The organism is Martelella mediterranea DSM 17316, from assembly GCF_002043005.1.
Taxonomy (GTDB): domain Bacteria; phylum Pseudomonadota; class Alphaproteobacteria; order Rhizobiales; family Rhizobiaceae; genus Martelella; species Martelella mediterranea.
On record NZ_CP020330.1, the window covers coordinates 56497 to 170727 of the forward strand.

General features: G+C 62.6%; 110 protein-coding genes, 2 pseudogenes and 1 riboswitch (2 of these 113 cut by a window edge). Of the genes and pseudogenes, 60 read left to right on the top strand and 52 right to left on the bottom strand.

Features of this window, described 5'->3' with window-relative positions:
- The 6 genes in view from Mame_RS00280 to Mame_RS00305 are tightly spaced (at most 35 nt apart) and all read left to right on the top strand, a layout consistent with a single transcriptional unit that may run on beyond the window.
- A protein-coding gene (locus Mame_RS00280) for an ABC transporter permease (protein WP_018063511.1) crosses the window boundary here: on the top strand, window positions 1-231 show its 3' portion. It extends 741 nt beyond the left edge of the window; the window shows 231 of its 972 coding nt (coding positions 742-972); the start codon falls outside the window, past its left edge; it ends in the stop codon at window positions 229-231.
- A 1-nt stretch (window position 232) separates the two neighbouring features.
- Window positions 233-631 carry a cytidine deaminase gene (cdd, locus tag Mame_RS00285; protein WP_018063510.1) on the top strand — a complete coding sequence of 133 codons (399 nt, stop codon included), beginning with the start codon at window positions 233-235 and terminating at the stop codon, window positions 629-631.
- Entirely contained in the window at window positions 628-1422 is a 795-nt protein-coding gene (locus Mame_RS00290; protein ID WP_018063509.1) for a purine-nucleoside phosphorylase, read from the top strand. The genes cdd and Mame_RS00290 overlap by 4 nt, the downstream gene beginning before the upstream one ends.
- A gap of 3 nt (window positions 1423-1425) precedes the next feature.
- Window positions 1426-2199: a deoxyribose-phosphate aldolase gene (gene deoC / locus Mame_RS00295; protein ID WP_018063508.1), complete on the top strand. Its 774-nt coding sequence runs from the start codon at window positions 1426-1428 to the stop codon at window positions 2197-2199.
- A 4-nt stretch (window positions 2200-2203) separates the two neighbouring features.
- Window positions 2204-3532: a thymidine phosphorylase gene (gene deoA / locus Mame_RS00300; RefSeq protein WP_018063507.1), complete on the top strand. Its 1329-nt coding sequence runs from the start codon at window positions 2204-2206 to the stop codon at window positions 3530-3532.
- 35 nt (window positions 3533-3567) lie between these two features.
- Window positions 3568-4092, top strand: coding sequence for a hypothetical protein (locus Mame_RS00305; RefSeq protein WP_018063506.1), 525 nt, complete (start codon window positions 3568-3570; stop codon window positions 4090-4092).
- On the opposite strand, the gene Mame_RS00310 is transcribed toward Mame_RS00305, so the two are convergent.
- From Mame_RS00310 to purU, 6 genes are all read right to left on the bottom strand, one after another.
- The gene (locus Mame_RS00310) at window positions 4093-4365 is read right to left on the bottom strand and encodes an usg protein (protein WP_018063505.1); all 273 of its coding nucleotides are present in this window, start codon (window positions 4363-4365) and stop codon (window positions 4093-4095) included. It lies immediately after the preceding gene.
- 139 nt (window positions 4366-4504) lie between these two features.
- Window positions 4505-5317, bottom strand: coding sequence for an aldo/keto reductase (locus tag Mame_RS00315; protein WP_235726794.1), 813 nt, complete (start codon window positions 5315-5317; stop codon window positions 4505-4507).
- 74 nt (window positions 5318-5391) lie between these two features.
- A complete protein-coding gene (locus Mame_RS00320) occupies window positions 5392-5814 on the bottom strand; it encodes a hypothetical protein (protein ID WP_018063503.1) in 423 nt (140 codons plus the stop codon).
- The gene (locus Mame_RS00325) at window positions 5815-6144 is read right to left on the bottom strand and encodes an ElaB/YgaM/YqjD family protein (RefSeq protein ID WP_157624500.1); all 330 of its coding nucleotides are present in this window, start codon (window positions 6142-6144) and stop codon (window positions 5815-5817) included.
- Between the two features lie 87 nt (window positions 6145-6231).
- On the bottom strand, window positions 6232-6438 hold the full coding sequence (locus Mame_RS00330) for a hypothetical protein (protein ID WP_033409558.1): 207 nt from the start codon (window positions 6436-6438) through the stop codon (window positions 6232-6234).
- Window positions 6439-6983: 545 nt separating this feature from the next.
- Window positions 6984-7868 (bottom strand): formyltetrahydrofolate deformylase, encoded by an 885-nt coding sequence (gene purU, locus Mame_RS00335; RefSeq protein ID WP_018063500.1) that lies wholly within the window; start codon window positions 7866-7868, stop codon window positions 6984-6986.
- A 321-nt stretch (window positions 7869-8189) separates the two neighbouring features.
- Here purU and cel5A point away from each other — a divergent pair, with 321 nt between their 5' ends.
- Window positions 8190-9287: an endoglucanase Cel5A gene (gene cel5A, locus Mame_RS00340; RefSeq protein WP_155121994.1), complete on the top strand. Its 1098-nt coding sequence runs from the start codon at window positions 8190-8192 to the stop codon at window positions 9285-9287.
- Between the two features lie 6 nt (window positions 9288-9293).
- Here cel5A and epmA read toward each other — a convergent pair whose 3' ends face one another.
- Complete coding sequence (gene epmA / locus Mame_RS00345) at window positions 9294-10364, bottom strand: EF-P lysine aminoacylase EpmA (protein ID WP_018063498.1); 1071 nt, start codon at window positions 10362-10364, stop codon at window positions 9294-9296.
- A 133-nt stretch (window positions 10365-10497) separates the two neighbouring features.
- Between epmA and efp the strand changes: the two genes are divergently transcribed.
- Window positions 10498-11067, top strand: coding sequence for an elongation factor P (efp, locus tag Mame_RS00350; RefSeq protein WP_018063497.1), 570 nt, complete (start codon window positions 10498-10500; stop codon window positions 11065-11067).
- Window positions 11068-11421: 354 nt separating this feature from the next.
- Here efp and hisG read toward each other — a convergent pair whose 3' ends face one another.
- From hisG to Mame_RS00370, 4 genes are all read right to left on the bottom strand, one after another.
- Window positions 11422-12111 (bottom strand): ATP phosphoribosyltransferase, encoded by a 690-nt coding sequence (hisG, locus tag Mame_RS00355; protein ID WP_018063496.1) that lies wholly within the window; start codon window positions 12109-12111, stop codon window positions 11422-11424.
- Window positions 12108-13247: an ATP phosphoribosyltransferase regulatory subunit gene (locus tag Mame_RS00360; protein WP_018063495.1), complete on the bottom strand. Its 1140-nt coding sequence runs from the start codon at window positions 13245-13247 to the stop codon at window positions 12108-12110. The genes hisG and Mame_RS00360 overlap by 4 nt, the downstream gene beginning before the upstream one ends.
- A 78-nt stretch (window positions 13248-13325) precedes the next feature.
- Complete coding sequence (locus tag Mame_RS00365) at window positions 13326-13688, bottom strand: VOC family protein (RefSeq protein ID WP_018063494.1); 363 nt, start codon at window positions 13686-13688, stop codon at window positions 13326-13328.
- Window positions 13689-13707: 19 nt separating this feature from the next.
- Window positions 13708-15078, bottom strand: a complete 1371-nt coding sequence (locus Mame_RS00370; RefSeq protein WP_018063493.1) for an aspartate aminotransferase family protein — start codon at window positions 15076-15078, stop codon at window positions 13708-13710.
- Between the two features lie 367 nt (window positions 15079-15445).
- Here Mame_RS00370 and Mame_RS00375 point away from each other — a divergent pair, with 367 nt between their 5' ends.
- The 4 genes from Mame_RS00375 (at window position 15446) to Mame_RS00390 (ending at window position 20148) form a co-directional block, all read left to right on the top strand.
- Window positions 15446-16630, top strand: coding sequence for a M24 family metallopeptidase (locus Mame_RS00375; RefSeq protein WP_018063492.1), 1185 nt, complete (start codon window positions 15446-15448; stop codon window positions 16628-16630).
- Window positions 16631-16633: 3 nt separating this feature from the next.
- Window positions 16634-17791 carry an acetylornithine deacetylase gene (gene argE / locus Mame_RS00380; RefSeq protein WP_018063491.1) on the top strand — a complete coding sequence of 386 codons (1158 nt, stop codon included), beginning with the start codon at window positions 16634-16636 and terminating at the stop codon, window positions 17789-17791.
- Entirely contained in the window at window positions 17788-18444 is a 657-nt protein-coding gene (locus tag Mame_RS00385) for a GntR family transcriptional regulator (RefSeq protein ID WP_018063490.1), read from the top strand. The genes argE and Mame_RS00385 overlap by 4 nt, the downstream gene beginning before the upstream one ends.
- Before the next feature lie 492 nt (window positions 18445-18936).
- Window positions 18937-20148: a GTP-binding protein gene (locus Mame_RS00390; RefSeq protein ID WP_018063489.1), complete on the top strand. Its 1212-nt coding sequence runs from the start codon at window positions 18937-18939 to the stop codon at window positions 20146-20148.
- A 6-nt stretch (window positions 20149-20154) separates the two neighbouring features.
- Here the strand turns inward: Mame_RS00390 and dgcA are convergent, their stop codons facing one another.
- The 4 genes from dgcA to Mame_RS00410 form a co-directional block, all read right to left on the bottom strand.
- The gene (gene dgcA / locus Mame_RS00395; RefSeq protein ID WP_018063488.1) at window positions 20155-21141 is read right to left on the bottom strand and encodes an N-acetyl-D-Glu racemase DgcA; all 987 of its coding nucleotides are present in this window, start codon (window positions 21139-21141) and stop codon (window positions 20155-20157) included.
- Complete coding sequence (gene dgcN, locus Mame_RS00400; protein ID WP_018063487.1) at window positions 21138-22139, bottom strand: N-acetyltransferase DgcN; 1002 nt, start codon at window positions 22137-22139, stop codon at window positions 21138-21140. Before dgcN ends, dgcA begins: the two co-directional genes overlap by 4 nt.
- Window positions 22140-22368: 229 nt before the next feature.
- On the bottom strand, window positions 22369-23802 hold the full coding sequence (locus tag Mame_RS00405; RefSeq protein WP_018063486.1) for a mannose-1-phosphate guanylyltransferase/mannose-6-phosphate isomerase: 1434 nt from the start codon (window positions 23800-23802) through the stop codon (window positions 22369-22371).
- A 43-nt stretch (window positions 23803-23845) separates the two neighbouring features.
- Window positions 23846-25264: a phosphomannomutase gene (locus tag Mame_RS00410; RefSeq protein ID WP_018063485.1), complete on the bottom strand. Its 1419-nt coding sequence runs from the start codon at window positions 25262-25264 to the stop codon at window positions 23846-23848.
- A 600-nt stretch (window positions 25265-25864) separates the two neighbouring features.
- Between Mame_RS00410 and Mame_RS00415 the strand changes: the two genes are divergently transcribed.
- Complete coding sequence (locus Mame_RS00415) at window positions 25865-27370, top strand: HWE histidine kinase domain-containing protein (protein WP_155121995.1); 1506 nt, start codon at window positions 25865-25867, stop codon at window positions 27368-27370.
- A 211-nt stretch (window positions 27371-27581) separates the two neighbouring features.
- On the top strand, window positions 27582-28640 hold the full coding sequence (locus Mame_RS00420) for a PRC-barrel domain-containing protein (RefSeq protein ID WP_018063483.1): 1059 nt from the start codon (window positions 27582-27584) through the stop codon (window positions 28638-28640).
- 54 nt (window positions 28641-28694) lie between these two features.
- Here the strand turns inward: Mame_RS00420 and Mame_RS00425 are convergent, their stop codons facing one another.
- The gene (locus tag Mame_RS00425) at window positions 28695-29372 is read right to left on the bottom strand and encodes a phosphoribosyltransferase (protein ID WP_018063482.1); all 678 of its coding nucleotides are present in this window, start codon (window positions 29370-29372) and stop codon (window positions 28695-28697) included.
- Between the two features lie 112 nt (window positions 29373-29484).
- Between Mame_RS00425 and Mame_RS00430 the strand changes: the two genes are divergently transcribed.
- The 7 genes from Mame_RS00430 to folD all read left to right on the top strand — a co-directional run bounded on the left by Mame_RS00430 (window position 29485) and on the right by folD (window position 34287).
- Window positions 29485-30462, top strand: coding sequence for a magnesium transporter CorA family protein (locus Mame_RS00430; RefSeq protein WP_018063481.1), 978 nt, complete (start codon window positions 29485-29487; stop codon window positions 30460-30462).
- Between the two features lie 186 nt (window positions 30463-30648).
- Window positions 30649-30990 (top strand): AtpZ/AtpI family protein, encoded by a 342-nt coding sequence (locus Mame_RS00435; protein WP_018063480.1) that lies wholly within the window; start codon window positions 30649-30651, stop codon window positions 30988-30990.
- A gap of 58 nt (window positions 30991-31048) precedes the next feature.
- Window positions 31049-31801 (top strand): F0F1 ATP synthase subunit A, encoded by a 753-nt coding sequence (locus Mame_RS00440; RefSeq protein ID WP_018063479.1) that lies wholly within the window; start codon window positions 31049-31051, stop codon window positions 31799-31801.
- 88 nt (window positions 31802-31889) lie between these two features.
- Window positions 31890-32117: a F0F1 ATP synthase subunit C gene (locus tag Mame_RS00445; RefSeq protein WP_018063478.1), complete on the top strand. Its 228-nt coding sequence runs from the start codon at window positions 31890-31892 to the stop codon at window positions 32115-32117.
- 87 nt (window positions 32118-32204) lie between these two features.
- Window positions 32205-32789 (top strand): F0F1 ATP synthase subunit B, encoded by a 585-nt coding sequence (locus tag Mame_RS00450; RefSeq protein ID WP_018063477.1) that lies wholly within the window; start codon window positions 32205-32207, stop codon window positions 32787-32789.
- A 4-nt stretch (window positions 32790-32793) separates the two neighbouring features.
- The gene (locus Mame_RS00455; protein WP_018063476.1) at window positions 32794-33279 is read left to right on the top strand and encodes a F0F1 ATP synthase subunit B; all 486 of its coding nucleotides are present in this window, start codon (window positions 32794-32796) and stop codon (window positions 33277-33279) included.
- Between the two features lie 108 nt (window positions 33280-33387).
- Entirely contained in the window at window positions 33388-34287 is a 900-nt protein-coding gene (gene folD / locus Mame_RS00460; protein ID WP_018063475.1) for a bifunctional methylenetetrahydrofolate dehydrogenase/methenyltetrahydrofolate cyclohydrolase FolD, read from the top strand.
- A gap of 38 nt (window positions 34288-34325) precedes the next feature.
- Here the strand turns inward: folD and Mame_RS00465 are convergent, their stop codons facing one another.
- Window positions 34326-34568: an Lrp/AsnC family transcriptional regulator gene (locus tag Mame_RS00465; protein WP_018063474.1), complete on the bottom strand. Its 243-nt coding sequence runs from the start codon at window positions 34566-34568 to the stop codon at window positions 34326-34328.
- 383 nt (window positions 34569-34951) lie between these two features.
- Between Mame_RS00465 and Mame_RS00470 the strand changes: the two genes are divergently transcribed.
- Window positions 34952-36436 carry an NAD-dependent succinate-semialdehyde dehydrogenase gene (locus Mame_RS00470; protein ID WP_018063473.1) on the top strand — a complete coding sequence of 495 codons (1485 nt, stop codon included), beginning with the start codon at window positions 34952-34954 and terminating at the stop codon, window positions 36434-36436.
- 139 nt (window positions 36437-36575) lie between these two features.
- Here Mame_RS00470 and Mame_RS00475 read toward each other — a convergent pair whose 3' ends face one another.
- Complete coding sequence (locus tag Mame_RS00475; protein ID WP_018063472.1) at window positions 36576-37514, bottom strand: 5-oxoprolinase subunit C family protein; 939 nt, start codon at window positions 37512-37514, stop codon at window positions 36576-36578.
- Window positions 37511-38227: a 5-oxoprolinase subunit PxpB gene (pxpB, locus tag Mame_RS00480; protein WP_026173247.1), complete on the bottom strand. Its 717-nt coding sequence runs from the start codon at window positions 38225-38227 to the stop codon at window positions 37511-37513. Before pxpB ends, Mame_RS00475 begins: the two co-directional genes overlap by 4 nt.
- Window positions 38228-38540: 313 nt before the next feature.
- On the opposite strand from pxpB, the gene Mame_RS00485 reads away from it, so the two are divergent.
- The 4 genes from Mame_RS00485 to Mame_RS00500 all read left to right on the top strand — a co-directional run bounded on the left by Mame_RS00485 (window position 38541) and on the right by Mame_RS00500 (window position 43204).
- Complete coding sequence (locus Mame_RS00485) at window positions 38541-39548, top strand: ABC transporter substrate-binding protein (protein WP_018063470.1); 1008 nt, start codon at window positions 38541-38543, stop codon at window positions 39546-39548.
- Window positions 39549-39732: 184 nt separating this feature from the next.
- On the top strand, window positions 39733-40782 hold the full coding sequence (locus Mame_RS00490) for an ABC transporter ATP-binding protein (RefSeq protein ID WP_018063469.1): 1050 nt from the start codon (window positions 39733-39735) through the stop codon (window positions 40780-40782).
- The gene (locus tag Mame_RS00495; protein WP_018063468.1) at window positions 40779-42461 is read left to right on the top strand and encodes an ABC transporter permease subunit; all 1683 of its coding nucleotides are present in this window, start codon (window positions 40779-40781) and stop codon (window positions 42459-42461) included. Before Mame_RS00490 ends, Mame_RS00495 begins: the two co-directional genes overlap by 4 nt.
- A gap of 14 nt (window positions 42462-42475) precedes the next feature.
- Window positions 42476-43204, top strand: coding sequence for an HAD family hydrolase (locus Mame_RS00500; RefSeq protein ID WP_018063467.1), 729 nt, complete (start codon window positions 42476-42478; stop codon window positions 43202-43204).
- Window positions 43205-43248: 44 nt separating this feature from the next.
- Here the strand turns inward: Mame_RS00500 and Mame_RS00505 are convergent, their stop codons facing one another.
- Window positions 43249-43965 carry a DeoR/GlpR family DNA-binding transcription regulator gene (locus Mame_RS00505; RefSeq protein WP_235726793.1) on the bottom strand — a complete coding sequence of 239 codons (717 nt, stop codon included), beginning with the start codon at window positions 43963-43965 and terminating at the stop codon, window positions 43249-43251.
- A gap of 252 nt (window positions 43966-44217) precedes the next feature.
- On the opposite strand from Mame_RS00505, the gene Mame_RS27185 reads away from it, so the two are divergent.
- Entirely contained in the window at window positions 44218-47946 is a 3729-nt protein-coding gene (locus Mame_RS27185) for an autotransporter domain-containing protein (RefSeq protein ID WP_018063465.1), read from the top strand.
- Window positions 47947-48079: 133 nt separating this feature from the next.
- Here Mame_RS27185 and thiC read toward each other — a convergent pair whose 3' ends face one another.
- The 10 genes from thiC to Mame_RS00560 all read right to left on the bottom strand — a co-directional run bounded on the left by thiC (window position 48080) and on the right by Mame_RS00560 (window position 61510).
- Window positions 48080-49882 (bottom strand): phosphomethylpyrimidine synthase ThiC, encoded by a 1803-nt coding sequence (gene thiC / locus Mame_RS00515; protein ID WP_018063464.1) that lies wholly within the window; start codon window positions 49880-49882, stop codon window positions 48080-48082.
- Window positions 49883-49980: 98 nt separating this feature from the next.
- A riboswitch (TPP riboswitch) is annotated at window positions 49981-50110 on the bottom strand.
- 107 nt (window positions 50111-50217) lie between these two features.
- Entirely contained in the window at window positions 50218-52059 is a 1842-nt protein-coding gene (locus tag Mame_RS00520; RefSeq protein ID WP_018063463.1) for a glycine betaine ABC transporter substrate-binding protein, read from the bottom strand.
- Window positions 52056-53573 carry a BCCT family transporter gene (locus Mame_RS00525; protein ID WP_018063462.1) on the bottom strand — a complete coding sequence of 506 codons (1518 nt, stop codon included), beginning with the start codon at window positions 53571-53573 and terminating at the stop codon, window positions 52056-52058. The genes Mame_RS00520 and Mame_RS00525 overlap by 4 nt, the downstream gene beginning before the upstream one ends.
- Before the next feature lie 430 nt (window positions 53574-54003).
- A complete protein-coding gene (gene pldH / locus Mame_RS00530) occupies window positions 54004-54747 on the bottom strand; it encodes a pyridoxal 4-dehydrogenase, SDR-type (RefSeq protein ID WP_018063461.1) in 744 nt (247 codons plus the stop codon).
- Window positions 54748-54783: 36 nt separating this feature from the next.
- The gene (gene ppaT / locus Mame_RS00535; RefSeq protein WP_018063460.1) at window positions 54784-55968 is read right to left on the bottom strand and encodes a pyridoxamine--pyruvate transaminase; all 1185 of its coding nucleotides are present in this window, start codon (window positions 55966-55968) and stop codon (window positions 54784-54786) included.
- 10 nt (window positions 55969-55978) lie between these two features.
- Entirely contained in the window at window positions 55979-56785 is an 807-nt protein-coding gene (gene pldA / locus Mame_RS00540) for a 4-pyridoxolactonase (RefSeq protein ID WP_018063459.1), read from the bottom strand.
- 61 nt (window positions 56786-56846) lie between these two features.
- Window positions 56847-57782 (bottom strand): putative B6 ABC transporter permease subunit 1, encoded by a 936-nt coding sequence (locus tag Mame_RS00545; RefSeq protein WP_018063458.1) that lies wholly within the window; start codon window positions 57780-57782, stop codon window positions 56847-56849.
- Between the two features lies 1 nt (window position 57783).
- Window positions 57784-58887 carry a putative B6 ABC transporter permease subunit 2 gene (locus tag Mame_RS00550; protein WP_235726792.1) on the bottom strand — a complete coding sequence of 368 codons (1104 nt, stop codon included), beginning with the start codon at window positions 58885-58887 and terminating at the stop codon, window positions 57784-57786.
- Window positions 58884-60413: a putative B6 ABC transporter ATP-binding protein gene (locus Mame_RS00555; protein ID WP_018063456.1), complete on the bottom strand. Its 1530-nt coding sequence runs from the start codon at window positions 60411-60413 to the stop codon at window positions 58884-58886. Before Mame_RS00555 ends, Mame_RS00550 begins: the two co-directional genes overlap by 4 nt.
- 80 nt (window positions 60414-60493) lie before the next feature.
- Window positions 60494-61510: a putative B6 ABC transporter substrate-binding protein gene (locus Mame_RS00560; protein ID WP_235726790.1), complete on the bottom strand. Its 1017-nt coding sequence runs from the start codon at window positions 61508-61510 to the stop codon at window positions 60494-60496.
- 172 nt (window positions 61511-61682) lie between these two features.
- Between Mame_RS00560 and Mame_RS00565 the strand changes: the two genes are divergently transcribed.
- The 4 genes from Mame_RS00565 (at window position 61683) to Mame_RS00585 (ending at window position 65153) form a co-directional block, all read left to right on the top strand.
- A complete protein-coding gene (locus tag Mame_RS00565) occupies window positions 61683-62006 on the top strand; it encodes a hypothetical protein (RefSeq protein ID WP_169929165.1) in 324 nt (107 codons plus the stop codon).
- Window positions 62007-62337: 331 nt separating this feature from the next.
- Window positions 62338-63009: a GntR family transcriptional regulator gene (locus Mame_RS00570; protein WP_018063453.1), complete on the top strand. Its 672-nt coding sequence runs from the start codon at window positions 62338-62340 to the stop codon at window positions 63007-63009.
- 203 nt (window positions 63010-63212) lie between these two features.
- The gene (locus Mame_RS00580; RefSeq protein ID WP_018063451.1) at window positions 63213-64754 is read left to right on the top strand and encodes a GMC family oxidoreductase; all 1542 of its coding nucleotides are present in this window, start codon (window positions 63213-63215) and stop codon (window positions 64752-64754) included.
- Between the two features lie 18 nt (window positions 64755-64772).
- Window positions 64773-65153: a carboxymuconolactone decarboxylase family protein gene (locus Mame_RS00585; RefSeq protein ID WP_018063450.1), complete on the top strand. Its 381-nt coding sequence runs from the start codon at window positions 64773-64775 to the stop codon at window positions 65151-65153.
- A gap of 100 nt (window positions 65154-65253) precedes the next feature.
- On the opposite strand, the gene Mame_RS00590 is transcribed toward Mame_RS00585, so the two are convergent.
- On the bottom strand, window positions 65254-65925 hold the full coding sequence (locus Mame_RS00590; protein WP_018063449.1) for a GntR family transcriptional regulator: 672 nt from the start codon (window positions 65923-65925) through the stop codon (window positions 65254-65256).
- Between the two features lie 193 nt (window positions 65926-66118).
- Here Mame_RS00590 and Mame_RS00595 point away from each other — a divergent pair, with 193 nt between their 5' ends.
- The 12 genes from Mame_RS00595 (at window position 66119) to Mame_RS00650 (ending at window position 78488) form a co-directional block, all read left to right on the top strand.
- Entirely contained in the window at window positions 66119-66943 is an 825-nt protein-coding gene (locus Mame_RS00595; protein WP_018063448.1) for an alpha/beta fold hydrolase, read from the top strand.
- A 40-nt stretch (window positions 66944-66983) separates the two neighbouring features.
- Complete coding sequence (locus tag Mame_RS00600; protein ID WP_018063447.1) at window positions 66984-68123, top strand: FAD-dependent oxidoreductase; 1140 nt, start codon at window positions 66984-66986, stop codon at window positions 68121-68123.
- A gap of 33 nt (window positions 68124-68156) precedes the next feature.
- Window positions 68157-68747, top strand: a complete 591-nt coding sequence (locus Mame_RS00605) for an amino acid synthesis family protein (protein WP_018063446.1) — start codon at window positions 68157-68159, stop codon at window positions 68745-68747.
- A 25-nt stretch (window positions 68748-68772) separates the two neighbouring features.
- Window positions 68773-69228, top strand: a complete 456-nt coding sequence (locus Mame_RS00610) for a YbhB/YbcL family Raf kinase inhibitor-like protein (protein ID WP_018063445.1) — start codon at window positions 68773-68775, stop codon at window positions 69226-69228.
- Between the two features lie 70 nt (window positions 69229-69298).
- A complete protein-coding gene (locus Mame_RS00615) occupies window positions 69299-70033 on the top strand; it encodes a class II aldolase/adducin family protein (protein WP_018063444.1) in 735 nt (244 codons plus the stop codon).
- Window positions 70034-70136: 103 nt separating this feature from the next.
- Window positions 70137-71750: a GMC family oxidoreductase gene (locus Mame_RS00620; protein ID WP_018063443.1), complete on the top strand. Its 1614-nt coding sequence runs from the start codon at window positions 70137-70139 to the stop codon at window positions 71748-71750.
- A 74-nt stretch (window positions 71751-71824) separates the two neighbouring features.
- Window positions 71825-72769, top strand: a complete 945-nt coding sequence (locus Mame_RS00625) for a TAXI family TRAP transporter solute-binding subunit (protein WP_018063442.1) — start codon at window positions 71825-71827, stop codon at window positions 72767-72769.
- A gap of 27 nt (window positions 72770-72796) precedes the next feature.
- Entirely contained in the window at window positions 72797-74728 is a 1932-nt protein-coding gene (locus Mame_RS00630; protein ID WP_018063441.1) for a TRAP transporter permease, read from the top strand.
- Between the two features lie 25 nt (window positions 74729-74753).
- Window positions 74754-75674, top strand: coding sequence for a 5-formyl-3-hydroxy-2-methylpyridine 4-carboxylate 5-dehydrogenase (gene fhmpcd1 / locus Mame_RS00635; protein WP_018063440.1), 921 nt, complete (start codon window positions 74754-74756; stop codon window positions 75672-75674).
- Entirely contained in the window at window positions 75671-76204 is a 534-nt protein-coding gene (locus Mame_RS00640; protein WP_018063439.1) for a TRAP transporter small permease, read from the top strand. The genes fhmpcd1 and Mame_RS00640 overlap by 4 nt, the downstream gene beginning before the upstream one ends.
- Window positions 76201-77466 (top strand): TRAP transporter large permease, encoded by a 1266-nt coding sequence (locus Mame_RS00645; protein ID WP_018063438.1) that lies wholly within the window; start codon window positions 76201-76203, stop codon window positions 77464-77466. Before Mame_RS00640 ends, Mame_RS00645 begins: the two co-directional genes overlap by 4 nt.
- A gap of 14 nt (window positions 77467-77480) precedes the next feature.
- On the top strand, window positions 77481-78488 hold the full coding sequence (locus tag Mame_RS00650; protein WP_018063437.1) for a TRAP transporter substrate-binding protein: 1008 nt from the start codon (window positions 77481-77483) through the stop codon (window positions 78486-78488).
- A gap of 238 nt (window positions 78489-78726) precedes the next feature.
- On the opposite strand, the gene Mame_RS00655 is transcribed toward Mame_RS00650, so the two are convergent.
- From Mame_RS00655 to Mame_RS00715, 13 genes are all read right to left on the bottom strand, one after another.
- Window positions 78727-79680, bottom strand: coding sequence for an ABC transporter substrate-binding protein (locus Mame_RS00655; RefSeq protein ID WP_018063436.1), 954 nt, complete (start codon window positions 79678-79680; stop codon window positions 78727-78729).
- A 59-nt stretch (window positions 79681-79739) separates the two neighbouring features.
- Window positions 79740-80543 (bottom strand): ABC transporter ATP-binding protein, encoded by an 804-nt coding sequence (locus tag Mame_RS00660; protein WP_210162222.1) that lies wholly within the window; start codon window positions 80541-80543, stop codon window positions 79740-79742.
- The gene (locus Mame_RS00665) at window positions 80540-81316 is read right to left on the bottom strand and encodes an ABC transporter permease (RefSeq protein ID WP_018063434.1); all 777 of its coding nucleotides are present in this window, start codon (window positions 81314-81316) and stop codon (window positions 80540-80542) included. The genes Mame_RS00660 and Mame_RS00665 overlap by 4 nt, the downstream gene beginning before the upstream one ends.
- Window positions 81309-82106, bottom strand: a complete 798-nt coding sequence (locus tag Mame_RS00670) for an ABC transporter permease (RefSeq protein WP_018063433.1) — start codon at window positions 82104-82106, stop codon at window positions 81309-81311. Before Mame_RS00670 ends, Mame_RS00665 begins: the two co-directional genes overlap by 8 nt.
- Before the next feature lie 382 nt (window positions 82107-82488).
- On the bottom strand, window positions 82489-83526 hold the full coding sequence (gene dmpG, locus Mame_RS00675) for a 4-hydroxy-2-oxovalerate aldolase (RefSeq protein WP_018063432.1): 1038 nt from the start codon (window positions 83524-83526) through the stop codon (window positions 82489-82491).
- Complete coding sequence (locus Mame_RS00680; protein WP_018063431.1) at window positions 83526-84470, bottom strand: acetaldehyde dehydrogenase (acetylating); 945 nt, start codon at window positions 84468-84470, stop codon at window positions 83526-83528. Before Mame_RS00680 ends, dmpG begins: the two co-directional genes overlap by 1 nt.
- 36 nt (window positions 84471-84506) lie before the next feature.
- On the bottom strand, window positions 84507-85211 hold the full coding sequence (locus tag Mame_RS00685) for an ABC transporter ATP-binding protein (RefSeq protein ID WP_018063430.1): 705 nt from the start codon (window positions 85209-85211) through the stop codon (window positions 84507-84509).
- Window positions 85204-85989: an ABC transporter ATP-binding protein gene (locus tag Mame_RS00690; protein WP_018063429.1), complete on the bottom strand. Its 786-nt coding sequence runs from the start codon at window positions 85987-85989 to the stop codon at window positions 85204-85206. Before Mame_RS00690 ends, Mame_RS00685 begins: the two co-directional genes overlap by 8 nt.
- Window positions 85986-86999, bottom strand: a complete 1014-nt coding sequence (locus tag Mame_RS00695) for a branched-chain amino acid ABC transporter permease (protein WP_018063428.1) — start codon at window positions 86997-86999, stop codon at window positions 85986-85988. The genes Mame_RS00690 and Mame_RS00695 overlap by 4 nt, the downstream gene beginning before the upstream one ends.
- Window positions 86996-87862, bottom strand: coding sequence for a branched-chain amino acid ABC transporter permease (locus Mame_RS00700; protein WP_018063427.1), 867 nt, complete (start codon window positions 87860-87862; stop codon window positions 86996-86998). The genes Mame_RS00695 and Mame_RS00700 overlap by 4 nt, the downstream gene beginning before the upstream one ends.
- A 51-nt stretch (window positions 87863-87913) precedes the next feature.
- Window positions 87914-89092, bottom strand: a complete 1179-nt coding sequence (locus Mame_RS00705; protein ID WP_018063426.1) for an ABC transporter substrate-binding protein — start codon at window positions 89090-89092, stop codon at window positions 87914-87916.
- Window positions 89093-89165: 73 nt separating this feature from the next.
- A complete protein-coding gene (gene mhpD, locus Mame_RS00710) occupies window positions 89166-89963 on the bottom strand; it encodes a 2-keto-4-pentenoate hydratase (RefSeq protein WP_018063425.1) in 798 nt (265 codons plus the stop codon).
- A gap of 2 nt (window positions 89964-89965) precedes the next feature.
- Complete coding sequence (locus tag Mame_RS00715; RefSeq protein WP_018063424.1) at window positions 89966-91681, bottom strand: bifunctional 3-(3-hydroxy-phenyl)propionate/3-hydroxycinnamic acid hydroxylase; 1716 nt, start codon at window positions 91679-91681, stop codon at window positions 89966-89968.
- A 138-nt stretch (window positions 91682-91819) separates the two neighbouring features.
- Between Mame_RS00715 and Mame_RS00720 the strand changes: the two genes are divergently transcribed.
- Window positions 91820-92632 (top strand): DNA-binding transcriptional regulator, encoded by an 813-nt coding sequence (locus Mame_RS00720; protein ID WP_033409554.1) that lies wholly within the window; start codon window positions 91820-91822, stop codon window positions 92630-92632.
- Here Mame_RS00720 and Mame_RS00725 read toward each other — a convergent pair.
- Window positions 92596-93624: a VOC family protein gene (locus Mame_RS00725; RefSeq protein WP_018063421.1), complete on the bottom strand. Its 1029-nt coding sequence runs from the start codon at window positions 93622-93624 to the stop codon at window positions 92596-92598. The two genes, Mame_RS00720 and Mame_RS00725, sit on opposite strands and share 37 nt — an antisense overlap.
- A gap of 314 nt (window positions 93625-93938) precedes the next feature.
- On the opposite strand from Mame_RS00725, the gene Mame_RS00730 reads away from it, so the two are divergent.
- Window positions 93939-94799: an alpha/beta fold hydrolase gene (locus Mame_RS00730; RefSeq protein ID WP_018063420.1), complete on the top strand. Its 861-nt coding sequence runs from the start codon at window positions 93939-93941 to the stop codon at window positions 94797-94799.
- Here the strand turns inward: Mame_RS00730 and Mame_RS00735 are convergent.
- On the bottom strand, window positions 94748-95533 hold the full coding sequence (locus tag Mame_RS00735) for a beta-galactosidase trimerization domain-containing protein (RefSeq protein WP_026173239.1): 786 nt from the start codon (window positions 95531-95533) through the stop codon (window positions 94748-94750). The two genes, Mame_RS00730 and Mame_RS00735, sit on opposite strands and share 52 nt — an antisense overlap.
- Window positions 95534-95601: 68 nt before the next feature.
- Between Mame_RS00735 and Mame_RS00740 the strand changes: the two are divergent.
- The 8 genes and pseudogenes from Mame_RS00740 to Mame_RS00775 all read left to right on the top strand — a co-directional run.
- Window positions 95602-95766 (top strand): annotated as a pseudogene (locus tag Mame_RS00740) (ATP-binding cassette domain-containing protein); the annotation flags it as partial.
- 86 nt (window positions 95767-95852) lie between these two features.
- Window positions 95853-96041 (top strand): annotated as a pseudogene (locus Mame_RS00745) (metal ABC transporter solute-binding protein, Zn/Mn family); the annotation flags it as partial.
- A 1265-nt stretch (window positions 96042-97306) separates the two neighbouring features.
- On the top strand, window positions 97307-97927 hold the full coding sequence (locus Mame_RS27595; RefSeq protein ID WP_412768642.1) for a ZinT family metal-binding protein: 621 nt from the start codon (window positions 97307-97309) through the stop codon (window positions 97925-97927).
- Window positions 97928-98022: 95 nt separating this feature from the next.
- Window positions 98023-99093 carry a CobW family GTP-binding protein gene (locus Mame_RS00755; protein ID WP_018063415.1) on the top strand — a complete coding sequence of 357 codons (1071 nt, stop codon included), beginning with the start codon at window positions 98023-98025 and terminating at the stop codon, window positions 99091-99093.
- Window positions 99090-99377, top strand: a complete 288-nt coding sequence (locus Mame_RS00760) for a hypothetical protein (protein ID WP_018063414.1) — start codon at window positions 99090-99092, stop codon at window positions 99375-99377. The genes Mame_RS00755 and Mame_RS00760 overlap by 4 nt, the downstream gene beginning before the upstream one ends.
- 151 nt (window positions 99378-99528) lie before the next feature.
- Window positions 99529-99870, top strand: a complete 342-nt coding sequence (locus Mame_RS00765) for a hypothetical protein (protein WP_018063413.1) — start codon at window positions 99529-99531, stop codon at window positions 99868-99870.
- A gap of 62 nt (window positions 99871-99932) precedes the next feature.
- Window positions 99933-100982 (top strand): DUF1775 domain-containing protein, encoded by a 1050-nt coding sequence (locus tag Mame_RS00770; protein ID WP_018063412.1) that lies wholly within the window; start codon window positions 99933-99935, stop codon window positions 100980-100982.
- A 127-nt stretch (window positions 100983-101109) separates the two neighbouring features.
- Window positions 101110-101718 (top strand): SCO family protein, encoded by a 609-nt coding sequence (locus tag Mame_RS00775; protein WP_018063411.1) that lies wholly within the window; start codon window positions 101110-101112, stop codon window positions 101716-101718.
- A gap of 48 nt (window positions 101719-101766) precedes the next feature.
- Here the strand turns inward: Mame_RS00775 and Mame_RS00780 are convergent, their stop codons facing one another.
- Genes Mame_RS00780 through Mame_RS00800 form a run of 5 tightly spaced genes read right to left on the bottom strand, consistent with a single transcriptional unit; the run spans window position 101767 to window position 106978 of the window.
- Complete coding sequence (locus tag Mame_RS00780) at window positions 101767-102510, bottom strand: amino acid ABC transporter ATP-binding protein (RefSeq protein WP_018063410.1); 744 nt, start codon at window positions 102508-102510, stop codon at window positions 101767-101769.
- Complete coding sequence (locus Mame_RS00785) at window positions 102507-103595, bottom strand: amino acid ABC transporter permease (protein WP_018063409.1); 1089 nt, start codon at window positions 103593-103595, stop codon at window positions 102507-102509. Before Mame_RS00785 ends, Mame_RS00780 begins: the two co-directional genes overlap by 4 nt.
- A complete protein-coding gene (locus tag Mame_RS00790; protein WP_018063408.1) occupies window positions 103595-104701 on the bottom strand; it encodes an amino acid ABC transporter permease in 1107 nt (368 codons plus the stop codon). Before Mame_RS00790 ends, Mame_RS00785 begins: the two co-directional genes overlap by 1 nt.
- 50 nt (window positions 104702-104751) lie before the next feature.
- A complete protein-coding gene (locus Mame_RS00795; protein WP_018063407.1) occupies window positions 104752-105774 on the bottom strand; it encodes an amino acid ABC transporter substrate-binding protein in 1023 nt (340 codons plus the stop codon).
- A gap of 43 nt (window positions 105775-105817) precedes the next feature.
- Window positions 105818-106978: a trans-sulfuration enzyme family protein gene (locus Mame_RS00800; RefSeq protein WP_018063406.1), complete on the bottom strand. Its 1161-nt coding sequence runs from the start codon at window positions 106976-106978 to the stop codon at window positions 105818-105820.
- Window positions 106979-107071: 93 nt separating this feature from the next.
- On the opposite strand from Mame_RS00800, the gene Mame_RS00805 reads away from it, so the two are divergent.
- The 4 genes from Mame_RS00805 to Mame_RS00820 all read left to right on the top strand — a co-directional run bounded on the left by Mame_RS00805 (window position 107072) and on the right by Mame_RS00820 (window position 110448).
- The gene (locus tag Mame_RS00805) at window positions 107072-107971 is read left to right on the top strand and encodes a LysR substrate-binding domain-containing protein (RefSeq protein ID WP_018063405.1); all 900 of its coding nucleotides are present in this window, start codon (window positions 107072-107074) and stop codon (window positions 107969-107971) included.
- Window positions 107972-108175: 204 nt separating this feature from the next.
- The gene (locus Mame_RS00810; RefSeq protein ID WP_018063404.1) at window positions 108176-108376 is read left to right on the top strand and encodes an SGNH/GDSL hydrolase family protein; all 201 of its coding nucleotides are present in this window, start codon (window positions 108176-108178) and stop codon (window positions 108374-108376) included.
- A gap of 308 nt (window positions 108377-108684) precedes the next feature.
- The gene (locus Mame_RS00815; RefSeq protein ID WP_018063403.1) at window positions 108685-109611 is read left to right on the top strand and encodes a LysR family transcriptional regulator; all 927 of its coding nucleotides are present in this window, start codon (window positions 108685-108687) and stop codon (window positions 109609-109611) included.
- 117 nt (window positions 109612-109728) lie between these two features.
- Window positions 109729-110448, top strand: a complete 720-nt coding sequence (locus tag Mame_RS00820; RefSeq protein WP_026173237.1) for a L,D-transpeptidase — start codon at window positions 109729-109731, stop codon at window positions 110446-110448.
- Window positions 110449-110585: 137 nt separating this feature from the next.
- On the opposite strand, the gene Mame_RS00825 is transcribed toward Mame_RS00820, so the two are convergent.
- Window positions 110586-111644 (bottom strand): LacI family DNA-binding transcriptional regulator, encoded by a 1059-nt coding sequence (locus tag Mame_RS00825; RefSeq protein WP_210162221.1) that lies wholly within the window; start codon window positions 111642-111644, stop codon window positions 110586-110588.
- Window positions 111645-111762: 118 nt separating this feature from the next.
- On the opposite strand from Mame_RS00825, the gene Mame_RS00830 reads away from it, so the two are divergent.
- The 3 genes from Mame_RS00830 to Mame_RS00840 form a co-directional block, all read left to right on the top strand.
- Window positions 111763-112575 carry an ABC transporter permease gene (locus Mame_RS00830; protein ID WP_018063400.1) on the top strand — a complete coding sequence of 271 codons (813 nt, stop codon included), beginning with the start codon at window positions 111763-111765 and terminating at the stop codon, window positions 112573-112575.
- Window positions 112576-112597: 22 nt separating this feature from the next.
- Complete coding sequence (locus Mame_RS00835; RefSeq protein ID WP_018063399.1) at window positions 112598-113683, top strand: ABC transporter ATP-binding protein; 1086 nt, start codon at window positions 112598-112600, stop codon at window positions 113681-113683.
- A 75-nt stretch (window positions 113684-113758) separates the two neighbouring features.
- Window positions 113759-114231: the 5' end (the start) of an ABC transporter substrate-binding protein gene (locus tag Mame_RS00840; RefSeq protein WP_033409550.1), read on the top strand. The gene runs 583 nt beyond the window's last position; the window shows 473 of its 1056 coding nt (coding positions 1-473); the start codon lies at window positions 113759-113761; its stop codon lies off the right edge, out of view.

Genomic DNA, 114231 nt, shown 5'->3' on the forward strand with positions numbered 1-114231 from the left:
ATCTTCGCCAAATGGAAGCCGGTTCCGGTAATGTTTGCCTGCCTGCTGTTCGGCTTCCTCGAAGCGTTTTCCAATTTCATGCAGGGCAAGTCCATGCCGCTGATCGGCGAGGTGCCGGTGCAGGTGTTCCAGGCCATGCCCTATATCCTCACCTGCGTCCTCTTGGCGGGTTTCATCGGCACCGCCCGCCCGCCCAAGGCCGGCGGCGTGCCCTATACCAAGGAGCGGTAACATGACGACGCCAGCCGATCTGTTTACGGCCGCGCGCGCGGCAAGCGCCAAATCCTATTCGCCCTATTCGAAATTTCCGGTGGGCGCGGCCATCCTCGCCGAGGATGGCGAGGTCTATGCCGGGGCCAATGTCGAAAACCTTGCCTATCCAGAAGGCATCTGCGCCGAGGGCGTTGCGATCGGCCACATGATCATGGGCGGCGCGACGAAGATCAAGGCCGTCGCCGTCTATGCGCCGCGGCTGGCGCTGTGCTCGCCCTGCGGCGGCTGCCGCCAGAAGCTTGCCGAATTTTCCGATGCCGGCGCGGAGGTCTATCTCTGCGACGATACCGGCGTGCGCGAAACCGTGACCGTCGGCGGCCTGCTGCCCCACGCCTTCGACACCGAGGACATCGGATGACCGAGGCAGCGCTTCTGCTGAAGGAGGCGCTCGGCGATCTTTCGCCGCGCCACGCGATCGTGCTCGGCTCCGGCCTTGGCGGGCTGGCGGACGAAATTGAAAATCCGACGCGCTTTGCCTTTTCCGAACTGCCCGGTTTTCCGGTTGGCGCGGTCAGCGGCCATCATGGCAGTCTCGTTGCCGGGCTGCTTGCCGGCACGCCGGTGATCGTGCTGTCCGGCCGCGTGCACTATTACGAGCAGGGCGACGCGGCGGCGATGCGCCTACCGCTCGAAACGCTGGCGGCGCTCGGCGTCGAGAACCTGTTCCTCAGCAATGCCGCCGGATCGCTGCATGAAGACATGCCGCCCGGCTCGGTGATGCTGATTACCGATCATATCAATTACTCCGGCATGAACCCGCTGATCGGCGAGACCTCCGACCGCCGATTCACCGGCATGAGCCGTGCCTATGACCGCGAACTTGCCGACGCCATGCGCCGGGCGGCGGCCGGTCTCGACATAATACTTGCGGAAGGCACATATATGTGGTTTTCAGGACCGAGCTTCGAAACGCCGGCTGAGATCCGCATGGCCAGGGTGCTCGGCGCCGACGCGGTGGGCATGTCGACGGTCCCCGAGGTCATTCTGGCGCGCTTTCTGGGTATGAAGGTCGCGGCGGCCTCGGTGATCACGAATTTCGGGGCCGGCATGAGCCAGGGGGAGCTTGGCCATGACGAAACCAAGAAAATGGCGCCGATCGGCGGCCGCAAACTGGCCGCCATCGTCAAGCGCGCGATCGGCAAGGGGTAAGCCATGAAACACCATACGCTTCAGGAGGCCGCGTCGGTCTCGCTTTCGCTGCTTGACCTGACCAATCTGAACGACGACTGCACTGACAAGGATATCGAGACGCTGCTGGAGCGCGCCCATACGCCCTACGGCACGCCGGCGGCGATCTGCATCTGGCCGCGTTTCGTCAGCCTTGCCCGGCAGATGCTCGGCCCCGACCACCTGATCAAGATCGCGACCGTGGTGAATTTTCCCGCGGGCGACATGTCGATCTCGGCCGTGGAAGAGCAGACCGAACAGGCGATCCGCGACGGTGCCGACGAAATCGATCTCGTGATCCCCTATGCCAAGCTGAAAGCCGGCAATGAATGGGCCGTCAGCGAGATGATCCGCGCCGTGCGCTTTCTCTGCCGCGAACCGGTGCTGCTTAAGGTGATCCTCGAAACCGGCGAGCTCGCCGATGCCGGCCTGATCCGCAAGGCCGCGGAACTGGCGATCGCCGAGGGCGCGGACTTCATCAAGACCTCCACCGGCAAGGTCAAGATCAACGCCACGCTGGAAGCCGCCGACATCATGCTCGGCGTCATCCGCCAGACCGACCGCAAGGTTGGCATCAAGCCCGCCGGCGGCATTTCATCGGTTCGCGACGCCCAGCTCTATCTGAGCCTCGCCGAAACCGTGATGGGCGAGGGCTGGGTGATGCCCACCACCTTCCGCTTCGGCGCATCCGGCCTTCTGAACGACATCCAGGCCGTGCTGGACGGCAAGCAGTCGAGCGCGGCCTCCAGCGGCTATTGACCCCATGCTCGCCCAGGAGATCATCCGCAGGAAACGCGACGGGTTGACGCTCTCGGGCGAGGAGATCGCCAGCTTCGTGCGCGCGCTCGGCGACGAGACGCTATCGGAGGCACAGGCCGCCGCCTTCGCCATGGCCGTGTTCTTTCACGGCATGGACGAGGCGGAAACCGTGGCGCTGACGCTGGCGATGCGCGATTCCGGCCATGTTCTTTCATGGCCCGGCATTGACCGCCCGATCGCCGACAAGCATTCCACCGGCGGCATCGGCGACAATGTCTCGCTGATGCTCGCCCCGATCGCGGCCGCCGCAGGCCTTGCCGTGCCGATGATCTCGGGACGGGGGCTCGGCCCCTCCGGCGGCACGCTCGACAAGCTGGAATCGATACCGGGCTACAATATCGGCCCCGACGAAGCCACGCTGCGCCGGATCATCAACGAAACCGGCTGCGCGATCATCGGCCAGACAGCGGAACTGGCGCCAGCCGACAAGCGGCTTTACGCCATCCGCGATGTCACGGCCACGGTGGAATCCATGCCGCTGATCGTCTCCTCGATCCTGTCGAAGAAACTCGCCGCCGGGCTGCAAACGCTGGTGCTGGACGTCAAATTCGGCAATGGCGCATTCATGACCGACCCCGATGACGCGAGAGCACTCGCCCGTCTTCTGGTGAGGGTCGCAAACGGTGCCGGGCTTGCCACCACGGCGCTCGTCACCGATATGAACGAGCCTCTCGCCGACGCCGTCGGCAATGCGGTCGAGATCGAAAACGCGCTGTCGTTCCTGCGCGGAGAAAAGGCCGGTACGCGGCTCGAAGCCGTAGTTTTTGCCTTCGCTTCCGAGATGATCGCAAATGCAGGCCTTGCCGAAAGCCATGACCGCGCCCGCGAGATCGCCGTTGAAACGGTTTCGGGCGGCAGGGCGATGGAGACCTTCGGCCGAATGGTGGCAGGCCTCGGCGGCCCGGCGGATTTCGTCGAACGCTGGGAAAGCTACCTTCCAAAGGCCGCGATCATCCGCCCGGTCGAAGCCCCTTCCTCCGGCTATCTTGCCGCCTGCGACGCCAGGGCGATCGGTCTGAGCGTGGTGTCGCTTGGCGGCGGGCGGCAGCGTCCGACGGACCGCATCGACCACAGCGTCGGCTATTCCGTGCTGAGGCCGCTCGGCGCAAAGGTGGCCGCAGGTGAACCGCTCGCCCTTGTCCATGCCGCCACCGAGGAAGGCTGGCAGGAAGCCGCCGCAACGCTGCGCGCGGCCATCGCTATCGAGGATAATCCGCCCGCGGACCGACCGCTGGTGCTGGACCGGGTCGACGTAAGCGACAGCGATCTATAGTGTGGAAGACCGCGCTCCAGCAGAAGGTCGGTCCAATGTCTCTCAAAGCCCTGTTCGCCATTCTGGTTTTCGCCGCGCCGGCGCTTGCCGCCGAGCCGACGGATCCCGTTCGCGACGTCATGGCCGTGACCGAAAACAATTGGGCCACGGATCCGGCCGGCTATCAGGCCTTGTTCACCGAGGACCGTCTCTCGCGCCTGTTCAGCGCGGATTTCCAGATGCGCTATGCCGAGGCGATGAAGACGCCCTATGCCAGGGAGGCCGGTTCGCCCTTCGACTATGATGTCGTGACCAATGCTCAGGACGGATGCCCGCTCGAAAACGTGACGATCTCGCCGCCGAAACCGGTCGACGACGACGTGTTTCATGTCACCGTGCGGTTCCAGACGCTGGCCTGCGTGGGCGATGCGCCCGAATACCAGACCTATTCGACCGCGCGTTTCTCGATGGTCGAGGAGAATGGCGAAGCGCGGATCGACGATATCGTCGCGATCAACCCCATCGGGTTGATGCTGTCAGCCAAAGAGCAGTTGCAGGCGGTTATCGATGCCGGCGATTGATCAGTGGATCGTGAATTCCCCTGACACCTGACGCCATTCATTGGGGCCGATCAGCCGTCTGTGGGCGTAACGGACGGAATGCAGCGGCCCGTCGAGTTTCTCTTTCCAGAAATCGAGAAACTTGTGCATCTCGGGAAAATCGGGGGCAAGATCGTAGTCCTGCCAGACATAGGTCTGAAGCAGGCTTTCGAAGTCCGGCAGGCGGTAGAGGATATGCGCCGTCGTCAGCCCATAGCCGGCAAGCTGCAATTCGAAGTCCGATGCAAGTTTCATGGTCCACCTCATTGTCGTTGACAATATCAGAGGCTGACGTATTTTGCCGGCGGCTTCAATCTGAAAATTTCGTTTTAATAAACAAATTCAATATTTTGGCAGCAATTCAACTTGAGTGCTGCCAACGGATCCGAAAGGCTCAGTCCCACTCCGGCGCCCATTCCGGATCGATCAATCGCATGCCGGCGTCGAGTTCGCGGATGCGCATGACCTCCTCGCCGGAGAGCCTGATTGAGGCAGCATCCAGATTGGACTTCACCCGTTCGGGGCGGCTCGAAGTCGGGATCACCACATGGCCTTCCGCCATCAGGAAGGCGAGCGCGATGACGCCCTCCCCGGTCTCATGGGCCTCCGCCACTTCCTTCAGGATCGGATTGCCGGAGACTGTGCCCTGTGCGAGAGGGGAATAGGCCGTCAGCGCGATATCGTGCTGCCGGCAATAGTCGGCCACGACCCTGTTCTGGTTGAACACGTGACACTCGACCTGATTGGTCGAAATCTTGCGATCGCCGAGAAGGCGCGCAGCTTCCGCAAGCAGGGTCGTGTTAAAGTTGGACACGCCGATGCGCCGGGTCAGGCCATCGTCATAGACGGCGGCGAGTTCGCCGATATAGTCCTCGAAGGCGGGCCCATCGGGACGGCCGGGCCAGTGCAGCAGGAGAAGGTCGAGCTTGTCTACCCTGAGCCGCGCAAGACTCTCCTCCACGCTCGGACGGAAGGAAGCCGGGCCGTAATTATCGATCCACACCTTGGTGGTGACGAAAATATCCGCGGGCGTGAAGCCGGAATCGGAAATCGCATTGCCGACTTCGGTTTCATTGTCATAGGCCTGGGCGGTGTCGATATGGCGGTAGCCGGCCTCAAGAGCGGCGATCACCGTATCATAGGCCTCGCTGTCCTTCCGCTTCCAGGTACCGAAGCCCATTTGCGGTATGCCGTTGATCGTTTTCATGGTTATGTGTCATTCCCGCGAACACGCAAACGAAAGGCGCCGGGTCACCCCGCCGCCTGCCATTCGTTCCGTATTCACTTCTTTTTCTGGTAAGCGCGCATCAGCACGAAGGCGAGCGCCGCAATGGAGGCAACGCCCGTGATCGGCTTCTGGTTGATCATGGTCGGCACGACGCCAACGACGCTCTGAAGCATCTCCTCGGTCGCATATTTCGCCGCGCGGAACCGCCGCCGCTCCATGCGGTTCATCATCATCGCATAGGCGAGGACGAACATCGCCAGCGCTAGAGAGGCGATGGCGATCGTCAATGTGGCGCCGAGAGGCCCGAACTTTTCCGCAAGATAGATGGCAAGCGCTGCCACGCCGCTGACAAATGCGGCGAGAAACAGGAAGAACAGAATAACGGCGACAACCGCGTTACGCTTGGCTGAACGCGCAATGATGCGGCCATCCACTGCCATGGCGGCCGCCACGAGTGATATGAGCCGATCCATCATCTAGCGCCGCGTCAGGAGCGCCATCAGAAATCCGAAACCGGCAGCCATCAGGATCGACTGAAGCGGACGGCTGCGGATGTGATCCTCAACATCTTCCTCGAAGGACACGGCCTCGTCGCGGGCGCGATCATAAGCGTCCTGGCCGCTCTTGATTGCATCGTCGCGAAACTTCTCGGCCTTGACGCGCGCTTCAGAGGCTTTCTGATTGCCAAGAGCGCCGATCAGCTTCGTCAACTCGGCAATGTCGCCGCGCAACTGATCGATCTGAGCCTGAATGTCGGCTTCCGTCGTCTTGCCCGCCTGCGATTCCGTCGATTTATTGGCTACCATTGTGAACTCCTGAAATTCGGCTACTTCCTTACGATAACGCCCGAGCATGATCCTTGTTCCAGATCAAAGCAACAGCGAACGCGAAAATCAGCCCGCCAGAGCCTGATCAGGCCCTTCACGATAGAAAGCTTCCACATGGGTCCGGATGGCAAGGCGCAGTTCTTCCATCGTCTCGTACAGGCGGCCATCGAGACCGTGCACGTGAAACTTCACCGCCACGAACTTCAAGCGACCGTTTTCGGGGATGACGATGCCGACCGGCTGGCCGGCGAATTCAACCATCTGCTTTTTCATGAAATGCACCTCCGACCCTTGAAAAGCGGCCGGCCTCTTATGTTCTAGACGTATGTTTTCAACCTGCGTGTGCAGTCTGACGCATATGAAACCGGGCGCCCCTCAAGGCAAAGCCGGAGCAAAGCTCCCGGTGGATGGGTCAGGCCGCACTGCCTTTCGAACGACAGACGCAAAACAGGACATAATTGAGATGTCGGCGCTGAGTGATTTCTAAAGTATCCATCTCGACGGGCATCGAACGCCTCCTCTCCTTGAAGCGGCACAGAGCCGCATTCCGGTTATCGTGATAGCCAAAGCTGGCCACGAATACCAGAGTTATATTTTACCGATAATGAGGATATTCTTCAAATTCATGACACAATCGCTCGAAAAATTGAAATTTATTTTCCGGGCGAAAGCACCGATGGGGTCCGTAATCCTCCGCCTTCCCATAGATAGCGCGGGGCAAAGGGCGAACAAGGGCCCGGCCGATAAAATTGACCGCCCGTCAACAAATACAATCCCTGGATGCAGGCCGATTTATCGCCGCGTTGCGAGACGGGGCCTCAGCCCATCCGCTCAGAGGCGTAGGAGCCCGCGGACGGGGCAAAAATCACCGTGCGGTTGCCGTTGATGAACACCCGATGATGGATATGGGCGTGGATGGCGCGGGCCAGAACCAGCGCCTCGACGTCGCGCCCGAGCGCCACATAGTCGTCCGGGCTCTGGGCGTGGGTGATGCGCACCGTCTCCTGTTCGATGATCGGCCCCTCATCAAGGTCCGGCGTAACGTAATGCGCGGTCGCGCCGATCAGCTTGACGCCGCGCTGATAGGCCTGCTTGTAGGGATTGGCGCCCTTGAAGGACGGCAGGAAGGAATGATGGATATTGATCACCCGCCCCTCCATCTTCCGGCACAGCGCATCGGACAGCACCTGCATGTAGCGCGCCAGCACGACAAGCTCGGTATCGGTCTGGTCGATCAGTTCCATCAGCCGCGCCTCGGCCGCCGCCTTGTTCTCCTTGTTCACCGGGATATGGAAGAACGGGATATCGTGATTGACCACCAGCTTCTGGTAATCGAGATGGTTGGAAACGACCCCCACGATATCGATCGGCAGCGCGCCGATGCGCCAGCGATAGAGCAGGTCGTTGAGGCAATGGCCGAAGCGCGACACCATGATCAGCGTCTTCATCTTGTAGGCGCCGTCATGGAACTTGTAGTCCATCGAAAACGGCGCGGCGACCGCCTCGAAACCATCCCTCAGGCTGCCAAGACCGGTGCCGGTTTCGGATATGAAGCTGATGCGGATGAAAAACCGGCCGGTGTCCAGATCGTCATATTGCGAACTGTCGATGATATTGCAGCCCTCGGCGGCGAGATAGCCGGAAATCGCGGCAACGATGCCACGCGTGGAAGGGCAGGTCACCGTAAGCACATAATTATTCATAGCCGTCTCCCATTCCTTGAGCGCCAGCGTATCGCGGCGGCCGATCGGTCATAAAAGCTTGCGGCAGCGCTTTCAACCGCTGCCGCGTCCAGCGCATCAGACTATGGGCTGGGCTGTCACGCTATTGCATCGGCGACGCATAAAGGTCGATTGCCGCCAAGCAAGCATGCCGAGGCCGGTCATAACTGGAAAAACGACAGCCGGGAAACCAAATAAGTCGTGTCACCGTATCATTGACAAAGCTGTGCGCTATACTCCTGATAGTTCATCGCTGCTACCATATAGGCGCCATCTGATGGAGCCATGTCCGGAGTTTTGTGAATGCCAAGTCTGAAAGGGTTTTTGCCGTGCCCCAGCGCCTCTGCCAGCCTCAGGAAGCTGTTTTTTACAGCGGCGGTTTCGCTGACCGCGCTTTCGGTCTCCGTTCAGGCCGGCATGGCCGCGGCTTGTGAGATGAGCCTGCGCGGCATCAATGTCGCCGGCGCCGAGTTCGGCAAGCCGGGCGATCCCTACGGCGAGGGCTATATCTATCCCACCAAGGAAACCATCGACTCGCTTGCCAGCGACAAGTTCAACGCCATCCGCCTGCCCTTCCTGTGGGAAAGGTTGCAGCCGCAGCTCAACGGCATTCTGGATGACACGGAATTGTCGCGCATTCAGCAAACGGTGGACGACGCCCATGCAAACAACATGGTGGTAATCCTCGATCCCCACAATTACGCGCGCTATCGCGGCGAGGTGATCGGCAGCCCCAATGTGCCGGTCGCGGCCTTTGCCGATTTCTGGAAGCGCCTCGGCGCGGTGTTTGCCAATGACGAGGATGTGATCTTCGGCCTGATGAACGAGCCGCATGATATCGAGGCGGCGGACTGGCTGACGGCGGCCAATGCGGCGCTGAAATCGATCCGCGATATCGGTGCCGGCAATCTCGTGCTCGTGCCCGGCACCGCCTGGTCGGGCGCCCATAGCTGGAGCCAGAGTTTCTACGGCAACTCCAACGCCTCCGTCATGACGGGCGTACAGGACCCCGTCGACAATTTCGCCTTCGAGGTGCACCAGTATGCCGATGACGATTTTTCGGGCAAAGCCGACAATTGCAATCAGATCGACGGCGCCGTCAGCGCGATACAAAGTTTCACCAGCTGGCTGAACGCCAATGATTATCAGGGCTTTCTCGGCGAGTTCGGCACCACCGACCAGCTCTCCTGCCTCAAGGGGTTGAAGCAGATGGTCGACATCATCGAGCAAAACCCCAAGGCCTGGATCGGATGGGCCTACTGGGCAAGCGGCGAATGGTGGCCGAAGAATTCGCCGATGATCATCCAGCCGGATCTGCGCAATGGCGGCAAGGCGCAGCTCACCACGCTGCAGCCGGTCCTGAACGAGCCGGACACGCGGCTTGCCTGCAACGCCCACTAAAATCTTCTAGCTTCCGGCCACGGGCGCCCATAGCACGTCCTCGATGCGGCGGGCTCCGGTGGCGAGCATCGCCAGCCTGTCGAAGCCGAGCGCGATGCCGCTTGCGGGCGGCATGATCCTGAGCGCGTCGAGAAAATCCTCATCGATCGGATAGGTTTCGCCGTAGATGCGCTGCTTTTCCGCCATGTCTGCCATGAAGCGTCGGCGCTGTTCGTCGGCATCGATCAATTCGCCGAAGCCATTGGCAAGCTCCACGCCGCAGACATAGAGCTCGAAGCGCTCGCTGATCCGCGGATCGGTTTCGCTCCTGCGCGCAAGGGCCGCCTCACAGGCGGGATAGGCGTCAAGCACCGTCGCCGCCCCGTGGCCGAGTTCCGGCTCGACCTTTTCCACCAGCACGCGCGAGAACATGTCCGACCAGCTATCATCCGGGCCATAGCGAAGCCCCGCCTTGTCGATGCGGGCGGCAAGGGCCTCGCGGTCTCCCTCCCCTTCATCGCTGATGGTCGCCAGAAGATCAATCCCGGCATAGCGCTCGAAGGCCTCGGCGACGCTCACCCGCTGGATGGCAGCGAACGGGTCGCAGGCACTGCCGCGCCACGAGAACTGCGTCGCCCCCACGGCCTTTGCCGCCAGCGCCAGCAGCGCCTGGCAATCGGCAAACAACCGCTCATAGGGTGCATTGGCGCGATACCATTCCACCATGGTGAATTCGGGATGGTGCAGCGGCCCGCGCTCTCGATTGCGATAGACGCGGGAGAAGCACACCAGCCGCTCCTCCCCCGCCGCGAGCAGTTTCTTGGCGGTGAATTCCGGCGATGTGTGGAGATACATCGGCCGTCCAGCGCCGTCATTGCCAATCATGTTGGCGGCGAAGGCATGGAGATGAGTCTCGTTTCCGGGCGAGACCTGCAGCGCCGGCACATCGGCCTCGATGAAATCCTCGGCGGCAAACCAGCCGCGCATCGCCGCCATCATCCGGTTGCGGGCGAGGAGCGCCGGCCGGCGGTCGGCATGGCGGTCGGGCCGCCACCACGCTCCGTCGTGCGCCTGTCCGTTGTTTGTCGGCTTGTTCATAAGGGTTTCCAAGGCCTCACAGGCGGGTCTAAGCGTTTGGCACTGGCATTCGGGTGCAATTTGCGTTAGTCCCGCTCTCACAATTCACAAAGGATTGCGGCCAGAGGCCGCGCTTTGAAAGCAAGGAAGTTTCATGGTCAAGGTCATCGCCTCGTCGCTGCGCAAGGGTAATGTCGTCGATGTCGACGGCAAGCTCTATGTCGTGCTCACCGCCCAGAATTTTCACCCCGGCAAGGGCACGCCCGTTACCCAGGTGGACATGCGCCGGATCGCCGACGGCGTCAAGGTTTCGGAGCGCTGGAAGACGACGGAACAGGTCGAGCGCGCCTTTGTCGAGGATAATAATCACACCTTCCTCTACAGTGATGGCGAAGGCTTTCACTTCATGAACCCGGAGACCTACGACCAGCTCACCATGAGCGCGGACGATGTCGGCGATGCCGCAGCCTATCTCTCCGAAGGCATGACGGTGGTCCTGTCGATCCACGAAGGCATTGCGATCGCCCTCGAACTGCCGCGTCAGGTGACGCTCGAAATCACCGAGACCGAGCCGGTGGTCAAGGGCCAGACGGCCTCGTCCTCCTATAAGCCGGCGATGCTTTCCAACGGCCTGCGCACCATGGTGCCACCCCATATTGACGCCGGCACCCGCGTGGTCATCCTCACCGAGGACGGCTCCTACGTGGAACGCGCCAAGGACTGAGAATGTTCAGATCCACAGGTCTGTCAGCAAACAATCTCTCCCCTTGAGGGAGAGATGCCCCGACAGGGGCAGAGAGGGGTGAACCCTCTCCGAGAGTACAGCGTTTGTGGCTTTCGAAACTGCCGTTCAAGATTCACCGCAATCGCCGGTGGCGTAACCGCATAGCCCCCAAGTCTTCTCGCCCCGGAGAGGAGAGATGTCGCGAAAGCGACAGTGAGGGGGGAGTCTATCACCACGAACGCCCTCACGATTTGAAACGCTGCTTCACCCTCACTGCCCCTGTCGGGGCATCTCTCCCGCCAGCGGGAGAGAGTATTGGGAGCAAGCCGCCAAATCACATGCTTTCGCTTGTCCTCACCCGCGCATCGCCGCAACAATCTCGGCAACCACCGCATCCCCCTCATGCTCGCTTTTTTTCGCGCGCATGAAGCAGGCTTCCGATTTCAGGATCAGCCCGTCGGACAGGATCTTCAGGTGGTTGGCTCTCAGCGTCGAGCCGGTGGAGGTGATGTCGACGATGATATCGGCCTGGCCGGCCATCGGCGCGCCCTCGGTGGCGCCGAGGCTTTCGACGATGCGGTAGAGCTGGATGCCGTGGGTGGCGGTGAAGAACTGCTGCGTCAGCCGCCAGAACTTGGTGGCGATCGCCAGCCGGCGGCCATGACGGCTGCGGAATTCGGCGGCGACGTCGTTGAGATCGGCCATGGTATCGACATCGAGCCAGATTTCCGGCACGGCGACCACGACATCGGCCTGACCGAAGCCGAGGCGGGATACGATCTCGACGCGGGCATCGGCATTGGCGACATTCTCGCGCACGACATCCTCGCCGGTGACGCCGAAATCGACAGCGCCGCTGCCGACCTCGCGCGCGATCTCGGAGGCCGAGAGAAACGCGATCTCGATATCGCCGCGACCTTCGATCTGGCCGCGATAGGAGCGGCTGTTGCCATTGGTCGCGACCGTGAGGCCCGCCGCCTTCAGCGCCTGTTCCGCGCCTTCCTTGATGCGCCCCTTGGAGGGCAGGGCAATGGTGACGGTCATCGGATATCCTCGGCTTGGCTGCCTGCCCGCTCGATCCGGTCGAGCCAGAGCGAGAACCCGACCGCCGGAATATGCCCGCTTGCGCCGAGCAGCGTCAGCAGCCGGTCATAGCGCCCGCCGCCGGCCAGCAGTGCCGCGCGCGGGCCGGCTTCCGTGATCTCGAAGACGAGGCCGGTGTAATAGTCGAGCGGCCGCCCGAAGGCGGCGCGATAGGTGATGTCGGAAACGGCAACGCCACTTGCCGCAATCGCCACGATCCGGTTTTCGAAGGCGGCAATCGCTGAACCAATGTCGAGGCCGAATTTCTCCGCAAAACCGGTGAGCGCCGCCGACGCCTGATCGAGACCGATATCGAGCGACAGGAACGTCGTGAGCGCGTGCAGCGCCTCGGCATCAAGGCTGGTGACCGACAACGCCAGCTTCTCCTTCAGCCGCCGGGCGATTTCCTCCGGGCTGCGGCTGGCATTGGTGGAATAGCCGGTCGCCTGCATGGTCTCGTCGATATGGGCGATCAGCCCGGCCTCGTCGCCATCGGCGAGAAAGCCCGCGACCCGCCGGTCAAGACCGCCGACAGGCTGCGGCCGGGCAAGGGCGTCGAGCAGCGTTTCCAGCCGCTTCTGATTGCCGAAGGCATGGATCAGCCGCTTCTGCCAACCGCCCGGCAGGCCGAGCGCGCCAACGACCGCCTCGAACAGATTCTGGTCGCCGAGCGTGACCGCAAGTGGCGATTCCGGCAGACATTCGCGCAGGATACCGAACGCATCGGCAATCGCGCGGGCATCGGCCTTTGCGAAATCCGCACTGCCGAGATCCTCGATCCCGGCCTGAAAGAACTCGGACGCCCCGTCATCGCGCGCCTGTCGGAACACCATGCCGCAATAGGCATAGCGCTTCGGCGTGCCGGCATTGTTCTCGATATGGTGGCGACAGACGGGAATGGTGAATTCCGGACGCAGGCAAAGGCTCTCGCCGGTCTCGCTCTCGGTCATGAAGATGCGGCGGCGCAGCGCCTCGCCCGCCATATCCAGAAAGGGGGCCGCGGGCTGGATGACCGGTATATTGGTCAACGCCGTGTCGCGCGCCGCGAAGGCTTGAAGGATGGCGCCGGCGCAATCCGGCAGGCTGGTGGACGGCATGGATGGACGGTCTCTTCTGTTCGCCGCAACCGATGACCATCCTTTGCGGCAAATGTCAACGATTGCGGGCCGAAAAGCTCACGCGATCGCCTGCATCAACTCGATGCGGTTGCCGAAGGGATCGTAGACATAGGCGCGCAGGAAACCTTCCAGCGGCTCGTCGGTCTTCACCGCGTAGCCGGCCTTCGCGACCGTTGCGGCAAGCGCATCGACATCGTCTACCAGGATCGCCGGATGGGCCTTGCGCGCGGGCCGAAAATCATTCTCGACGCCGAGATGGATGCGCAACCCACCGGTCTCGAACCAGCAGCCGCCGCGCGGTTTCAGATTGTCGGGCTTTTCCACTTCGGGCACGCCGAGAACATCCCGATAGAAGGCGCGCGCCCGATCCTCTCCGCCTGCCGGCATGGCAAGCTGCACGTGATGGATCGCCTTCAGCATCGCGCCTCCTTTTGCGCCCCTAGCCCAGAACCGCAATCACCGCCTTCTTCGTCGCCGCCACAATCTGGTCGGCCTCTTCGCGCGTCAGGCAGAGCGGCGGGGCGTAGCCCAGGATATCGCCCTCCGGCATGGCGCGGGCGATGACGCCTTCGGAAATCAGCGCGGCGGCAAGATTGGGGCCGACCTTTTCGGACGGATCGTAGAAAGTGCGGCTTTCGCGATCCTTGACGAATTCGACGGCCATCAACATGCCCTCGCCGCGAATATCGCCGACATGGGGATGATCGGAAAGCGCGTCCTTCATGGCGGCGCGGAGATAGGCCCCGGTTTCGGCGGCATTTTTCACCAGACCCAGTTCATCGATCAGTTTCAGATTGGCAACGCCGGCGGCAGCGCCGATCGGATGGGCGGAATAGGTCCAGCCATGGCCGATCGGGCCGTTTTCATCCGTGCCCTGTTCCAGCACCTTCCAGACCTTGTCGGAAACGATGGTGCCGGAGAGCGGCGCATAAGCGGAGGTCAGCCCCTTGGCGATGGTGATCAGGTCTGGCTTGAGGCCGTAGTGATCGGAGCCGAACATCGAGCCCAGCCGGCCGAAACCGGTGACGACTTCGTCGGCGATCAGCAGGATATCGTGCTTTTCCAGCACCGCCGAGATCGCCTTCCAGTAGCCTTCCGGCGGCGGCACGATGCCGCCGGTGCCCAGCACCGGTTCACCGATGAAGGCCGCGATCGTATCCGCGCCCTCGCGCTCGATCCGCATTTCCAATTCGGCCACGCAATGGGCGACGAAATCGGCCTCGCTCATGGCGAGATCCTTGCGGCGGTAATAATAGGGCGCGGTGGTATGGAACACCCGCTCCAGCGGCAGGTCGAACTTCCTCTGGAACCCGGCAAGGCCGGTCAGCGACCCTGTCATCAGCCCGGAGCCGTGATAGCCGCGCCAGCGCGAGATGATCTTCTTCTTTTCCGGGCGGCCGAGGATGTTGTTGTAGTACCAGATGAGCTTGATATTGGTCTCGTTGGCATCCGAGCCCGACAGGCCGAAATAGACCTTGGACATATGGTCCGGCGCGCGGTCGATCACCATCTTCGCCAGATTGATCGAGGCTTCCGTGCCGTGGCCGGCATAGGCGTGGTAATAGGCAAGCTCCTTCGCCTGCTCGGCGATCGCCTCGATGATGCTTTCCTGCCCGTAGCCGACATTGACGCAATAGAGACCGCCGAAACCATCCAGCAGCTTGTTACCATCGCGATCCTCGATGAACACGCCCTTGGCCGTCTTCACGATCCGGCTCGGGCTCTCGCCGCGCGCATGCTGGGCCAGATGGGTCGAGGGATGGAAGAAATTCTCGCGGTCGAAACGGTCGAGCTGGTCGTTGGTAAGCATCGTATCCTCGTGCTGTGAAAGGGCTTGCGCGCCGTGCTGAAACCGTGTTGTATACAACATTGAGAGAGAATGCAAAGCGGAACATTCTGAGACTGAGAGGCGCGCCTCGCTCACCTCCATTTCTGAGTCATCCTCGGGCTTGACCCGAGGATCCATAGCGGCCCCTGCCACGCGCGTTGCATGGCGAATAGGCTGAGTATGGTGGAGAGAGCCGAGCCCCGCACGCATGTTCCGTGTGGAAAGTCACCTGGATCCTCGGGTCAAGCCCGAGGATGACCCGGAGAGATACGGGGCAACCTGAGAAGGTGGCCCAAGCCCTTACCGCAACGCCGTCAACAGCGTTGTGCACAACAAAACGAGGAAAGCCATGGCGGCGATGGAACTGCCCTTTTCGAAATCGGAATATGACCGCCGGCTGGCGCTGACCCGCAAGGGTATGGAGGCCTATGGGCTGGATGCACTGGTGGTGACTTCGCCCGCCGGCATGAACTGGCTGACCGGCTATGACGGCTGGTCCTTCTATGTCGATCAGGCCGTGATCGTCACCGGCGACGGCATGCCCTATTGGTGGGGTCGGCTGATGGATGCCAATGGCGCGCGTCGCACCGCCTTTCTCGATGACGACCATATCCTGTTCTATGCCGACCGCTATATCCAGGCAGATGGCATCCACCCGATGGACGACCTCGCCGAGAAGCTTGCGGGCCTCGCGCTCGACAAGGCCCGCATCGGCGTCGAGATGAACGCCTATTATTACTCCGCCGCCGGCCACGCGGCGCTCCTCAAGGGCCTGCCAAGCGCCACCATCAAGGACGGTTCGGGCCTTGTTGACTGGCAACGCGTGGTGAAGTCGGACGAGGAAATCTCCTTCATGCGCAAGGCGGCGCAAATTTCCAACAGGGTGATGACCCATGCCATGGAGATCGCCGAGCCGGGCATGAAGAAGAACCGTTTCGTCGGCGAGCTGATGAAGACCGCAATCACCGGCGTCGATGATATCTGGGGCGATTATCCGGCGATCATGCCGCTGCTGCCGTCCGGTCCCGACGCCTCCGCGCCGCATCTGACCTGGAGCGGCGACGAATTCAGGACCGGCGAGGCCACCTTCATCGAGCAGGCCGGCTGCTATCGCCGCTATCACGCGCCGCTCAGCCGCACGGTGTTTTTCGGCAAGCCGCCGCAATACATGACCGACGCGGCCGAAGCGCTGGTCGCCGGGCTGAACGCCGGGATCGAAGCCGCGCGGGCCGGCAACCGGGCGGGCGATATCGCGGCAGCGCTGGAAAAGGAACTCTGGAAGGTCGGCATCGAGCGACCCAACCGCTGCGGCTATGCCACCGGCCTCGCCTATCCGCCGGACTGGGGCGAGCACACCGTCAGCATCCGCACCATCGACGAAACCGTGCTGAAGCCGGGGATGACCCTGCATTTCATGCCGGGCCTGTGGATGGACGACTGGGGGCTGGAAATCACCGAGACCATCCTGATCACCGAAAACGGCCCGGCGGAGGCACTCTGCAGAGTCGAACGCAAGCTGTTCGTGAAGGATTGACCGTTGAGCGATCTTGCCACCGCCCGCGATATTCTCGCAGACCTCGTCGCCTTCCCCTCGGTGTCGTCAGAAAGCAATCTGCCGGTGATCGCCTATATCGCCGAGCGATTGTCGGATTGCGGCGCGCGGGTGGAAATCCTGACCGATGCCACCGGCACCAAGGCCAACCTGTTCGCAACCCTCGGCGACGACCGCCCCGGCGGGCTGATGCTGTCGGGCCACAGCGATGTCGTGCCGGTGGACGACCAGCTCTGGACCAGCGACCCGTTCACGCTTGCCGAACGCGATGGCAAGTTCTTTGGTCGCGGCACCTGCGACATGAAGGGCTTCATCGCCGCCTGCCTTGCAAAGCGGGAGACGCTGGCCGAGATCGCCGCCAGCAAGCCGATCCACTTCGCCTTCACACATGACGAGGAGGTCGGCTGCATCGGCGCGCGAGCGCTGACGGAATGGCTGTCGGAGCGCGAGGTCCGTCCCGCGCTCGCCATCGTCGGCGAGCCGACCATGATGCGGGTGATCGAGGGCCACAAGGGCTGCTGCGAATACACCGTCACCTTCACCGGCCGCTCCGGCCATTCCTCGGCTCCCGAGCTAGGCGTCAACGCGGTGGAATATGCCGCCCGCTACATCGCCCGGCTGATGGAATTACGGGAAAAGCTGATGGCGCGGGTGCCGGAGGGCTCCCGCTACCAGCCGCCCCATGCGACGCTCAATGTCGGCGCGCTCGAGGGCGGGCTGTCGCATAATGTGATCGCCCCTCGCGCGGTGCTGCGCTGGGAAACCCGGCCGGTGATTGCCGAGGACCTGTCGCTGGTCAAGGACGATATTGCCGCCTATTGCGCCCGCGACCTGCTGCCCGCCATGCGCGCGGTGGCCCCGGAAGCCGATATCGAGACGGAAGTGATTGGCGAGGCGGCGGCGCTGTTTCCGAAGAATGCAAACGCCGCCCGCGATCTCGCCTTTCGCCTCACCGGCGAGGACCGCGCCGATGTCGTGCCCTTCGGCACCGAGGCCGGTTTCTTTCAGGAAATAGGCATGGACGCCGTGGTCTTTGGACCGGGCTCGATCGACCAGGCCCACAAGCCGGACGAATATCTGAGTGCAGACCAGCTCGGCCAGTGCCTTGCCATGCTGGACCGGCTTGCGGACGCGTGGCGATGACGGCGGAGCCTGCCACCGGTCGCGACCGGCTTATCCAGATCCACGACATCATTCGCGAGCGGATCATGATGCTGGACTATCCGCCGGGCGAAAAGCTCTCGGAAGTGGCCCTTGCGAACGAATTCGGCGTGTCGCGCACGCCGCTCCGGCGCGTGCTCGCGGGTCTTGAGGATGAAGGTCTACTGCGCTCCGTCCACGGCGTCGGCACCATCGTGACCGATGTCGACTTCGATGAGCTGGCGCAGGTCTATCGTCTCCGGATGGAGCTTGTCGTGCTGATCGCCCATCTTGATCCTGCCCCGCTCACCGCCGAAACTGTTGCCGATTTTCGCGCGCTGCATGAACGCGCCCTGGCGCTGCGGCAGACGCCCGCGCCGCGCGATTTCGCCGCACTCGACCGTGACATGTTTCTCGCGATCAACCGGCTGTCGCTGAACCAGCCGCTCAGGGAAACCGGCGAACGCCTCTATTTTCGCACCGCCCGCATCTGGCTGCAGGCCATCACCGCCTCTGATATCGATCTCGAAAACGAAGCCGACATCTATTGCCGCGAGACCAAGGACATCCTCGCCGCCGTCGAGGCCGGCCAGCTCGACGCACTCAGCCACCTCCGCCGTGCCCATATTGCCATGAGCTTCGAGCGGATGCGGTAATCAGGACCGATTGAATACCATGGGGACTGTCCGCGTTTAGCGGGACTCGCCTGACTCTGTTGGCTGACAAATCCCCCCATATCCTGCTGCGTCACTGCGCTCGACCGCAGAGCGACCGTATATGGCCGCGCGGCTTGCTCCCAATACTCTCTCCCGCTGACGGGAGAGATGCCCCGAAAGGGGCAGTGAGGGTGGCGCAGCGGATCAGATCGTGAGTGCGCTCGTGTGGATAGACTCCCCCCTCACTGTCGCTGTCGCGACATCTCTCCCCGCCGGGGCGAGAAGATTTGGGGGCTATGCGGTGAGGCCATGCACGCGAGCGAAGGCCCCACAACGAGGCTCGGCCCGCGCCTGTAAAATCTGTCTCTGTTTGCCCTGCCGCCACGAGTTGACGCCAGTCGGGCTTTTGGTTATCAGTGTTACGTTATAACATTTAGTAGCCAAACGAAGACCGTTCGATTGGCATTCTCGCGCATCTTCAGGACACGACCCATGCTGCAAAACAACGACACCCGTCTTCCCGTCACCGTGCTGTCCGGCTTTCTTGGCGCGGGCAAGACTACGCTGCTGAATCACATCCTCAACAATCGCGAGGGTCGGCGGGTCGCCGTCATCGTCAACGATATGAGCGAGGTGAATATCGACGCCGATCTGGTGCGCGAGGGCGGCGCCGATCTGTCGCGCACCGAGGAAACCATGGTCGAGATGACCAATGGCTGCATCTGTTGCACGCTGCGCGACGACCTTCTGACCGAGGTGCGGCGGCTGTCGGAGGAGAAGCGCTTCGACTATCTGCTGATCGAGGGAACCGGCATTGCCGAGCCGCTGCCGGTGGCCGCGACATTTTCCTGGCGCGACGAGCGCGGCGAGAGCCTCTCCGATCTCGCCCGCCTCGACACCATGGTCACGGTGGTCGACGCGGTGAACCTGCTGCGCGAATATGGCGGTCATGAATTTCTGAAAAATCGCGGCGAGGTGGCCGGCGAGGGCGACGAGCGTACGCTGGTTGATCTTCATGTCGAACAGATCGAGTTCGCCGATGTCGTGATCGTCAACAAGGTCTCCGACGTGAGCGCTGAAGAGCGCGAAAACGTCGTCAAGATCGTCCGCGCGCTCAATGCCGATGCCAAGATCATCGAGACGGATTTCAGCCGTGTCGATCTCGACGAACTGCTCGATACCGGCCTCTTCAGCGAGGACAAGGCGAGCCAGCATCCGCTCTGGGCCAAGGAGCTTTACGGCTTCGCCGATCATGTGCCGGAGACCGAGGAATACGGCATTTCAAGCTTCGTCTATCGCGCCCGCGCGCCGTTCGATCCGCTGAAATTTGACGCGTTCACGCGGATGAATTTTCCGGGCCTGATCCGCGCCAAGGGGCATTTCTGGCTGGCGACAAGGCCGGATTTCGCCGGCGAGTTCTCGCTTGCCGGCGCGATCGTGCGCAACGTCCCGCTCGGGCGCTGGTGGGCCGCCGTTCCGCGCAGCCGCTGGCCGGACGCGCCGGACCTGCGCCGGATGATCGATAACTGCTGGCACGAGGTCTATGGCGATCGCCGGCAGGAGATCGTCTTCATCGGCGCTGGCATGGACCAGGCGGCAATCCGAGAAGCCCTCGATGACTGCCTGATCGACACCGGGCCTACGTTCAACGAACGCGATTTCGAGTTCCTGACCGACCCCTTCCCTTCGTGGACGAGAGGCTGAGGCGGACTAGCCCCACAGCACCGGCTCGGCCGGGTGCATCACCGAGCCATCGAACCGGATTGCGTTCGCGCGGTCCTGGGCAAGCAGCAGCGGCCCGTCGAGGTCGACGAAGGCCGCGCCCTCGGCCACCAGCATGGCCGGTGCCATCGCAAGCGAGGTGCCGAGCATGCAGCCGGTCATGATCTGGAAGCCCATGGCCTCCGCTTCCTGCTTCAGGAGCAGCGCCTCGGTCAGCCCGCCGGTCTTGTCGATCTTGATGTTGATCGCGTCGTATTTGCCCTTGAGATCGGCAAGCGAAGGGCGGGCATGGCAGCTTTCATCGGCGCAGACCGGAAGCGGGCGCTCGATATGGCGCAGCGCTTCGTCATCGCCGGCCGGCAACGGCTGTTCCACCAGCGCCACGCCGAGACGCACGAGTGCTGGGGCGAGCGCCTGATAGGCCGTAACGCTCCAGCCCTCATTGGCATCGACGATGATCGCGGAGTCCGGCGCGCCGGCGCGCACCGCCTCGATCCGGCCAAGGTCGTCGTCAGTCCCGAGCTTGACCTTCAGGAGCGGCCGATGGGCGTTTTCGGCGGCCTGAGCGCGCATCTTTTCCGGTTCGCCGAGCGAAATCGTGTAGGCCGTCGTCAGCAGGCCGGGCTTTTGAAGTCCGGCAAGCTGCCAGACCGGTTTGCCGCTGCTTTTCGCCGCGAAATCCCAGAACGCGCAATCGAGCGCGTTGCGCGCCGCGCCGGGCTTCATCCGGGTCTGCAAGGCTTCGCGGTCGAGCCCGGCGCGGATTTCCGCCTCCAGCGACAGGATATCGGCAATCACCCCGTCAACCGTCTCGCCGTAGCGGGCATAGGGCACGGATTCTCCGCGCCCGGTATGCGCGCCATCGGTGAGCGTGACCGTCACCACGCGGATTTCGGTGCGCGAGCCGCGCGAGATCGTGAAGGAGCCCGCAACCGGAAACACGTCCTCACGGGCGGAGACGTAAAGTCCGCTCATAGCGCCGCCAGCGCATCGGCGAGGCGTTCGGCCCCGTGGCGGAACGGATCGACCGTCGGCAGACCCATGCGCGCTTCGGTCTGCCTGCAATATTCAAGCGCCTCCTCGTCCGACATGGCGGAGGTGTTGAGCGAGATGCCGACCACCTTGCAATCCGGATTGACGATCCGCGCCATCTGCAGCGCCAGATCGCGCACCGCCTCGAGGCTCGGGAGCTGATAGTCCGGCAGGCCGCGCATATGCGGCCGGTTGGGCTCATGGCAGATCACCAGCGCATCCGGCTGGCCGCCATGGATCAGGGCCAGCGTCACGCCGGAATAGGAGGCGTGGAACAGGCTGCCCTGCCCTTCGATCAGGTCCCAGTGGTCGGCATCATTGTCGGGCGAGAGGTATTCGATCGAGCCGGCCATGAAATCGGCGATCACCGCATCGAGCGGCACGCCGCCGCCGGTGATCAGAATGCCGGTCTGTCCGGTGGCGCGGAAAGTGGCCTTCATGCCCTTCTCGCGCATCGCCCTTTCCACGCAGAGCGCGGTGTACATCTTGCCGACCGAGCAATCCGTGCCGACCGCGAGCATGCGCTTGCCGGTCCGCTTCTTGCCGTTGGCGATCGGGTACTGCACTGCGGGGATGCGCACATCATGCAGCGTGCGGCCGAGCTCCTTCGCCTTCGCGGCAAGGTCGGCTTCGTTGCGCAACAGGTTGTGCAGGCCGGAAGCAAGATCGAGACCCGCCTCCATCGCCTCGATCAGCACGCTCTTCCAGGACGGCGAAATGACGCCGCCGCGATTGGCGACGCCGATCACCAGCGTCTTCACGCCCTTGTCCACGGCTTCCGCGATCGAAAGATCGGGCAGCTTCATGTCCGCCTTGCAGCCCTCAAGCCGAAACTGGCCGACGGCATATTCGGGACGCCAGTCCTTGATGCCCTGCGCCACCTTGGCGGCAAGCCCGTCGGGCGCATCGCCCAGGAACAGAAGATAAGGAGTTTCGATCATGTGCTTGACCACCCGACAGTAAGAGAGAGTTGGGCGACGATATCGCGACACGGCGGCGGCGGTCAAGCTGAAGTAATGAAAGTTTGCGTGAATTTGCAGAAATAACGCAGAAAACGCGAAACTACGCAGGCCGAAATATCTTTTCGACGGATTTTTAAGCGAATGGCGCAATCATGCGCGCGCTCAGAAGACTAAGCCCCGCGCCGCGCGGCACGGGGCTCTGGTTCAATCAGCCGCGACCGAAATCGTCGACGATACGAATGATGTCATCCTCGCCGAGATAGGAGCCGGTCTGGACCTCGATCAGCTCCAGCATGATCTTGCCGGGATTATAGAGCCGGTGGACGGCGCCGAGCGGAATGTAGATCGACTGGTTTTCGGTGATCTGTTTCACGTCCTCGTCCACCGTCACCTCGGCCGTGCCCTTGACGATGATCCAGTGTTCGGCGCGGTGGTGATGCTTCTGCAGCGACAGCTTCTTGCCGGGCTTGACGAAAATGCGCTTTGCCTGGAAACGCTCACCCTTGATGATCGAGGTATAGCCGCCCCAGGGCCGGTAGGAGGTCGGGTGCTCCTCGGCAAGCGCCTTGGTTTCCTTGGCGCCTTTCAGCACCTTGACGATATTGCCGACATTCTGGCTGTCTTCGAGCTTGCCGACATAGACGGCATCTTCCGACGCGATCACAGCCATGCCGTCGAGCCCCTGCATGGCGACATGCATGTCGCGCGAGATCACGAGCGAATTCTGCGTGTCGAGCAGCGTCGCGTCGCCGGAGACGACATTGCCGCTTCCATCCTGATCGCCGTCCTTCCAGATCGCATCCCAGGAGCCGAGATCCGACCATGTGAAGGCCGACGGCACGACGGCGGCTTCGCTGGTCTTTTCCATCACAGCATAGTCGATGGAAATATCGGGGCACTGCGCGAAGGTTTCCTTGTCGAGGCGGGTGAAGTCGAGCTCAAGATCGCTCTCGTCCTTCAGCACCGCCTGCTCGGCGAATTCGAACACCTGCGGGGCATATTTTTCCAGTTCGCGGATCAACACCGCAACCGGGAACATGAACATGCCGGAGTTCCAAGTGTAATTGCCGGCGGCCAGCATCTCCTGAGCCTTATCCTCGGCCGGCTTCTCGACGAAGCGGGCGACCTTGCGGGCGCCGGAGGCAAGCTCCTCTCCGGCCTCGATATAGCCGAAGCCGGTGGCGGGCTCGGTCGGCTCGATGCCGAAGGTAACGAGCTTGCCGCTCCTGGCCGCTTCAAGGGCGGTGTCGATCGCGCCGAAATAATCCGCGCCCGCATCGATCTCGTGGTCCGAGGCCAGCACCTGCATGATCGCGTCCTCGCCGAAATTGGCGCGCACCATCGCGGCGGCAGCGGCGACGGCGGGGGCGGTGTTGCGCGCGATCGGTTCGAGAATGATGCCGGAGAGCTCGATATCCAGTTCGCGCGCCTGTTCGGCGGCAAGGAAGCGGAAGTCCTCATTGGTCAGGATGATCGGCGCTTCGTAGCGATCGCTGTCCGACACACGTTCCAGCGTCTTCTGGTAGAGCGTCTTCGGTCCCAGAAAGCGGATAAACTGTTTCGGCGCGGTGGCGCGCGACAGCGGCCACAGCCGCGTGCCCTTGCCGCCGGCCATGATGACGGGAACGATCTTGCTGGTCATATCGAAAAATCTCCTAATGAACTTGCTATGAAAAGAGGTCGGGTTAGGCGGACTTGAAGCTTTCTATCAGGGCAAGGCCGTGCTTCAGGAGTTCGCGGGCCTCACCGGCGCTCGCGGCCTCCACGTAACAGCGCATTTCTGGCGCGTTGCCGGAGGGGCGGAAATGGATGATACGGCCGTCATCGAGCGTGACCCGCAGGCCGTCGATGTCGCTCTTGTCCGCAACCGTGCCGATCGGCGCAAGGAATTCGGCAAGATTGTCCACGCTTTCGCGCAGGTAGTCCATCAGCGCGGCGCTGCGCGCCTGCTCGAAGTTCTTGATCCGGTCGGCATCGGCGACTGGCAGGCTGTAGGCCTTCGCGAGTTCCGACAGCTTGCGCTTGTCGCGGTGGGCGAGATAGAGCGCCGACAGGATGGGCAGGAAGCAGTCCCGCGTCGGCAGCGGCACGATCGTGTCGCCGGCCGGGCGGAAGGGGGAGGCCGTCAGCAGGCCGCCATTGGCCTCGAAGCCCATGACGCCGTCCTTGCCTTCGGCAATCGCCTTTTCCATGCCTGCGATGACGTAGGGTGAACCGACCCGTGTCCTGATCACGTCGAAATCGCCGTTCTTCTCGATGCCGGAATTGGAGGTGACCGGGGTCACAACCACTTTCGCGCCGAGGAAATTGGCGGTCATCAGACCGATCAGGTCGCCGCGCAGCGGTGCACCGGCCTCATCCGCCACAAGTGGCCGATCGGCATCGCCATCGGCGGAGATGATGGCGTCGAAACCGTGTTCGCCGGCCCAGCCCTTCAGAAGCGCGACGGTTTCCGGCGCAACCGCCTCGGTATCGACAGGAATAAATTCCTCGGAGAAACCGAGCGGCGTGACGTCGGCGCCATAATGCTCAAGCACCGCGATGAACAAATCGCGCGCCACCGTGGAATGCTGATAGACGCCGACCTTCATGCCGGAAAGGGCATCATCGGGAAGGATCGCGGTGCAGCGCGCGCCGAAGCCGGCCAGCGCCTCGCTCGCCTCGTCCTCGCCTTCGGCGGTTGTCTGATCGACCGTGCCCGCGAGTTGCTCTGCGAAGGCGGAAATCGCCTCTTCATCCGCCTTGGTGACCTCGCCATCGGGAAGATAGAATTTGATGCCGTTGCGATCGGCCGGAATGTGGGAACCGGTGATCATGATCGAGGCGGCTTTCCGCTTCTGCCCGTAAAAGGCCAGCGCCGGCGTCGGCAACGCGCCGCAATCGACCGGCGTGAAGCCCGAGGCCGCGATCGCGCCCATGCAATTGGCCGCGATCGCCGGGCTCGACTCGCGATAATCCTGCCCCACAAGCACGACATCGCCTTTTTTGGCGTAGCCCGCCTTTTGCAAATGATGACAGAAAGCCGCCGTGTAAAGGGAAGAAGGCTCCCCCAGGAGATCCGTTGACAGGCCGCGAAGGCCGCTCGTCCCGAATTTTACGCTCATTACGACTACTTATCCCAGTTTATTGGACGACGCTTTCGGCCACGCCGCCAGTCAAAACACTGGAGCGTCCTCGGCCGCTCCGACACTTTGCCGCGCCGCCCCGGCCAGACCGAATGCAACGCAACCCATGGTAAAAGCCCCTCAAGCTGACGCTGTCGGCACCCGCGCGGCCCCGGCAATCCTGCTCAAAGGCTTCTTCTTACATTGCTTGCGCGGGGCAAGCATACCCGAACTCCGAATGCCCTCAAGCCCCAGACCGCATTCGCAGGACCGCGCATACCATATCGATACGACAACACCGAAACACCCGGCATTGCCGATAACCGTGGAGCGATTTCATTCACTCAGCCGTTCAAAAACATGCCTTCCACCCCTCAAGCAGCCACCACTTTGTTGCTTCTTTTTCGAACGCTCGCAATGCCTGTTTGTTCCGCGACCGGATTTACGATGAAGAAAAATCGCCCTCGGGCGGAACCGATTGCCAAACCGGGACGTTTCGATGCGAAGCCGGAAGTCCTTGCACCTTTCCGGTACGGTGACTTATAGGTGTGCCCGGGCCGGGGATTGTCTGCCTGAGCAAGAATAAAAGAGCTTGAGCCTGTGGAACATTTGCCATCGGAAATTGTGGAAGCGATCAGGGACGAGGACCGTCTGAAGACGCTTTCGCAATCGATCATGCGCGCGGCGGAAGTCGACGAGAATTTCGTCGCGATCGTCGAAGCTGCGGCAAACCGCTTTTCCTGCCCGGCCGCCTTGATCCTGATTGCTGATTCTGACGAAAACTGGGTTCAGGCCGTCCATGGCATGAAGGTTGATGACGTGCCCACCCGCTCGGGCCTGTTCGTCTACCCGATCGCGCTCAAGAAACAGCGGGCGCTGATCCTCAACAATCCGGAGACCCACGCAGAGCTCGCCCGTTCGGTCCCGATGTTCGAAGGCAAGCGGGTGAAGTTTTTCGCCGGCGCTCCGATCCCGGTTCATGGCGTCAATGCCGGAGCCATCTGTATCATCGACGGCGAAAACCACCGCGATACCACCGAAGAGGATGCCGAAGCGCTTGGTCGACTGGCGAACCTTGCCGGCTCGCTTTATGAACTGAAGCATGCCGCACGCGGCAAGGCTTCGGCCGATATCGCCCTTTCCCAATCGGAACGCCGCCATTCGATGGCATTGCGGGCCGCGAATATCGCGACCTGGAGCTGGGACGGCATCAGCGAGACGGTTGAATGCGACAATGCCCTGCGGGAAATGCTTGCGCTTTCACCCGACGAGCCGGTGACCTGCCGCCGGGTGCTTGGCGCGGTCGATCACGAAATGCGGTTTTCGCTGATGCGTCGGTTCAAGTCGGCGCTTGACAGGGGCGAGGAATATCAGTGCGAATTCAAGGTGGAATCGACCGGCAAATGGCTTCTCTCGCTGGGCGGCGCCTATGAAAACGCATTGCTTGAGGAGCGCAAGGGGCCGGTCTTCGGCGTGGTGGTCGACATCACCACCACAAAGGAAAGCGAACAGAAGACCCGCCTGCTGCTGCGCGAACTCAATCACCGCGTCAAGAATACGCTGGCGATCGTGCAGTCGATTGCCGGGCAGACATTGCGCCGGTCGCGGACCTCGGCCGAATTCAACATGTCGTTTTCCGGCAGGCTGCAGGCGCTTTCCGCCGCGCATACCCTGCTGTCGGACGAGCAATGGGGCGCGATCGCGCTCGACCGGCTGCTGCGCTCGCAGATCGCGCCCTACAGCGACAGTTCGGGCCGGCAGGTGGATATTCACGGCAGCGCGGTCTATCTCGATCCCGACGAAGCGCTGGCGCTCGGCCTCGTCATCCACGAGCTTGCCAGCAATGCCGCCAAGTTCGGCGCGCTTGCAACCCGGGCCGGCGTCGTGGATATCACCGTCGCCTGCAGGGATGAAGGCGGCAACGCCCATCTGGAACTCGACTGGGTCGAGGTTGGCGGGCCACGGGTGACCACCCCCGAGCAGCGCGGTTTCGGGTCCGTGCTGATCGAACGCAGCCTCGACAAGGTCATCGGCAGCAAGGTCGATGTCGACTATGCCGAAACCGGCCTTAAGGTGCATATTTCCATGCCGATGCGCTACTGCTGATCGCAAACCAATTCAGATGAACCCACCCGCCCGTTTCCCGAACGCGGCGGGTTTATTTTTTCCGCTCTTTTTTCCAAAAAAGTCATCGGTCGGAGGAACAAGGGTCATTCGGGGACGTTTAATTGTCGTGAGCAAGGTGAGATAAAAACAAATAATACAACTATTGAATCGCACCTATATCGGAACACTACAAGAAGAGAGGAGTATTGACATGCTTCGCAAGATTCTTTCGACCACCGCACTGGCAGCTGTTGTTTCCACGGGTGCAGCCTTTGCCCAGGACGCCAACACCACCGAACCCATGAACCAGCCTGAAGCAAGTTCTGGCATGGAAAACGGCGCTGCGCCGATCTTCCCTGACCGTCAGGCTGCCGGCGAAGATGCCAAGAGCTTTTATGGCGCCACCGGCGAGCAGGTTCTCGCAAGTTCGCTGCTTGGCTGGCCGGTCTACGGCATGAGCGCCGAAACCCAGGAACGCGAACAGGTCGGCGACATCGCTGACATCGTGATGAACACCGATGGCTCGGCCAACGCCGCCGTGATCGGCGTCGGCGGTTTCCTCGGCATCGGCGAAAAACAGGTCGCGATTTCCTTTGACCGCCTGTCCTGGGAGCCCGGCGACAACGGCGCGTGGCTCAGCATCGACGCCACCCGCGAGGAGCTTGAGTCCGCACCGGAATTCGAATCCGACAATGAAAACCTGATGGAGGTTGGCAGCGCTCCGGCGCCGGAAGGCACCATGGCGGATGGCTCAACGGATCTGGCCAACACCGCGGGAACCGCGCTTGACGAAGCCGGCAATGCTACCGGCGAGGCCATGAACGACGTGGCGACGGGCATGGGCACTGCGGCGGATGCCACCGGCAACGCGATGAACGATGTCGCCACCAATGTCGACAATGCCGGCGATGCGATGCAGAACGGCGAAAACCCCATGCTGGAAGGCATGAGCGAAGTCGACACCGCCTCGATTTCCTATGACGAGTTGGAAGGCGCGCCGGTACTGGGCGCCGATGGCGACAATGTCGGCGAAATCTCGGACATCGTTGTCTTCGGCGACAATAACGAGAACGTCTTCGTCGTGGATGTTGGTGGCTTCCTGGGTATCGGCGAAAAGCCGGTCGCCATTGCGGCCGACTCGGCCACGGTCATGAGCGATGGCGACACCTATGTCGTCCAGACAGAGTATGACCGTGCTACGCTCGAAAACCAGCCGGAATATACCGAGCAGAGCCTGAACGACAATCCGGATGCCGTTCTTCTGAACTAATTCCGGCCTGACGTTCCTTGCAAGAAGCCCGTGATCTCGCGATCGCGGGCTTTTTCATGCCGGACGCCAGAGCCTGTCCGGACCGCGAACGAGCAGCGGCGTGGCAAAACAGGCGTGAATATCCTCGGCGATATCCGCATCGAAGGCGGCAAGCGCCTCAGTGTACCGCGACGTTTGCAGCATGGCGGCGGCGATCGCCACGGGGCGCACGCCGCAATGCTTCAGGAGCGAAAGCCCCGCCACGATCGACTTGCCCGAGGAGATCACGTCGTCGACGAGCGCGACCCGCCGGCCCTCAAGCAGCGGCAGCATGCGCGGATCGATATAGAGCCGCTTCTGCTGACCGGGCGTGGTGACGGAACTGACCGGAAGCGACAACGCGTCCTCGTACCAGAACTTGCGCGAATTGCCGAGCGGCACGTAGCGGGAATGGCCGAGCGCCTCGGCGACAGCGGCCGCCAGCGTGAGGCCGAGCGTCGGCAGGCCGACGATGATTTCGGGTTTCAGCGGAGCAAGCCGGGCAGCGAGATCGGCGGCAAGCGCCTTGGTGACCGCGAACGAAGCCTGGTTGATGATCAGAGACGCAAGTCCCTCACCACTGTCTCCAAGTGGGCGGATCGGCAGAAGAAGACGGCGTCCATCCGCAAGCCGCGCGGGATAGGCGGCGTCATGGGCGACCGACTCGACCGGCGCGGGCGGCAGCAGTTCCTGCCAGAAATGATGGGGTTGCATGGCGGTTGAAATCTCAAAGCTTGGCCAAAAACAGTCTTGCCCTCATCATTAGGCTTCGGTAGCCCTTTGGGGCAAGGGCGCGGGGCGCGCGATCTCGAAAAGCGGGGTTTTGATGATCCATCTCTACAAGGTCGGAGGGGCGAAGACGCCGATGTCTTCCACCGGTACGCCCGCGCCGCTTGAGGACGACGTGATCTGGATCGACATGCTCGATCCGACCGAAGACGACATGCGCCAGATCGAAGAGCTGCTCGGGGTGGTGCTGCCGACGCGCGAATCGCTGAAGGATATCGAACCTTCCAGCCGCTACTATACGGATGGCGACGCCGTCTACATGACGGCCTCTGTGGTGATGAACGTGGATTTCGGTCTCGCCCATCTCACCGATATCGGCTTCATTCTCGCCGAGGGAAGGCTGATCACCATCCGCCATGCCGAGCCGAAACCATTCTTCCTGTTTGCCGCCGACATGAAACGGCTCGAGGTCGCGCCCGGACAGGGCGCGAAGGTTCTCGCCTATCTGCTCGACACGATCGTGGACCGCACGGCCGAAATCCTGGAACTGGCGGTTGCCAAGATCGACAACATCTCGATTGCCGTTTTCGGCGAGGGCGCGCGCGGCCGCAGACGCCCGCCGGCGGAGCTGGAAGAGCGCCTGATCGAGATCTCGACCTATCACCGCCTTGTCAGCAAGACCCGGGACAGCCTGACCACGCTGGCGCGCCTTGCGACCTATGTGCAGACGCTCCGCCGGGTACGCGACGACAAGGCCACCAAGGACCTCTGCCGGGTCGTGTCCCACGATATCCAGTCGCTGTCGGAACATGCGGGCTTCGTGGCGTCCAACATAACCTTCCTGCTCGATTCCTCGCTCGGGCTGATCAATCTCGAACAGAACAACATCATGAAGCTGTTTTCGGTGGTCTCGGTCGTGTTCGCGCCGCCGATGCTGATCGCCGGCATATACGGCATGAACTTCGACAAGATGCCGGAGCTGCACTTTTCGTGGGGATATCCGGCCGCTCTCGGCCTGATGTTCCTGACCGGGGCGGCGGCGGTCGTCTGGCTGCGCAAGCGCGGCTGGCTGTAGCGACGAAATCCAGGCATTTCCCGCAATAAAATCAGATATTTGCAGCATGCGACATTGATGCAGCCCCTTGTCTTGACTAGCATGGGCGCTAAAACTATGGTGCGCACCACTTGACCGGGCCTTTCCGCCGCTTTATCGCGTGGCCGGAGCCTTCCTGACAGGGGCGCGTTCAAGGAGGGGATGTCATTGGCAGAAGACGGACAGGACGACCTGGAGGCCCGCCGCAAGCGGCTGGAATCCGAGCTCGGTTCGCTGCGCAAGGATGAGGTCTCCGAACAGGCAAAGACAGCGGCGTCCGCCAAGAACCGCAAGGAAATGTCGAAGGGCCTGAAGCTTTCGAGCGAGTTCATGGCGGCGATCTTCGCCGGTTTCATGATCGGATACCTGCTTGATCGCTTCGCCGGAACGGGGCCCTGGGGATTGATTGTGTTTATTCTCCTCGGTTTTTGCGCCGGGGTATTGAATGTACTGCGCTCCGTGGGTTATGTGGCGGAGCCGGAAGACCGTCTGAAAAAGGACGGCGAGTAAAGTTTTGGTTGCCGACGGCTGAAAACGGCCGCGGGCAGGGCAAGAAGAGAGAGACTAGGTGGCAAACGATCCGACCCATCAATTTCAGATCCACAGCATCGTTCCGATCAATGTCGGCGGGCTGGACCTGTCCTTCACCAATGCCTCGCTGTTCATGGTGATTTCCGCCGGGGCCGCTGCGGGTTTCCTTTACCTGGCAACCGCCAAGCGCGGCCTTATTCCCTCGCGCACGCAGTCGATCGCCGAGCTTCTCTATGAATTCGTAGCCTCGATGCTCAGGGAGGGCGCGGGCACGAAGGGCATGGTGTTCTTCCCCTTCGTGCTGACGTTGTTCATGTTCCTGCTGACGGCGAACCTGATCGGCATGTTCCCCTATTTCTTCTCCGTCACCAGCCAGATCGTCGTCACCTTCTCGCTGGCGCTGATGGTGATGGGCGTCGTTGTCGGTTACGGCCTCTACAAGCACGGCCTGCATTTCTTCAAGGTGTTCGTGCCTTCCGGCGTGCCCGTTGCCCTGCTTCCCCTGGTGACCGCGATCGAGATCGTTTCGTTTCTCTCGCGTCCCATCAGCCTCTCCGTCCGTCTGTTCGCCAACATGCTGGCCGGCCACATCACGCTGAAGGTCTTCGCCGGCTTCGTGGTCTCGCTGATCTCGATCGGCACGATCGGCACCGGCGGCGCGATCCTGCCGCTGGCCATGACCGTGGCGCTGACGGCGCTGGAATTCCTGGTGGCCTTCCTGCAGGCCTATGTCTTTGCAGTTCTGACCTGCATGTATCTCAACGACGCCGTCAACGCGGGCGATCACTAGGATAGAAAAGTCGCCGGCTTCGTCTGGACAGGCGGAACCGGCATCGCTATTAAGCCGCAACAACCCAATTCTTCTAAGGAGTTCTCATATGGAAGCGGAAGCAGCAAAGTTCATCGGCGCCGGTATTGCCTGCCTTGGCATGGGTGCAACCTCCATGGGTCTCGGCCGCATCTTCGGTGATTACCTCACCGGCGCTCTGCGCAACCCGTCCGCCGCCGACAGCCAGTTCGGCCGTCTGGTGTTCGGCTTCGCCGTTACCGAAGCGCTCGGCATCTTCTCGCTGCTCGTTGCCCTGCTCCTCCTCTTCGCCGTTTGATTTTTTGAACGGTCCGACTTTCGGTTGCGGCGCCTGGCCTGAGGTCGGCGCCGCGCCCCTTGTTGTCGAAGACCTTTGGAGGTGAGCATGTTTGTGACCCCGGCTTTGGCCCAGACGTCGCATGGTGCAGAAGAACAGCACACGGAATCCACGCTGGCCGAGGTGGAACATCACGAACAGCAGGTGTTCCCGCCATTCGATTTTGCGACCTTCCCGTCGCAGATCCTCTGGCTGGCCATTACGTTCGGTCTCTTCTATCTGGTGATGAAGAAGGTGATCGTTCCCCGCGTCGGCTCCATTCTGGAAGACCGCCACGATCGCATTGCCCAGGACCTCGACGAGGCGGAACGCCTTCGCAGCGAGGCCGATGCCGCGATCAAGGCCTATGAAAAAGAACTCGCCGAAGCCCGCAACGAGGCCCGCAGCATTTCCGCCGCAGCCGCCGACAAGGCGCGCGCCGAGGCCGATGCCGAGCGCGAGCAGCTCGAAGCCGAGCTTGGCAAGAAGCTTGCGGCAGCCAATGAGCGCATTGCCGCGGTTCGCAACGAAGCGCTTCAGGAAGTCGGCGGCATCGCCGAGGAAACAGCCGCTTTGATCGTTACCCATCTGATCGGCGGCCGCGTCGCCAAGGGCGACATCGAAACCGCGGTTTCGACCGTCAGGGAGGGCTGAGCCCATGTCTCTCGATGCAACATTCTACGCCTTTGTCGGCCTGATCCTGTTCTTCATTGTCGTCGCCTATTTCAAGGTGCCAGGCATTCTGCTGCGCTCGCTTGATTCGCGCGCCGACGAGATTCGCGGAGAGCTGGCGGAAGCCAAGCGCCTGCGCGAGGAAGCCCAGCACGTGCTTGCCGATTATCAGCGCAAGCGCCGCGAGGCCGAGGAAGAGGCCAAGGATATCGTTGCCGCCGCCGAGCGCGACGCAAAGGCGATCAAGGAAGAAGCCCGCCGCAAGACGGAAGAATATGTCGAGCGCCGGACCGCATTTTCCGAGCAGAAGATCCGTCAGGCCGAGCAGGAAGCCGTCGCCGCCGTGCGTGGCGCTGCCGTCGACGTCGCCGTCGATGCCGCGCGCATCGTTCTGGAAAAGAAGGCGACGCCTGCGGTGCGCTCCAAGCTGTTCTCGCAGTCGGTCGACGCGGTCAAATCCCGCCTCAACTGATCCTGTCGGCTTCGAGGTGAAAGTCATTGGCAAGCGTTCCGACGCTTGCCGTTTTTGTTTCTGGCGTCCGCTAGAATGACCACGGCGCCGCAGAAAATGGTTTGAGACATGGCAAAGCGGATAGACGGCAAGGCGATCGCGGCGGATGTGATCGGGAAGGTCACGGCGGCAAGCGCCGCGCTGAAGGCTGAGAAAGACGTCGTGCCGGGCCTGGCGGTGGTCATCGTCGGCGATGATCCGGCAAGCCACACCTATGTCGCGGCCAAGGGCAGGCGCGCCAAGGAATGCGGGTTCCATTCCGTCCAGGTCACGCTGCCGGCGGAAACCAGCCAGGCGGAACTGGAACAGGTTGTCCGCGAACTGAACGACGATCCCACGATCCACGGCATTCTGGTGCAACTGCCCCTGCCCGCGCATCTGGACGAGTTTCCCGTCATCCAGCTTATCCGTCCCGAAAAGGACGTGGACGGGCTTTCGATCGTCAATGCCGGCAAGCTTGCCCTTGGCGACACAAAGACAGGCCTGATCTCGTGTACGCCGGCCGGCGCGATGGTGTTGATTCGCTCGATCCACGGGAGCGACCTCTCCGGCCTCGACGCCGTCGTGATCGGCCGTTCCAACCTGTTCGGCAAGCCGATGGGGCAATTGCTGCTGCAGGCCAATGCCACGGTCACCATGGCCCATTCGCGCACGGCCGACCTGCCGGAAATCTGCCGGCGCGCCGATATTCTGATCGCGGCCACCGGCCGGGCGGAAATGGTGAAGGCCGATTGGGTGAAGCCCGGCGCGACGGTGATCGATGTCGGCATTACCCGGATACCGGCGCCGGAACGCGGCGAGGGCAAGACCCGCCTGATCGGCGATGTCGATTATGCCGCCGTCGAAAAGGTCGCCGGCGCCATCACGCCGGTCCCGGGCGGAGTCGGTCCGATGACGATCACCATGCTGATGGCCAACACAATGATCGCCGCCTGCCGCGACAATGGCGTGACCGTTCCCGATTTCTGAGGCGGACCGCCTGCCGCTCCCGCTTTTCCGGAGAGGCCTTAGCTGAATGCCTTGAACGTCACCAGGGTGAAGGTGTCCTTGACGCCTTCGATGGTCTGCAGCTTGCTGGTGACGAAATGGCCGATATCGGCATCCTTGGCTAGGTAAAATTTCGCCAGCAGATCGTAATCGCCGGAGGTCGAATAGATTTCCGAGGTTTCCTCAAGCGTGCGCACCACCAGATCGGCGACGTCATACGCCTGTCCGGGATGACATTTGAACTGAACGAATATCGTCTGCATCGGCTTTATCTACCCTCTTTGCACGTCACCATGGCCTCGCCGCTTCGTGTATAGCACCAGCCGGCGGAGGGAAGCCAGACGGTTCGGTACGGGAGATTGACTATCATAAAAATAAAACTTAATTCCACTATAGGTTATTTACTGTTTCAGGGGTAGGAGGCCGCTTCCGGCAAAAGGTAATACCGGCTTTCCGTCCGGCAGCATGAGAACACATTAAAGGCAGCGCGTTTCCGGTAGCCATATTCTGACCGGAGATAAACTTCGAAACTGATGTGCCAGAATTTAGTTTGGCGAATGAAACAGCCGGTCTATATGCATTGTGAGCGTCGACCGCGGCCTCTCAGTCACGCGCCGTCACATGAACGAAAAAGGGAATAAGCATCATGACAATCGCAACAGCGCTATCCGACAAACTCAAGAAGGCGGACCTCGCCGAGCCCCGCGCCTACATCGCCGGCGAATGGCGCGACAAGGTGGCCAGCGGCAAGACCTTCGATGTCGTGAATCCGGCGACTGGCGACGTCATCGCCACGCTTCCCGACTGCGGGAAGGAAGAGGTCGAGGAGGCCGTCGCCGCCGCCTATGAGGCCCAGAAGGCCTGGGCGAAGAAGACTGGCAAGGAACGCGCCGTGATCCTGCGCAAGCTCTACGACCTGATGGTCGAGAATGCCGATGACCTGGCCGTGATCCTGACTGCGGAAATGGGCAAGCCGCTTGCCGAGGCGCGCGGCGAGGTGCTTTACGGCGCGGCCTATATCGAATGGTTCGGCGAAGAAGCCAAGCGCGCCTATGGCGACATCATTCCCGGCCATCAGGCCGACAAGCGGATCATGGTCATTCGCCAGCCGGTGGGCGTCGTCGGCGCGATCACACCGTGGAACTTCCCGAACGCGATGCTGGCCCGCAAGATGGCTCCCGCACTCGCCGCCGGCTGCTCGATCGTGTCCAAGCCCGCCCAGCAGACGCCGCTTTCGGCGCTCTCCATGGCGCTGCTCGCCGAGCGCGCCGGACTGCCGAAGGGGCTGCTGTCGGTGGTCACCTCGACCAGTTCGTCCACCGTCGGCAAGGTCTTCAGCGAGGATGACCGGGTGCGCAAGATCACCTTCACCGGCTCCACCGAGGTCGGCCGCATCCTGATGCGCCAGGGGGCAGACCAGATCAAGAAGATGGGCCTGGAACTCGGCGGCAATGCGCCGTTCATCGTCTTCGACGACGCCGACCTCGATGCGGCGGTCGAAGGCGCGATCGCGTCGAAATTCCGGAACGCCGGCCAGACCTGCGTTTGCGCCAACCGACTTTACGTGCAGGCCGGCGTCTATGACGCATTCGCCGAGAAGCTTTCCAAGCGCGTTGCTGGCCTCAAGGTCGGCTCCGGCATGGAAGACGGCGTCGAGATCGGTCCGATGATCGAAAAGGCGGCGGTCGACAAGGTCGAGGACCATATCGCCGACGCCACCGCCAAGGGCGCCTCGGTCAAGCTCGGCGGCAAGTCGCATGAGCGCGGCGGCCTGTTCTTCGAGCCGACGGTGCTCACCGGCGTGACGCCCGACATGAAATGCGCGCGCGAGGAAACCTTCGGCCCCGTGGCGCCGCTGTTCAAGTTCGAGAACGAGGACGATGTCGTCGCCATGGCCAACGACACCGAATTCGGCCTCGCCTCCTATTTCTTTTCGCGCGATGCGGCCAAGATCTTCCGGGTGGCCGAAGCGCTGGAATACGGCATTGTCGGCGTCAATACCGGCCTGATCTCCACCGAGGTCGCCCCCTTCGGCGGCGTCAAGCAGTCCGGCCTTGGCCGCGAGGGCTCCAAATACGGCCTCGATGACTATACCGAGCTGAAATATATCTGCCTCGGCGGAATCGCCTGAGGGCGAGCGACGCTTCTGGTCGGGAGGCGACGAAGCCTCCCGACTTCCAGGCGTGGTGTTCGCGCCTGACACGAGGCTGACCCCGACGGGGGTTTCGCCTGTCAAACGACCAACGCCCCCTTCTACTTCGCTTGGCCCTTCACACCGGCGTCGCAATCGACCGGATTGCCGCTTCGACCCGCTCGCGTTCCGCCAGAAGCCGCGCCTCGGCCTCGTCCTGGCCGATGCGGACGAAGTGGAACGGCTTGCCGGCCGGCATCTGCGCAAGCCGCGGCAGGTCGGCGGAAATCACCGTGGCGATCTTGGGATAGCCGCCGGTCGTCTGACGCTCCGCCGTCAGCATCGTGGCAATGCCGGAGCCCGGCACCTGGATCGAACCGGCGGGCGTGGCATCCGAAATGATATCGTGGCCACCGATTGCGCGCAGCAGCGGCCCGTCGAGCAGGCTCGCCATCCGGTCGCGCCGGCTGGAAACCGAGAACGGTTCGGTGAGAAGCAGCGTCCAGGCCCGGGAATCGAAGCGGTCATCCTGCGGCCCGGCGACGATCCGGATCGGCCCTTGCGGATAGTGGAAAATCTCCGTCAGTCTCTGCGGCGGGGCAAGTGCGCTCTCGCCGAGCGGCAGCAGATCGCCCTCGGCAAGTACCCTGCCCTCAAACCCGCCCATCGCGTTTCGGACATGGGTGGCGCGCGAGCCGAGCAGTTCCGGCACGGCAATGCCGCCAGAAAAGGCGATATAGCCCCAGACCGCGCCTCTCATCGGGCCGATCTCCAGCGTTTCGCCCGGCCTCAGCGCATGGCTTTCCCAAAGCGGCATGGCGCGCCCGTTGATCGTCACCTGCGCGGCGCCGCCGGTGACGGCCACCATGCAGGGCGCGCTGACGCGATAGCTACCTCCGAACTGGGCAAACTCCAGCGCCGCCGCGTCATCGCCATTGCCGACAAGCGCCTGCGCGATGCGAAAGGCCGCCTCGTCCATCGGCCCGGATGGCGAGACGCCGGCGGCAAGATAGCCGGTGCGCGGACGCGCCTGCACGGAGACCATGAGCCCGGCCCTGGCGACCTCCAGCCTGTTCATGCCGCCTCCGATTCCACAATGGCCTCGCCGGACGCCGCGCGGCGTTCCAACGCCGCCATCTCGTCGGCGCCGATCTCGAAAAAGCGGATCATGTCGCCCGCGCGGAAGAAGGATGGTTCGGCGCGCTCCGGGGCGAACAGGCGAAGCGGCGTGCGGCCGATATAGCGCCAGCCGCTGGGACCGGACAGCGAGTTGATCGCCGCCTGCGCGCCGCCAATGCCGACCGCGCCCGCCGCTACCTTCTGGCGCGGCACCGCGAGACGAGGCGTGTGCAACGCCTCCGGCAGGCCGCCGAGATAGGTGAAGCCGGGCGCAAACCCGATCATGTAAACCCGATAATCGGCAGCGGTGTGCAGCGCGATCAGCTCTTCAGGACTGATATTCTTGATTTCGGCAAGGTCTGCGAGATCAAGCGCGTCATCGCCCCGATAGCAGACCGGCACCCGAAAATGGCGGGCCGTGTTTTCCCCGCCCTCGGTGAGATGCTCCACCCGCTCGTGAAGCAGCGGCATCAGTTGCGCGCCGCGAATGCGGCCGGGATCGTAATAGACCAGCAGCGAGCGATAGGTCGGAACGGTCTCGACAATGCCTTCCACCGGCCGCGCCTTCAGAGCGTCGGCGAGCGCGATCACGCGGGCATTGACGGCCGCGTCGATCCTGTCTGCAAATTCCACGGTCACGGCCTGATCGCCGGCCGGCTTGATCGTTACCACTGTCCAATGCTCCAAGTCGCGCCCGTTTTTCCGGACGCGCGTCGAGGCTATCAGCTTTTGGCGGTTTTGCGAAAGACCCCGATCGTCCGCCGCGTCCCCAAGCGATATGACCAGCCAGTCGCCGGCGCGCTGCGCGAAACGTTGCCCGGTTTTCAGGCAACACAACCTATAGAAATCAGGGCGACTCAGCATTTCCCGTTTTGGGCCTTGTAACAGACGGAAAACCGCCCTATTGTCATCAAACGTTCATTTTCAATGGATAAATGTCTTAAAACGAACATTTTTGTCGTTTCAGGTACAAAGGAGAACGAAGATGAAGAAATTTGGATTTTTGACGCTTGGCGCACTCACCGGCGCGCTGATCTCGAGCGCTGCCTTCGCCGAGACGATTACCGTGTATACCTCTTACGAAGAAGACGAGGCCGCAGCCTTTCTCGAAAAGGCAAAGGAGGCCATGCCCGATATCGACGTCAACCTTCTGAGGCTCTCCACCGGCGATCTCGCCGCCCGCATCATCGCGGAAAAGGCCAATCCCCAGCATGACGTTCTCTGGGGTTTTGCCGTCACTTCCATGGTCAATCCGCAGATCGAGGAAACGCTGGAAGCCTACGAGCCGAAGGGCATCGATACCGTTCCCGCGCAGTTCCGCGATCCCGACAACAAGTGGTTCGCGGTTACCGGCTACATGGCGGCATTCTGCGTCAACAATGAACGCCTCGAGGCCGAGGGGCTGGAAATGCCGACCTCGTGGGCCGATCTGACCGACCCGTCCTTTGCCGATGAGGTGGTCATGCCCAACCCGGCAAGCTCGGGCACCGGCTATATCCAGATCGATGCGCTGCTCCAGATGATGGGCGAAGACGAAGGCTGGGCCTTCCTCGACAAGCTCGACAAGAATGTCGCGCAGTACATCAAGTCCGGCTCCCGCCCCTGCAACGTCGCCTCGATGGGCGAATACACCGTCGGCGCTTCCTATGCCATGCGCGCCATCAAGAACATCGAGGAAGGCTACCCGATCACCATGGTCGTGCCCTCCGAAGGCGCCGGCAATGAGCTGGAAGGCAACGCGCTGGTCGCCTCTTCCGAGCACAAGGATGCCGCCAAGCGGTTCCTCGACTGGACCCTCAGCCCCGAAGCGGCCACGGCCTATTATGACTGGAAGACGATCGTGACGGTTCCGGGCGGCGATGTTCCGGAGCGGTTCATCTCCGCAGGTCTGCCCGAGGATGTTCCGGCCGCCCTGTTCCCGGTCGACTTCCGTGCCGCGGCCGAAGACCGCACGGAGATCATCAACACCTGGCAGGAGCGCTACGAGCGCTAAGAAACGCCAGATGATGACGCAGCCGGCGGGCGATCATGCCCGCCGGCGCTTTCCGCCTTGTGCATTTCGTCGGAAGCAAGCTTCGGCTGATCTATTTCATAGAATTGCTATGTGGCTCCAGTGGGAAACGGCATCGTCCTTCCCCGACCCGCACTGCCAAACCCGCATCAGGAGAGAACGCGCGATGGACCTTTCGATCCGCAACCTTGTCAAGCGCTTCGACAGGCTGACAGCACTCGACAACGTCACGCTCGATGTCCCGCACGGAAACTTCGTCTGCTTTCTCGGTCCGTCGGGCTGCGGCAAGACCACGCTGCTGCGCGTCATCGCCGGACTGGAAGATGCGGATGAAGGCACGATCGAACTCGGCGGCGAGGACCTGACGGCGGTGCCCACGCGGGCGCGCAATTTCGGTGTCGTGTTCCAGTCCTATTCGCTGTTTCCCAACATGAGCGCGGCGCGCAATGTCGGTTACGGGCTCGAATGCCGGCGCTGGGACAAGGCCAAGATTGGCAGCCGCGTCGACGAGATGCTCGACCTCGTGCACCTTGGCGACCATCGCACCAAACTGCCGGCGCAGATGTCGGGCGGCCAGCAGCAGCGCATCGCGCTGGCGCGCGCGCTTGCGCCCGATCCGTCCCTGCTTCTGCTCGACGAGCCGCTGTCGGCACTTGACGCCAAAGTGCGCGAGGAACTGCGCGTCGAGATCCGCAGCCTGCAGCAGCGCCTGAACCTGACCACGATCATGGTCACGCACGATCAGGAAGAGGCGCTGGCGATGGCGGATGTCGTCGTGGTCATGAACAAGGGGACCATCGAACAGATCGGCTCCCCCCGCGAACTCTATGCCGAGCCGCAAACCGCCTTCGTCGCCGATTTCATCGGCCGCATGAACATCTTGCGGCTGGATGAGAACGCACCCATGCAGCCGAGCTTCGGCGGCGTGGCGCTCCACCTTGCAGACAGTGCACACACCGCGGATCATATCACGGCCCTCGGCGTGCGCCCGGAAATGATTTCGCTGACCGAGGTCGACGCCGCCGGCGACAACACCCTGAGCGCAACCGTCACCGGCGTTACCTATCTCGGCAACATCACCCGCGTCGAGGTGGTGACGGATGCCGAGCCCAAGGCGCCGATCAGCGTTGAGCTGCACGGCGCGAGCGCGGTTCCGAAAGTGGGCGAGCGTCTCGGCATCGTTATCCCGGCCGAAGCCCTGAGGGTGCTTGCATGAGCAACGCCGTGAAGACCGCAAGCCGTCCCGCCCGCGGCACCGACATTGCCGACCGCGCCAGCATCTGGGCGATGACGCTGTTCGTCGCAGCCCTCCTGATCATCTTTCTGCTGCTGCCGCTGCTGGGCATCCTGATGCGCAGCCTGGAGACCCCGGACGGTCTCGGCCTCGGCAATTTCATCGCCACCTTCTCGACCATGCGTTTCTGGGAACTCGTCGGCGACAGCATTCTGGTCTCGCTCACCTCCACGGCAATCGTGGTGGTGGTCGCCTATGGCTATGCCTATGCGCTTCAGCGCGCGATCATTCCCGGCAAATGGTTCCTGCGCATCGTGATCCTGGTGCCGCTGTTCGCGCCATCGCTGGTTCAGGCCCAAGGCCTGATCCTGCTTCTCGGACGCAACGGCATCCTCAACCGCTTTCTCGGCTTTGATCTCGACATCTACGGCTTCTGGGGCGTGGCGATCGCCAATGCGCTTTACGCCTTTCCCTACGCCTTCCTGATCCTGTCGGCGGCGCTCGCCGTGGCGGACGCCCGGATCTATGAAAGCGCCGAGGCGCTTGGCGCCGGCCCGCTGCGCATCTTCCGCGACGTGACGCTGCCCGCGACCCGCTATGGGCTGGCCGCCACGCTGTTCATCGTGTTCATGCTGGCGATCACCGACTTCGGTAATCCGATGGTGATCGGCGGCGATTTCAACGTGCTGGCGACGGAGGTCTACAACCAGGTCATCGGTCAGGCCCAGTTCGGCCTCGGCGCGGTCATCGGCGTGGCGCTTCTGGTGCCGGCCATGTTTGCCAAGCTGATCGAAAAGCGGATGACGGCGCGTCAGCACGCGCTGGTCACCGAGCAATCCCGGCCGCTGACGCCCCGGCCTTCTGCCCGGCGCGACCTGTTCTTCTCGCTCTATGCCTATGTTGTGGCGGGGCTGGTTGTTTCCGTGGTCGGCATCGTTGTGTTCGCGAGCTTCGTGCATCTGTGGCCGTACAATATGAGCTTCACGCTGCGCCACTACCGCTTCGACGTCCAGAACGGCACGGACCCGCTCTGGAACAGCGTTTTCGTCGCTTTCGCAACGGCCATTGTCGGCATCATCGTCACTGGGCTCGGCGCCATCGTGGTGCACAAGTTCAAGACCGCGCTGACCGGGCCACTGTCGTTTCTTGCGATCCTGCCGGCCGCGGTGCCCGGCATCGTGCTCGGTCTCGGCTATATCCTGGTGTTCAATTCGCCCGCCAATCCGCTCAACTTCCTCTACGGAACCTTTGCGCTAATCGTGATCCTCGAGGTCTATTACAACCACGCCCATGCCTTCCTGATCTCGTCGACCAGCCTGAAGCAGATCGGCGCGACATTTGACGAGGCCTCGACGACGCTCGGCGGCACTTCGATGACGACCCTGCGCAAGGTCACGCTGCCGCTCATCTGGCCGACCCTTCTGGGCGTGGGCGTGTTCTATTTCATGCGCTCCATGGTCTCGCTGTCGGCGGTAATTTTCCTCGTCACCCCCTCGACCCAGCTTGCCTCGGTCTCGGTCCTGCAATTGTCGGATCGCGGCGCGATCAACCAGGCGGCCGCCTTTTCGGTCTGCATCATGGGGATCGTGGTGCTGTGCCTGATCGTCGTGCGCGTGCTGATGCGGCTCGCCGGCGTCAAGAATGTAAATCTCATAAGATAAGAGCGGAAAACGCCATGACGGCCTCCCCCATCAAGGCCATCCTTTTCGACAAGGATGGCACCCTCCTCGATTACCAGCGCACCTGGGCGCCCATCAACCGGGCCGCAGCCGATCTCGCCGCGAGCGGCGATCCGGCGCTTGCCGCGCATCTTCTGAGCGTTGGCGGCATGGACCCCGAAAGCGGGCAGACATCGTCAAACAGCCTGCTGGCCGCCGGCAATACCGACGAGATCGCCAGGGCCTGGATCGAGGCCGGCGCACGATTCAGCGTCGGCGAACTGACCGCCGCGCTCGATACGCTGTTTACCGCCGCGGTGTCGGACGCCGTTCCGGTCACCAACCTGGTCAAGCTTTTTCGCAACCTGCATGAGCGCGGGTTCCGGCTCGGCATCGCCAGCAGCGACAGCCAGGCGGCGATCGAAGGACTGGTGGAGCGCCTGTCGCTGACCCCGTGGATCGATTTCATCGCCGGCTATGACAGCGGCTACGGCGTCAAGCCGGAACCCGGCATGCTGCTGGCGTTTTGCGAGGCGATGGGCGTTTCCCCCGCGCAGACCGCGGTCGTCGGCGACAATCCCCATGACATGAACATGGCGATTTCCGGCGGGGCGGGTCTCAGGGTCGGCGTTCTGACGGGAACGGGAACGCGCGACGTGTTGCAGCCTCTGTGCGATGTCTGCCTTCCGGGGATCCAGACGCTCGCCACCGACATTTTCGAGAACATAGCGGCCTCAAGGACATGAAACCGACAGCGGAAAAGCGGCCGGCGGCGCGCTTTCGCCGCGGTTCAGCAAACGATCTCGACGCCGTTTTCATCCAGAAGACGACGGATATCCCCTCCCGGCATGGTGTCGGTAACAAGCGTGTCCACATCGGATATCGAACCCAGCCGCACCATGGCGCGCTTGCCGAACTTGCTGCTGTCCACGGCCAGAAGCGTGTGGCGCGATTGCGCCATCGCCGCCGTCGCGACCACGCTCTCGGCATGGTCGTCGTCGCAGAGGTCGCCGTCGTTGTCGATGCCGCTCACCGAGATGATCGCACTGTCGAACTTGAAGTTGCGGATGAATTCGGGCGTCTCTTCCTGGAAGATACCGCCATGGATCGGACGCACAAAACCGCCGGGGACGGCCAGCGTGAAATTGGTGTTCTCGTTCAGGATCGTCGCCACCCTGAGGCTGTAGGTCAGAACCCTGAGATGATTGCGGCTCGACAGCGCGCGGGCGATCGCCTCGCAGGTGGTGCCGGAATCGATGAAGATCGAGGCGCCATCCGGCACAAGGTCGGCAACAAGTTCGCCGATGCGCTGCTTCTGCTCCGCATTGTCGACGCGCCGACGGCGGTATACGGTTTCCTCCAGCGGGCCGACAAGCACCGCCCCGCCGTGAAGACGGCGCACGCGACCCGCCTTTTCAAGCGCCAGAATATCGCGCCGGGCCGTCTGGGTGGTCACCGTGAAGAAATCGGAAATCTCCTCTACGGAGATATAGAAGTTCTTCTCCATCAATCGCAGTATCGACGACTGACGGCTTTCTTTCTTTCTTTCTTCTCCGTTGCTTTCCACGTCCACACCACCTCCAGCACCATTTCCGATTCTGTGCCCTCCTTTTTGAAACACCGAGGGCGTGTACGCAAGGAATCTATAAAAATGTTGTAAATATGACATATAAGGGTCTTATATGTCGCTTTCGAAACATGTTAACCTGACGACGCAAATCGAAATTTCATAGCGTTCCGATTACGAAAGGAATACCCGATGAATGGTATCATTCAGCGGCTGGGAAGCCGCGCGCACATTTCAGGCAAGATGCTGGGCCTTCTGAGCGGCGTTTCGCTGCTGGCCGTCAGCGCTGTTCCGGCGACCGCCGAAGACAATGCGCTGCGCATCATCTCCCTGAACACCTGGGGGGCATCGACGCTCATTCCCGAAGCGGCCGATCTTCTTTCATCGGGCAATTACGACTTCATCACCATCCAGGAATATCGCAACAGCTACGGCGTCGACATCCAGAAGAAGATGGCCGAGCTTGGCGCCGGCGACTATTCGCTGCACGAGAAGGGCGATACCGGGCTCGCATGGCGCGACAAGGACATCATCGATTACAGCAATACCGATGAGCCGGTTCACGTCGTTGTCGGTGGCGAGAACGGTCGCCCGCAGACGATCATCGCGACGGAGCATCTCGACTATCGCGATGATGCCTTCCTCCATCGCAACCGCGAAGCCCATGAGCTGAACGACTGGGCCGCAGGCAAGGCAAGCCCCATTATCATGACGGGGGACTTCAACGCGGGCGACATCTCCGAGCGCGGACTACTGGAAGTGGTTCAGCAGGAATTCATGATGAAGCGCGCGCGCGAGACCGGCAATGCGGACCACAAGGCCTGGGCGCTGCAATATGTCGCGCGCAATCACGCCATCGGTTCGGAAAAATACGCCGCCGCCGAAGCTTATATCAACCGCGAGACCAATACCGCGCCGGAAGGCCTGTTCACCGACGAGACCTATCCCGTGGCGGGCAACACGCCCTACACGATGAACCTTCTGAAGAAGCAGTACCAGATCCTGCAGAACCCCGAGGATCGCGAGCGCTTCGCCCCCCACAAGCTGGCGGATGGCAGCACCACATGGCCGAGCGTCGAGGAAGACGACGAGGCCTTCAAATGGCCGTCCTGGGGCCGCACCCAGATCGACCACTTCATTGCGTCGCGCCCCTATGCCAAATGGTGGGAACTGACAGATGCCGAAGACGATCGCTATGTCGGCGGCGTTCTCGATCAGGACATCAGCACCACCGAGAGCGGCAAGGCGCTTTCCGACCACGAACCACTCGCCCACGAAATCCGCTGGAAGGGTCCCAATGTCGAGGAAATCGGCGACGACAGCGGCAAGGTTCGCCTGACCTTCGACGCCAACACGCGCGATTCCGCCGAGCGCGCCGGCGAGTTCCGGCTGTCGCGCAACAACCACCGCACCGATGTCTATCTCGGCCAGCTTTCCGATGAGGATGGCCGTCCGATCTATGCGCAGGCCCCTGAAGTCAGCGAGGACCGTCTCGGCTTCCTGCTTGCCAACGCAGTCTATGACCGTCACGACCCGGAAGCCTTCCAGGAGGAGCTTTCCCTCTACGTGCCCGCCGAACAGCAGGCGGTTTACAAGGCCTATCTCGACAAGCTGACAGACACCTCCAATCCTGAGTTCTTCCGCAACGTTCTCGACGACTATTTCCAGGCGCATCGCGACGAGTTCCCGGGCATCGGCAGCATCAGCGACATGAGCTGGGAGCAATGGGGCGATATCCTCATGAAATATGTCGATGAGGACCTCGCCTTCGACACCAAGCCGGAAAACCCGGCCTGGGACGAGCTTGTGGCAACGCTTGGCCTCAACGATCCAGCCGTGCGCGCCGCGCTTTCCGAGAAGACCGGGCTCGACTTCGAAAACGACCCCTTCGCCCCCCTCAAGCTGGCGCTCGATTGCGCCGATGCACAACATCTCTCGCTTCAGGGCGCCCGCGCGATGTGCGTGGACGATCATGAGCGCTTCCGCGATATCGTCGTCACCGCCGGCAAGACCGTCGCCATTGACGAGAGCGCCGCGCTCGGCTCGACCGACGGTCTGATCACGCTCGACAATGGCGGCATCCGCACCGCCGGACCGGACGATGACTGGGCGCAGTGGACCGGCCCGATCACGTCGATCGACAAGGCCATCCGTTTCGACGGCCGGGGCTGGATCGACGTCTCGCATCCGACGGTTCCGGTCACCGCCCTCAAGACGTTCTCCGGCGACGGCACGTTTGAAAAGCGCGGCGTAGGCACCCTGCTTTTGACGGCCGACAGCTCCGGCTTTGCCGGCACCACGCTGGTCAATGAGGGCAAGCTCTTGGTGGGCGACGAAAACGGCGTCGGCGCGCTCGGCGGCAGCATGACCGTCAATGACGGCGCGATACTCGGCGGCTCCGGCACGATCGGCTCCGGCGCGGGTTCGCTGGTCGCAATCGCCGCGGGCGGCACGCTGTCGCCGGGCAATTCCATCGGCACGCTGACGATCGACGGCGATCTTTCCTTCGCCTCCGGCTCGATCTTCGCTGTCGAAGTGGACCCGGAAACCGGCCTGAGCGATGCGGTGACGGTCACCGGCAAGGCCTCGCTGGACGGAACGCTCGCGCATGTCGGCTTTGACGGCGTCTATGATCCGCGCTCGACCTACACCGTCCTCTCGGCCGGTGAGATCGAGGGCCAGTTTGCAAGCGTCACCTCCGATTTCGCCTTCCTGACGCCCGACTTCATCTATGGCGCGAGCGAAATCGGCCTGAAGCTGCAGCGCAACGACCGCGATTTCGCATCGCTGGCTCAAACCGCCAACCAGGCGGCCGTTGCGGCAAGTGTGGAGTCGATCGGCTTTACCGCCGGAAACCAGCTCTATGACGCGATCGTCATGCTGCCGGACGATCCCGATTTCATCCGCAACGGCTTCGACCAGCTTTCCGGCGAGATCCATGCGTCGGTCAAATCGGCGTTGATCGAGGAAAGCGGCATCGTCCGCGGCGCGGAAGCCGATCGCCTGCGGGCAGCCTTCGGCACGGTCGGCGCATCGTCGGCGCCGGTTCTCGCCTACGGGCCGGACGGGGCTAACCTTGCCGCCCCCGATCAGGCAGACGGGATCGCCGCCTGGGGCAGCGCCTTCGGGGCGTGGAACAAGTTCGACGGCAACGCCAATGCCGCCGGCCTCGACAGCGCGACGGGCGGCCTGCTGGTCGGCGTCGACATCCCGGTTGCCGAAACCTGGCGCGTCGGCGCGCTCGCCGGCTACAGCCGTTCGAGCTTCGACAGCGACGACCGCGCGTCGTCGGGTTCCAGCGACAACTACTCGCTCGGCCTCTATGCCGGTTCGCAGTGGGGTGGCCTCGGCTTCCGCTCGGGCCTTGCCTATACGTGGCACCAGATCGATACCAGCCGTTCGGTGTACATCCCGGGCCTCTCGAACACGCTCGACAGCAGCTATGACGCCGGCACCTTCCAGGCGTTCGGAGAACTCGGCTATCAGTTCGATCTCTCTGACGTTCAGCTGGAGCCGTTCGCCAACCTCGCCTATGTCAATCTGGATAGCGATGGCTACAGCGAGACCGGCGGCGCTGCGGCGCTGAACGGCGCAAGCGGAAGCTCCGACACGACCTTCACCACCGTGGGGCTGCGCGTATCGTCCGACTTCATGCTGGGCCAGACAAAGGCGAAGGCAAGCGGCATGATCGGCTGGCGTCACGCCTTCGGCGATATCACGCCGTCCGTCACGCAGGCCTTTGCGGGCTCGACGCCGTTCACCATCACCGGCGTCGCCGTTGCCGAGGATGCCGCCGTGGTCGAGGCCGGTCTCGATTTCGACCTGTCACCCAACACCACGATCGGCGTTTCCTACCAGGGCCAGTTCGGCGACGACGTCAGCTACAACGGCGTCAACGCAAGGCTCCAGGTGAAGTTCTGATCCCATAATGCAAATTCGCGGGCGGGAGCCATTCCCGCCCGCAAGGCCATCGTCCAAGACGACATGATTGGCCGTGCAGTGTGCCGGCTGCGGTTTTGCCCACCGCCGGCAGGCAGCTACCCCGGACGCAGCCTCACTTGGCGTCCTCCAGCGGGACATACAGGTCTCCGCCATCGCGGAATTTTTCGGCCATCTTCTCCATTCCCTCCTTCTGCGCCTCTGCCCGGATGTCGTGACTGATGCGCATGGAGCAGAATTTCGGCCCGCACATGGAGCAGAAATGCGCGACCTTGTGCGCCTCCTTCGGCAGGGTCTCGTCATGCATCGAGCGCGCCGTTTCCGGGTCGAGCGACAGGTTGAACTGGTCTTCCCAGCGGAATTCGAACCGCGCGCGCGATAGCGCGTCATCACGGATCCGCGCCGCCGGATGCCCCTTGGCGAGATCGGCGGCGTGGGCGGCGATCTTGTAGGTGATGACCCCGGTTTTCACGTCGTCGCGGTCGGGAAGGCCGAGATGTTCCTTCGGCGTCACATAGCAGAGCATCGCCGTGCCGAACCAGCCGATCATCGCAGCCCCGATACCCGAGGTGATGTGATCGTAGCCCGGCGCGATGTCCGTGGTGAGCGGTCCGAGCGTGTAGAACGGCGCCTCGCCGCAAGTTGCAAGCTGCTTGTCCATGTTCGCCTTGATCTTGTGCATCGGGACATGCCCCGGACCCTCGATCATCACCTGACAATCCTTGGCCCAGGCGATCTGCGTGAGTTCCCCCAGCGTTACGAGCTCGGCGAACTGCGCCTCGTCGTTGGCATCGGCGATGGAACCAGGCCGCAATCCGTCTCCAAGACTGAAGCTGACATCATAGGCCCGCGCGATGTCGCAGATCTCGTCAAAATGCTCGTAGAGGAAGCTCTCGCGGTGATGATGCAGGCACCATTTGGCCATGATCGAGCCGCCGCGCGATACAATGCCGGTGACACGGTTCACCGTCATCGGGATCATGTGCAGCCGCACGCCGGCATGGATGGTGAAATAATCCACCCCCTGCTCTGCCTGCTCGATCAGCGTGTCGCGAAACACCTCCCATGTCAGGTCCTCGGCGATGCCCCCGACCTTCTCCAGCGCCTGATAGAGCGGCACCGTCCCGATCGGAACCGGCGCGTTGCGGATGATCCAGTCGCGGATATTGTGGATGTTGCGGCCGGTGGAAAGATCCATCACCGTATCGGCGCCCCAGCGGATCGCCCAGACCATCTTTTCCACTTCCTCGGCCATCGAGGAGGTCACCGCCGAATTGCCGATATTGGCATTGATCTTGACGAGAAAATTCCGGCCGATCGCCATCGGCTCCAGTTCCGGGTGATTGATGTTGGCGGGGATGATCGCCCTGCCCTTTGCAACCTCGTCGCGCACGAATTCAGGTGTGATGAAATCGGGGATTTCGGCGCCGAAGGCTTCGCCGTCCCGTTCCATTGCCTGCCTTGCCGCCTGCCGTCCGAGATTTTCGCGGATGGCGACAAACTCCATTTCCGGGGTCACAACACCGGCGCGGGCATAGGCCATCTGGGTAACGGCGCGGCCGTTCTTCGCGCGTTTCGGTTCGTGCCGCACCGGGAATTCCGGCACCAGCCGCTTGCCCTCGGCGAAACCATTGTCCGCAGGCTTCACATGGCGGCCGTCATATTGCTCGGTGTCGCCGCGCGCGGCAATCCAGGCCTCTCGCAGGCGCGGCAGGCCGCGTTCAATGGCGATCTCGGCTTGCGGGTCGGTATAGGGGCCGGAACTGTCATAGACGGTGACAGGCAGTTCGCCTGCTGTCGGATGCACATCGATCGCGCGCATCGGCACGCGGATATCGGCGTGAAACGCCCCCCGGTGCCAGACGCGGCGCGAGGCGGGCAGCGGACCCGTGGTGACGGTTGGGAAAAGGTCTTTCATTGGTCGGAGCCTCCAGTGCTCGAAGCGTGGAGACCCAGTTCCCGGTAATGAATGGAGATTGGCCGCGTGAAACACGCCATAAAAGTCTCCGCCGGAGACGCGCGGCCCGAACACCATCCCTACGCCAGTATGAACTGGATCAGGTTCATCGGGTCACTGCGCTGCACGGACCTGCCGGTCCGGCCATCAGAATCTCAGCCCCTTGTCGGGACCCCCCGGGTGAATGCGCCAAGATTGCGGCCCGCGCCGCGCTTTGTCAACCGCCGGACAGGCGATTGCCGAGATGTTCGCTTCCTCGAAACTGAAGACCGCAGACTTTCGTTTCCGGATTGTGATCAGTCGGTCGTTTCCCGTTCTGGCCTGACGAAGAGCCAGCCCGCCCATATGAGATACCCGAAGATCGCGATCATCAGGATCGCGCGACCGGGATAGGGATTGATCCGGTCGTCAAGGATATTGACTTCCGGCGTCAGCGCGGCAGCGCGGCGCAGGTGCGGGTCGACCGCTGCGTGGAGGCCGAGATTCCGGTTTATGGCTGCCACGCTTTTATCCTGCAGCGGTCGCGGCTCGTCGAAGAACGCATTGGGACCCTGCTGGCCGATCAAGAACCGGTCGGATGTGGCGGGTCCGAACAGGATCATTTGCGTGGAAAGCGTTTCGACGGTCTCGTCAATGCCCGGATATGTGCCCGCGGCGATCTGCGCCTCGCGCATGACCGGCATGGAAAGACGGTCGGCATTGGTCCACCAGCCGGCAACATCGGCAAGGGTGACATCGTCCGACCGCGCGAAAAGATCGACCAGATCCTGACGGCCTCTTGCGGCAAAGATCAAAGCCAGGTCGGCATCGCCATCGCGCAATACCGCTGACGCGGCCTGTGCGCCAAAGACATCCAGCGGCATGACGCTGATGTCTCGGTTGCTGTTGTGGGCGACGGCCAGCGCGAGCGTATGCGAGGCCGACCCCACCGGTCCCGTCGCAATCGTCAGCGTTCCTTCCGGCAATGCGCGGTCATCGGAGCGCGTCAACACATGCAGGAAGGTCGAGCCGATGGCGGCGATCGCCTCGACACGCTCATCACGGATCACGCGGCCATCGGTCAGGCTGAAGCCGGAGAGCGCCGGCGTCAGCGCCAGCCTCGCTTCGCCGCTTGCCATCGCTTCCAGCGGCACATTGGTCGACAGAAGATTGACGTCGCGGCCGCGCATGGATTTGCGGACCGCGCGCAGCGTTTCGATGCCGGCATCGGTGCCCATCGTCTCCGGTCCCATGGCGATGGCAAGAACCGGCGTGCGCTCGCGTGGCGGCTTCGCCACCAGGCCGAGGTCGTAAAGCGCCTGCCGCGCCACGCGGTTGACCGGCCGGCCATCGAGGCGCACAGCGGCGTTCAGCGACCGCATCATGTCGTCATCAATCCTGCCCGCCAGTTTCTGCATGGCGGCGGCGATGTCGGGAGTCCGCTCCAGCGCGAGGTCCGATGTCAGCGGCGCGGCCTGATAGACGGGAAAGAACCCCGTGGCATCGCTGAGCGCGACAAGCTCGTAATCGCTTATCTCCGGATCCGTGGAGAGGCCGACGATGATGTCGACGCTTCTTTCCAGAAGCGCGTCATACATGCCCTCCCGGCTCGTTTCGCTGAACACCTCGATATCTTCGAATGTCAGACCGAACCGGTCCAGGAAAGGCTCCAGCCCGTCGCGGGGTCGCTCCGCGAAGGATTGCGTGACGCCGAGGCGCAGCCTGCCATCCGCACCGGCAAGATCGGAGATGTCATCGAGGTGATTGGCGGCCGCGATGGCTGGCCGGGTCAGAACCACGTAATCGGTTTCGAAGCCGAGCCTGTCGAGCAGGACAAGGCCGTTGCGGGCGAGCCCCTCGGAGGCCACCCGCATGGCTTCGTCTGCATCATCATTGCTGCGCGCGCCCAGGAACGCCAGCGCCGTGCCGGTATATTCGGGATATAGATCGATGTCGTCGTCGATCAGCGCCTGGTAGACCACGCCCGTGGCACCGAGCGAGGGCATGCGCTTGACCGACACGCCATCCTCTTCCAGCAGAAGGGCAAACATTTCCGCCAGAACGCGGCTTTCCGCCAGGTTCTTGGAGCCCACCCTGACAGGGTCCGACGAGCAGCCCGCCAGCAGGATAACGATCAGCAGCGAGACAAATGCCCTCATGACATCACCTCATTGGTATCGGCCTCGACCGGTTTCTCGCGCGAGGGATCACGTCTTAATCGCCGCAGGAAACTGACGATCTGCAAGATCAGGATCGCGGAGAACGGTATCGCGCCAAGCGTCGACATGGCCCTTGCCACATCGACGGATCCCGCCAGAAGCGTTGCTGCCGTGATGACGGCGACGATGCTGCCCCATACGATTTTCGCGGCGGCGGGCGGATTGAGATTTCCGTTCGTGGTCATCATGGACAGCACGAATGTGCCGCTGTCGGCCGACGTCACCAGGAAGATCACGATCAGCAGCAGCGCGCCAATACTGAGCACCGAGGAGAACGGGAAATAATCGAGAAACGAGAACAACGCGGCGGCAACATCCTGCGTGATGACGGACGCAAGGCCACCGGGACCGTACATCTCGACATAAATGCCGGCGCCGCCGAAAACGGCGAACCAGAGAATGGAAAAGGCGGTCGGGATCAGGATGACGCCCATGCAGAATTCGCGGATGGTGCGTCCGCGGGAAATGCGCGCGATGAACACGCCGACGAACGGTCCCCAGGCCAGCCACCAGATCAGGTAGGTCAGCGTCCAGTTGGCCGACCACTCCGTCAGCTCCTCGAACGGGAACAGGCGGAACGACATGCTGACAAACTGCGACATGTAGGCGCCGATCGTCGTTACGAATGTTTCCATGATGAAGGCCGTTGGCCCGAAGATCAGGATGAAAGCCATGAGCGCCAGACCCAGCATCATGTTGATGTCGGAAAGCAGTTTCATACCCTTTTCGACGCCTGTGAGCGTCGAGATCATGTACATCACAAACAGGGCGGCCAGCACGGCCAGCGAAACCGCGTTGATCGCGGGGAAATCGAACAGCGCGGTCAGGCCCGAGCGCACCTGCAGGGCGCCCATCGCCAGAGAACCGGCAAGGCCGAAGACCACGGCAACGACGCCAAGAACGTCTGCAGTGGTGGCGGCGACATCGGACGAGCGGCCGGAAAAGAGCCCACGCAGCGGAGTCGAAATCAGCGGCGGCTTGTCCAGCCGGAAAGTGAAATAGGCAATCACCAGCGCGCAAACGCCGTAGATCGACCAGGCATGCAGCCCCCAATGCAGGTTGGTGATCACCATGGCCTGCCGCGCGGCTTCAGCCGATGCAGGCGTGCCGACGGGCGGATTTTCAAAATGCGTCACCGGCTCGGCAACGCCCCAGAACAGCAGACCGGCCCCCATGCCGCCGGCAAACAGCATCGCAATCCACGACGAATAGGAAAATTCTGGCTTTTCATCGTCCTTGCCCAGGCGAATGGAGCCGTAGGGACCAAATGCCAGAAACGCGGCCAGAAGCACGAAACTCGAACAGAGACCCAGCCACCACCAACTCGCCCCGACCATGAAATAGCTGGTGAAGCCCAGAACGCTTGCCGCCATCTGATCTGGGGCAATGACGCCCCACATGCCGATCGGCAGGCAAAGAAGGAGCGAAATGATGACGACTTTGTTGAACTGCACGATCGAACTGCCCCCGCTTTATATTGCAGCAGAGCCGAGAAAGCTCCGCACAACCATCCTTGGGTTTGTCCAACATTTTTGTAAGTCGATGTCAACGTGCACCAACAAAAATTGATGTCTGAAGGTCACGCCTCAACGGCGATACGCTACTAAAGCATGCAACAATACTTTATTTTTTGAATAAAAAAATATTTACAATTACATAAATAAAGAATTTTATTATTTTATAATAACTATCTCGAGTGAAAGACACCTGAAACCTGATCAATTGCGCCGGTAATTCATGCATTTGCTGCGCCCTCGAGCACAGCGGTGAATCGCCAACCGGTAGTGGTTCGCCATCGAGGCTCCGCGTATGTCGCGAAGCCTCCGCTTCATCCATCGATTTTGTCGCTTTGTCGCGGATGTCTACATTCGACCGCGCAGTGCCTTAAAGGCGGATCATGCCGGCGTCGACATTGACGCACTGGCCGGTCATCCAGCCGGCGTCGTCGGAGACGAGGAAGGCCACGACCTTGGCAATGTCGGCGGGCTGGCCCTTGCCGGGCATGGCCTGCAGCATTTCGACGAAACCGAAGCTTTCGGCATGCGGGCTGCCCTTCACGCCGTCGGACTCGATCAGCCCCGGCGTGACCGCGTTGACGCGGATGCCGTATTTGCCCACTTCCGTCGCCAGCGCGCGGGTGAAGCCGACCACGCCGCCCTTTGCCGCCACATAGGCGGACATGTTCGGCGTGCCGGCATAAAACGCGTTCGAGGCGATGTTGAGCACCGTGCCCTTGCGGCCGGCGGTGCGCATCATGTCGGTCGCCTTGCGGCTGGCGATGAACACGCTCGTCAGATTGGTGTCGATGATCTTCTGCCAGTGCGCCAGATCCACATCGTCCCAGGCAATATAGGGGACGATGGAGGCGTTGTTGACGAGAATGTCGATGGCGCCGTTCTCGGCGGCGTCTTCCAGCATCGTGTTGACCTCATCCACCTTGGTGGAATCGCAAGTGACGCCCACCGCGCCGTGGCCGATCTCCGCGGCGGCGGCCTTAGCGCCCTCGCCGTTGATATCGGAAATCACGACCTTTGCGCCCGCTTCGGCCAGCGCCCTGGCGATGGCCTTGCCGATGCCCTGCGCTGCGCCGGTTACAACGGCCTTGCGGCCTTCAAGACTGGTACTCATTCCCTCTTGTCCTTTCTTTTATCGCCGTTTCCGGCCCTATTCTTCGATTGCTGCGTCCCAGGCGGCCTGAGCGGCCGCAAGCCCCGCCGCGACATCCACCTTGGCGCCCAATGCCTTCAGCGCCCCGCCCATCGCGGCAACAGCCAGAAGCGCGTAGGCCGGCTGAGCCGTCGGACCCATATGACCGATGCGGATAAGCTTGCCGAGCGTTTCCGCCCGACCGGCCGACATGGAAATGCCGTATCGCGCCCGCGCCTCCGCCAGCACTGGCCCGGCATCGATGCCATCGGGCATCTTCACTGCAGTGGCGGTTGGCGAGGCGATGTCTTCGGAAACCGGCCAGAGGTCGATCCCCATGGCCTTGATGCCTTCCCGGCAGACCTTGGCCGTCACCGCATGACGTTTCCAGACGGCTTCCGGGCCCTCTTCAAGATAACGGTCGAGCGCAGCGCTCAGACCGTTCAATTCCGCCACCGACGGCGTGAACGGGAAGGGCTCGGTCTTCTTCCAGGCGTTCTTCCAGTCGGTGAAGCTCAGCATGGAGGCAAAGGGCGCATCCGGATTGGCCTCGATCTTGGCCCATGCCGCTTCGGACACGGCGACCAGCGAGAGCGACGGCGGGCAGCCGAGGCATTTGTTCGGGCCGGTGACGTAAATCGCCGCCTGGCTGGATGTCGGGCTCGTGGGCATGCCGGCCCAGGAAGAGACCGCATCGACCAGCAGCAGCGCTCCTGCCTCGGCGACAACCGCGCCGATCGCGTCGATATCGTTCAGCGTGCCCGACGGCGTGTCGTGATTGCAGACACAGACAATCTTAACCTCGGGGTGCTCCTTGAGGAAGGCGCGGACCTGTTCAGGATCGATCGCGGTGTTATAGGGCACCTCGATTTCCTCGACCTTTTTGGCATAGCGTGCGGCCCAGTAGCCGAAGCCCTTGCCATAAACGCCGGAAGCGAGGTTGAGGACCACGTCGTCTCTGGCGATGAGAGAGGCGGCAGCGCCCTCGAGCGCCAGCACCGGCTCACCCTGCAGGATCAGCGGCGGCAGATCACAGCCAAGCGCTTCCTGCGCCTTCAAGGTGAGATCCTCGAAGAAAGCCTGGAAGGCCGGATCGTAATCGTAGAGCACCGTGGTGCCGAGCGCACGCAGCACTTCCGGGTAGGCGTCAACAGGACCGGCCGTCAGCGTGAAGACCGGGGGTTTGGTTTCAGGATATTTCATCTGGTCCTCCTCAACCGTAGAAATTGACGCCGGTCTTGTAGTCCTTGAAGCTTTCGGGATCGTGGCTGAACAGAACCTCGGCGTTGGTCTTCTTCTCGATTTCCTTCAGGCGGCGCATCGAGTTCACGCCCGCCACGGGATCGATGTGGAAGCCCGCATTGATGTCATTGTCGTAGTTCTTGCGGGTATAGGCGGCATCGAGCGTGAGCAGCAGCGGACGGCGCGTGTCGAATTCCACCAGCAGCGAATAGTGCCCGACGGTATGGCCCGGTGTGTAGAGCAGCGTCACGCCCGGGGCGAGTTCCACATCGCCTTCGATCAGTTCGAATTTCGTGTTTGCCGCCGTCTGCCCGGCGCCGAGCTGGTCGCTCATGCCGCGCGCTTCCGCCACATCGGTGGAGAAGGCGAGGTCGGAATAGCCCAGCACTTCGAAGGGCTGGCACTTGGCCGCCTGGGGGAGTTCGTCTTTATGGCAGAGCTTCTTCGCATCGGGGAAGAACTTGTTGCCGCCGACATGATCGAAGTGGAAATGCGAGTTGAACAGGACATCGATGTCCTTCGGCTCCAACCCCAGAAGCTTGAGCGCGCCGGGAATGGTCTGCTCCTTGGTCTGCTGCGGTTTTTCGAAGGGCAGCACCTTCTGCACATGGTCGAAATCATAACCGGTATCGATCAGGAACTTTCCCTTGGGGTGATCGACGAGCACGGAATAGACGGGAAAGCGAACCTCGCCGCCCGGCCCCTTGTTCCACCAGATATGAAAACCGTCGAGCACCAGCGAACCGCCGTCGAGCAGGAAGACCTTGGTATCTGCCATGTCACTTCTCCTATAGGTTTGTCCGGCCTCTCCCGGACCCGGAATTGGTGGATGACGCCCTTTACCGGGCGCCGCGTTCGTAAGCGGCACCCAGTGCCGCCGGCAGCTTTGCCCGGCGTCCGAAAAGCACGAGGACCAGCATCACCGCCGCGAAAGGCAGCATCTGGATGACGTCGGTCGGAATGTTCGACCCCGCCACCTGAAGCGCCGTGGTCAGCGACAACGCCGCGCCGAAGATCAGCGAGCCGATCAGCACCCAGAGCGGCCGGCCCCGCGCCAGCATGGCCAGCACGATGCCGATGAAACCCGCGCCGCCGGTCATGAAGGGCAGGAACAGCCCCGCCCCGATATTGGCGAGATAGGCCCCGCCGAGCCCCGCCATCGCGCCGGTGAACAGAACCGCGAAAACGCGGATGCCGAGCACATTGCCGCCGGCCACGTCGAGTGCGGCCGGCCGCTCGCCGGCTGCCCGGAGCGTCATGCCGAGATTGGTGCGCCGGTAGAGGACCGCCAGCACCACGACCGCGAGGAGCGCGAAGTAGACGATCAGGTGACGGCCGAACAGCGATGGCCCGATCACCGGCAGATCGGTCAGCCCCGGAATGTTCAGCCGCTCGGGTGCCGGCAGGCGCGGATAGGTTCGCGAGAACTGGAAATGGTGGAGCAGCGCGGTCAAGCCCTCGACCCCGAGCGTCAGGCCGATGCCGATCACGATCTGGTTCAGCCCGAGACGCACGCACAGCACGGCCATGACGATAGCGACCAGCACGCCGCCAAGGATGCCGCCGAGAAAGCCGAGCCACAGGGATTCTGTCCTGAAGGCAACGAGGAAGCCCATATAGGCCCCCATCAGCATCATGCCTTCGATGCCGATATTGAGGACGCCCGCCTTTTCCGACATCTGCTCGCCAAGGCCGGCCAGAAGCATCGGGATGGCGGCGACGATCGCGCCGGTGAGAAGAGACGACAGGAACGCCTCGGTCAGCAATCCGCCCATCTCAACGCTCCTTCTTGCGTTTGTGCTGATCGATATATTCGCCGAGCCCAAGGCAGATCAGCAGGCTCGCGACCAGCACGAGGGTAAAGTTCTGCGGCACGCCGAGACGGCGGGCGGCGCTCTCGCTGCCGATCATCAGCGCGGAGTAGAAGAAGACGAGCACGATCGCGCCAAACCCGTTGAAGCGGGCGAGAAACACCAGCGGGATGACCATCAGCCCATAGGCGGGGTTCCAGTTGGCCGGCACATTGCCGGCAACGCCGAGGATTTCGGAAGCGCCGGCAAGCCCGGCAAGACCTGCCGAGAGCCCGAATGTCGCCATGGTCAGGAGCGGTACCGAGAGGCCCGCATGGGTGGCGGCGACAGGGTTTGCGCCCACCATCCGCAGCCGCAGACCGAAGGATGTGCGGGTCATCATCAGGTGGACCGCCAGAACGGCGATCAGGCCCCAGATCAACCCGCTGGAAATCGAGGTGTCGAACAGGCGCGGCAGACGGTCTGCCACCGGGAGCGTACGGGTCTGCGGCACTGTGGTCGCCGGGTCCCGGAAGATGAGCTTGACCAGCGTCGCGGCCAGCAGCACGCCGAGAAACGACATCATCAGCGTCGTGATGATTTCGTTCACGCCCTGATAGGCCTTGAGCAGCGCCGGTATGACCGACCACAGCGCGCCGACGATGGCGGCCAGCAGGAAACCGACCAGAAGCACCACCCAGCCGGGCAGAATGCCGACCAGGAGGGGCGCGGTCGCCGCGGCGGCGACAGCGCCGAGCAGGAACTGTCCGTCCGTTCCGAGATTCCATATCCCGGCGCGAAACGCGACGATCAGCCCGGCGGCGAGAAACAGAAGCGGCGCCATGCGGGTTGCCGTCTGCTGCAGGCCCAGTCCCGAAAACAGCGAGCGCTCAAGGATATAGCCGTAATAGGTCAGCGGATTGACGCCCACCAGCATCAGGATGATCGCCGACAGCAGGAAGGCCGCGATGATCGGACCGACCGTCAGCGTCAGGATGCGCTGGAACGTGCTACGTTCAGTGACCGGGCGCGCGCTGCGGGCGGTCTTCGTGTCCGCCGATACGGGCTTGGTTTGGTCTTGCATACTCATGCCGTCGCCTGTCTCACTTCTTCCTCGCCGGCCATCATCCGGCCGATGCGCAGGCGCAGGGCCTCGCCGCTGCCGTCATTTTCGACGATCCCGCGGATACGGCCGCCTTCCATCACCGCGATACGGTCCGACAGCGCCATCAGCTCGTCGAGGTCTGTCGAAATCAGCAGCACGCCAAGGCCGCGTTCGGCGATATCGGCGATGCGCTGGCGCGATGTGTCGATGTTCTGGAGGTCGAGGCCGTAGGTGGGTTTGTTGAACACCACGACGCGGGCCTCGCCCGAGAGTTCGCGCCCCAGAAGAACCTTCTGGATATTGCCGCCCGAAAGCCGCCCGATCGGGGTGGTCTCGCTCGGCGTGCTCACCGAGAACCGTGTGATGAGTTCGCGCGCATGCTCCGCGATCCGGTGCGGGCGCTCCATGCCGTTCACCCAGAAGGGCGGCTGGCCGATATCCTTGAGGACCGTGTTTTCCGAGATCGGAAAGGCGGCGACCGAGCCTTCGGACAAACGGTCGTCCGTCAGATAACGCAGCCCCTTGCGGCGGCGCTGGGCGATGGAGGCGCGGGTAATGTCCTCGCCATCGAGTTCGACGCGTCCGGACTTGAGAGGCCGCTGGCCCGCCATGGCCTCGGCAAGCTGCTTCTGACCATTACCGTCGATCCCGGCCACGCCGACGATCTCGCCGGCTCTGAGGCTCAACGAAATATCTTGAAGGCCCATGACATCGGCATCGCCCTCGGTCGAAAGGTCCTCGACCCTGAGAGCGACATCGTCGCGCGCCGTGCTCTTGCGGTGCTCAGTCGAGGTGGCCCCGGCCTCGCGGCCGAACATCAGGCGGACGATCTCGTCCACCGCCTCATCCTCGGAAATGGATTTGAGCTGTTCCGGCCCCATTTCGCCGGCAAGCGCGCCCTGCTTGAGCACGGAAATACGATTGCCGTAGCGATAGGCCTCGGCAAGCTTGTGGGTGATGAAGATTACGGCCAGCCCGCTTTTGACGAGCTGCTGCATCCGCTCGCCAAGCTCCTGCGCGCCCTGGGGCGTCAGCATGGAGGTCGCCTCGTCGAGGATCAGCACCTTGCTGTCGCGCAAAAGCGCGCGGGCGATCTCGATCTGCTGCTGCTGTCCGAGCGAAAGCTCGCCGGTGATGGCATCGAGCGGCAGGGAAAGCGCGAATTGCCGCTTCAGCTCCTCCATGCGCGCCGTGATCCGGGCGCGGGGCGGACGCTGATACCAGGGCGCGCCCAGCGTCAGGTTCTCCAGAACCGTCAGCGTCGGCACCAGCATGGAATGCTGGAAGACCGTGCTGATGCCGGCATCGAGACTGGCCGAGGGGCTCGCCAGCCGGGTTTTCTCGCCATTGAGCGAGAGATAGCCCTCGTCCGGCTGCTGAAGGCCGGAGAGAATGCCGACCAGCGTCGATTTGCCGGCTCCGTTCTCGCCGAGAAGAACATGCACCTCACCGGGGTGAAATGTGAGCGAGACGTTGTTGACCGCGATCACGCCGGGAAAGCGCTTGGTCACGCCGTGTACGCCAATGACACCTGCCCCCGTTTCCGGGGACAGGTTTGTCGGGGTTGCCGGTGCATTTGCCACGGATACGCTCACTCGGTCACGGTAACCAGGGCGCGGACATCTTCCGCGTCGAACTTCGGCTCGACCGTGATCTCGCCCGCGATGATCTGGTCGCGCAGCGCCATCACCTCGGTCCAGGCGGCCTCGTCGACCTGCGGCGTCTTGACGAGCTTGACGGAATCATCCGCCAGGCTGATGGCATAGCCATGGGTGCCGAACTGGTCGGCCTTCAGGTCTTCGATCATCGCCGTGTAGACGGGCGTCATGTCCCACAGAACCGAGGTCAGCAGATGACCCTTGTCCAGCTCGGACTTGTCGCCGATCACGTCGATGAACAGCACGTCCGAACCGTCGACAGCCTTGTTGGATTCTACGGCCTGGATCATGCCGAAGCTCGAACCGTTGCCCTGGCCGAAGATGATGTCGGCGCCGGCCGCGATGACCGAGGTCGTCACGCGGTTGCCGCCGGCTGCATCCGAATAGGCTGCCGGGCCGATGACCGAATAGAGGATCTTGACGTCCGGGTTTTCGGCGCGAACGCCCTCGGCAAAGCCTGCCGACTGCGAGTTCCATGACGGCGGCTCGCCGGAGACGACGATGCCGACAGTGCCGGTGGAGGTCATCTTGGCGGCCAGTCGACCGGCAAGATAGGCGCCCTCATGGCCCGAGAGCGTGTAGTCGGCAACAAGGCCCTTCACCAGAGCGTCAGGGCTGTCGACGATCGCGACCGGCACGCCGGTTTCCTCGGCGATCTCCGGGCCGGCGGTGTTATAGCCGCTGGCATGGGCGATCATCAGGTCGGCGCCGTCGGCCGCGAGTTCACGCATCGGCGCGCGAACATCGCCATAACCCAGGCCTTCGGCGACAATGATTTCGACGCCGGTTGCCTCGGCGGCGGCCTTGGCCGCTTCGACGCCCTGCTGGTTCCAGCCATAGTCACTCCCTTGTTCCGGAGTGAGGATGGCTATGGTATCAACCTCCGCGGCAAATGCCGCCGGAGTCCCCAGCACCACGCTAAGCGCAACAGAAGCAAGTAGGTTTTTCATCATGCTGTTCCCTAATTGGTTGTCAGTTTCCCGTCACAAGACGGAAGCGATTGGCAGACTTGTTGTTCTTGTTGCCCTGTCTGCTTGGGTTTTCTCATCCCCGGCCAAGGCCGAAAGTGAAGCTTATGTGCCCTATTCGGGCATTATTCATGGCACCGAAGGCGCCAATCCCGTGGAAATCTCAGTCTCCAATGAGACCGACACCCCGCTCGATTGCCGCGCGGCGCTGGCCCACTGGTATTCCGATGAACTGGGCCGCATCGCGCCCGGCCAACAGTTGACGGTGACTCTCTGGCACGACAGCAAGACCGGCGTTCTCAACCTGATGAACGCCGCCGACGACCGCATGCCCGTCGAGGCCATCTGGTGCGCGAGCGATGCCGCCCGCGCGCGCCTCGATCTGCCAATGACTGCGGGCAAGGCAACGGCCAGCCTGCATTTTTCCTGCAAGAGCGGAGACGCATCCGGACTGAGCTGCGTTACCGCGAGCGACTAGGCCCAACACTTTAGGAAGAAGCGTTTCACGCGCCGAAACAAGCCGGGCGCGCGTGGCGACCGCGCCAGCTCCGGCGGACGCGACGACGCGCCCCGCCGCGACACGGCGCATACCCAATTCTGCGATAGAGGCGATTGTCGCCATTTCCCAAGCCCTCTGCCTTGGTGTCTTTCTTTGGAGGGAAGGATGACATAAACCAGACACACGTCAAGCAGATTGTCTGTCATTCTTTCATTCTTATGAGTTGACAAGAAGGCATTCGCGCGATCAAATTTGCTTGCAATTCCCCTTATCGCTTCTGGCCGCCGCCGGGCTCACGAGGTTTAAAACAATGCCGCCAGACCTGAACTTACGCGTCCTTCCGCGCACGGTGCAGCAGGAAACGGTCGAGAAGCTGCGGCTTGCGATTTTCTCCGGCGTTTTCGAACCCGGAAGCCGGCTGATCGAAAGTCAACTCTGCGTGCAGCTCGGCATCAGCCGCCCGTCCCTGCGTGAAGCCTTGCGCAGCCTGGCTGCCGAACGGCTCATCGACATCGTGCCGAACCGTGGCCCTTCGATCCCTACCCTCACATGGGAAGAGGTCACCGCCATCTACGAGGTTCGCGAACTTCTAGAAGTGGAGGCCGCCGGGCGCTGTTCGCAGATGATCTCCGCTGAGCAACTGCAGGCGCTTGAGAACACGCTTCATGCCTTCGAGAAGGCCGCCTCAAGCAAGGACAGTCTGGCGCGGGTGACCACTGCCGCGGACTTCTATTCCGTCATTCTCGCAAATTGCGGGAATCCGATCCTGGAGGAAATCCACCGGGGTCTGGTCGCCCGGATCAGCCTTTTCCGCTCGCGGTCGATGTCTCTGGAAGGGCGCGCCGTCAGCAGTCTGGCGGAGATGAAGGAAATTTACGACGCCATTGCCGCAGGTGATGAAAAAGCGGCCCGGAAAGCTGCCGGAAAGCACATCCTGGAGGCGATGGCGGCGACAAAGAGGTCCATGGACAGCGGGAGCTGAAGCCCGTCGAAAAAGGTGGACACCGGTTTCCGCCCGGACGCGCGGAACAACAGGCAGCAGGGGCATGAGCCGGTTTCCGCCGGCATTATTCCGGCCTTCAGGGCCATCGCTCCGGCCCAAAAGAAGGGGATCATCATGACATCTCAGACCAGACAGCGCACGGGCCGTAGCCTCACACCCCCGTCCGCCATGGAGACACGGCGATGACCGGCGTCCATTCGACGGAACAAATGACGGCGGATCTGGTCATTATTGGCGGCGGTTCGGCCGGAAGCCTGCTCGCCGCCCGGCTGAGCGAGAATCCGGCGCGCAGCGTTTTGCTGGTCGAAGCCGGCGAGGAACCCTCCGACCCCGATATCTGGACGCCCTCGGCCTGGCCGGCCCTGCAGGGCCGCGCCTACGACTGGGACTATCTGACGGAACCGCAGGCGGGTACCCATGGCCGGGCCCACCATTGGGCTCGCGGCAAGGTGATCGGCGGATCGAGCTGCCTGCATGCCATGGGTTACATGCGTGGCCACCCCGAAGACTATCAGGCCTGGGTCGATGCGACCGGCGATGCCCGCTGGAGCTGGGAAGCGCTTCTGCCGGTGTTTGACGCGATCGAAGACCGACCGGACGGCAAGAGCGGCGGCCCGATGCCCATCTACATGCCCGACGAGGAGGTAAGCCCCCTCACCCGCGCATTCATCGAGGCCGGCGTCTCGCTCGGCCTGCCGCGCCTTCCCGACCACAATGACGGTCGCATGGTCGGTGTGACGCCCAATTCGCTGAACATCCGCGACGGCCGCCGCGTGACGGTCGCCGAGGCCTGGCTGACCCCGGAGGTTCGGGCACGGGAAAACCTCCAGATTGTCACCAGCACAAGGGTGCAAAGGCTGGCCATGGATGGCAACCGGGTGAACCGGATCGAGAGCGTTGGTCCACAGGGCCCGTTCGAAATTCTTGCTGATCAGGTTGTGCTGTGCGCAGGCGCGCTGGAAAGCCCTGCCCTGTTGATGCGCTCCGGTATCGGACCGAAGGACGTGCTCGCTGCCGCATCCGTCGACTGCCTGATCGACATGCCGGGGATCGGCCGCAATCTCCAGGACCATCTGCTGGGCGCCGGCAATCTCTACGCCACCCGCAAACATCTGCCGGCATCGCGCCTTCAGCACTCCGAATCGATGGCCTATATGCGGGCCGGCGATTTCACCGCCGCCGGGCGACCCGAGATCGTGGTCGGCTGCGGCGTGGCGCCGATCGTCTCCGAATGCTTCCAGGTGCCCGAGCCCGGCACAGCCTTCTCGTTCCTGTTCGGCGTCACCAACCCGACCAGCCGCGGCAGCTTGCGCATCAGCGGGCCGAACCTCGACGACCGGCTGATCATCGATCCCGCCTATCTTGAGACCGAGCATGACCGCGTCCTGTTCCGAAGCGCGCTTGAGGCCGCGCGGACGATCGGGCATGCGGACGGGCTTGCAGAATGGCGCGATCGCGAGCTCGCCCCCGGCCCGCTCGGGAGCAGGGCCGAGATCGACGAATTCATTGCCAAGGCAGCCATTACCCATCACCATCCCTCCGGCACCTGCCGAATGGGCAAGGACGACGATGCGGTTGTCGATCCGGACCTCAGGCTCAAATCGCTCGACAATCTCCATGTGGTGGACGCTTCCGTCATGCCCAGCCTGACCGCAGGCCCCATTCATGCCGCCGTTCTGGCAATTGCCGAGAGCTTTGCCCGCACGATGACCGCCGGCGATTGACACAGGAAAGGACATGAAATGAGCGTTTTTGACGAAGACCTGTTCCTCAAGGGCCTCGAACAGCGCAAGAGCACGCTCGGCGCGGATTATGTCGAGAAAAACCTTGCGGCCGCCGACGACTTCACCCGGCCGTTTCAGGAGGCGATGACGGCGTGGTGCTGGGGATTTGGCTGGGGCGACGATGTAATCCCCCCGAAGACACGGTCCATGATGAACCTCGCCATGATCGGGGCGCTCGGCAAGATGCATGAATGGGAGCTGCATTGTCAGGGCGCGATCAACAACGGCGTGACCAAGGAAGAGATCCGCGCCATTATCCATGTCGTCGCGATCTATTGCGGCGTGCCTCAGGCGCTGGAATGCTTCCGCGCTGCGCGCAGGGTTCTGGAGGAGCAGTGAGCCGTATGCCTCGGATGGGACGTGGCGCGCCATGCCCGCGAACCGGGCAAAGTGCGCGTTTTTGCGTCACGTTCCGCCGGGCTGATAGAGGCCGGGAAGATCAGCTCTCGTCTTCCATCGCGTGCTTGGCCGCCGCCTTGGCCTGGTCGAGATGGCGCTGCGCCGCCTCCCGCGCGCGCTTTTCATCGCCCGCGGCAATCGCATCGTAGATGTCGCGCATCTCCTGAAGGCTGTCCCCGGCGCGCCCTTCAAGCGACATCGACCGGCCGCGGAAAAAGCTGATCCGCGCCACAAGCCCGCGATGGACTTCCTCGAGAATGGCGTTGCCGCAATTGGCCAGAATGATCGCGTAGAATTCAGCCGCCGTCGTCACCAGTTCAAGACTGTCCCGGCTTTTCTGGGCACGCTCGAAAGCCTTCAGAGCCCTTTCCAGTTCCTTGACCTGCTCGGGCGTGATCCGCGTGGCGCAACGGCCCACCGCCACGACCTCCAGAAGTTCACGCACATCGTAGATTTCGGTCGCCTCTTCCCAGGAAAGCTTGGGAACGAAGGGACCTCTGTTCGGTATGATCTCGATCAGCCGTTCCGCCTGCAAGCTGCGCAGCGCCTCGCGGAGCGACGGGCGACTGACCCCAAGCTGGGCGCAAAGCTGGCTCTCGACCAGACGGCTGCCCGGCGGGAACACCCCCGCGATGATCGCCAGTCTCAGCTTTTCAATTGTCTGCTGCTGCACAGTTCTCGGCGTGATCCGGAGGTCCAGACCAGGGTTCATGGCGTTTCCTTAAGGCTCTTCCAACTATATATTCATGGCTTTTCTACACGAACGGGCGCGCGGAGGATAGCATGCGGCCGCATGCTGTCTGCAATAATTAACGCAAGAATGTCTTACAATCTTATTGACAGCTAATAGCGGTCGTGGTTCCCTGACGACATAGAACAATTAGAAACGACAAGGGAACTTCGATATGGCGGACAGCCAAAGCCGGTATGAAGAACGACGAATCGACACCGGCCGCATCACTTTGAACGTGCGCATCGGGGGCAGCGGCCCGCTCATGCTGTTCTTCCACGGGATCACCGCGAACTCCGCCGTTTTCGGCCCGCTGATGGATGCCTTTTCCGACCGGTTTACCACGGTGGCCGTGGACCAGCGCGGCCACGGGCGCTCGGACAAGCCCGAAACAGGCTATGAAGCCATCGATTATGCCGACGATATTGCCGCGCTCATCAAGACGCTCGATATGGGCCCTGCAATTCTCGTCGGACATTCGCTGGGTTCGCGCAATTCGGTCACCGCCGCCCAGCGCCATCCCGAACTGGTCCGCTCGGTCGTCGCCATCGACTTCACGCCCTATATCGAGGACGAGGTCTTCGCCTCGCTTTCCGCCAGAGTGAATGCCGGCGATCAGGCCTTTGCCGATACCGAGGCCGTTGTCGCCTATCTCGCCAATCGCTATCCGAACATCCCTGCGCCCGCGATCCGCATTCGCGCGGAAAGCGGCTACGCCCCGGCTGCCGATGGCCTGCGCCCGCTGGCCTCCGCCTCCGCCATGGCACAGACGGCCGAGGGCCTGCGCGCCGATCTGGTCCCCGCTTACCGCGATGTCACGCGCCCGGTTCTGATCATGCGCGGCGCCGACAGCAAGCTGGTCTCAGCGGCGGCGCTTGAAAAGACCCACGAGTTGCGGCCGGATCTGCCCATTGTCGTCGTGCCTGGCGCCGACCACTACGTGAACGAGACCAATCCCGACGTCACGATCAACGCGATCCGCAATTTCATCGACGGCTGAGCGGCCGGCGTCCCAGATAAAAATCAACAGGAACAGAGAAATGGTCAGCATCAACAAAACCTCGGACAAGACACGGGTTGCGCAGGTTGCGGGCGGCGGGTTTTCCGGCCTCACGGCCGCCATCGCGCTGCGCCAGAACGGCTGGGACGTTGTCCTGCACGAAAAGAGCCCCGAACTGCGCGCCTTCGGCGCGGGCATCTATCTCTGGCACAACGGCCTGAGGGTGCTCGAAGGCATCGGCTGCCTGAATGAAGTGCTCGAGGATTCCTTCACGCCGCCGGCCTATGAGACCTGGATGCACAACAAGACCGTGTCGAAGGAGACGTTCAACGGTCTACCATGGCGCATCATGACCCGGGCTCATCTGCACGATGCGCTCGCCAACCGCGCCCGTGAAGTCGGCGTCGAAATCCGCACGAATTCCGAGGCGGTCGGCGCGGAGGCTTCCGGCAAGCTGAAGCTGGCCTCCGGCGAGGTTGTTGAAGGCGATCTGATCGTCGGCGCTGACGGCGTCGGCTCCAAGGTCCGCGATTCGCTCGGCTTCGAGCAGGAGCGCTGGGGCGCGACCGACGGCATCATTCGCCTGATTGTCCCGCGCCACAAGGACAAGCTCGGCCATGGCGAATGGGACAACACCATCGACATGTGGAACCACTGGCCACGCGTGCAGCGCATCCTCTATTCGCCCTGCAATGACAGGGAACTCTATCTCGGCCTGATGGCGCCCTCCGCCGATCCGCGCGGCTCCAAGGTGCCGCTCGACCTTGAGGTCTGGATGGAGATGTTCCCCTTCCTCGAACCCTGCCTGGTCGATGCCGCCAAGATCGAGGACGCGCGCTACGACACCTATCAGACCACCAAGCTCAACACCTGGTCGCGCGGCAAGGTCGCCCTTGTCGGCGATGCCGGCCACGCCATGTGCCCGGCGCTGGCGCAGGGTGCCGGCTGCGGCATGGTGAACGCCTTCACGCTCGCGCAGGACGTAGAGAAGGGCGCATCGCTCGAAGAAGCACTCGCCGACTGGGAAAAATCGGTGCGCCCGATCACCGACCTGACCCAGAAGCTGTCCGCCGATCACGCCGCCAACCGCACCATGTCCTATGGCAACGGCTTCACCCCGGAAGCGCTGACCGCCGCCCGCTTCGACCCGATCAACCGCGTCTATTCGTGGCCGCAGTAAGCACTATCCCTTCCATCTCTACAGGAGACATTCATGAATTACTCTAGCCAGGTCGAAAAGGACTATGAGGTCCGCGGCTGGTACGGTGCGACCCAGGAAGTGCTGCATGATGGCGGCAGCGCCACGGCCCCTCTGATCAAGGCGGCGGCGGGCGTCATCATCAAAAACCCCTTCGCCGGCAAGTTCGTGGCAGACCTTTCGGCGCTGACCGCTCCCTCGGCCGCCATCGGCTATGCGCTGGGCGAACGCGCGGTTGCCCTCATCGGCGGCCGCCCGGTCGAGAGCTACGGCAAGGGCGGCATCGCCGGGGTCGCCGGCGAGCAGGAGCATGTCGTTGCCTGTGTCACCACAACCTTCGGCGATCCGCTGCGCGAAGCCATCGGCGGCGGGGCCGCATGGATCTCTTCCGCCAGCAAGGTCGCCTCGGCCGGCACCGCCATCGATATACCGCTCGCCCACAAGGACGAGCTCTATATCCGCTCCCATTACGACGCCTTCACCTTCGTCGTGCCGGACGGCCCGCGTCCTGACGAAATCCTGATATGTGTTGCGGTGGCCACCGGCGGTCGCGTGCATCAGCGCGTGGGCGGAATGAGCGTTGCCGACCTCAAGGCAACGGCCTGAAACAAACGAACACCAAGGAGACGACATGCCTCTGAACATCAAAGACCTGAAAATCACCTCCTCTGATTTCGCCCCGCTTTCGCGCCTCGCCGACAAGCATGCCGGCGACAAGGGCAATGTCCTGCCGAAGCTGACGGTCAGCGGCGTGCCGGAAGGCACCAAGGAACTGGCCGTGATCTGCCATGATCCGGACGCACCGCTCGCGCATGGCTTCACCCACTGGACGGTCTACGCCATCGACCCCAAGGCCACCGATCTTTCGGATGCTCAGGAGAAGTACCGCGTTGGTCCCAACGGCGCCGGAGACATGCAGTATTATGGACCGCAGCCGCCCGCCGGCCATGGCGACCATCACTATTACTTCTGGGTCTACGCGCTGGACACGAATGTCGAGGGCACGCCCACGCGCGAAGAGTTTCTCGACACCTACGCGGACAATATCATTGAGCAGAACCGGATCGTCGGTCTCTACTCCAACTAACCGATGTTTCTCCCGGCGTGATTCCTTGCGGGGTCGCGCCGGGACCGCTCATCCAGAGGAGACCTGAACAATGTCTGATACTGCAACAGCGCGCGAGACCGCGATCCAGGAGCTGGTGATGGCCACCCGCATTCTGGTGAACGAGGGCATCATGGATGTCTTCGGCCATATCAGCGCCCGCGACCCGGAAAACCCGGACCAGTTCCTGCTGCCGCAGAAGCTCGCGCCCAACACGATCACGCCCTCCGATATCCAGACCCTGACGCTCGATGGCGAGACGACGGACAACCGTCCCTCCTATCTGGAGCGCTATATCCACAGCGAGATCTACAAGGCCCGGCCGGACGTCATGTGCGTTCTTCACACGCATTCGCCCGCCGTCCTGCCCTTCTGCTTTATCGACACGCCGCTGCGCCCGGTCACCCATATGGGCGCCTTCCTCGGCGAATCCGTGCCGGTCTATGAAATCCGCGACAAGCAGGGCGAAAACACCGACCTGTTCGGCGGCAGCCCCGAAGTCTGCGCCGAAATCGCCGAAAGCCTCGGCCAGTCGGCTGCCGTGATCATGGCCCGCCACGGCGTCGTGAACGTCGGCAACTCGATACGGCAAACGACCTTCCGCGCCTTCTATATGGAACAGGAAGCCAAGGCCTATACGCTCGGCCTGCAGATCGGAAAGATCAAGTTCATGACGGACGGCGAGCTCGAGGCCGCCGGCAATCTCGTCGGCGCGCAGATCAATCGCGGCTGGGACCACTGGTCCGCTGCCGTCCGCCACAAGGGCCTTGCCGAAGACCTCGACTGAGAAACACCGGCGAAAGGCGCGGGCCTGCAGCCCCCGCGCCTTTCGCCACCCAACATTCTTAAGACGGATCGGGCCAGTCGCGCCGATCGCAAGGAAGAACGCCATGTCGCACGCTGAAACCTATGACTACGTCATCGTCGGAGCCGGCTCCGCGGGCTGCGTGCTGGCCAATCGACTGACCGAAGACCCCTCCGTTACCGTCCTGCTGCTGGAAGCCGGCGGCTGGGATCGCGATCCGATGATCCACATCCCGCTCGGCTGGGGCAAGATCCTCACCGAGCGACGCCATGACTGGATGTATTTCTGCGAGCCGGAGGACAATGTTGGCGGCCGGGCGGTGGAATGCGCCCGCGGCAAGGTGATCGGCGGCTCCTCCTCCACCAATGCCATGGCCTATGTCCGCGGCAATCGCGGCGATTACGATCGCTGGGCGGCTTCGGGACTTTCTGAATGGTCGTACGAAAAGACCCTGCCCTATTTCAAGAAGACGGAAAGCTGGGAAGGCGGGGAAACGGCCTTCCGCGGCGGTTCCGGCCCGCTCTCGACCCAGCGCTGCCGCTACCAGGATCCGCTGACGGATGCCGTGGCCGAAGCCAGCCGACAGGCCGGCTACGCACAGACCGAGGATTACAATGGCGAAACCCAGGAAGGTTTCAGCCGTCTGCAGATGACCATCGACAAGGGTCGCCGCGCCTCCACCGCCAACGCCTATCTGCGGCCCGCCATGAAACGGAAGAACCTCACCGTTCTGACCCAGGCCATGGCGAAACACATCACCTTCGAGGGCAGCCGCGCCACCGGCCTTGTCTTCGACCACAAGGGCAGCGAGCGCCGCGTGGCAGCGACGCGCGAGGTGCTGCTTTCGGGTGGCGTCATCAACACCCCGCAACTGATGATGCTCTCGGGCCTCGGGGCGGACGACGAGCTGCAGGCGCAGGGGATCGAGACCCGGGTCAATCTTCCCGCCGTTGGCAAGAACCTGCAGGATCACGTTTCGGTGCTGATCATGCATCACCGCAAGACGCCCGGCCCGTTCCTGCACAAGATGCGCGCCGACCGGATCGCGATTGACTTCGCCAGAACCTACCTGACGGGCAAGGGATTTTCCGGCGACGTACCCGGCGGGGTCGTGGCCTTTCTCAAGAGCGATGAAAGCCGGCCGCTGCCCGACATCCAGCTTCTCTTCACCGCGGCCCCGCTCGCGGCTTGGCCATGGTTCAAGCCGTTCAAGCAACCCTTTCGCGACGGTTTCGCCACCCGCATCGTCGCGGTGCAGCCCGAAAGCCGGGGCTCGGTCAAGCTCGCATCCGCAGATCCCCTCGCCGCGCCGCTCATCCACCAGAACTTCCTGGCCGCCGAGAACGACTGGAAATCGCTGCGCGCGGGCTTCCGCGTGGGGCGCACGCTCGCCGCCCAGCCGGCGATGGCCGACTATATCGAAACCGAGTTTTTCCCCGGCGCCAAATGCCAGAGCGACGAGGAGATCGACGAGCATATCCGCAAGACCTCGATCACCGTGCACCACCCCGCCGGCACCTGCCGCATGGGCGCGGACGAGGCCTCCGTCGTCGACCCCGAACTCAAGGTTCGCGGCGTCACCGGACTGCGCGTCGTCGACGCATCGGTGATGCCGGACCTTCCCTGCGGCAACATCAACGCCGCCGTCATCATGATCGCCGAGAAAGCGGCAGACCTCATCAAGGCCAGCCAGACATGATCCACTAGAACCATCGACCAAGGGACAAGAAGCGAAAACGCCGGTCCGGTCGCAAAACACAGAGGTGAACAAAAATGAAATTCAGAACTTTCGCAGCCGGCGTGCTGCTTGCGGCATGCTCTTTCGGCTCCGCCGCCCTCGCCCAGGACCTGCGCTTCGGCTCCGGCCAACAGGGTTCCCAGAACTATGGCGTGAACGCCGCGCTCGCCCAGGCGATCGGTACGAATACCGATATGGACGTGACCGTCCAGTCCTTTGGCGGCGCGACCGCTTTCGTTCCCCTCATCAATGCCGGGGAGCTCGATATCGCGGCGCTTGTCACGCCTGACGCAGGCGATGCCATTCGCGGAAATGGCCCCTTCAAGGGTATGGCGCAGGATAATATCGCGCTGGTCGCCGCACTGCTTCCAAGCCCGGTCGGACTGATGGTCCGCGCCGATTCCGGGATCGAAACCATTGCCGATCTCAAGGGCAAGCGCATGGCCTGGGGCGTTCCCGCGCAGGCGAGCCTTCTGCCCTATTTCGAAGGCGCGCTCGCCAATGGCGGCCTGACGCCCGACGATGTCACCACCGTTCCGGTATCGAGCGTGCGCACGGGCGTCGAGGCTCTGGTCAACGGCGATGTCGACGCCACGCTGTTCGCGCTCCGCGCGGGCGCGGTGGTCGAGGCGGATTCGGCGCTCGGCGGCATAGCCTGGCTGCCCTTCGACGACAGTCCCGAAGCGGTCGAACGCATGAATGCCGTCGCACCGGAAGCCTACATCTACGATGTCGCGGCCGATGCCGGCGTCGTCGGCGCGCCGGACGCGTTCAAGACGATGGCCTATGACTATGTCCTCGTCGCCCGCAAGGACCTCGATCCGGCTGTGGTCTCCGAGATCGCGGAGATGATCAACACTGATCCCGCCGCACTCGCCGCCTCCAATCCGATCCTTGGCGCCATGTCGCAGGAGAGCGTGTCGCGGGTCTATACGAAATTGCCCTATCACGAGGGCGCCCAGCTATCGGACACGGAATGATCGGGCTCCAGTCGCAGGGCTGACATCATGACCACCCGACACGATACATCCTCAGAGCCTGTCTCCAGCGCCCCGACGACAAATGTCGGGGCGAAGGCGGCCGGCTTCCTGCTGGTCGCGATCTCGCTGGCGTGGATCCTCAACCTTCCCATGCTGGTCAAGGTCCCGCTCTATAACGAGCAGCCTCTGGCCTGCGCCGTGGGGCTGTCGCTCGCCGTGACAGCCTTCCTGCTGAGCGACCGGGCGCGCGGCGCGCTCCGCCTTGCGGCCTATCTGGCCGGCTGCGTGCTGCTGGCAATCATGCTCACCATCGCCTGGCGCTACCCGCAACTGACGATCCTCGCGGTGATGCGACCGTTGTGGCTGACGCTGAGCGCCTATGCCGTCATTGCCGGGCTTGGTTTCCTCGTCTGGCGCTATGTCGGCCTGCCCGTCGTCCTGATTGTTGCCCTGTTTTCCCTGCTCGCCCTGTTCGGCGGCCCGTTCGGCATTCCCGAAACGCCGGTCGGTCGCTGGGCGATCTACATGCTCACCGATCCCAACGCGCTTCTGGGAACGCCGGTGCGCGTCGCCGTCGAAATCGTCATTCCCTTCGTTCTCTTCGGCGAGCTTCTGCGCCATTCCGGCGGCAGCGACTTCCTGACCCGCATCAGCTTCGCGATCTTCGGCCGCTATCGTGGCGGCAGCGCCAAGGCCGCCGTCGGCACCTCGGCCCTTTTCGGCACGATCACCGGCAATGCCGTGTCCAATGTCGTCTCCACCGGCATCATGACGATCCCGCTGATGAAACGCGCCGGTCTCAGCGCCTCGACCGCCTCCGCCGTCGAGGCTGCGGCCTCCACCGGCGGTCAGCTCCTGCCGCCGGTCATGGGGGCTGCGGCCTTCGTCATGGCCGACTATATCCAGGTGCCCTACCACGATGTCATCATCGCCGCCGCCCTGCCCGCAGCGCTTTATTTCGGCGCGATCTTCCTCCAGGTCGATCGACTGGCCGCCCGTAAGGATGTGCGCGAGATCGACAAGGGCGAACGCATGACGTTCCGGCACGCCTTCCGCGAAGGTGGGCATTTCGCGCTGCCCTTCCTCGTCATGTTCCTCGTTCTCTTCAATCTTCAGACACGCCCACAGATGGCAGCCATTGCCGCCATCATCGTGCTGGTTCTGGTGAGCGTTGTCCGCCCTTATCGCGGCGTGCGCCTCACTCCTCGCATACTGCTGCGCGTGGTGGTCGATACCGGGATGTCGGTCGCCCCGCTCCTGCTCATCACCGCGGCTGCCGGTCTGATCATCGGCCTGATCAGCCTCACCGGCCTCGGCTTTTCCATCGCCGGCCAGGCGATTGCGCTGAGCGGCGGGCACAAGATCGTGCTTCTCATCCTCGTCGCGCTGATCGCCATCCTGTTCGGCATGGGCATGCCCACGGTCGCCGTCTATGTCGTGCTCGCTACAATCCTGGCGCCGGCCCTTCAGGATACCGGCCTCGAACCGATGCAGGCCCATCTTTTCATCCTCTATTTCGGCATGATGTCGATGCTGACGCCGCCGGTGGCGCTGGCCTCGATCACCGCCGCCAGGATCGGCGGGGCCAATATGTGGCGCACCAGTTTCGAAGCGCTGAAGCTTGCCTGGGTCGCCTATCTCGTGCCGTTCCTGTTCGCCTTCTCCCCGGAACTTCTCCTCGGCGGCACATGGCATGGCGCAACGCTTGCGGCGATTACCGCTTTCGGCGGCATCGCCGCCGTGTCGATGGGCGCTGCCGGCTATGCCCGCAGCGAACTTTCGCCGCCGATGCGGGCCGTCTACATCATCGCCGGCCTGTGCCTGATGCTGCCACCGGCGCTCGGCCACGCCGTCGCCATTGTCAACATCATCGCAGCCGTTCTGCTGATCGCCCTGCTTGCGACGTCTCCCGCGCGCGGGACCGCTTCCAGACAACAGGACCGGTCGATCCGGCCCTGACCACTCAACCAGGAAAGAGAAAACCATGAAGAAAATTGCAATCATCGGGTTGGGAACCATGGGGCCGGGCATGGCGGCGCGGCTGGCGCGCGGCGGCCTTGACGTCACCGCATACGACATCGCACCGGCGGCACTGGAGCGCGCCTCGGCCATGATCGCGACGGCCAATGCCGTGCTCGATACGCTGGGCATTGCAGCCAAGGGCGACAATCCGGTCAAGCTGACGAGCGACCTCGCCGAGGCGGTCGCCGGAGCCGATCTGGTGATCGAGAACGTTCCGGAAAAGGCTGACATCAAGGCCGGCGTCTATCGCCAGATTGATGCCCTGATCGGCCCTGACGTGATCGTCGCTTCCGACACGTCGGGCATTCCGATCACCAGCCTTCAGGAGCACATCTCCAATCCCGCCCGCATGGTCGGCATGCACTGGTCGAACCCGCCGCACATCATTCCGATGATCGAGGTGATCGCCGGCGCCCAGACCGCGCCGGAGACAAGCGAAGCGATCAAGACGCTGATCCGCTCGCTGGGCCTCCTGCCCGTCACCGTCAAGAAGGATGTGCCGGGCTTCGTCGAAAACCGCGTGCTCTACGCGCTTCTGCGCGAAGTGATCGATCTGGTCGAGCAGGGCGTGGTCGACCCGGAGGATATCGACACCTGCGTATCCTGGGGGATCGGCTACAAGCTCGCCGTGATCGGCCCGATGGCGCTTCTGGATATGGCCGGGCTCGACATCTACAACTCCGTGTCGAGCTTCCTCAATGCCGACCTCGCCGACCGCAAGGACGTGCCGGAACTGGTCAAGGAGAAGATCGAGGCCGGCACGCTGGGCCTGAAATCCGGCAGCGGCATCTATGATTATACCCCCGAACAGATCGCCGAACTGCAGAAGAGCCGGGCCCAGAAATTGGTCGCGATCCGCCGCATCCTGGAGGAGCGCTCATGAGCGAGGAAGGCAACGCCGCCGAAAAACCGAAAGGCGCGGGCAACATCGTCACCCGCGCGCTCCACACCGGCCTCGGCATTGTGCTGCTCGTCGTGGTCGCCATCAATGTGCTCAACGCCGGCAGCCGGTACCTTTTCGGCATTTCCCCCGTCGGCGCCGACGAGCTGATGATCTATCTGATCATCTGGATCACGATGATCGCGGCGGTCCTGTCATTCTTCGCCCGCAGTCATATCAGCGTGGATCTGGTGCCGCTCTATACCCCCAGGCGCGCCCGCTATTTCTGGTATATCCTTCACGATCTCATCGCCATCTTCGCCTGCGCCTTCGCAACCCATGCGTCCTGGCTTTTCATCGTCAAGATCAACCGGATCGGCGTGAGCAGCATGGGGCTTGGCATCCCGATGACGATACCGCATGCAGCCCTGCTCTTCGGTTTCGCGGGGCTGACCGTGGCGGGCGCCGTCAAGCTCGTCTTCGACATCATGGCTTTGCTGCGAAAGACCAAGGCTTCGGAGATCCGCCCATGATCTTCGCCTATATCGTCCTGCCCATTCTGCTGGTCGCCATCGGCACGCCGATCTTCCTCGTCTTCCTGACGGTGGTCGCCGTCGCCATGCTGTTCTTCCTGAAGATACCGCCCGTGGCGCTGCAGCAGGTGATGTTCGGCGGGCTGGACAATTTCGCCCTCCTGGCAATCCCGTTCTTCGTCTTCGCCGGCCAGCTCATGAGCTCCAGCGGCATCGCCAACAGGTTGATTGCCTGGGCGATGGCGATGGTGGGACGGGTTCCGGGCAGTCTCGGGGTCTCCACCGTCGCGGCCTCCACGGCGCTCGGCGCGATCTCCGGGTCCTCGGTCGCCGCCGTCGCCGCGCTCGGCCAGACGCTCTATCCGAAGCTGATTGCGGCGGGCTACGGCCAACGCCGCGCGGGCGGCCTGCTGGCCTCGTCCGGGGCAATCGACATCGTGATCCCGCCCAGCATTGCCATGATCCTCTACGGCATGGCCGCCGAGCAATCGATTCCCCGGCTGTTCATCGCCGGGATCCTGCCGGCGATCCTCATGGCGGTGCTTCTTTCGCTGTTCGTGGTCGTGGATTCGATGCGCCGCGGCATTCCTTCAGATCACGCCTTCTCCTTCAAGGCCGCCGCCAAGGCCACCAAGGACGCCTTCTGGGCGATCCTGATGCCGGTTTTCGTGCTCGGGGGCATCTATCTCGGCGTATTTTCCCCTTCCGAGGCGGGCGGCTTTGCCTGTTTCTATGCAATCGTGATCGGGCTCTTCGTCTACCGCAGCATGACGCTGCGCGACATCGTCCATGCCGCAGGCAGCGCGGCCATGCTCTCGGGCCAGATCCTGATCCTTGTCGCCGCGGCAAGCGTCATCACCTGGATCGTGACGACACAGGGCGTCCCGCAGGCCATCATCGCCTGGATCAACGCGATGGAGCTTTCCGCCTTCGCCTTCCTCTTGGCGATCAACCTGCTGCTCCTGGCCATCGGCGCCTTCCTCGATCCGACGTCGGCGATCCTCGTCTTCGCGCCGCTTCTGGCGCCGATCGCGATGTCGCTCGGCATCGACCCGATCCATTTCGGCATCATCATGACCGTCAATCTTGCGATCGGCATGTTCACGCCGCCCTTCGGGTTGAACATCTTCGTGGCGCAGCAGGTGACCGGCCTGCCCGCGCACACGCTCTACCGGGGCGTCGCCCCCTTCGTGGTGGTGCTCATCATCGCGCTCATCGTGATCACCTATGTTCCCGCTCTATCCCTGACCCTCGCCCACTGAAAAGGACGCTTTCCATGATCTCCAATCTTTTGAAAACGGCTGCCTTCGCCACCGCTCTGACGGTGAGCACCTTCCTCACCGCCCAGGCGCAAACCACGATGAAGCTCGCGACCGCGACCATCAACGACGTGCAGCATGAATGGATCAAGGTCTTCGCCGACGAGCTCGCCGAGCGCGCGCCCGGCGCGGTGACGACCGAGATCTACCCGGCCTCGCAGCTCGGCGCGATCCCGCGCATGTCGGAAGGCGTGCTTCTCGGCACGATCGAAGCCTTCACCACGCCGACATCCTTCATGTCCAACGTCGATCCGCGCTTTCAGGCCTTCGACGTGCCGGGCCTGTTCACCTCGCCGGAAGATGTGCATGCGGCGCTTCACGACCCGGAATATCGCGATCACCTCGAAACCATGTTCCTCGACAAGGGCCTGCGCGTGATCGGCGCGATCTACAATTCGCCGACCGTGCTCTTCACCATGGAAGACGCGAAGACGCTTGAGGACGTCAAGGGCCTCAAGATCCGCACCTTCGCCTCACCGCTGCAGATCAAGCCGATGGAACAGCTCGGCGCGATCCCGCTACCGCTGGCGCTGTCCGAGGTGATCCCGCAGCTCCAGTCCGGCGGCCTTGACGGCATGCTGGTCGGCGTGCCGATCCTCACCGCGTTCAAATATTACGACGTCGGCAAATATATCCTCGACCTGCACTTCGCCGAAGTGGTCTCAGTCACCGTCGTCAACGAGGACTGGTTCCAGATGCAGAGCGAAGACACCAAGGCCGCCATCATCGCGGCCGGCCGCGCCGCCGAAGAAGCGGTCTATCCCTGGGGCGTCGAGAATGTCGACCGCTCCTATGCCACCTGGACCGAAAATGGCGGCGTGATCACCCAGCTTCCGCCGGAAGAACAGGCCGAGATGGAAGAAGGCTTCGCCACGCTTGCAGCCGAACTGCTGGAAGGCCAGCCGGAAGTGAAGGCCGAATATGAGCGGCTCCACGCCCTGGTCGAGGCATCCAAGGCCCAGTAAAACGCCTGCCTCAAGTAACCGCCGTTTCCGCGCCCCGAGCATGCAAGCCATGCTCGGGGTTTTTTGTTTCGGGTTTGTACGATCAGGCGTCACTTTCCACAGCCCGGCCATTGGCGGTCCTGGCGGGACGGGTTGATATAGAAATGGCCGGGGTTTCTCACCCCGACCATTGCGACACAGATGATTGTGCCTTTTCCGTTTTTGAGAGGCAGACCGAGTGACTGCCCCGAAGCGTTCCTCAATTGGCCGGCGTCCAGACCAGGTCCTCGAGATCCGTTTCCGCGCCCAGCATGCCCTCGGCGGAGGCGGCGTCGACCCAGAACTGCATCTCGTTCGGATCGACATTGGTATCCCAGACGCCAAGCTGCATGGCCTGCACGACCGCCGCCGGGATCTTGGTATTGGCGGCAATCGTGTCACGCGCGATCTGCGGATCGCTGTTGAAATCGTCGATCGCCTTGTCGATCGCCTCGACGAAGGCCACGGTCAGTTCTTCGTTTTCCTCGATCCACGGCGTCATCGCCACCACGCCCGACAGCACCGCAGGCGACTTCACCTCGGTGAAGAAATGCCCGAGAACCGTGGCGCCGTCCGCTTCTGCAAGCGTCACGAAGGGTTCGACCGCCCCCACCACCGTCACCGAACCGGAGCGGGCGGAGGCGATCATTTCAGGAAAGGGAATTTCCTGGAACTGGACGGTGTCGAGATCGACGCCCGCATCGCGCAGCCACGCCCGCATCATGGTCCAGTCGGTATTGTAGCTGAGATTGGTCGCCACAGACTTGCCCGCAAGATCGGCGGGTCCCTTGATCTCGGGATCGAAGGTCAGCGCCGCGTGGACCGGGCTTTCTTCGGTCTGGGCGAAATTGAACGACACATAGGTCGCCGGGATGCCGGCATTGCGGGCGTTGAGCACGCCGAGCGCATCCGAAATGCCGAATTGCAGGCTGCCGGATTGCAGCGCCGGAATGATCTCGCCGCCGCCTGCCATGGTCACGAGTTCGACCTCGAGACCGGCATCGGCGAAATAGCCGGCATCGCGGGCCCGCCACAGATAGGCATAGACGCCGACAGGAATGTAGCCGACGCGGACCTTGGTCAGGTCCTGCGCTACGGCAGGCTGTGGCAGGGCCGACAGCGTGGTCACGGCCATCGCGGCGGAAACGATCAGCGCTTTCAGGGTTTTGTACATGGATTTGTTCTCTCTCTGGTGAGGTTTTTCTGATCTTCTTTTTTGTTATTGGGGGCGGCTCAGACGGCCGCCCCGGCTTGCCGACGCACCGAAGTGTAGACATGGTGACGCAGTTCGAGGAAACGCGGGCTCTCCTTGGTGGCGAGCTGATCGCGCGGTTTGGGAAGATCGACGATCACCTCCTCCACCACGCGGGCGGGCCGGGTCGACAGCACCACCACCCGGTCGCCCATGAACACCGCTTCATCGATGTCATGGGTGACCAGGAGCGCGGAGATGCCGCGCTCGGCGACCAGTTTCATCAGCAGGTCCTGAAGGTCGATCCGGGTCTGGGCATCCACCGATGCGAAGGGCTCGTCGAGGAGCAGCAGGCCTGGCGAGGACACCAGCGAACGCGCCAGCGCGCAGCGTTGCTGCATCCCGCCCGAAATCTGCCAGGGATGGAGGTCGGCGGCATGGGAAAGACCGACGGCATCGATCGCGTCATCCACCATCGCCGCCTTCTTTGCCCGGTCGCGTTCGCGCAAGCCGAAACCGACATTTCCGCGCACGGTGAGCCAGGGGAAAAGGCTGCGATTATAGTCCTGGAACACGATCGACAGCCATTCCGGCGGCCGAGTGAAGCTTTCGCCCCGGTGCGAGACGCCGCCCGCATCCGGCCGCATCAGACCCGACAGACAGCGCAGAAGCGTGGTCTTTCCGCAGCCGGAGGGGCCGACCACCGACAGAAACTCGCCTTCGGTCTGGGCGAAATCGACGCCGCCCAGCACCGGGGTTGCGTTGCCGGCATAAGCCTTGGTCAAATTCTCGGCCTTCAGAAGTTCGGTGCCCATCATCGTTTCCGTCCCTGTCAAAGCTGTCATTTCGCGCCCTCTCTCCATCCGATGTGCCAGCGCAGCACCCGGCGCTCCACGGCCAGAAGCGCAAGTGTGAGGACAATGCTGATCGTGCCGATGGCCAGAACGCCGCCATAGACTTTCGCGCTCTGGAACAGGCGCTGCGCGCGCAGCATCGCGACCCCGATCCCGTTGGTCGCGGCCATGAGTTCGGAAATGATCATCATGATCAGCGCCATGCCGAGCGCGATGCGCAGGCCGGCGAAGATCGCCGGCAGGGTCGCGGGCAGGATCACGCGGCACGAAACCGTCACCGGCTTCAGCCCCTCGATCTTCGCGACATCGAGCAGAAGCGGCTCGATCCGCCTTGTGCCATCAAGCGTGGCAAGCAGCACGGGGAAGAACGACCCGAAGGCGATGATGAAAATCCGCATGCCATCGGTCGGCCCCAGGATCACGAGCGCGCCCGGAAGAATGGCGACCGCGGGAATGAAGCGCAGGAACTCAAGCGTCGGCCGCGTCCAGTCGATGAGACCGCGCGCCTGTCCCAGCGCCAACCCGAACACCACGCCAAGCCCGGCGCCGATCCCGAAACCGGCAAGCAGGCGATACAGGCTGGGCCAGATCGCCTGGTGTAAAAGCGGCGCCTGGAAATAGGAAAGCCATGCCTCGATGATCGGGCCGATGCGCGGCAGATAGGGTGCGGGATGGGCGATCGCGGCCCATTGCCAAACAGCCACGAGGAGCGCGATGAACAGCCCCTGGACGAACAGGATCGTCAGTTTTTGGCGATCAGGCAAGATGCTCTCCACTCCATGGAAACAGAGCGCGTTCGATGCGCAGGAAGACCATGTTGATCCCCTGCCCCATGATCCCGGCGCAAAACACCACCGCCCACATGTCCGCGGTCTGTCCCGACAGGCGCGCGGCCTGCAGCACCGCGCCCAGACCCGGCCGCCCGGTCAGCAGTTCCACCGTGATCGACAGCGCCAGCGCCACGGAGGCGGCAATCCGGGTGCCGGTCGCAATCGACGGCAACGCGGCGGGAAGCACGATGCGCAGAATCCGCCCCGCCTGCCCGAGGCCCCAGACCCGGCCGACATCGAAATAGCGCGGATCGATGGCCTCCACGCCCTGGCGCGCGGCAAACAGGATCGGCCAGATGCTGGCAAAGGTGATCAGCGAGACCTGCATCGCGACGCCGATCCCGAGCGCCATCAGGGCCACCGGAATGAGGGCCACCGAAGGGATCGGGCGCAGGAATTCCAGCGTCGGACGGCTCGCCCGTTCCAGCCAGGGAACCAGCGCCAGGAGAATGCCGAGCGCGGTTCCTAACACCATGGCGACCGCCATGCCGATCGCCCACGAAAACAGGGTCTGAAGCGCCGCGAGAACGAGAGCGCCATTGGTGATCTGCATGACGAAAGAACGGAGAATGGCAAAGACCGACGGCAGATCGCGCGGATCGACCACCCCGCTCAACCAGAGCATTTCCCAGAAGGCCACCAGGAAAAGCGCGCCGACCAGCCCCTTGCCCGCCTTGCCGATCTGCCACCCCCGGCGGGAGCCGGATACGCCGACATCAGCCATGAGATCCCCACCCGATCCGGGAGAAAGTCGTATTGGGAGCGGCCTGGCTCAAAACAAAACTCCTTCGGTCTTCAACCTTTGATGTTGCACGAGAAGGGGTCGCCGCGTTCACGACTCTTATATGGTTGCGGAAGGCTTTCCGAGGATCATAAGATATTCATATTATCAACTTGTATTACAATTTTGCATCTGTCAACGTTTGACCTCGTCGACAGCATGAAGCGTGTGAAAGTCTGAAAAGGCAGATTCCGGGAGGGGGTGGCCGGCCATGGCCGACCAACAGGAGGATCGCTGCGGATATCCGTGATCGGCTGGATTTCATGCCACGCTCGCCATTGTCGCGGGAGAGGGCATTCAGCCAGGCGCGTCGACCAAACCGTCGTCAGGCCGAACGCTTCCGGCGCGTTTCAAGCATGTCCAGAGCGACATCGACGATCATGTCTTCCTGGCCGCCGATCATCCGGCGCTCACCGAGCTCGATCAGAATGTCGCGCGCATCGACGCCGTAGGTCTTCGAGGCGTTTTCGGCATGCCGCAGGAAGCTGGAATAGACGCCGGCATAGCCAAGCGACAGGCTTTCGCGGTCGACGCGCACCGGCCGTTCCTGCAACGGACGCACCAGATCGTCGGCGGCATCCATCAGGGCGAACAGATCGCAGCCCGTATCGATCCCCATGCGGTTGAGGACGGCGATCAGCACTTCAAGCGGCGCATTGCCGGCGCCGGCCCCTATGCCCGCAAGCGAGGCATCGACGCGCACGGCGCCCGCCTCGATACCGGCGACGGCATTGGCAATGCCCAGCGCCAGATTGTGGTGGGTGTGGACGCCGACCTCGGTTTCAGGCTTCAGCGCGTCACGCAGCGCCGTAACGCGGTCGCGATACTGGTCCGGCAGCAGCGCACCGGCGGAATCGGTCACGTAGACGCATTCCGCGCCATAGCTTTCCATCAGCCTTGCCTGCTCGGCAAGCTTTGCAGGCTCCGCCATATGCGCCATCATCAGGAAACCGACGGTATCCATGCCGAGCGCGCGCGCCGCCTCGATATGCTGGCGCGAGACATCCGCCTCCGTGCAATGGGTCGCGATCCGCACCGAACGCGCGCCGGCCTGATGGGCCTGTTCGAGCTCATGCACGGTTCCGATGCCGGGCAGGAGCAGCACGGTGACGGCGGCATTCTGGCACACCTCGGCCACCGCCGCGATCCATTCGACATCATCATGACGGCCAAAGCCGTAATTGAAGGTCGAGCCCGCCAGGCCGTCGCCATGGGTGATTTCGATGGCGTCGACACCGGCCCGGTCCAGCGCGCGGGCGATGTCGCGGACATCGTCGAGGCTGTATTGATGGCGCATCGCATGCATGCCGTCACGCAGCGTTACATCCTGAATATAGAGTTTATCCTTGTTGGCTCGGCTCATCACGCAGCCCTTTCCCTGATGTTTTTCGCGGCCCAGTGATTGGCGGTTCTGAGCGCCGCGGACGTCATGATGTCAAGGTTTCCGGCATAGGCGGGCAGATAATGGGCCGCCCCTTCCACCTCCAGAAAGATCGTTGTCTTTAGTCCCGTGGCGAGGCCAATGCCCGGTATCCGCACCGGCTGGTTGTCGCCGATCTCCTCAAACTGGACGCGCTGCTTCAGCCGGTATCCCGGCACATAGCCACGGACCGTCTCGGCCATATCGGCAACCGAACGCTCGATATCGTCCCGCGACGCCCCCTGCGACAGCACGAAAACCGTGTCGCGCATGATCAGCGGCGGTTCGGCGGGATTGAGAATGATGATCGCCTTGCCGCGTTCGGCCCCGCCCAGAAGCTCGATCGCCTTCGATGTAGTTTCGGTGAATTCATCGATATTCGCGCGGGTTCCCGGACCGGCGGATTTCGAGGAAATCGAGGCAACGATCTCGCCATAGACGGTGCGGCTCGAAACCCGCGACACGGCATGAACCATCGGGATCGTCGCCTGACCGCCGCAGGTGACCATGTTGACATTGGGCTCGTCGATGTTGGCGTCGCCATTGATCGCGGGAATGGTGAACGGGCCGATCGCGGCCGGCGTCAGATCGATGACCTTCTTGCCGTCCCTTTGCAGGATCGCGTTGTTGGAGACGTGGGCGCGTGCCGAGGTCGCGTCGAAAACGACCTGGATATCCCTGTATTCCGGCATTTTCAGAAGACCTTCAATGCCTTCATGGGTGGTCGCCACGCCAAGCCGCTTTGCCCGCGCCAGACCGTCGGACTGCGGATCGATGCCGACCATGGCGCCCATTTCAATCACGTCCGAGGTTCGCATCACCTTGATCATCAGATCCGAGCCGATATTCCCGGAGCCGATGATCGCGCATTTGATCTTTGTCGTCATGACCTGTCCTTTTCCGTCAATTCTTTGTCCGCCCGGTCAGGCGGCGACCGCCACGAGGCGGCTCAATTTCTCGTGATCTTCAAGAAGTTCCGCGCTCGCCGATTGGTGGACAATCCGTCCGCGATCGAGCACGATGGCGTGCGCCGTCATCGACAGCGCCAGACGCGCATGTTGTTCGACAACGATCACCGAAAGCCCTCTGTCGCGGATCAGGTCCCGCACGACCTGGGCCAATTCCTGAATGATGATCGGCGCAAGGCCTTCCATCGGCTCATCGAGCAGCAGCAGGCGGGGATTGGTCATCAGCGCGCGGGCAATCGCCAGCATCTGCTGTTCGCCGCCGGAAAGCTGGTTGCCCATGTTGACGCGGCGTTCCTTGAGGCGCGGAAAGACCTCGTAGACCGCGCCGAGATCCCACGGCCCCGGTCGCGCCACCGTCGTCAGGTGTTCCTCGACGGTGAGCGAGGGAAACATCGCCCGCTCCTGCGGCACCCAGCCGAGGCCGGCATGGGCGCGTTTGTGCGTGGCAAGCGCGGTGATATCGGCGCCGTTGAAACGGATCACGCCCGCCCGATGGCGCGTCAGCCCCATCAGTGTGCGCATCAGCGTCGACTTGCCGACGCCGTTGCGCCCTAAAAGCGCGATACTGTCGCCGCCTGCCATGGAAAACGAGACATTGTCGAGCACGCTGGCCTCGCCATAGCCGGCGCAAACACCCTCAAGGGTCAGAAGATCAGTCATGGCCACCCTCCCCGAGATAGACTTCGCGGACGCGGCGATCGCTCATGATCTCGTCCGGCGTTCCCTCGGTCAGCACCTTGCCCGACACCAGAACGGTGATGCGCTCGGCAAACCGGCGCACCAGTTCCATGTCATGCTCGATGAAAAGAATGCTGACATCGGCAGGCAGTCTGGCAATGACGTTGAAAACCTCGGTGCTTTCGCCCGCCGGAATGCCGGCCGCCGGCTCATCGAGCAGAAGAATGTGCGGACGCGACGCCAGCGCCAGCGCAATCTCGACCAGACGCTGCTTGCCATAGGCAAGCGTCTCGACCGCGCTGCCGGCCTGGTTTTCAAGCCCTAGATCCTGGATCAGGTCGAGCGCCTCCTCGATTTCGACCGTATGGCTTTGCAGCGGGCGGAACCACTGCCGCGCAAGCCCCTTGCGCTCAAGGATAGCCAGCAGCACGCTTTCGAGAACCGTGAGCTTGGGAAACAGCGTGTTGATCTGGAAGGTGCGGGCCATGCCCTTGCGCACGCGCTCCTCCTGCGAGCTATGCGTCACATCCTCGCCGCCGATGAACACCTTGCCGGCGGTTGGCTCCAACACGCCGGTCAGCATGTTGATGAAGGTGGTCTTTCCCGCGCCATTCGGCCCGATCAGTGCATGGCGCGCGCCGATGGGCAGGGCGAAGCTGATATCGCTGTTGGCCTGGAAACCGCCCCAGCTTTTCGACAACCCCTCGGTTGCCAGCGCAAAGCCCGCGCTTTTGGAAAGGAAACTGGTATCGTGTTTCATTCCGCCGGCTCCCTCTTGCGCAGGGCCGGAAGGCCCTTGGAGGCAATGAAGCGCAGCAGATCGCTGGCACCGCCGGTCAGCCCGCCGCGCAGAAAAAACACCACCGCCATCAGCAGAACGCCCATCCAGAACTCCCAGTAGACGGGATCGACATCATTGAGAAACTCATGGGCGACCACGAACACGGCCGTGCCGATCACAGCGCCGTAAAGCCTGCCCGTGCCGCCAAGGACCAGCATCACCAGGAATTCGGCCGAACGGGTCACCGAGAGGGAATCGACGCCGACGAACTGCGTCGTCTGGGCCATCAGACCACCGGCAATGCCGGCGATCCCGGCTGAAAGGGTGAAGGCGACCCGCAGCCGGTTGTTGACCGAAGCGCCAAGGGCCGGCATGCGATCAACGCCCTCGCGGATGGCGCGCAGCGACAGCCCGAGCGGCGAAGAGGCAAAGAACTTCAGCGCCACGAAAACAATGACGAGAACGGCATAGGCATACCAATAGGCGGTGTTGCCGAAGAAATCGAATTCGAAGGTGCCGAAAAGCGGCGCCATCTCGATGCCGGAAAGCCCATCCATGCCGCCGGTCACGCCGCTCATGCGATTGGCAAGTTCATAGGTCACGAGGCAGATGCCGAGCGTCACCATCAACCGGGTCAGATCCTTGCCGCGCACCACAAGAAAGCTGGTCAGATAACCGACTGCCAGCGTCAGCGCGCCTGCGATCAGAAGCCCGCTCAAGGGCTCGCGCCAGCCATGAACGGACAGGAGCCCAGCCGTATAGGCCCCGATGCCGAAGAAAGCGGCATGGCCGAGCGACACGATGCCGGCATAGCCGAGCACCAGATCAAGGCCCAGGACCGCGATCGCATAGGCCATCAGCGACAGAACAAGCATCCGGTCGTAGGGCAGCAGGAAATAGATCGCCGCCGGCAACAGCCAGAAAATGATTTCGGCAAGACGCGGACGCGGCGACGCGAGCCTTTGGACGGCCTGAAAACGGATGGTCATGCGCGCTTACCCCCAAGACCCGAGGGAAATGCGATCAACAGCACGATCATCATGACATAGATGATGAAGGCGCCGATTTCCGGCACGAAATACTTGCCCGCGACATCGAAGACGCCAAGCAGCAATGCCGCGATCAGCGGTCCCTTGATCGATCCGGCGCCGCCGACGACCACGACCAGCAGGAAATAGACCATGTATTTCAACGGGAAGGTCGGATCGAGCCCGAGCACTTCCACGCCCAGCGCGCCGCCGAGACCGGCAAGGCCGGTGCCCAGCGCGAAGCAAAGCGCGAACACCAGATTGACATTGATGCCAAGGCCCGCCGCCGCATCCTGATTGTCGACGGCGGCGCGGATTTCCGCGCCGAAGCGGGTTTTCGACAGCATCAGGTGGAGCGCCAGCGTGACGGCGGCGACAAAGGCGATCAGAAGCAGCCGGTATTTACCGAAGTCGACGCCCATGAACCGGACCTGCCCTTGCAGCATGTCCGGCATCGCTACGAACTGCTGTGACGCGCCGAAGAAATAGTGCGCGGCTGCAATCGAGGAGAACACGAAACCGACGGTAAACAGCATCTGGTCGAGATGCGGCGCCTTGTAGAGCCTTTGAAAAAAAAGACGCTCGGCGATGATACCGCAGAGCCCCGCCGCCACAAAGGCGAGCGGCAGGGTGGCGAGAAAGGGAATACCCGCCCTGTTGGCCAGATAGACGCTTGCGTAACCGCCGATCATGGCGAACGACCCATGCGCCAGATTGATGAAATTCATCAGTCCCATGGTGATGGAAAGCCCGACGCCGACCAGAAACAGCAAGCTGCCATAGGCCAGTCCGTCGAAGAGAATGCCGACAATATTACCTGCCATTCAAAGCTCCGAAAAAGGAAGGCGGGCGGCAAAGCCGCCCCGCCCCTGGCCTCAAGGCGTCATGTCCCGGCTTTCGGGAAACTCGAAAAACTCGACATTCGAAAGCTGCCCGTCGACCGCCTCGACCTTGCGGACATAGATGGTCTGCACGATGTCGCGGTTTTCCGGGTCGATGGTGATCGGTCCACGCGGACTTTCTATGGTCGCGCCCTTCAGCGCCTCGACAATGGCCGGGCCCGAGGCATCGCCGCCGGTCTTTTCCAGCGCGTAGTAAAGCGCTGCCATGCCGTCATAGGCCGAAACCGAGAGGAAGTTCGGCCACGGGTCATCCGGATAGTCGGCGAGATAGGCTTCCACGAATTCCCGATTGAGGTCGGAATCATGCGCCATCGAATAGTGACCGGTGGTCACCACGCCAAGCCCGGCGTCGCCGGTCTGGCGAATGGTCAACTCGTCGGTAAGATCGCCCGTGCCGAGCATGGTGATGCCCGCTTCCTTGAGGCCGCGCTGGTCAAATTCCTTGATGAAGTTGATGGTCGCCTCGCCCGGCGGCAGCCAGACGAACACCGCATCCGGCTTGGCATCCTTGATGCGCTGGATGAACGGTGCGAAATCCGGGTTTTGCGCGGGAACCCGCAGGCTGCCTGAAACCGTGCCGCCATTCGTCGTCATGCCGCGAATGAAAGCCGTTTCCGCATCGTGACCGGCCGTGATGTCGGCAACCAGCGTATAGACATTCTTGTAGCCCTGTTCGGCAGCGTACCGGCCGGCAGGCTCGGTGATCTGCGGCAGGGTCTGGCCGACGCGGATCATATAGGGGTTGGCCTCGGTGATATGCGACGATGATGCGTTCATCACGATCATCGCCGTTTTGGTTTTCTCGGCCAGCGGCGCAGACGCCATCGCCGAAGCGGTGAAGGTGAAACCGGCCAGGACATCGACATGATCGCGCACGAGAAGATCCTGAACGGCGCGGCGGGCGCGATCGGGGGCAATGCCGCCGTCATCCTTGACGATCAGTTCGATCTTCTTGCCCGCAACCTCATCGCCATGCTGCTTCATGAACAGGTCAATGCCGTTCTGCATCTGGGTGCCGTAAATGCTGAACGGCCCTGAAAGCGACAGAACCACGCCAACCTTGACGGTGTCGCCCGCGGCAAAGGCGGGAAGCCCTGCCGTCAATGCGGTTGCGGCCAGTGCCGCACCAAGAAAATATCTGCGTTTGATCATTTTAGTCTTCCTCCTCAAAAATATGACGACGGCAGCCGGGTCTCCTCCATGAAAACCCGGTCCGGCTTGCTGTTCAGTCCAGATTGTTGCCGAAAGCGGCGCGAACCGACCCAAGGCCTTCAATGTCGGCCTCAAACTGGTCTCCGGGGGAAACTGGGGCCATGGGGCCTAGCGCGCCGGTCATGATGAGATCGCCGGCCAGAAGCGGCGTGCCGAAGGCGGCCATCCTGCGCGCCAGCCACAGCGCCGCGTTGAGCGGATGACCGAGGCAAGCCGCGCCGGACCCGGTCGAAACCGTTTCACCGTTTCGGGTCATGGCCATTGACAGGGTTTTGAGATCGAGGCCGGCAAGCGGCACCGGAACCCCGCCCAGAACCACGAGCCCGGACGATGCATTGTCGGCAACCGTATCGTTAAAGCGGATGTTCCAGTCGGCAATCCGGCTGCCGACGACCTCGATGGCGGGAAGGGCAAAATCGACGGCGCGGATCAATTCGACCAGCGTCACATCGGCCGCCTTGAGGTCGGCCTTCAACACCAGCGCGATCTCCGCCTCCGCTTTCGGCTGCATCACCCGCGCAAACGGTATCTCCTCATCATCGCCGTAAATCATATCGGCGAAAAGCGTGCCGAAATCCGGCTGATCGACGCCGAGTTGCGCCTGCACTGCCTTGGCCGTCAACCCGATCTTGCGACCGACGATCCGGCGACCGGACGACACCCAATGCTCGACATTGGCGCGCTGGACCGCATAGGCGGTCTCGCCGTCATCGTTGGGCATGGCATCACGGATCGGGACGATGGGCTTTGCCGTTTCCTCGGCGGCAAGAAGCGCGCCCGCGAGTTGCCGGACCAATGCGGGATCGACCATGATCACGCCTCCCTCGCCAGGGTCATCGGCTGCGGCTTGCCGGGATAGGACATGGCGCGCGCCAGCGAGCGTGACACTTCAGTCACGGTCAGCGGCGTCGCCGTTGCTGCCACCACCCGGTCCGGTCGCAGGAAAACGACCGACTCCGGCCAATTGCCGAACCACTCCTTCAGCCGCCCCTGCTGATCGCCGATCTCGACGACGCCGTTCATCGCATCGGTTCCGAAGCCGAGCGCCTCATCGGGCCTGACCCCGAGCTGCACGTCGGGCTTGACGCAGATGAAGACCGCGCCGAGCGCCTGCCACATCGCAATCTGGTCGGCATCCATATATTGCAGCGGATTGTTGCCCCAGGAGAGGATTGCGAAATTGGGACCGATCAGGTCGTCCATGCGCCTGACCTCGCCCCTGACGGTGCGCACCCGCGGCTGGATGAACAGGCGACCGACCGGGCTTTCCTTGCTTTTGACGCGACTTGGAACCAGCGCGCCCTCGGTAAAACGCGGCATCGGCTTGAAGCGCATCTCGACGATGTAGCGCTTGACGGCGGGAAACAGGTTCAGGAACCGGGTGACGCCATCGCGCACCGTGCCGAGAAACGCATAAGGCGGATTGAACACCTTGCCGACCATGACCGAAAGGTCGATCATCGCCCGGGCATGGCTGCGCCGTTCGCTCTCATAGGTATCGAGAATGTCCGGCCCCAGACGACCATTCACCACCATGGCCAGCTTCCAGCCGAGATTGGCGGCGTCGCGAATACCGCTGTTATATCCCTGCCCCTGCCAGACCGGCATGATATGGGCAGCGTCGCCGGCAAGCATGACCCGCCCCACGCGGAAGCGATTGGCAAGCCGCGCATTGTGATTATAGACGCGGCGGCGGATCAGCTTCGCCTCTTCGGGCTTTTCCAGAACCTTGGCCAGCAGGGCGCGCATGACGTCAGTACGCTCGAAATGGGCTTCGTCCTCATCCTTCATCACCATGAATTCGAAACGGCGCACGCCGTGCGGCAATGCGGCGGAGACGTAAGGCCGCTTCGGATCGCAAACCAGGTAGAGATTGGGCGTACCGACGGGATCGTTCTCGACATCGACGACCATCCATTGATTGGCGGCCGTCTTGCCTTCGAAGGCAAGGCCCAATGCCTCGCGGACCGGACTGCGGCCGCCATCGGCGCCGACCATATAGTCCGCGCTGATGGTGAAGGGACCGTCCGAACCTTCCACCGTCGCGACCACGCCGTCCGCGTCCTGCTTTAGGCTCTTGAATTCGGTCGCAAACAAGACCTTCACATGGCTGTAGCGGGAAAGGCCCTCATAGAGAATCCGGTCGGCCTGCGGCTGGATGAAGGCGTTGCGGCGCGACCAGCCGAACTCGTCGGTTTTCGGCTCGAGAGAAGCCCAGCAGCGCCCCTTCGCGGTCAGGAACCGCATCCAGTGCAAGGGCGTGGTGTGCGGCTCGATCCTGTCGGCGAGCCCGATGCCCTGCATGGTGCGCATTGCCTCATCGTCAATGCCGATGGCGCGCGGATAGTCGATCAGCTCCGGCAGCGCCTCAATCACGATCGTCTCGACACCATAGCCGCCAAGATAATTGGCGAGCGTCAGGCCAACGGGGCCCGCGCCCGCAATTAGAACCCGCGCCTTCATCGGGGTCGCGCGCCCGGTCTCGGCCGCCGCGGCTGCATCTTGATGTGAACTGGCGGAAAATGTCATGATCTGGCTCCTCGGCATTGTCGTCCGGGAGACGTTCTCCTCCGCGCCCCGGCAACCGGGATCAGCTATCAGCAGGCTTGCAAAGTTAACAACGATCATGAAAGATTCGTGCACATAGTGCACATGACGGGAGCTCAAATGGGAGACGCAAGCCACACGCCATACAAGCCTGTCCAAGGGCTTTCGCGCGGCCTCGCTTTGTTGCGATCTCTCAATCAGGCCGAGGGCGGGTGGGCTACCGTGGGGGAGCTGAGCACGGCGACGGGGCTGCACCGAACGACTGTGCGCCGGCTTCTGGAAACCCTCCAGAACGAGGGGCTGGTGCGCCGTTCGGCATCCGACGACAGCTACAGGCTGACACCAGGCGTCTACGGCCTGAGCGACGGCTACAATGAAGACGAGTGGATTTCGGAAGCAGCTTCCGTCGTTCTCGGCGAACTGCTCGTGAAGGTCGTCTGGCCCTCGGATCTGGCAACGCTGGACGGGCTTTCCATGCGGGTGCGCGAGACCACGCACCGCTTCAGCCCGCTGTCATTTCACAAGGTCACGGTGCGGCGCCGCCTGCCGCTGACCACAACGGCGCTGGGCCGCGCCTATCTTGCCTTCTGTCCGGATGAGGAACGCCAAAAGCTGCTTGCGGGCCTTGCGCAGCAGCCTGGATCGCTTCTGGCGGAGCCATCGGCGCGGAGCGCCTTCGAGGCGCAGCTCGATGACCACCGGAAAAACGGCTACGCATTTGCCAATGGCGACTGGACTCGCGAGCAGAAGATCATGGCGCTCGCGGTTCCGGTCATGCATGGCGACAAGGTGGCCGGCTGCATCAATGTCGTGATGCTGCGATCGGCCATGAGCCTGTCGCAGGCATGCGAGAAATATCTCGCGCCGCTTCGGGAAGCGGCGCGCAAGGTCGAAGATTATTTGGCCGGGGCGGGGACGAGCTCATTGCGATAAAGCCCGGCGCAGCCGGTGGTGTCGCGGCCGCGGCTGCCTGTCGATGTGTCGATGGGATCGCCATACCAGGTCATGCCGTCCGGAAACGCTTCCTGTTCCCATTCGATCGCCTTCCAGTCGGGATCGAAAATCAGATAGCCGCCGGCGTAAAGCTCGACGCGGTGGTCGGACCCCGGATCATGAATGTAAAGATACATCGCCTGCCCGATGCCGTGCTTGCCCGGCCCGACGCCATAGGAAACGTCGAGATCGCGCAGCGTGTCGGCCGCGGTCAAGACGTCGGAAAAATCCTGCAGGTTGAAGGCGATGTGATGAAGCTGGGCCGTCTTGTTGAGACCATTGGCGACAATCGCCAGGTCGTGCACCTGCGGCGTCACCGACATCCAGGAGGCGAGCACGGTTCCCGGCCGGTTCGGCAAATGGGCGAATTCGCGGCGCTTGAAGCCGAGCGTATCGCGCACCCAGCTTTCAGCCTGATTGATGGTGTCCGGCGAGGTCTGGATGTTGAAATGATCGATCCGGCGCACACCGAGGCCACGGCGTTTCGAGCTGTTGGACGGCAGGCGCGAGCGCATGCTTTCCGGCGCCAGCGGCTTTTCCATATCGTAGTAGAGTTCGAACGGATGGCCGCCGCCGGGCAGAAGGAAGCGGATCGCTTCACCACGCCCGGCTTCGGCGCCGGCGGGCACTTCAAGGACCTCGATTCCCTGCCGGCTCAGTTCCTCATGGAACAGCGCCACATCCTGCGGGCGCTTGACGCGGAATGAGAACGCATTGACGACGGCCTCTTCCTGTTCGGTCAGAACCAGGGAATGATGACCGAGTTCCTGATAGCAGCGCAAATAGGACACATTGTCCTTGCGCTCGACCTCTTCCATGCCCAGCGTATCGCGGAAGAAGAACAGCGACTTTTCGATATCCCTGGTGCCGAGATTGACGGTACCGCATTGGGCAATCTGCGGCCCGGGGTCAAACTGGTCTGAAAATGCCATGGAAAGCCTCCCTGAAAATGGCAACACTTCTCTAGCCGGGAAACCGCCTGCGGCTTCCTGGACATTTCGTCCCGGCCGCGACATGCGTGGCACTGGCCTTTGATATGAATACGTCTGGCGAGCGCCGCTCCTCGCGGCATTGGGACCGCGCCGTCCGCTTTTCATTGGCTAACAGAGACGAAACAGGCGGGACAATCTTCAAATCGGCGACGTGCACAATGTGCACAGCATCGGCGGGCCGTTTGCGTGCGCCGCGACGAGGTCGCTAAGTTCGCCGCGAAGAAACCGCCATCACGGAATTCGGAGGAGTTTTCATGGCTCATATATTTACGGCGGAAGAGACCAGCCGTTTTGCGCAGATCGCCGATGGCGACGGCACGTTGAAAATTCATTACAACGACTGCGACCCCAGGAACGGCGGCGAGACCGTGGTCATGCTGCACGGTTCCGGTCCCGGGGCGACGGGCTGGGCAAACTTCAATCGCAATATCCAACCCCTGACCGACGCAGGCTATCGCGTCGTGCTGATGGATTGCCCCGGCTGGGGCGAGAGCGACACGGTGATATCCGCCGGTTCACGCTCCGACCTGAACGCGCGGATGCTGAACGGCCTTGTCGAGGCACTGGCGCTTGAGAAGATACACATCATCGGAAACTCGATGGGCGGCCACAGCGCTGTCGCCTTTGCGCTCGCGCATCCCGAAAAGGTCGGCAAGCTGATCCTGATGGGGGGCGGCACCGGCGGCACCAGCCTGTTCACGCCGCAGCCCGCCGAAGGCATCAAGCTGATCGGCGCGCTTTACCGCAATCCCACCATTGAGAACCTGAAGAAAATGATGGAGGTTTTCGTCTTCGATCCGAGCGATCTCACCGAAGAGCTGTTCGAGACGCGATTGAAGAACATTCTGGCGCGCCGCGACCATCTGGAAAATTTCGTCAAGAGCCTGGCGATCAATCCGCGCCAGTTCCCGAATGTCGATCACCGGCTGCACGAGATTACCGCCGAGACGCTGATCGTCTGGGGTCGCAACGACCGCTTCGTGCCGATGGACACCGGCATCAGGCTCGTCGCGGGCATCCAGAATTCCGAACTGCACGTCTTCAACCGATGCGGCCACTGGGTTCAGTGGGAACATGCCGACAAGTTCAACCGGATGGTGCTCGACTTTCTGTGACCTGCTGCCCTCGAGATCTTTGCTTGCAAGGGAGATTCGCGCCGGAACTGGCTGGAGCCGCGCATCCATTCGGATGCACGGCTCCAACCTATTGAATCTATCGCATCAATGGCGCGTCCAGAAGGCCTCTCAAGGCGTCGTCTCGAAGATCGCGAGATCCTGTGGGGCACGGTTCGCTCGCCGAGCAGAAAGCGGCCGGTGGGGAAGGGTATCGTGTAAGGTTCAGGACCATCGTTGAAGATCGCCGCCACCTTTCCGCGCCGCACCAGGCGCACCGGTTCCGGCATTGCGACACGGGCAATACCGGCCGCATCCAAAAGGCGGCCAAAGAGCGCGTGGAGAAGCGCGGAATCGAGCCAAGCGCCAAGATAGCTCGCCTCTTCACCTGCCACTATGACCGGCTGGCCGACTTCGGTCGCAAGCTTTGAAGGAAGCGCGGTCTCCAGTCGCTCCAGCCGGCGGGAAGCGGCGCCGGAAAGCCCCTCACCTTCCACGGCTACGGTGAGACCCGGCCTGAGCGAGGAGACTTCTGCAACCTTCAGCGGCAGAAACGCCTGCAGCGGCCCCGGCGGCAGGGTTTCCGGGATTTCGAAATTGCCAAGCTTGGAGCCGGAGCGCGGGCCGAAGACGAGATGCGCATCGTTTTCTCGAAACGCCGCCAGTGCGCATTGTCGAAGCCTTTTCAAACCCGGGACGAAATTTTCGCCGAAGCCGGAAAAAGCGGTTGCCTTCAAATCACGCGTTCGATAAACGTAATGGTATTACATTACTGAATCTCCTGTCTATGGACGAGACTCTTTCGATGGCCGAGGCCTGCCTGACCTTTCGCGATCTGACGCTTGGATATCACCGGCATCCGGCCGTGCATCACCTGAACGGCGTTATCGGCAAGGGCAGCCTGACGGCGGTGGTCGGCGGCAACGGGTCGGGCAAATCGACGCTGATGAAGGGCATTGTCGGGCTGCTGTGATGATCTACGACGCTCTCGTGCTTCCCTTTATCGAGTTCGCTTTCATGCAGAGGGCCGTGTCCGGCGCGCTGATGCTGTCGCTCAGCGCCGCTTTTGCCGAAAACATTTCCGACGCCCGCCTCGTCGAACAGATCGCGTCCGAAGCCGGACTGGAACTTGGGGGAACGCTCTATTCGGATGCGTTGTCTTCAGCGGATGGCCCTGCGCCGCGCTATATCGACATGATGCACTACAACGTCGAAACGCTCGCCGCCGCCATCAACAACAGCTGACACCAACAAAAGGGCGAGGCCGAACCTCGCCGTTCAACGTTACGTTATACCATCAAGGAGAGACTGATATGAAACGATGGATCCTGGGTGCATCCGCACTCGCGATTTCACTTGGCGCTCCGGCGGCGTTTGCCGAGGACCACGAGGACAGCGTCACCCTCTACCGCGTTTTCGTCGGCGATCATGCCGATGCGAAAATCACGGCCTTCGATCTCAGCGAACCCGACCATCGCTGGTCCTTCGACACCACCGGCCAGAACAAGCTTTACGCGGTCAATGGTGGCGCCGCCATCGTCGCCGTGCAGTCGGACAGCGACGCGGTGAATTTCATCGACAGCGGCATCTCGCTGCATTCCCATGGCGACCATTCCGATATCGATATCGAGGAGCCGGCGGCCGTCGAGGGCAGCCTCACCGGTCCGCGCCCGTTCCACATCATCGATCATGACGGCAAAGTGGTCATCAATTTCGACAAGGGCGGCTATGCCGAAATCGTCGATGCTCCCGAGCTTTCCCACGGCGAGATTGAAACCAGCGAACTGAAGCAGGAACGCGCCCATCACGGCTTTGCAGCTCCCGTCGGCCAATACTGGGTCACGACCGTTGCCACTGACACGCCGGTCGACGGAACCCGCATCGGCCTGCGCGCCGTGACCGAAGACGGCGAGCCGACCGGCGATGTCGCGACCTGCACCGGCATCCATGGCGAAGCCTTCTCCGGCGCCTATCTCGCCGCCGGTTGCCAGGAAGGCGTGCTGACCGTGACCGCCGGTGAAGACGGCCCCGTCTTCGAGATGCTGACCTATCCGGATGATCTGCCGGACGACCAGACGACGGGTACCCTGCTGGGCGCAAAAAGCATGCAGGTCTTCCTCGGCAATTACGGATCCAATGGCCTCGTCGTCATCGACCCGGCCGATGAGCCGCATTTCCGCTATATCGAACTGCCGTTCCGCCGCGTCGACTTCGCGCTCGATCCGGCCAATGCCCGTTTCGGCTATGTCCTGACCGAGGATGGCAGCCTGCACCAGATCGATATCCTGGACGCCAGCCTCACGGAAAGCGCCAGGGTCACCGAACCCTATTCGATGGACGGCCACTGGAACGACCCGCGTCCGCGCATCGCCATGGCCGGCGATGAAATCGTGATGAGCGACCCGAATGCCGGCCTCGTCCGCCGCATCGCCAAGGATGGCCTTTCGGAAGTCGGCACCATCGACGTTGGCGGCATGCCCTACAACATCGCCGTCGCCGGCGGCAGCGGCATGGTCCACGAAGGTGAACATGACCACGAAGGCCATGACCACGATCACGCTCATGGCGACGAAGCGCATGCCCACGATCATGGCGACCCGCAGATCGCCAAGGGCTATTTCGAGGACAGCCAGATCGCGGATCGCACCCTTTCCGACTGGGAAGGTGACTGGCAGTCGGTCTATCCCTATCTTCAGGACGGCACGCTCGATCCGGTAATGGAGCACAAGGCCGAGACCGGCAGCATGACCGCCGCGGAATACAAGGCCTATTACGACGCCGGCTACAAGACCGATGTCGAGCGCATCACCATCGATGGCGACATGGTCACCTTCTATCGGGATGGCGAAGCGGTTGAAGGCCACTACGCAAGCGACGGCTATGAAATCCTGACCTATGCCAAGGGGAACAGGGGCGTCCGCTTCATCTTCGAAAAGACCGGCGGCGACGAAGCCGCGCCGCAGTTCATCCAGTTCTCCGACCACCGGATCGCACCGGCGGACGCCGATCACTATCACCTCTACTGGGGTGACGACCGCGCCGCCGTACTGGAGGAACTCACCAACTGGCCGACCTACTACCCGTCATCGCTCAACGCCGACCAGATCGTCGACGAGATGCTGGCCCACTGAGGTCAGTGCCGTAACCAACGAAGAAGCGTCCGGCCTTCCAGGGCCGGACGCACCGGTTGGTCGACAAACCCGTCCCCGCGTCAGAGAGGAATGGATTGAAGCAGTTCTACGACCCCGCTGCGGTAACGCTGCTGACCGGCTTTCTCGGCTCCGGCAAGACGACGCTGATCAATGAACTGGTCAGCGATCCGCGCATGCATGAGACCGCCGTGATTATCAACGAGTTCGGCTCCATCGCCATCGATCACGATCTCGTCCGCACTGGTTCGGAGCGCTACATGCGCACCACGACCGGCTGTCTCTGCTGCTCGGCGACCAGCGATATCCGCACCTCGCTTCACGAATTGCACGAGGCCCGGATGGAGGGCGCAATCGGCCCGATCAGCCGCGTGGTCATCGAAACCACAGGGCTTGCCGACCCCGCTCCGATCATCAACAGCCTGATCCCGGGTGGAGCGCCGGCAACCGCGCTGCGGGACCACGCCGTTGCGCGCCACTTCTATCTGCAGGGCGTCATCACCACCTTCGATACGATCGATGGACGCTCGACGCTCGCAAGCTTCATCGAAGGCTGGAAACAGCTGGCCTTTGCCGATGCGGTGATCCTGACGAAAACCGATATCGCCGAGGAAAAACGGAACTGGGCGCTGGAGCTTGCTGTGCTCAACCCGGCCGCGCGCTTTCACGATCGGCATGCGCCGGGCTTCGACCTTGTCTCTCTTCTCGGCGAAACGCCCTATTCGGTGTCGCGCAAGGCGGAAGACGTCAATGGCTGGCTGGCGATGGAACGGCTCGCAGCGCACCCGGAACACGACCACGACCCCAATCGCCATGGCGACGAGATCGAGGCGTTTTACCTGACGAGCGAGACGCCGCTGGACCCGGATGCGATCGGCATTCTGCTGGGCGTTCTCGTCAGCCCGCAAAACCGCGGCCTCATCCGCATGAAGGGGCTGGTCGCGCTCAGCGACGATCCCGAAAGACCAATGGTGATCCACGCCGTGCAGCACAGGATGGACCCAACCGTGCGCCTGCCGCGATGGCCAAGTGAGGAGCGCGGCACGCGGATTGTCCTTATCGGCATGGATCTGCCGCAAAGGCAGATCCGCGCCCTGTTCGCCGCCCTTGTCGCCCGCTCAAAGAAAAGCAGGAGGAAAACCGCTTGAGCAGTGCTTTCGTGAACCCGCTTGCCCCGAAAAAATCGGGCGTCATCGAGTCCGCGCGCAGGATCAAGAACTGGACGCGCGCGTGTTTGAAGATCGACGATGCAACCATCATCTCGGTCAACGAGCTCGCCTGCCACCTCCCCGGCTGTCCGCCGAAGGAAACGGTCATTCTGGTGATGGCGGGCCCAAACGACACAACTCAGTTTTCCATTCACAAGACGATAGCGGACGTCACGTTCGAGGACGTCAGCCTTATGGCGACGGATGTTCAGGACCATGGATGAAACCGGTGCGCGAGATCGCATTTCGCTTGCGTCAAATTGACAAGTTGCAATAACGTGCGGCATCCATTCTTGTCTGGCCGACATGCTGCATGCTTCGGCGGAACAGCGGAATGATGGGGAGGTTTTGGGTTTGCGGGGATTGAAGGCAGCGATGCGGGAGCTGGCGGCGGCACTGGCCGTGATCGCCGTCTTTGCGCTCGCCTTTATCTATCAGCCCTTCATGCCGGCTCTGACCCACCACGACGCCAGTTCGCTTCTGGCATCGTCCCAGACCGTTCTCTGCGGCAGCGGGCCCGGCGATGACGGGGCCATGAGCCACGGCCCCTGCCATGCCTGCCGCCAGGATGCCGCCATCCTGCCGCCGCCGCCGGACGAGGCCGTCCCGGCCTATACCTGCCTCTTGGCGCATGATCTCGCATTTGAAGATGAGACCCCGTCCCGCGTCGCCTACACAAGCCATTACAATCCGCGCGCACCGCCGTTTGTTGTCTGATTCCGCAAAGCGGACCTGTCAGGGTCCGCAAAATCACGACAATTCCAAACGGAGTATTTTCCATGACCACGTTCATGACCCGTCTCGCATGGGCCGGCGCAATCAGCCTTGCCAGCCTTTCCGCCGCCAATGCCCACATGACGCTCGAAACCGGCGAAGCCCCGGCCGGTGGCAGCTACAAGGCCGTTATCCGCGTGCCGCACGGCTGCGATGGCGCGGCGACCACCGAAATACGTGTTCAGGTGCCGGAAGGCTTTTACAGCGTGAAGCCGATGCCGCATGCCGGCTGGGAGCTCGAAACCGTCACCGGCGCTTACGCCGAAACCTATATGAACCATGGCACGCCGGTCAGCGAAGGCGTGACCGAGGTGATCTGGAAGGGCGGCGAACTGCCCGACGCCTATTACGACGAGTTCGTGATGCACGGCTCGCTGTCGGCCGATATCGCCCCCGGCACGGTGCTCTATTTCCCGGCCGTTCAGCTCTGCGCCGATGGCAGCGCCAACCACTGGACCGGTACGGGCGAGACAAGTGACGCCGAACCCGCGCCCAAGCTGACGGTGACGGCGGCCGTCGCCGGTCACGGACATGGTGGCCACGACGACCACGCCGCGATGTCTCATGACATGAGCCATGATATGGACCACGCCATGAGCGAGGACATCAAGGTTGGTGATCTCGACATCACCGGCGCCTTCGCCCGCGCCACCCTCCCCGGCGCGCCCGTCGGCGGCGGGTTCCTGTCGATCACCAATAATGGCGATACCGACGATCGCCTCATCGCCGCCTCATCCGATGCCGCGGGCGACCTGCAGCTTCACAACATGCGCATGGATGGCGAGGTGATGAAGATGTACCAGATGACCGATGGTATTCCGGTTCCCGCCCACGAGACCGTGGAGCTTTCGCCTGGCGGCCTGCACATCATGTTCATGAAGCTGAATGGTCCGCTTGTCGAAGATACGGTCGTCGATGTCGAGCTGACCTTCGAGAAGGCGGGAAAGGTGACCGTGCCCTTCACCGTCAAAAGCATCGCCGCGAAGGAAGCCGGCCACGACATGCATGGCATGGATCATGACCACGCCGACCATGGCGACATGAAGGCGAACTGAGTTTCGGACACCGCACCGACCCCGCACAGCCTGACCGGCGATGCGGGGCGTTCCCAAATCGCACAAGAGCGTCTGCCGGGCCGGCGACGGCCCCGCGGACCCGTGTGCGCAGTCAGGAATTCAGGACATGAAGAACTTCAGAAGGGCCCTCTGGGGGTCCATTGCCGCCATCTGCGTCGTGATCGTCTGGCTGGTCTATCAGATCGGCGAGACCAATGAAGAGATGATGCATATCCCGATGGGACCGGACTTCACGCTGACCGCCGATGACGGTTCCGAGATCACCCAGGCCGCCTTCCGCGAGAAGCCGACCGCGCTGTTCTTCGGTTTCACCCATTGCCCGGAGGTCTGTCCGACCACTCTTTACGAGCTCAATGGCTGGCTGCACGAGGTCGATCCCGATGGCAACAAGGTCGACGCCTACTGGATCACGATCGACCCGGAACAGGACACGCCGGAGATGATGCGGAACTATCTCTCCAACGTCACCGACCGCGTTACCGGCATTGCCGGCGACCCGGACAAGGTCCGCGCCATGGCGGACGGCTTCGGCATCTACTACGAAAAGGTGCCGCTCGATCCCAACGATCCCGACGGCGACTACACGATGAACCATTCCGCATCGGTGTTCCTGTTGAACGATGGCGGCGTGCTGCAGAGCACCATCGCCTATCAGGAAGAGCACGATATGGCGATCGAGAAGCTGAAGCGGCTGATCGATACCGACGATGGCTGAGTTGCGCCGGAGGCTGGTGTCCCATCTTCGGCCTGCGGGTCCGAACCGTCAGTGGATCATCGTCCGGATGCTTGACAGGAAACGTCGGGTTCTCTCGTCTTCCGGCGCATCGAAGAACTGATCGGGGGCGGCGGTTTCGACGATGCCGCCGGCTTCCATATAGACGACGCGATCGGCGACCTGGCGGGCGAAGCCCATTTCGTGGGTGACGACCACCATGGTCATGCCGTCATCGGCGAGCTCCACCATCACGTCGAGCACTTCCCGGATCATCTCCGGATCGAGCGCCGATGTCGGTTCGTCAAAGAGCATGATCCGCGGCCGCATGCAGAGCGCCCGCGCGATCGCGACGCGTTGCTTTTGCCCGCCGGAAAGCTGCCCGGGAAATTTGGGCGCCTGGTCGAGAATGCGGACGCGTTTCAGGAAGGTTTCCGCCGCCGCCTCCGCTTCGGCGCGCGGCGTGCGCCGCGACAGGATCTGCGGCAGAGCGCAGTTTTCGAGCACCGTCAGATGCGGAAACAGGTTGAAATGCTGGAACACCATGCCCGCGTCGCGCCGGACCGCATCGAGGTTGCGCAGATCGTCGCCGAGCTCGATGCCATTTACGACAATCCGGCCCGCTTGGTGTTCCTCGAGGCGGTTGATGCAGCGGATCAGCGTCGACTTGCCCGACCCCGATGGGCCGCACACCACCACTTTCTCGCCAGCGGCCACCGTCAGCGACACGCCCTTGAGCACATGAAAATCGCCGTAGAATTTGTCGATGTTATCGATTTCGATCGCAGGTTTCATCCGTGTGTCCTTGCGGCTACGCCCCGTTCGAGATGGCGCGAATAGATTGAGATGGAAAAGCAGATGATGAAGTAGATCGCCGCGACGAACAGATAGGCCTCGGTGGAAGGCGCCGGCCATGCCGGGTCGGTGCTGGCGCTGCGCGCCGCGCTCAGCATGTCGAACACCCCGACGATCAGCACCAGCGAGGTGTTCTTGATCATCACGATGGCGGTGTTGGTCAGCGGCGGGATCACGTTCTGGATCGCCTGCGGCAGGACGATGTGCCAGATCATTTTCCAGTAGGGAATGCCGAGCGCCTCGGCCGCCTCGATCTGGCCGTCGTCAAGCCCCTGAAGGCCGCCGCGAATGACCTCCGCCAGATAGGCGGCCGCGAAGATCGTCAGCGCGGCAAGCGTCCGCCCCAGCTTGTCCACCGTCCATTCCGGCGGCAGCAGCAGCGGCAGCAGGATCGCCGCCACGAACAACAGGCCGACCAGCGGAAGACCGCGTACGAGCTCGATCACGAAAATGCTGATCGCGCGCGCCACGGGCAATTTTCCCCGCCGCCCCAGCGCAAGCAGCACGGCCAGCGGCAACGCCAGGCCGAGCGACAGCACCGCCAGAAGCAGCGTCACCGGCAGGCCGCCCCATTTCGACGTCGGCACGTAGTCGAGGCCCAGCACGCCGCCGCCCATCAGCACCAGCATGGCGGCAATCGCGACGGCCCAGACCAGCAGCAGCCGGGCATTCCATAATTTCGGCGACAACGAAACGAGCACCATGGCGACGATCAGCACAATCACGATGGTGGCCCGCCATTGCTCCTGCGGCGGATAGAGGCCGAACAGGATCAGCCGCGCCTTGGCGCCGATAAAGGTCCAGCACGCCCCGCCGCCCTGACATGCCGCCGGCCCGCCAACCCAGTGGGCATCGAGAACGGCCCAGTTGAAGGCCGGGATGAGGCCGAGAATGATGAGGACGGCCAGAACCGTGAGGAATGCCGACAGCAGATCGCCGAACAGCAGCTTCAGCAGTGGCTTGCGCTTGGCCTTCGGCGGTTTCTGCGGCGCGTCGGCGGCGGTGTTGAAGGTAATATCGGTCATCAGCGCACCACCAATGCGACGCGCGCATTGTACCAGTTCATGAACGCGGAAACGGAGAGTGAAATACTGAGGAAGACCGCAAGCATGATCAGGATGCTTTCGATCGCCTGACCGGTCTGGTTGATCACCGTGTTGACCACGAGGCCGAGTTCGGGATAGCCGACCGCCACGGCAAGCGTGGTGTTCTTCACGGTGGAGAGATATTGCGAGGTCATCGGCGGCACGATGATCCTCAGTGCCTGCGGCAGGATGATCCGGAACATGATGTGACGTTCACTGAGCCCCAGGGCGCGCGCGCCTTCCCACTGGCCCTTTTCGACGGCATCAATGCCGCCGCGGATGATTTCGCCGATGAAGGCGGAGGTGTAGATCGTCAGGCCGGTGATGATCGCGGCGAATTCGGGCGAAAGCACCATACCGCCCCTGAAATTGAGCCCCTTCAGGGCCGGCGCCTCAAGACCGACCGGATGACCGAGCATGCCCGAAAGCCAGACGATGGCCACCACCCAGACGCAGAGGAACAGGCCGACAGATGCGGCCTTTGCCGGCAAGGGCTTTCCGGCGGAAACCTTGAAGCCGGCGACTATTGCAATGACCATCAGAAACGCCGCGACGATCAGCAGCATACTGGCGCCCGGTCCGAGCGTCAGGGCCGGGGCATAGACGCCGCGAATGGACAGAAACACGCCGGGCAGCGGATTGAGCGCCTCGCGCGGAACCGGAAACAGAGAGGTGGCGATCGCATACCAGAAGAGAAGCTGGACGATCAGCGGAACGTTGCGCAGCACGGTGACATAGGTGCCGGCGAAGCGCGACAGCAGCGGATGGGCGGAGCGGCGCGAGAGGCCGACCACCAGCCCGAGCAGCGTTGCAAACAGGATCGACAGGAACGACAGCCACAGCGTATTGGCGAGACCGACGACATAGGCCCAGAAGAAGCTGTCGGATGCATCGTAGCGGACGATGCTTTCGGAAATCGGAAAGCGCGCCGGCCGCCAGAGATAGTCGAAGCCGGTGCGGATGCCGCGTTCGGTCAGGTTCTCATGCGTATTGCCCGCAAGCCACCAGACGAACAGGACCAGACCGCCCAGAAGGGCGATCTGCATGGCCCAGGATCGGGCCCGTTGTGAATACCAGAGCGACAGCATGACCGGCTTTACTGAAAGGCCAGCGGAAACATCAGCCCGCCGTCGTTGAACAGCGCGTTATAGCCGCGCTCCAGCTTCAGCGGGCTGTCCATGCCGACATTGCGATCATAGACCTCGGCATAATTACCGACGGATTTCACGATCCGGTAGGCGAAATCGTCGCTGAGACCGAGGGCCGCGCCATTGCCCGGATCCGTGCCGAGGAAGCGGCGGATGCGCGGATCGTCGCTGTCGAGATAGTCGTCGATATTCTCGCTGGTAAGCCCGAATGCCTCGGCGGCGATCATCGCCTGGATCGACCATGTCACGATATCGAGCCACTGGTCGTCGCCGTGACGGACGGCGGGCGTCAGCGCATCCATATAGGGCGTTGCCGGGAAGATGACGTAGTCGTCCGGATTGTCGGCCATCGTCGCGCGCACGGAAGCGAGCGCCCCGGCATCGGTGATCAGCGCATCGCAGCGGCCGGAGAAGAAGGCCTGGCGGCCGGCAGTGGTGTTGTCGAAGACGACGGGCTGAAGATCGAGATCGTTCTTGGTCGAGACGTCGTTGACGACAACCTCGGTGGTCGAACCGGTCTGCACGCAGACGGACGCGCCCGCCATGTCCTCGACGCTGGTGATGCCGAGTGATTTCGGCATCATGAAGCCTGTGAATTCGTAATAGTTCGGCGTCGTAAAATTGATGCCGTTGGCGTCGCGCTGCAGCGTCCAGGTAAGTGTGCGCGGCAGCATGTCGATCTCGCCGGTCTGAAGGGCCGGAATGCGCTGCTGACCGGACAGCGGCACGAAATCGACCGCATCCTTGTCGTCCAGCACGGCAACCGCGACGGCCCGGCAGGTCTCTACGTCGAGGCCGCGCCAGTAGCCATTGTCATCCGGCGCGCCGAAACCGGGCGTGCCCTGGCTGGAGCCGCAGATCAGCCGCCCCCGCTCCTTCACGGTGTCAAGCGTCGAGGTCGATTGCGCCAATGCCGGCGCGGCGAACGCGGCGATCATCGCCATTGCGGTCAATGTGGTCTTGCAGGTCATGTTCCCGTCTCCTTGTTGGATTTTATATGCTGCATTTGTCTTGTCAGCCTGCGAGCGCAGTGAAGAAGCCGTCGAGGTCTTCCCTGAGATCGGAAGGGTCTTCCACGCCGATATTGACGCGCAGAATGATGCGGTCCTTGTGGGGATGCGGCATCTGCCGCGATGTCTTGACGCTCATCGGCGCAATCAGGCTGCGGGTGCCGCCCCACGAGGCACCGATCGCGAAATAGCGAAGCCCATTGAGCGCGGCATCGAGGCGCGCTTCATGCGCGGCCGGCAGAACGACCGAAAACAGGCCGCTGGCGCCGGTAAAATCGCGCTTCCAGATGGCATGTCCGGGACTGGAGGCGAGCGCGGGGAACAGCACCGGCCCCACACCGCGGCTTTCCAGCTCCGCCGCGATTTCGCCGGCCACACGACCGACATGCGCAAGGCGCACCGCCATGGTCTCCATCCCGCGCAGCACCAGTTGCACCGCATCCGGCGAAACGCCGAAGCCGAGCATGCGCATCGTGTCGCGCAAGGCCTTGCGCAGTTCCAGATCGTTGACGCTGACCGAACCCATCAGCAGGTCGGAGTGGCCGCCCGGATATTTGGTCATGGCCTGCATGGAAAAATCAACGCCATGGTCGAGCGGCTTGAACAGAAGCGGCGTCGCCCAGGTATTATCGATGCCGGTCAGGATGCCGCGCCGTTTCGCGATCGCGGTGATGGCCGGCACGTCCTCGATTTCCATGGTCGTGGAACCGGGCGACTCCATCCAGATCAGCCTTGTGTTGTCCCGCACAACGTCCTCGATGCCAGCACCGATACCCGGCTCGAACACGGACCATGCGATACCGCGCGGCTCGAGGAAATTGCGGCAGAGACCGATGACGGGCGGATAAGCGTTGTCGGCCACCAGAACATGGTCGCCGGGCTTCAGGCAGGAGAGCAGCACAACGGCAATCGCAGCTTGGCCGGAGGGCAGAATGACCGTCTTCAACCCGTTTTCGAGTGCTGTAAGCTGCGCCTCCAGCACCCGCTGCGTCGGCGTGCCGTGCAGGCCGTAGGAATAGCCGTCGAGATCCCGTTGCGAACGAGTGGCATAGGCTTCGGCGTCCGGAAAGACGATGGTCGAGGCCCGGTGTGTCGGAACGCCGAGAGCGGCATAGCCCTCTTCGCTGATCTTCGGGTGGTGAACGCTCTTGGTTGCGTCGCGCATGTGAACTCCTGAAATAACGACGCCATCATTGCCTTTTGTTGGCAGCAGGAATACTGATCAGGGCACATAGTTCTATGCGGAAACCTTATAGGTATGAATTTTCGCCAGCTCGAAGCCTTCAACGCCGTCATGATCTCGGGCTCGACCGTCCGGGCCGCCGAGCTGATGGGCGTCACCCAGCCGGCCGTCTCGCGGCTGATCGCCGAGCTGGAAGCGGCGGTGCGGTTTCCGCTCTTCGACCGGGTGCGCGGGCGGCTGATCGCGACGCCCGAAGGAACGCTGTTCTTCCGCGAGGTCGAGGTCAGCTTCAAGGGGCTGGACCGGCTGCAGGCCACGGCGGCCAGTATTCGCGATTATGGCGCGGGCACGCTGAAGATCGCCTCGTTGGCGGCGGCCGGGGCCATTCTGGCGCCTGCGGCCATCCGCGCCTTCCGGCAACAGAATCCGGGCGTGAGGATCACCTTCCACATCACCTGGTCGTCGGCGATCCGCAACGGCATCACCGACGGGCAATACGATCTGGGGCTGGCGGCTGACGAGATCGACCGCTCGGGCATCGACAGCCAGTTATTCGGCAGCTTCCCCGGCCTTGTCGCCATGCCGAAATCCCATCCGCTGACCCTTCACAAGTCGATCACCCCCGATCTGATCGCAAAATGGCCGCTGATCGGCCTCAGCCCCGAGGACCGCGCGCGGCAACGTTTCGACGAGGCCATGAAGAAAGCCGGGCACGAGCCAAAATATGTGATCGAGACCCCGAACGCCGCCACCATCTGCGCACTGGCGCAGGAAGGGGATGCGGTGGGTCTGGTGAATCCGCTGGTCATCGGCGAAGCAGAAAGCAGAACCGTCGCTTTGCGCCCCTTCGCGCCCGAGGTGATGTTCCGCGTCTACCTTCTCTTTCCCGCCGACATCCAGAAGTCCGCCCTCGTCCGCGGCTTCACGGCCGAACTTTTCCGTCTGCGCAACCGGTTCGAGATGCCGACGGCGTAGGAAAGCGGAGGGCCTACCAGTTTGCTGACAAAGCCCGCCCCACTCTCCGTCGTCATCCTTGTCAATGCGGACCTGATGCGTCCTCACGCGTTCGGCCGGCAGTGCATGGTTTTCTGGATACCATCCGGAATGGTCTCCCGACACACCGCTTCCGGCGATTTCTCCGATATATTGCCCGATACATGAACATCGCCTGGGCCTGGCGTGTTCGATATTGATGCCCTCGGGAAGGGCGCGACCAAGTTCATGGGCGTCGGGTCGCAGGCAGAGGAAGGCGCGGGAAAGCTCACCCTGCACATCGTTCGTCAGCTTCAGCCTGTCGTCGCACAACGCGCCCATGACGATGCCAATATCCATTATCTCGACGGACGGGAATTTATGGCGCGATCGCGAACCAAGAACTGACGGCTTGACCACCTGAGATTTTACGCCGCGTCATCCCAAAACAGGATTCCGGGAAACAGCCCCAATGCTGGACATCCGACCGGGGAACAGCAGCCGTCGACTCCCGGTCAACGTGCAGGAGACTGAATCTCAGAATTGGGGTGGAAAAGCTGCCTTTGATAGATCGGCTGGACTCGAGTGACATAGTCCATGTTGACGGACAGCTTCGCGGCCTTGGAGCGATTGGGACCGGTGATGTTCGACGGCTGCGAAGACAAGCTCATCAATATTCGCTATGCTTGTTCGCAAGCAATAAGCGAAAGGCATGCATGGACCTGAATACGGCACTGAAGACCTTTATCAGGACTGTCGAAAAAGGGTCGATTACGGGGGCCGCCCGTGACCTTGGCATCTCCCAGCCGGCGGTAACGAAGCAGCTTCTCAATCTGGAGCAGCATTTGAGAGCCCGCCTTCTCGAGCGTTCATCGAAACGTGTCCGGCCCACGGCCCAGGGCATGGAACTCTATCACGCCAGTCGCGGCGCCATCGCCGCAATCGACGCCGCGATCGAAGGCGTTCGACTGAACAACGGCGAGATCGAAGGCAATATGCGCATCCATGCGCCGTCCTGCATCGGTTCGAGGCACCTGCATGGCATGGTGCTGGAGTTTCAGGAACTTCACCCGGCGATCACCGTCGACCTCATTCTAGACGGTCGCACGGTGGATCTCGTCTACGAGAATTTCGACCTGGATATCCGGCACGGCCGGATCGAAGCGCAGGACGTGATTGCCCGCCGCTTCGGCTTCATGCAGCGCGTGCTCGTCGCTTCGCCCGGCTATATCGAAGCAGCCGGCGCGATCACATCGCCCGGGCAATTGTCGGACCACTGCATCGTTTCGACCTTCGCGATCGAAACAACGAAAAACATGTTGCCGCTGATCCACGCAGGCCATGGGCCGATCGAAATCCCCGTCAGGCCGGCCTTCAAGTCAAATGATGCAAATGTCATTCTCAACACTCTGCTGGCAGGCCGCGGCGTGGCGCAGGTGCAGCTCTGCCTCGTCGCCGACATGCTTGCCGAAGGCAGGCTGGTGCGCGTTCTTCCGGAATACACCGTCAAGGCGACGGAAGCATTTCTGGCCTACCCTTCGAACAAATTCATGCGCCCGGCGGTCCGCGGTTTCACCGACTTCGTCATTCCCCGCCTGAAGGCGTTGAAGGGCGTCAGCCAGAACGCCGATGAACCGGTATAACAGATGGTTATCGATCCTATTCCTCATAAATGATGGACATGGAATGCGCCCGCGTGTTCCTTCGGTCACCCGAAACCCGCCGTCCCGGCGGCGCCAGATGATCATCGAGTACCACCCATGCAGCCCCCCTCTCCGCCCCTTCGCCGCCGCGCATTCCTGGCCGGTTCCCTGTCATCGCTCGCAGCGCTTTGTGCCTGCGCCTCCAACATCCAACAACCGGTATCGCCTGAACCGCAGCGTTTGCCGATCACCCCTGCCGCCGATCCTGTGCTCGAAGCGCGCTACGCTGCCTTCGAGGATGACGGACACATCGTGCCGGCCGTTCCGTACCGGCAGATGGACCCGAAATATCTGCGGCAGCGCGTCCCCGACCCGACGGGAGAGGCGCCCGGCACGATCGTGGTCGATACCCCCAACCGGTTCCTTTATCTCGTTGAAGAGGGTGGCACGGCCATGCGCTACGGCGTCGGTATCGGGAGGGAGGGCTTTGCCTGGCAGGGCCAAGGCACGATCCATTGGCGGCAACACTGGCCGCGCTGGAAGCCGCCGGCTGAGATGATCGCGCGCCAGCCAGAGCTTGAAATCTATTCCGTCGCCAATGGCGGCATGGCGCCCGGCATCGACAATCCGCTGGGCGCCAGAGCGCTCTATATCTTCAAGGACGGCAAGGATACGCTCTACCGCCTGCACGGCAGCCCCGAATGGCAGTCAATCGGCAAGAGCGTGTCTTCCGGCTGCGTGCGGCTGATCAACCATGATATCGTCGATCTTTACGAGCGCGTTCCCTATCACGCCCGCATCGTGGTGCATCAGGACGAGATGATCGCCGCAATCTAAAGCGTCGGGCGCGCGGCATATTTTTGGTCTTGGACAGGAGCATAAAACGCAACTCTCAGCCGCGAAGCACCGGCGTTCTGATCCTTGGTATCAGACCCTCGAAGTGCATGGGCGCGCTCTGTTCCGCTCCTCCGCGGTCAGGCCGTGGCGGTGGATTTGCGGACGACGAGTTCCGTTTGATAAACGAGCGTGCGGACCTTTCGGTCGGGGTTCTCGATCGCTTCCACGACCAGGTCGATCGCGGCGAGGCCCATGGCCTGAAGCGGCCGACCTACTGAGGACAGCGGCGGCGTCAGCAGGTTGGCGATCGAATTGTCGAAGCCAATGAGGGACATGTCGTCCGGTACACTGAGCCCGGCCTCGCCGAGGGCCTGCAATGCCCCGGCCGCGAGAATGTCGCTGGAGGCGAGGACAGCCGTCGGGCGGCGCTCGATGCCGAGCAGGTCGCGCATCATCTTCCGGCCTTCGCTTGCCGGGTCATCGCCCGTCAACGGGAAATAGAGCCCCAGCCTGATCAGGGCCGGATCATCGTCAAGGCCGTGGCGGGCGATGGCGGCGCTGAAGGCGGCGAGGCGATCCTCCTCCATCGAGGTGCCGTGCACGCGGGCGCGGTTATAGCGGTCCGGCGCGCCGCCGATAAAGGCGATGCGCCGATGTCCCAGCGCCTGAAGATGATCGATCGCCTGGTCGATGCCGCTTGTCGGATCGATCAGGACCGCATCGGTGCCCCCGCAGACCTCCTGCTCGATCTGGATGACCGGCACGCCCGCCTGCAACAACGGCGCCAGGCCGCTGGCATTGATCCCGTAGGAGAAGATCACCGCATCAGCGCGCTGCTGCAGAAGCTGGACCACGGCGCTTGCCTCGATCTCCGGCTTCATGCCGTGCTGGAACATCAGCACATTGTATCCGCGGGCAAGCGCCTCGCTGCGGATGGCCTGGCTCAACTGGCTGAAGAACGGATTGAGCGAACCGTCGACGACGATCAGGCCGATCGTCCAGCTGCGCTTGGTTCTGAGCCCGCGCGCCACCGCGTTCGGCCGGTATCCGGTCGCCTTGAGCGCCTCGCGCACGCGCCGCTGTTTCTCCGGCCCAACCTTGTCCGGCTCGTAGAGCACACGCGCCACGGTGGCCGGCGACACGCCCGCATGCCGCGCCACATCCCCCATGGTTGACAAGTGTCGTTTTTTTTCCACGTCGGCCTCTTTTTTTCTATTGATGATGACGTCATCATTTGCAAATGGTGACGTCATCATAGGATTTCGAGCGGAAATTTCCACTGTTTTCGAGATAGTTGTAGGTAAATTAGATCTCATGATTTCCAGCCACCTTCTTTCAAAGTCCGTTTTGTCGGCGCTGATCGTGATTGCCTACGCAGTCATTCTCGCGCCCGTGGTGACGGTGGTGGCGATCAGCTTTTTCGACCAGGGCATTATCAGCTTTCCGCCCGACGGGCTTACCCTTCGGTGGTTCGTCAACGCCTGGGCACGGCGTGAATTCACGCAAGGGCTGATCATGAGCCTGGAGCTGGCGCTGATTGCGACCGCCATCGGCGTGCCGCTCGGAACGTTGGCCGCCTACGGGCTCAATCGCGGCCGGTTTCGCGGCAAGGGCGTGATTTCCACGCTGCTGCTCGGCCCACTCGCGGTGCCCGCCATCATCATGGGAACCGCGCTTTATATCTTCTACATCCGCGCCGAGGCGATCATCGACCAGACGATCGTCGGCACGACGGCGGGACTGGTGGCCGCCCACGTGCTGCTGACGATCCCGTGGACGGTGCGCCTGGTCGCCGCCAGCATGGAAGGTGTCGATCTGCGCGTCGAGGAAGCCGCCGCCAATCTCGGCGCGCCGCCGGTTGTCGTCGCCTGGCGGATCACCCTGCCCATGCTGCGCTCCGGCATTGTCGCGGCCAGCATGTTCTCCTTCATCCAGAGTTTCGAGAACCTGGAGCTTTCGCTGCTGCTGATCGGCCCCGGCAAGATCACGCTGCCGGTCGCGATGCTGAACTATCTCGAATTCAAGATCGACCCGACGCTTGCCGCCGTCGGCACGATCCAGATCCTTCTGATCGGCGTGCTGATGCTGGTGACCGACCGCTACGTCAAGCTGTCGCGCGTCCTATGACCCCCAAGGCTCGGAGAGTGTTTTGAGCGAACTGATCATTGAACATCTTGCCAAGGCCTATGGCGACACCCGCGTCGTGAAGGATATCAACCTTCACGTCGAGGAAGGCGAACTGGTAGCACTGCTCGGGCCATCGGGATGCGGAAAATCCACGACATTGCGGATGATCGCCGGCTTCGTGAAGCCGACCGAGGGGCGGATCCTGCTTGGCGGCGAGGACATCTCCCGACTGCCGCCCTACCGTCGCGACACCGGCATGGTGTTCCAGTCCTACGCGCTGTTTCCGCATATGAGCGTCGCCGCCAATGTCGGCTTCGGCCTTGAAATGCGCAAGATCGGCCGGGCCGAGCGCGACGAGCGGATCAGACAGGCGCTTTCGATGGTCCGGCTCGACCATCTGGCCGAGCGCATGCCGCGCCAACTTTCCGGAGGCCAGCAGCAGCGCGTGGCGCTTGCCCGGGCGCTCGCGATCAACCCGAAAATGCTGCTGCTCGACGAGCCGCTTTCCAATCTGGATGCCAAGCTGCGCGGCGAGGTGCAGCATGAGATCCGCAACCTTCAGCAGCGGCTGGGGCTGACGACGCTGATGGTGACCCACGACCAGGACGAGGCGCTGACCATGGCCGACCGTCTGGCGATGATGGAGGGCGGCGTTGTCCGCCAGATCGGCACGCCGCAGGAAATCTACGACACGCCGGATGATGTCTATGTCGCCGGCTTCATCGGCCGCTGCAACCTGATCGCGGGCCGGCAAAAGGCGCCGGGGCTGTTTGTCAGCGAGGGCGGATCGGAATTGCCCTGCGACCCCGCAAGTGATGCGGGAGCGCGGGAGGTAACCTTCGCCCTGCGCCCGGAAAAGATCACGCTTGTCCCCGTCGCCTCCGCGCCCGGCCCCGGAGACGATGCGACGCGCCAGCGCGCGCGGATCACCGGCATGGCCTATCTCGGCGCCCAGACGGAATTCGAGCTCGATCTCGCCGGCACTGCGCTTGTCGCGGTCATGCCTACGCCCTCCCGCAATACCCCTCTTTCCGCTCTCAGACCCGGAGCGGAGGTTTTCGCAACATGGCAGGCGCAGGACGCGCGCCTGCTTGCCGAGCGGCCCTGAACGGCCCCGGACCAGACAAGCCGGGTCTGAACGATCCGGACGAGAAGACGATCAAAAAGGAAGAGTGAACAGCCTATGTCAGACAGTTTGAAAACAACCCGCCGCACTTTCCTCCTGGGCACCGCCGCGACATCGCTTATCGCGCTCGGCGCCGCCGGACCGGCCTTTTCCGCCGACAAGGGCACCGTGATTGCCTCTGTCTTCGGTGGAGATTATGGCGACATCCTGCGCGCAACCGTCGATGAGGCGATCATGGCGCCGGAAGGCTACGAGGTCATTCAGGACATCTCCTCGACCGAGGCCCGCCAGACGAAGCTCAGAACCGAGAAGATGCGCGCCAGGTCGAGCTTCGACGTCGCCGTGCTCGCCGACCTCGACATGTATCCGATGGCAAAGCTCGGCGTGCTGTCGGAAGTCACCGAGGAGAATGTTCCGCGGCTTGCCGCGGTCATCCCGGCGCTGCGCAAGACCTATTCGGTGCCCCAGATCTATTCCTACATCGCTATCCTCTACAATCCGGAGAAGGTCACCACGCCGCCGACCTCCTA

Coding starts and splice junctions, on each gene's coding strand:
- cdd (WP_018063510.1), top strand. CDS start 233: ATGACGACGCCAGCCGATCTGTTTACGGCCGCGCGCGCGGCAAGCGCC.
- Mame_RS00290 (WP_018063509.1), top strand. CDS start 628: ATGACCGAGGCAGCGCTTCTGCTGAAGGAGGCGCTCGGCGATCTTTCG.
- deoC (WP_018063508.1), top strand. CDS start 1,426: ATGAAACACCATACGCTTCAGGAGGCCGCGTCGGTCTCGCTTTCGCTG.
- deoA (WP_018063507.1), top strand. CDS start 2,204: ATGCTCGCCCAGGAGATCATCCGCAGGAAACGCGACGGGTTGACGCTC.
- Mame_RS00305 (WP_018063506.1), top strand. CDS start 3,568: ATGTCTCTCAAAGCCCTGTTCGCCATTCTGGTTTTCGCCGCGCCGGCG.
- Mame_RS00310 (WP_018063505.1), bottom strand. CDS start 4,365: ATGAAACTTGCATCGGACTTCGAATTGCAGCTTGCCGGCTATGGGCTG.
- Mame_RS00315 (WP_235726794.1), bottom strand. CDS start 5,317: ATGAAAACGATCAACGGCATACCGCAAATGGGCTTCGGTACCTGGAAG.
- Mame_RS00320 (WP_018063503.1), bottom strand. CDS start 5,814: ATGATGGATCGGCTCATATCACTCGTGGCGGCCGCCATGGCAGTGGAT.
- Mame_RS00325 (WP_157624500.1), bottom strand. CDS start 6,144: ATGGTAGCCAATAAATCGACGGAATCGCAGGCGGGCAAGACGACGGAA.
- Mame_RS00330 (WP_033409558.1), bottom strand. CDS start 6,438: ATGAAAAAGCAGATGGTTGAATTCGCCGGCCAGCCGGTCGGCATCGTC.
- purU (WP_018063500.1), bottom strand. CDS start 7,868: ATGAATAATTATGTGCTTACGGTGACCTGCCCTTCCACGCGTGGCATC.
- cel5A (WP_155121994.1), top strand. CDS start 8,190: ATGCCAAGTCTGAAAGGGTTTTTGCCGTGCCCCAGCGCCTCTGCCAGC.
- epmA (WP_018063498.1), bottom strand. CDS start 10,364: ATGAACAAGCCGACAAACAACGGACAGGCGCACGACGGAGCGTGGTGG.
- efp (WP_018063497.1), top strand. CDS start 10,498: ATGGTCAAGGTCATCGCCTCGTCGCTGCGCAAGGGTAATGTCGTCGAT.
- hisG (WP_018063496.1), bottom strand. CDS start 12,111: ATGACCGTCACCATTGCCCTGCCCTCCAAGGGGCGCATCAAGGAAGGC.
- Mame_RS00360 (WP_018063495.1), bottom strand. CDS start 13,247: ATGCCGTCCACCAGCCTGCCGGATTGCGCCGGCGCCATCCTTCAAGCC.
- Mame_RS00365 (WP_018063494.1), bottom strand. CDS start 13,688: ATGCTGAAGGCGATCCATCACGTGCAGCTTGCCATGCCGGCAGGCGGA.
- Mame_RS00370 (WP_018063493.1), bottom strand. CDS start 15,078: ATGCTTACCAACGACCAGCTCGACCGTTTCGACCGCGAGAATTTCTTC.
- Mame_RS00375 (WP_018063492.1), top strand. CDS start 15,446: ATGGCGGCGATGGAACTGCCCTTTTCGAAATCGGAATATGACCGCCGG.
- Mame_RS00385 (WP_018063490.1), top strand. CDS start 17,788: ATGACGGCGGAGCCTGCCACCGGTCGCGACCGGCTTATCCAGATCCAC.
- Mame_RS00390 (WP_018063489.1), top strand. CDS start 18,937: ATGCTGCAAAACAACGACACCCGTCTTCCCGTCACCGTGCTGTCCGGC.
- dgcA (WP_018063488.1), bottom strand. CDS start 21,141: ATGAGCGGACTTTACGTCTCCGCCCGTGAGGACGTGTTTCCGGTTGCG.
- dgcN (WP_018063487.1), bottom strand. CDS start 22,139: ATGATCGAAACTCCTTATCTTCTGTTCCTGGGCGATGCGCCCGACGGG.
- Mame_RS00405 (WP_018063486.1), bottom strand. CDS start 23,802: ATGACCAGCAAGATCGTTCCCGTCATCATGGCCGGCGGCAAGGGCACG.
- Mame_RS00410 (WP_018063485.1), bottom strand. CDS start 25,264: ATGAGCGTAAAATTCGGGACGAGCGGCCTTCGCGGCCTGTCAACGGAT.
- Mame_RS00420 (WP_018063483.1), top strand. CDS start 27,582: ATGCTTCGCAAGATTCTTTCGACCACCGCACTGGCAGCTGTTGTTTCC.
- Mame_RS00425 (WP_018063482.1), bottom strand. CDS start 29,372: ATGCAACCCCATCATTTCTGGCAGGAACTGCTGCCGCCCGCGCCGGTC.
- Mame_RS00430 (WP_018063481.1), top strand. CDS start 29,485: ATGATCCATCTCTACAAGGTCGGAGGGGCGAAGACGCCGATGTCTTCC.
- Mame_RS00445 (WP_018063478.1), top strand. CDS start 31,890: ATGGAAGCGGAAGCAGCAAAGTTCATCGGCGCCGGTATTGCCTGCCTT.
- Mame_RS00450 (WP_018063477.1), top strand. CDS start 32,205: ATGTTTGTGACCCCGGCTTTGGCCCAGACGTCGCATGGTGCAGAAGAA.
- Mame_RS00455 (WP_018063476.1), top strand. CDS start 32,794: ATGTCTCTCGATGCAACATTCTACGCCTTTGTCGGCCTGATCCTGTTC.
- folD (WP_018063475.1), top strand. CDS start 33,388: ATGGCAAAGCGGATAGACGGCAAGGCGATCGCGGCGGATGTGATCGGG.
- Mame_RS00465 (WP_018063474.1), bottom strand. CDS start 34,568: ATGCAGACGATATTCGTTCAGTTCAAATGTCATCCCGGACAGGCGTAT.
- Mame_RS00470 (WP_018063473.1), top strand. CDS start 34,952: ATGACAATCGCAACAGCGCTATCCGACAAACTCAAGAAGGCGGACCTC.
- Mame_RS00475 (WP_018063472.1), bottom strand. CDS start 37,514: ATGAACAGGCTGGAGGTCGCCAGGGCCGGGCTCATGGTCTCCGTGCAG.
- Mame_RS00485 (WP_018063470.1), top strand. CDS start 38,541: ATGAAGAAATTTGGATTTTTGACGCTTGGCGCACTCACCGGCGCGCTG.
- Mame_RS00490 (WP_018063469.1), top strand. CDS start 39,733: ATGGACCTTTCGATCCGCAACCTTGTCAAGCGCTTCGACAGGCTGACA.
- Mame_RS00495 (WP_018063468.1), top strand. CDS start 40,779: ATGAGCAACGCCGTGAAGACCGCAAGCCGTCCCGCCCGCGGCACCGAC.
- Mame_RS00500 (WP_018063467.1), top strand. CDS start 42,476: ATGACGGCCTCCCCCATCAAGGCCATCCTTTTCGACAAGGATGGCACC.
- Mame_RS00505 (WP_235726793.1), bottom strand. CDS start 43,965: ATGGAGAAGAACTTCTATATCTCCGTAGAGGAGATTTCCGATTTCTTC.
- Mame_RS27185 (WP_018063465.1), top strand. CDS start 44,218: ATGAATGGTATCATTCAGCGGCTGGGAAGCCGCGCGCACATTTCAGGC.
- thiC (WP_018063464.1), bottom strand. CDS start 49,882: ATGAAAGACCTTTTCCCAACCGTCACCACGGGTCCGCTGCCCGCCTCG.
- Mame_RS00520 (WP_018063463.1), bottom strand. CDS start 52,059: ATGAGGGCATTTGTCTCGCTGCTGATCGTTATCCTGCTGGCGGGCTGC.
- pldH (WP_018063461.1), bottom strand. CDS start 54,747: ATGAGTACCAGTCTTGAAGGCCGCAAGGCCGTTGTAACCGGCGCAGCG.
- ppaT (WP_018063460.1), bottom strand. CDS start 55,968: ATGAAATATCCTGAAACCAAACCCCCGGTCTTCACGCTGACGGCCGGT.
- pldA (WP_018063459.1), bottom strand. CDS start 56,785: ATGGCAGATACCAAGGTCTTCCTGCTCGACGGCGGTTCGCTGGTGCTC.
- Mame_RS00545 (WP_018063458.1), bottom strand. CDS start 57,782: ATGGGCGGATTGCTGACCGAGGCGTTCCTGTCGTCTCTTCTCACCGGC.
- Mame_RS00550 (WP_235726792.1), bottom strand. CDS start 58,887: ATGAGTATGCAAGACCAAACCAAGCCCGTATCGGCGGACACGAAGACC.
- Mame_RS00560 (WP_235726790.1), bottom strand. CDS start 61,510: ATGAAAAACCTACTTGCTTCTGTTGCGCTTAGCGTGGTGCTGGGGACT.
- Mame_RS00570 (WP_018063453.1), top strand. CDS start 62,338: ATGCCGCCAGACCTGAACTTACGCGTCCTTCCGCGCACGGTGCAGCAG.
- Mame_RS00580 (WP_018063451.1), top strand. CDS start 63,213: ATGACCGGCGTCCATTCGACGGAACAAATGACGGCGGATCTGGTCATT.
- Mame_RS00585 (WP_018063450.1), top strand. CDS start 64,773: ATGAGCGTTTTTGACGAAGACCTGTTCCTCAAGGGCCTCGAACAGCGC.
- Mame_RS00590 (WP_018063449.1), bottom strand. CDS start 65,925: ATGAACCCTGGTCTGGACCTCCGGATCACGCCGAGAACTGTGCAGCAG.
- Mame_RS00595 (WP_018063448.1), top strand. CDS start 66,119: ATGGCGGACAGCCAAAGCCGGTATGAAGAACGACGAATCGACACCGGC.
- Mame_RS00600 (WP_018063447.1), top strand. CDS start 66,984: ATGGTCAGCATCAACAAAACCTCGGACAAGACACGGGTTGCGCAGGTT.
- Mame_RS00605 (WP_018063446.1), top strand. CDS start 68,157: ATGAATTACTCTAGCCAGGTCGAAAAGGACTATGAGGTCCGCGGCTGG.
- Mame_RS00610 (WP_018063445.1), top strand. CDS start 68,773: ATGCCTCTGAACATCAAAGACCTGAAAATCACCTCCTCTGATTTCGCC.
- Mame_RS00615 (WP_018063444.1), top strand. CDS start 69,299: ATGTCTGATACTGCAACAGCGCGCGAGACCGCGATCCAGGAGCTGGTG.
- Mame_RS00620 (WP_018063443.1), top strand. CDS start 70,137: ATGTCGCACGCTGAAACCTATGACTACGTCATCGTCGGAGCCGGCTCC.
- Mame_RS00625 (WP_018063442.1), top strand. CDS start 71,825: ATGAAATTCAGAACTTTCGCAGCCGGCGTGCTGCTTGCGGCATGCTCT.
- Mame_RS00630 (WP_018063441.1), top strand. CDS start 72,797: ATGACCACCCGACACGATACATCCTCAGAGCCTGTCTCCAGCGCCCCG.
- fhmpcd1 (WP_018063440.1), top strand. CDS start 74,754: ATGAAGAAAATTGCAATCATCGGGTTGGGAACCATGGGGCCGGGCATG.
- Mame_RS00640 (WP_018063439.1), top strand. CDS start 75,671: ATGAGCGAGGAAGGCAACGCCGCCGAAAAACCGAAAGGCGCGGGCAAC.
- Mame_RS00645 (WP_018063438.1), top strand. CDS start 76,201: ATGATCTTCGCCTATATCGTCCTGCCCATTCTGCTGGTCGCCATCGGC.
- Mame_RS00650 (WP_018063437.1), top strand. CDS start 77,481: ATGATCTCCAATCTTTTGAAAACGGCTGCCTTCGCCACCGCTCTGACG.
- Mame_RS00655 (WP_018063436.1), bottom strand. CDS start 79,680: ATGTACAAAACCCTGAAAGCGCTGATCGTTTCCGCCGCGATGGCCGTG.
- Mame_RS00660 (WP_210162222.1), bottom strand. CDS start 80,543: ATGACAGCTTTGACAGGGACGGAAACGATGATGGGCACCGAACTTCTG.
- Mame_RS00670 (WP_018063433.1), bottom strand. CDS start 82,106: ATGGCTGATGTCGGCGTATCCGGCTCCCGCCGGGGGTGGCAGATCGGC.
- dmpG (WP_018063432.1), bottom strand. CDS start 83,526: ATGAGCCGAGCCAACAAGGATAAACTCTATATTCAGGATGTAACGCTG.
- Mame_RS00680 (WP_018063431.1), bottom strand. CDS start 84,470: ATGACGACAAAGATCAAATGCGCGATCATCGGCTCCGGGAATATCGGC.
- Mame_RS00685 (WP_018063430.1), bottom strand. CDS start 85,211: ATGACTGATCTTCTGACCCTTGAGGGTGTTTGCGCCGGCTATGGCGAG.
- Mame_RS00690 (WP_018063429.1), bottom strand. CDS start 85,989: ATGAAACACGATACCAGTTTCCTTTCCAAAAGCGCGGGCTTTGCGCTG.
- Mame_RS00695 (WP_018063428.1), bottom strand. CDS start 86,999: ATGACCATCCGTTTTCAGGCCGTCCAAAGGCTCGCGTCGCCGCGTCCG.
- Mame_RS00700 (WP_018063427.1), bottom strand. CDS start 87,862: ATGGCAGGTAATATTGTCGGCATTCTCTTCGACGGACTGGCCTATGGC.
- Mame_RS00705 (WP_018063426.1), bottom strand. CDS start 89,092: ATGATCAAACGCAGATATTTTCTTGGTGCGGCACTGGCCGCAACCGCA.
- mhpD (WP_018063425.1), bottom strand. CDS start 89,963: ATGGTCGATCCCGCATTGGTCCGGCAACTCGCGGGCGCGCTTCTTGCC.
- Mame_RS00715 (WP_018063424.1), bottom strand. CDS start 91,681: ATGACATTTTCCGCCAGTTCACATCAAGATGCAGCCGCGGCGGCCGAG.
- Mame_RS00720 (WP_033409554.1), top strand. CDS start 91,820: ATGGGAGACGCAAGCCACACGCCATACAAGCCTGTCCAAGGGCTTTCG.
- Mame_RS00725 (WP_018063421.1), bottom strand. CDS start 93,624: ATGGCATTTTCAGACCAGTTTGACCCCGGGCCGCAGATTGCCCAATGC.
- Mame_RS00730 (WP_018063420.1), top strand. CDS start 93,939: ATGGCTCATATATTTACGGCGGAAGAGACCAGCCGTTTTGCGCAGATC.
- Mame_RS27595 (WP_412768642.1), top strand. CDS start 97,307: ATGGTCCACGAAGGTGAACATGACCACGAAGGCCATGACCACGATCAC.
- Mame_RS00765 (WP_018063413.1), top strand. CDS start 99,529: ATGCGGGAGCTGGCGGCGGCACTGGCCGTGATCGCCGTCTTTGCGCTC.
- Mame_RS00770 (WP_018063412.1), top strand. CDS start 99,933: ATGACCACGTTCATGACCCGTCTCGCATGGGCCGGCGCAATCAGCCTT.
- Mame_RS00775 (WP_018063411.1), top strand. CDS start 101,110: ATGAAGAACTTCAGAAGGGCCCTCTGGGGGTCCATTGCCGCCATCTGC.
- Mame_RS00780 (WP_018063410.1), bottom strand. CDS start 102,510: ATGAAACCTGCGATCGAAATCGATAACATCGACAAATTCTACGGCGAT.
- Mame_RS00785 (WP_018063409.1), bottom strand. CDS start 103,595: ATGACCGATATTACCTTCAACACCGCCGCCGACGCGCCGCAGAAACCG.
- Mame_RS00790 (WP_018063408.1), bottom strand. CDS start 104,701: ATGCAGATCGCCCTTCTGGGCGGTCTGGTCCTGTTCGTCTGGTGGCTT.
- Mame_RS00795 (WP_018063407.1), bottom strand. CDS start 105,774: ATGACCTGCAAGACCACATTGACCGCAATGGCGATGATCGCCGCGTTC.
- Mame_RS00800 (WP_018063406.1), bottom strand. CDS start 106,978: ATGCGCGACGCAACCAAGAGCGTTCACCACCCGAAGATCAGCGAAGAG.
- Mame_RS00805 (WP_018063405.1), top strand. CDS start 107,072: ATGAATTTTCGCCAGCTCGAAGCCTTCAACGCCGTCATGATCTCGGGC.
- Mame_RS00815 (WP_018063403.1), top strand. CDS start 108,685: ATGGACCTGAATACGGCACTGAAGACCTTTATCAGGACTGTCGAAAAA.
- Mame_RS00820 (WP_026173237.1), top strand. CDS start 109,729: ATGCAGCCCCCCTCTCCGCCCCTTCGCCGCCGCGCATTCCTGGCCGGT.
- Mame_RS00830 (WP_018063400.1), top strand. CDS start 111,763: ATGATTTCCAGCCACCTTCTTTCAAAGTCCGTTTTGTCGGCGCTGATC.